82 protein-coding genes and 2 pseudogenes (1 of these 84 running past the window's edge) are annotated in these 95,288 nt (G+C 71.4%); 39 read left to right on the top strand and 45 right to left on the bottom strand.

Features of this window, described 5'->3' with window-relative positions:
- The first annotated feature begins 126 nt into the window (after nucleotides 1–126).
- The 6 genes from ABZ562_RS11995 to ABZ562_RS11970 all read left to right on the top strand — a co-directional run bounded on the left by ABZ562_RS11995 (nucleotide 127) and on the right by ABZ562_RS11970 (nucleotide 7,334).
- Nucleotides 127–1,074 carry a carbohydrate ABC transporter permease gene (locus ABZ562_RS11995; RefSeq protein WP_361476863.1) on the top strand — a complete coding sequence of 316 codons (948 nt, stop codon included), beginning with the start codon at nucleotides 127–129 and terminating at the stop codon, nucleotides 1,072–1,074.
- Nucleotides 1,075–1,083: 9 nt separating this feature from the next.
- Nucleotides 1,084–2,466, top strand: a complete 1,383-nt coding sequence (locus tag ABZ562_RS11990; RefSeq protein WP_361476861.1) for a sugar ABC transporter substrate-binding protein — start codon at nucleotides 1,084–1,086, stop codon at nucleotides 2,464–2,466.
- A gap of 14 nt (nucleotides 2,467–2,480) precedes the next feature.
- A complete protein-coding gene (locus ABZ562_RS11985) occupies nucleotides 2,481–3,677 on the top strand; it encodes a Gfo/Idh/MocA family oxidoreductase (protein ID WP_361476859.1) in 1,197 nt (398 codons plus the stop codon).
- A gap of 74 nt (nucleotides 3,678–3,751) precedes the next feature.
- The gene (locus ABZ562_RS11980) at nucleotides 3,752–4,207 is read left to right on the top strand and encodes a peroxiredoxin (RefSeq protein ID WP_361476857.1); all 456 of its coding nucleotides are present in this window, start codon (nucleotides 3,752–3,754) and stop codon (nucleotides 4,205–4,207) included.
- 155 nt (nucleotides 4,208–4,362) lie between these two features.
- Nucleotides 4,363–5,412: a rhamnogalacturonan acetylesterase gene (locus ABZ562_RS11975; RefSeq protein WP_361476855.1), complete on the top strand. Its 1,050-nt coding sequence runs from the start codon at nucleotides 4,363–4,365 to the stop codon at nucleotides 5,410–5,412.
- Nucleotides 5,409–7,334 (top strand): DUF2264 domain-containing protein, encoded by a 1,926-nt coding sequence (locus tag ABZ562_RS11970; RefSeq protein ID WP_361476853.1) that lies wholly within the window; start codon nucleotides 5,409–5,411, stop codon nucleotides 7,332–7,334. Before ABZ562_RS11975 ends, ABZ562_RS11970 begins: the two co-directional genes overlap by 4 nt.
- On the opposite strand, the gene ABZ562_RS11965 is transcribed toward ABZ562_RS11970, so the two are convergent.
- Both ABZ562_RS11965 and ABZ562_RS11960 read right to left on the bottom strand, forming a co-directional pair.
- Nucleotides 7,321–8,112, bottom strand: coding sequence for a maleylpyruvate isomerase family mycothiol-dependent enzyme (locus ABZ562_RS11965; RefSeq protein ID WP_361476851.1), 792 nt, complete (start codon nucleotides 8,110–8,112; stop codon nucleotides 7,321–7,323). The two genes, ABZ562_RS11970 and ABZ562_RS11965, sit on opposite strands and share 14 nt — an antisense overlap.
- A 46-nt stretch (nucleotides 8,113–8,158) precedes the next feature.
- Nucleotides 8,159–9,007, bottom strand: coding sequence for an IclR family transcriptional regulator (locus tag ABZ562_RS11960; protein WP_361476849.1), 849 nt, complete (start codon nucleotides 9,005–9,007; stop codon nucleotides 8,159–8,161).
- Nucleotides 9,008–9,223: 216 nt separating this feature from the next.
- Here ABZ562_RS11960 and ABZ562_RS11955 point away from each other — a divergent pair, with 216 nt between their 5' ends.
- From ABZ562_RS11955 to ABZ562_RS11940, 4 genes are all read left to right on the top strand, one after another.
- The gene (locus ABZ562_RS11955; RefSeq protein WP_361476847.1) at nucleotides 9,224–10,063 is read left to right on the top strand and encodes a transporter substrate-binding domain-containing protein; all 840 of its coding nucleotides are present in this window, start codon (nucleotides 9,224–9,226) and stop codon (nucleotides 10,061–10,063) included.
- Nucleotides 10,064–10,145: 82 nt separating this feature from the next.
- Entirely contained in the window at nucleotides 10,146–10,886 is a 741-nt protein-coding gene (locus ABZ562_RS11950) for an amino acid ABC transporter permease (protein WP_361476845.1), read from the top strand.
- Entirely contained in the window at nucleotides 10,886–11,536 is a 651-nt protein-coding gene (locus ABZ562_RS11945) for an amino acid ABC transporter permease (RefSeq protein ID WP_361476843.1), read from the top strand. The genes ABZ562_RS11950 and ABZ562_RS11945 overlap by 1 nt, the downstream gene beginning before the upstream one ends.
- On the top strand, nucleotides 11,536–12,306 hold the full coding sequence (locus tag ABZ562_RS11940) for an amino acid ABC transporter ATP-binding protein (protein WP_361476841.1): 771 nt from the start codon (nucleotides 11,536–11,538) through the stop codon (nucleotides 12,304–12,306). The genes ABZ562_RS11945 and ABZ562_RS11940 overlap by 1 nt, the downstream gene beginning before the upstream one ends.
- Before the next feature lie 15 nt (nucleotides 12,307–12,321).
- Here the strand turns inward: ABZ562_RS11940 and ABZ562_RS11935 are convergent, their stop codons facing one another.
- The 8 genes from ABZ562_RS11935 to ABZ562_RS11900 all read right to left on the bottom strand — a co-directional run bounded on the left by ABZ562_RS11935 (nucleotide 12,322) and on the right by ABZ562_RS11900 (nucleotide 22,747).
- The gene (locus ABZ562_RS11935) at nucleotides 12,322–15,240 is read right to left on the bottom strand and encodes a glycoside hydrolase family 2 TIM barrel-domain containing protein (protein WP_361476839.1); all 2,919 of its coding nucleotides are present in this window, start codon (nucleotides 15,238–15,240) and stop codon (nucleotides 12,322–12,324) included.
- 13 nt (nucleotides 15,241–15,253) lie between these two features.
- Nucleotides 15,254–16,099, bottom strand: coding sequence for a carbohydrate ABC transporter permease (locus tag ABZ562_RS11930; RefSeq protein ID WP_361476889.1), 846 nt, complete (start codon nucleotides 16,097–16,099; stop codon nucleotides 15,254–15,256).
- 23 nt (nucleotides 16,100–16,122) lie between these two features.
- The gene (locus ABZ562_RS11925; protein WP_361476837.1) at nucleotides 16,123–17,106 is read right to left on the bottom strand and encodes a sugar ABC transporter permease; all 984 of its coding nucleotides are present in this window, start codon (nucleotides 17,104–17,106) and stop codon (nucleotides 16,123–16,125) included.
- 21 nt (nucleotides 17,107–17,127) lie between these two features.
- Entirely contained in the window at nucleotides 17,128–18,384 is a 1,257-nt protein-coding gene (locus ABZ562_RS11920; protein ID WP_361476835.1) for a sugar ABC transporter substrate-binding protein, read from the bottom strand.
- A gap of 190 nt (nucleotides 18,385–18,574) precedes the next feature.
- On the bottom strand, nucleotides 18,575–19,825 hold the full coding sequence (locus tag ABZ562_RS11915) for an ROK family transcriptional regulator (protein WP_361476833.1): 1,251 nt from the start codon (nucleotides 19,823–19,825) through the stop codon (nucleotides 18,575–18,577).
- A gap of 137 nt (nucleotides 19,826–19,962) precedes the next feature.
- On the bottom strand, nucleotides 19,963–21,564 hold the full coding sequence (locus ABZ562_RS11910) for a penicillin-binding transpeptidase domain-containing protein (RefSeq protein ID WP_361476831.1): 1,602 nt from the start codon (nucleotides 21,562–21,564) through the stop codon (nucleotides 19,963–19,965).
- A gap of 39 nt (nucleotides 21,565–21,603) precedes the next feature.
- Nucleotides 21,604–21,795 (bottom strand): hypothetical protein, encoded by a 192-nt coding sequence (locus ABZ562_RS11905; protein WP_361476829.1) that lies wholly within the window; start codon nucleotides 21,793–21,795, stop codon nucleotides 21,604–21,606.
- Nucleotides 21,796–21,988: 193 nt separating this feature from the next.
- Entirely contained in the window at nucleotides 21,989–22,747 is a 759-nt protein-coding gene (locus ABZ562_RS11900) for a DeoR/GlpR family DNA-binding transcription regulator (protein ID WP_361476827.1), read from the bottom strand.
- Between the two features lie 72 nt (nucleotides 22,748–22,819).
- Between ABZ562_RS11900 and ABZ562_RS11895 the strand changes: the two genes are divergently transcribed.
- Entirely contained in the window at nucleotides 22,820–24,031 is a 1,212-nt protein-coding gene (locus ABZ562_RS11895; protein WP_361476825.1) for an MFS transporter, read from the top strand.
- A gap of 46 nt (nucleotides 24,032–24,077) precedes the next feature.
- Here the strand turns inward: ABZ562_RS11895 and ABZ562_RS11890 are convergent, their stop codons facing one another.
- Nucleotides 24,078–24,842, bottom strand: coding sequence for a response regulator transcription factor (locus ABZ562_RS11890; RefSeq protein ID WP_361476887.1), 765 nt, complete (start codon nucleotides 24,840–24,842; stop codon nucleotides 24,078–24,080).
- A 44-nt stretch (nucleotides 24,843–24,886) separates the two neighbouring features.
- On the bottom strand, nucleotides 24,887–25,771 hold the full coding sequence (locus ABZ562_RS11885; RefSeq protein WP_361476823.1) for a histidine kinase: 885 nt from the start codon (nucleotides 25,769–25,771) through the stop codon (nucleotides 24,887–24,889).
- A 128-nt stretch (nucleotides 25,772–25,899) separates the two neighbouring features.
- Here ABZ562_RS11885 and ABZ562_RS11880 point away from each other — a divergent pair, with 128 nt between their 5' ends.
- From ABZ562_RS11880 to ABZ562_RS11870, 3 genes are all read left to right on the top strand, one after another.
- Nucleotides 25,900–26,643, top strand: coding sequence for an ABC transporter ATP-binding protein (locus ABZ562_RS11880; RefSeq protein ID WP_361476821.1), 744 nt, complete (start codon nucleotides 25,900–25,902; stop codon nucleotides 26,641–26,643).
- Nucleotides 26,640–28,988, top strand: coding sequence for an FtsX-like permease family protein (locus ABZ562_RS11875; RefSeq protein WP_361476819.1), 2,349 nt, complete (start codon nucleotides 26,640–26,642; stop codon nucleotides 28,986–28,988). The genes ABZ562_RS11880 and ABZ562_RS11875 overlap by 4 nt, the downstream gene beginning before the upstream one ends.
- 109 nt (nucleotides 28,989–29,097) lie before the next feature.
- Nucleotides 29,098–29,985: an aminoglycoside phosphotransferase family protein gene (locus tag ABZ562_RS11870; protein WP_361476817.1), complete on the top strand. Its 888-nt coding sequence runs from the start codon at nucleotides 29,098–29,100 to the stop codon at nucleotides 29,983–29,985.
- A 4-nt stretch (nucleotides 29,986–29,989) separates the two neighbouring features.
- Here ABZ562_RS11870 and ABZ562_RS11865 read toward each other — a convergent pair whose 3' ends face one another.
- The 13 genes from ABZ562_RS11865 to ABZ562_RS11805 all read right to left on the bottom strand — a co-directional run bounded on the left by ABZ562_RS11865 (nucleotide 29,990) and on the right by ABZ562_RS11805 (nucleotide 48,319).
- On the bottom strand, nucleotides 29,990–30,706 hold the full coding sequence (locus ABZ562_RS11865; RefSeq protein ID WP_361476815.1) for a haloacid dehalogenase-like hydrolase: 717 nt from the start codon (nucleotides 30,704–30,706) through the stop codon (nucleotides 29,990–29,992).
- Complete coding sequence (locus ABZ562_RS11860; RefSeq protein ID WP_361476813.1) at nucleotides 30,673–31,341, bottom strand: hypothetical protein; 669 nt, start codon at nucleotides 31,339–31,341, stop codon at nucleotides 30,673–30,675. Before ABZ562_RS11860 ends, ABZ562_RS11865 begins: the two co-directional genes overlap by 34 nt.
- On the bottom strand, nucleotides 31,338–31,553 hold the full coding sequence (locus tag ABZ562_RS11855) for a hypothetical protein (protein ID WP_361476811.1): 216 nt from the start codon (nucleotides 31,551–31,553) through the stop codon (nucleotides 31,338–31,340). Before ABZ562_RS11855 ends, ABZ562_RS11860 begins: the two co-directional genes overlap by 4 nt.
- 104 nt (nucleotides 31,554–31,657) lie before the next feature.
- The gene (locus ABZ562_RS11850; protein ID WP_361476809.1) at nucleotides 31,658–32,008 is read right to left on the bottom strand and encodes a hypothetical protein; all 351 of its coding nucleotides are present in this window, start codon (nucleotides 32,006–32,008) and stop codon (nucleotides 31,658–31,660) included.
- Nucleotides 32,005–36,639 (bottom strand): putative T7SS-secreted protein, encoded by a 4,635-nt coding sequence (locus ABZ562_RS11845; protein ID WP_361476807.1) that lies wholly within the window; start codon nucleotides 36,637–36,639, stop codon nucleotides 32,005–32,007. The genes ABZ562_RS11850 and ABZ562_RS11845 overlap by 4 nt, the downstream gene beginning before the upstream one ends.
- On the bottom strand, nucleotides 36,639–37,241 hold the full coding sequence (locus tag ABZ562_RS11840) for a hypothetical protein (protein WP_361476805.1): 603 nt from the start codon (nucleotides 37,239–37,241) through the stop codon (nucleotides 36,639–36,641). Before ABZ562_RS11840 ends, ABZ562_RS11845 begins: the two co-directional genes overlap by 1 nt.
- 107 nt (nucleotides 37,242–37,348) lie before the next feature.
- Complete coding sequence (locus ABZ562_RS11835; RefSeq protein ID WP_361476804.1) at nucleotides 37,349–37,993, bottom strand: LUD domain-containing protein; 645 nt, start codon at nucleotides 37,991–37,993, stop codon at nucleotides 37,349–37,351.
- Nucleotides 37,990–39,471, bottom strand: coding sequence for a lactate utilization protein B (locus tag ABZ562_RS11830; RefSeq protein ID WP_361476885.1), 1,482 nt, complete (start codon nucleotides 39,469–39,471; stop codon nucleotides 37,990–37,992). The genes ABZ562_RS11835 and ABZ562_RS11830 overlap by 4 nt, the downstream gene beginning before the upstream one ends.
- 29 nt (nucleotides 39,472–39,500) lie before the next feature.
- On the bottom strand, nucleotides 39,501–40,253 hold the full coding sequence (locus ABZ562_RS11825; RefSeq protein ID WP_361476802.1) for a (Fe-S)-binding protein: 753 nt from the start codon (nucleotides 40,251–40,253) through the stop codon (nucleotides 39,501–39,503).
- On the bottom strand, nucleotides 40,244–41,764 hold the full coding sequence (locus ABZ562_RS11820; RefSeq protein WP_361476800.1) for a rhamnulokinase family protein: 1,521 nt from the start codon (nucleotides 41,762–41,764) through the stop codon (nucleotides 40,244–40,246). Before ABZ562_RS11820 ends, ABZ562_RS11825 begins: the two co-directional genes overlap by 10 nt.
- Before the next feature lie 46 nt (nucleotides 41,765–41,810).
- Entirely contained in the window at nucleotides 41,811–43,850 is a 2,040-nt protein-coding gene (locus tag ABZ562_RS11815; protein WP_361476798.1) for a bifunctional aldolase/short-chain dehydrogenase, read from the bottom strand.
- A gap of 69 nt (nucleotides 43,851–43,919) precedes the next feature.
- A complete protein-coding gene (rhaI, locus tag ABZ562_RS11810) occupies nucleotides 43,920–45,080 on the bottom strand; it encodes an L-rhamnose isomerase (protein WP_361476796.1) in 1,161 nt (386 codons plus the stop codon).
- 32 nt (nucleotides 45,081–45,112) lie between these two features.
- Nucleotides 45,113–48,319 carry an alpha-L-rhamnosidase gene (locus ABZ562_RS11805; RefSeq protein WP_361476794.1) on the bottom strand — a complete coding sequence of 1,069 codons (3,207 nt, stop codon included), beginning with the start codon at nucleotides 48,317–48,319 and terminating at the stop codon, nucleotides 45,113–45,115.
- Between the two features lie 201 nt (nucleotides 48,320–48,520).
- Between ABZ562_RS11805 and ABZ562_RS11800 the strand changes: the two genes are divergently transcribed.
- From ABZ562_RS11800 to ABZ562_RS11760, 9 genes are all read left to right on the top strand, one after another.
- Nucleotides 48,521–50,029 carry a sugar ABC transporter ATP-binding protein gene (locus ABZ562_RS11800; protein WP_361476792.1) on the top strand — a complete coding sequence of 503 codons (1,509 nt, stop codon included), beginning with the start codon at nucleotides 48,521–48,523 and terminating at the stop codon, nucleotides 50,027–50,029.
- The gene (locus ABZ562_RS11795; RefSeq protein WP_361476790.1) at nucleotides 50,026–51,060 is read left to right on the top strand and encodes an ABC transporter permease; all 1,035 of its coding nucleotides are present in this window, start codon (nucleotides 50,026–50,028) and stop codon (nucleotides 51,058–51,060) included. The genes ABZ562_RS11800 and ABZ562_RS11795 overlap by 4 nt, the downstream gene beginning before the upstream one ends.
- Nucleotides 51,057–52,025 carry an ABC transporter permease gene (locus ABZ562_RS11790; RefSeq protein ID WP_361476788.1) on the top strand — a complete coding sequence of 323 codons (969 nt, stop codon included), beginning with the start codon at nucleotides 51,057–51,059 and terminating at the stop codon, nucleotides 52,023–52,025. The genes ABZ562_RS11795 and ABZ562_RS11790 overlap by 4 nt, the downstream gene beginning before the upstream one ends.
- Before the next feature lie 26 nt (nucleotides 52,026–52,051).
- On the top strand, nucleotides 52,052–53,134 hold the full coding sequence (gene rhaS, locus ABZ562_RS11785) for a rhamnose ABC transporter substrate-binding protein (protein WP_361476786.1): 1,083 nt from the start codon (nucleotides 52,052–52,054) through the stop codon (nucleotides 53,132–53,134).
- An 11-nt stretch (nucleotides 53,135–53,145) separates the two neighbouring features.
- Nucleotides 53,146–53,466 carry an L-rhamnose mutarotase gene (locus tag ABZ562_RS11780; RefSeq protein WP_361476784.1) on the top strand — a complete coding sequence of 107 codons (321 nt, stop codon included), beginning with the start codon at nucleotides 53,146–53,148 and terminating at the stop codon, nucleotides 53,464–53,466.
- A 20-nt stretch (nucleotides 53,467–53,486) separates the two neighbouring features.
- Complete coding sequence (locus ABZ562_RS11775; RefSeq protein ID WP_361476783.1) at nucleotides 53,487–54,914, top strand: BNR repeat-containing protein; 1,428 nt, start codon at nucleotides 53,487–53,489, stop codon at nucleotides 54,912–54,914.
- Between the two features lie 9 nt (nucleotides 54,915–54,923).
- Complete coding sequence (locus ABZ562_RS11770; RefSeq protein ID WP_361476781.1) at nucleotides 54,924–55,952, top strand: LacI family DNA-binding transcriptional regulator; 1,029 nt, start codon at nucleotides 54,924–54,926, stop codon at nucleotides 55,950–55,952.
- A 134-nt stretch (nucleotides 55,953–56,086) separates the two neighbouring features.
- A complete protein-coding gene (locus ABZ562_RS11765; protein ID WP_361476779.1) occupies nucleotides 56,087–57,586 on the top strand; it encodes a glycosyl hydrolase family 28 protein in 1,500 nt (499 codons plus the stop codon).
- A gap of 109 nt (nucleotides 57,587–57,695) precedes the next feature.
- A complete protein-coding gene (locus ABZ562_RS11760; RefSeq protein ID WP_361476883.1) occupies nucleotides 57,696–58,715 on the top strand; it encodes a LacI family DNA-binding transcriptional regulator in 1,020 nt (339 codons plus the stop codon).
- 21 nt (nucleotides 58,716–58,736) lie between these two features.
- On the opposite strand, the gene ABZ562_RS11755 is transcribed toward ABZ562_RS11760, so the two are convergent.
- Nucleotides 58,737–59,816 carry an NAD(P)-binding domain-containing protein gene (locus ABZ562_RS11755; RefSeq protein WP_361476777.1) on the bottom strand — a complete coding sequence of 360 codons (1,080 nt, stop codon included), beginning with the start codon at nucleotides 59,814–59,816 and terminating at the stop codon, nucleotides 58,737–58,739.
- A gap of 7 nt (nucleotides 59,817–59,823) precedes the next feature.
- The gene (locus ABZ562_RS11750) at nucleotides 59,824–60,135 is read right to left on the bottom strand and encodes a hypothetical protein (protein WP_361476775.1); all 312 of its coding nucleotides are present in this window, start codon (nucleotides 60,133–60,135) and stop codon (nucleotides 59,824–59,826) included.
- A 201-nt stretch (nucleotides 60,136–60,336) separates the two neighbouring features.
- Here ABZ562_RS11750 and ABZ562_RS11745 point away from each other — a divergent pair, with 201 nt between their 5' ends.
- The gene (locus tag ABZ562_RS11745) at nucleotides 60,337–61,200 is read left to right on the top strand and encodes a helix-turn-helix transcriptional regulator (protein WP_361476773.1); all 864 of its coding nucleotides are present in this window, start codon (nucleotides 60,337–60,339) and stop codon (nucleotides 61,198–61,200) included.
- A 1-nt stretch (nucleotide 61,201) separates the two neighbouring features.
- Nucleotides 61,202–61,414 (top strand): DUF397 domain-containing protein, encoded by a 213-nt coding sequence (locus ABZ562_RS11740; RefSeq protein WP_361476771.1) that lies wholly within the window; start codon nucleotides 61,202–61,204, stop codon nucleotides 61,412–61,414.
- Here the strand turns inward: ABZ562_RS11740 and ABZ562_RS11735 are convergent.
- The 6 genes from ABZ562_RS11735 to ABZ562_RS11710 all read right to left on the bottom strand — a co-directional run bounded on the left by ABZ562_RS11735 (nucleotide 61,409) and on the right by ABZ562_RS11710 (nucleotide 68,422).
- Nucleotides 61,409–64,300 (bottom strand): SpoIIE family protein phosphatase, encoded by a 2,892-nt coding sequence (locus ABZ562_RS11735; protein WP_361476769.1) that lies wholly within the window; start codon nucleotides 64,298–64,300, stop codon nucleotides 61,409–61,411. The genes ABZ562_RS11740 and ABZ562_RS11735 overlap by 6 nt on opposite strands.
- 110 nt (nucleotides 64,301–64,410) lie before the next feature.
- Complete coding sequence (locus tag ABZ562_RS11730; protein ID WP_361476767.1) at nucleotides 64,411–65,568, bottom strand: LLM class flavin-dependent oxidoreductase; 1,158 nt, start codon at nucleotides 65,566–65,568, stop codon at nucleotides 64,411–64,413.
- The gene (locus tag ABZ562_RS11725; RefSeq protein WP_361476765.1) at nucleotides 65,568–66,605 is read right to left on the bottom strand and encodes an ABC transporter substrate-binding protein; all 1,038 of its coding nucleotides are present in this window, start codon (nucleotides 66,603–66,605) and stop codon (nucleotides 65,568–65,570) included. Before ABZ562_RS11725 ends, ABZ562_RS11730 begins: the two co-directional genes overlap by 1 nt.
- 59 nt (nucleotides 66,606–66,664) lie before the next feature.
- A complete protein-coding gene (locus tag ABZ562_RS11720) occupies nucleotides 66,665–67,447 on the bottom strand; it encodes an ABC transporter ATP-binding protein (RefSeq protein WP_361476763.1) in 783 nt (260 codons plus the stop codon).
- The gene (locus ABZ562_RS11715; protein WP_361476761.1) at nucleotides 67,420–68,235 is read right to left on the bottom strand and encodes an ABC transporter permease; all 816 of its coding nucleotides are present in this window, start codon (nucleotides 68,233–68,235) and stop codon (nucleotides 67,420–67,422) included. The genes ABZ562_RS11720 and ABZ562_RS11715 overlap by 28 nt, the downstream gene beginning before the upstream one ends.
- 103 nt (nucleotides 68,236–68,338) lie before the next feature.
- Complete coding sequence (locus ABZ562_RS11710) at nucleotides 68,339–68,422, bottom strand: putative leader peptide (protein ID WP_361476881.1); 84 nt, start codon at nucleotides 68,420–68,422, stop codon at nucleotides 68,339–68,341.
- Nucleotides 68,423–68,524: 102 nt separating this feature from the next.
- Here ABZ562_RS11710 and ABZ562_RS11705 point away from each other — a divergent pair, with 102 nt between their 5' ends.
- Nucleotides 68,525–68,944, top strand: a complete 420-nt coding sequence (locus tag ABZ562_RS11705) for a YjbQ family protein (protein ID WP_361476759.1) — start codon at nucleotides 68,525–68,527, stop codon at nucleotides 68,942–68,944.
- Between the two features lie 49 nt (nucleotides 68,945–68,993).
- Here the strand turns inward: ABZ562_RS11705 and ABZ562_RS11700 are convergent, their stop codons facing one another.
- Genes ABZ562_RS11700 through ABZ562_RS11690 form a run of 3 tightly spaced genes read right to left on the bottom strand, consistent with a single transcriptional unit; the run spans nucleotide 68,994 to nucleotide 71,615 of the window.
- Entirely contained in the window at nucleotides 68,994–69,710 is a 717-nt protein-coding gene (locus tag ABZ562_RS11700) for an FAD:protein FMN transferase (RefSeq protein WP_361476879.1), read from the bottom strand.
- 43 nt (nucleotides 69,711–69,753) lie between these two features.
- Nucleotides 69,754–70,224, bottom strand: a complete 471-nt coding sequence (locus tag ABZ562_RS11695; RefSeq protein ID WP_361476757.1) for an FMN-binding protein — start codon at nucleotides 70,222–70,224, stop codon at nucleotides 69,754–69,756.
- A gap of 23 nt (nucleotides 70,225–70,247) precedes the next feature.
- The gene (locus tag ABZ562_RS11690) at nucleotides 70,248–71,615 is read right to left on the bottom strand and encodes a ferric reductase-like transmembrane domain-containing protein (protein WP_361476755.1); all 1,368 of its coding nucleotides are present in this window, start codon (nucleotides 71,613–71,615) and stop codon (nucleotides 70,248–70,250) included.
- 147 nt (nucleotides 71,616–71,762) lie between these two features.
- Between ABZ562_RS11690 and ABZ562_RS11685 the strand changes: the two genes are divergently transcribed.
- Complete coding sequence (locus tag ABZ562_RS11685; RefSeq protein ID WP_361476753.1) at nucleotides 71,763–72,497, top strand: response regulator transcription factor; 735 nt, start codon at nucleotides 71,763–71,765, stop codon at nucleotides 72,495–72,497.
- Complete coding sequence (locus tag ABZ562_RS11680; protein WP_361476751.1) at nucleotides 72,494–73,975, top strand: HAMP domain-containing sensor histidine kinase; 1,482 nt, start codon at nucleotides 72,494–72,496, stop codon at nucleotides 73,973–73,975. The genes ABZ562_RS11685 and ABZ562_RS11680 overlap by 4 nt, the downstream gene beginning before the upstream one ends.
- A 194-nt stretch (nucleotides 73,976–74,169) precedes the next feature.
- Here the strand turns inward: ABZ562_RS11680 and ABZ562_RS11675 are convergent.
- Nucleotides 74,170–75,362 (bottom strand): annotated as a pseudogene (locus ABZ562_RS11675) (endo-1,4-beta-xylanase); the annotation flags it as partial.
- A gap of 87 nt (nucleotides 75,363–75,449) precedes the next feature.
- On the opposite strand from ABZ562_RS11675, the gene ABZ562_RS11670 reads away from it, so the two are divergent.
- The 3 genes and pseudogenes from ABZ562_RS11670 to ABZ562_RS11660 all read left to right on the top strand — a co-directional run bounded on the left by ABZ562_RS11670 (nucleotide 75,450) and on the right by ABZ562_RS11660 (nucleotide 76,939).
- Nucleotides 75,450–75,707, top strand: coding sequence for a hypothetical protein (locus ABZ562_RS11670; protein ID WP_361476749.1), 258 nt, complete (start codon nucleotides 75,450–75,452; stop codon nucleotides 75,705–75,707).
- Nucleotides 75,644–76,190, top strand: a pseudogene (locus tag ABZ562_RS11665) (AAA family ATPase); the annotation flags it as partial. The gene ABZ562_RS11670 and the pseudogene ABZ562_RS11665, both read left to right, overlap by 64 nt.
- Before the next feature lie 113 nt (nucleotides 76,191–76,303).
- Nucleotides 76,304–76,939 (top strand): hypothetical protein, encoded by a 636-nt coding sequence (locus tag ABZ562_RS11660; protein ID WP_361476747.1) that lies wholly within the window; start codon nucleotides 76,304–76,306, stop codon nucleotides 76,937–76,939.
- Between the two features lie 74 nt (nucleotides 76,940–77,013).
- Here ABZ562_RS11660 and ABZ562_RS11655 read toward each other — a convergent pair whose 3' ends face one another.
- Nucleotides 77,014–77,976 carry a helix-turn-helix transcriptional regulator gene (locus tag ABZ562_RS11655; protein ID WP_361476745.1) on the bottom strand — a complete coding sequence of 321 codons (963 nt, stop codon included), beginning with the start codon at nucleotides 77,974–77,976 and terminating at the stop codon, nucleotides 77,014–77,016.
- A gap of 143 nt (nucleotides 77,977–78,119) precedes the next feature.
- Here ABZ562_RS11655 and ABZ562_RS11650 point away from each other — a divergent pair, with 143 nt between their 5' ends.
- Nucleotides 78,120–78,539, top strand: a complete 420-nt coding sequence (locus tag ABZ562_RS11650; RefSeq protein ID WP_361476743.1) for an ANTAR domain-containing protein — start codon at nucleotides 78,120–78,122, stop codon at nucleotides 78,537–78,539.
- A 110-nt stretch (nucleotides 78,540–78,649) separates the two neighbouring features.
- On the opposite strand, the gene ABZ562_RS11645 is transcribed toward ABZ562_RS11650, so the two are convergent.
- Both ABZ562_RS11645 and ABZ562_RS11640 read right to left on the bottom strand, forming a co-directional pair.
- Entirely contained in the window at nucleotides 78,650–81,148 is a 2,499-nt protein-coding gene (locus ABZ562_RS11645) for an ABC transporter permease (protein WP_361476741.1), read from the bottom strand.
- The gene (locus tag ABZ562_RS11640; RefSeq protein ID WP_361476739.1) at nucleotides 81,142–81,879 is read right to left on the bottom strand and encodes an ABC transporter ATP-binding protein; all 738 of its coding nucleotides are present in this window, start codon (nucleotides 81,877–81,879) and stop codon (nucleotides 81,142–81,144) included. Before ABZ562_RS11640 ends, ABZ562_RS11645 begins: the two co-directional genes overlap by 7 nt.
- Before the next feature lie 193 nt (nucleotides 81,880–82,072).
- On the opposite strand from ABZ562_RS11640, the gene ABZ562_RS11635 reads away from it, so the two are divergent.
- Both ABZ562_RS11635 and ABZ562_RS11630 read left to right on the top strand, forming a co-directional pair.
- Nucleotides 82,073–83,362, top strand: coding sequence for a sensor domain-containing protein (locus ABZ562_RS11635; RefSeq protein WP_361476737.1), 1,290 nt, complete (start codon nucleotides 82,073–82,075; stop codon nucleotides 83,360–83,362).
- Nucleotides 83,335–83,994 (top strand): response regulator transcription factor, encoded by a 660-nt coding sequence (locus ABZ562_RS11630; protein WP_361476735.1) that lies wholly within the window; start codon nucleotides 83,335–83,337, stop codon nucleotides 83,992–83,994. The genes ABZ562_RS11635 and ABZ562_RS11630 overlap by 28 nt, the downstream gene beginning before the upstream one ends.
- 61 nt (nucleotides 83,995–84,055) lie before the next feature.
- On the opposite strand, the gene ABZ562_RS11625 is transcribed toward ABZ562_RS11630, so the two are convergent.
- Both ABZ562_RS11625 and ABZ562_RS11620 read right to left on the bottom strand, forming a co-directional pair.
- Nucleotides 84,056–85,345: a hypothetical protein gene (locus ABZ562_RS11625; RefSeq protein WP_361476733.1), complete on the bottom strand. Its 1,290-nt coding sequence runs from the start codon at nucleotides 85,343–85,345 to the stop codon at nucleotides 84,056–84,058.
- A 163-nt stretch (nucleotides 85,346–85,508) separates the two neighbouring features.
- Nucleotides 85,509–86,795: an SGNH/GDSL hydrolase family protein gene (locus ABZ562_RS11620; protein ID WP_361476731.1), complete on the bottom strand. Its 1,287-nt coding sequence runs from the start codon at nucleotides 86,793–86,795 to the stop codon at nucleotides 85,509–85,511.
- A 146-nt stretch (nucleotides 86,796–86,941) separates the two neighbouring features.
- Here ABZ562_RS11620 and ABZ562_RS11615 point away from each other — a divergent pair, with 146 nt between their 5' ends.
- Entirely contained in the window at nucleotides 86,942–87,232 is a 291-nt protein-coding gene (locus ABZ562_RS11615; RefSeq protein WP_361476729.1) for a hypothetical protein, read from the top strand.
- Between the two features lie 212 nt (nucleotides 87,233–87,444).
- Nucleotides 87,445–89,730: a glycoside hydrolase family 95-like protein gene (locus ABZ562_RS11610; protein WP_361476727.1), complete on the top strand. Its 2,286-nt coding sequence runs from the start codon at nucleotides 87,445–87,447 to the stop codon at nucleotides 89,728–89,730.
- A 1-nt stretch (nucleotide 89,731) separates the two neighbouring features.
- On the opposite strand, the gene ABZ562_RS11605 is transcribed toward ABZ562_RS11610, so the two are convergent.
- Complete coding sequence (locus ABZ562_RS11605) at nucleotides 89,732–91,294, bottom strand: PucR family transcriptional regulator (protein ID WP_361476725.1); 1,563 nt, start codon at nucleotides 91,292–91,294, stop codon at nucleotides 89,732–89,734.
- 159 nt (nucleotides 91,295–91,453) lie between these two features.
- Between ABZ562_RS11605 and ABZ562_RS11600 the strand changes: the two genes are divergently transcribed.
- Together ABZ562_RS11600 and ABZ562_RS11595 are read left to right on the top strand one after the other, a co-directional pair.
- Nucleotides 91,454–92,920: a sodium:solute symporter gene (locus tag ABZ562_RS11600; protein WP_361476723.1), complete on the top strand. Its 1,467-nt coding sequence runs from the start codon at nucleotides 91,454–91,456 to the stop codon at nucleotides 92,918–92,920.
- Nucleotides 92,921–92,965: 45 nt separating this feature from the next.
- Nucleotides 92,966–93,733 (top strand): class II aldolase/adducin family protein, encoded by a 768-nt coding sequence (locus ABZ562_RS11595; protein WP_361476721.1) that lies wholly within the window; start codon nucleotides 92,966–92,968, stop codon nucleotides 93,731–93,733.
- Between the two features lie 39 nt (nucleotides 93,734–93,772).
- Here ABZ562_RS11595 and ABZ562_RS11590 read toward each other — a convergent pair whose 3' ends face one another.
- On the bottom strand, nucleotides 93,773–94,195 hold the full coding sequence (locus ABZ562_RS11590) for a DUF5997 family protein (protein WP_361476719.1): 423 nt from the start codon (nucleotides 94,193–94,195) through the stop codon (nucleotides 93,773–93,775).
- A gap of 72 nt (nucleotides 94,196–94,267) precedes the next feature.
- Here ABZ562_RS11590 and ABZ562_RS11585 point away from each other — a divergent pair, with 72 nt between their 5' ends.
- Entirely contained in the window at nucleotides 94,268–95,047 is a 780-nt protein-coding gene (locus tag ABZ562_RS11585) for a LysR substrate-binding domain-containing protein (protein ID WP_361476717.1), read from the top strand.
- Nucleotides 95,048–95,063: 16 nt separating this feature from the next.
- Here ABZ562_RS11585 and ABZ562_RS11580 read toward each other — a convergent pair whose 3' ends face one another.
- Nucleotides 95,064–95,288: the 3' end of a TetR/AcrR family transcriptional regulator gene (locus tag ABZ562_RS11580; RefSeq protein WP_361476715.1), read on the bottom strand. Its footprint extends 363 nt past the window's final position; only the last 225 of its 588 coding nucleotides appear in the window; the start codon falls outside the window, past its right edge; its stop codon occupies nucleotides 95,064–95,066.

The following is a 95,288-nucleotide window of genomic DNA, read 5'->3' as shown; positions in this document are numbered from 1 at the left end:
CCCCGCGCTCGTCGCACGCAGCGCCGCTGCGCTCTCCTCACGCGGGTTGCGATGCACCGCACCAGACGCCGCTCGCTGATCCGGCCTGATCCACACGACACCCCCTAAGCCCTCAGGGAGCCCGTCATGGCATTGGCGACATCCACGAAACTCGGTGCCCCCAGCCCGGCCACCACCCGGCCCGTGCTCCGGGTGCGGCGCAGGCCCTCGCCCGGCCGGGTCATCGCCTGGGTCCTCATGGGCGGGATCATGGTGGTCACGCTCTTCCCCTTCTACTGGATCCTGCGCACCGCGCTGTCCTCCAACCCCGCGCTCGCCGCCCACCCCTCCTCCCTGCTGCCGGTCGACATCAACCTGGGCGGCTTCGCCCGGGTCTTCGGCCTCCAGAGCACCAAGGACGCCCTCGCCCAGGGCGGCTCGGGCGGCAGCCTCGACTTCTGGCGCTACCTGCTCAACTCGCTGTTCGTCTCCACCCTGGTCACCGGCTGCCAGGTCCTGTTCTCCGCCATGGCCGCCTACGCCTTCGCCCGCCTGCGATGGCGCGGCCGGGACACCGTGTTCGGGCTGGTGCTCGCCGGGCTCATGGTGCCCGCCGTCTTCACCCTGCTGCCGAACTTCGTCCTCATCAAGCAGCTCGGCCTGGTCGACAGCCTGCTGGGCATCGCGCTGCCCACGATGTTCATGACACCGTTCGCCGTCTTCTTCCTCCGTCAGTTCTTCATGAACATCCCCGCGGAGATCGAGGAGGCCGCGCTGCTGGACGGGGCGGGGAAGGTGCGGGTCTTCTTCCGGGTCATCCTGCCCATGGCAGGCGCGCCCATCGCCACCCTCGCCGTCCTCACCTACATGACGTCCTGGAACGACTACTTCTGGCCCCTCATGGTGTCGTACAGCGACAGCTCCCGGGTGCTCACCGTCGCGCTGAGCGTCTTCCGCGCCCAGTCGCCGCAGACCGGGATGGACTGGGCCGGGCTGATGTCGGCGACGCTGGTCGCCGCGCTTCCGATGCTCCTGCTGTTCGCCGCCTTCGCCCGGCGCATCGTCAACTCCGTCGGCTTCACCGGAATCAAGTAGGAGGCAGCGATGGCAACGGCACGAAACCTCCGCGCCCTCCGCGGCGCCGTCGCGCTCGGCGGAGCCGCCGCGCTCACCCTCGCGGCGGGCTGCGCGCCCCAGGGCTCCACATCGGTCTCCGCGCAGCGGACCGTCAGCTACTGGCTCTGGGACGCCAATCAGCTGCCCGCCTACCAGGGCTGCGCCAGGGACTTCGAGAAGAAGAACCCCGGGCTCGATGTCAAGATCACCCAGGTGGGCTGGGACGACTACTGGACCAAGCTCACGGCCGCGTTCATCGCGGACACCGCGCCCGACGTCTTCACCGACCACGTCTCGAAGTTCGCCCAGTTCGCCGACCTCGGCGTGCTCGCCCCGCTCGACGAACTGCCCGCCACCAAGGGCATCAAGAACGCCGACTACCAGCCCGGCCTCGGCGCCTCGTGGATCGGCCGGGACGGCCACCGCTACGGCGCCCCGAAGGACTGGGACACCGTCGCCCTCTTCTACAACAAGAAGATGACCAAGGCCGCCGGGGTCTCCGCCCAGGATCTCAACTCGCTCGCCTGGAATCCCCGGGACGGCGGCACCTTCGAGAAGACCATCGCCCATCTCACCGTCGACCGGAACGGGGTCCGGGGCGACGAGCCGGGGTTCGACAAGCACCACGTACGCACCTATGGCCTGGCCACGAATGACGCGGGCCATGCCGACGGCCAGACCCAGTGGAGCCCCTTCACCGGCTCGGCCGGCTGGCACTACACCAACAAGCGGCAGTGGGGCGATCACTACAACTACGACCAGCCCGTCTTCAAGAACGCCATCCGCTGGTATTTCGGGCTCGCGAAGAAGGGATACCTCGCACCGTTCACGGACTTCTCCGAGTCCAACGGCCCCGAGGTACAGCTGGGTTCGGGCAGGGCCGCCATCGCGATGCACGGCTCCTGGATGATCTCCACGTTCGCCGGGCTGAAGGGCATCGACGTCGGCACCGCCCTGACCCCTGTCGGTCCGTCCGGCCACCGCGCCACCATGATGAACGGCCTCGCCGACTCCATCAGCAAACACGCGAAGAACAAGGAGGGCGCCCAGAAGTGGGTGGCCTATCTCGCCTCGAGCGCGTGCCAGAAGACGGTCGGTGAGCACCGCGTCGTCTTCCCCGCGACCAAGGCGGGCACGGCAGCGGCCGTCGCCGCGTACAAGAAGGAAGGCATCGATACCACCGCCTTCACCAAGCCGGTCGCCGACCGCACCACCTTCCCCTTCCCCGTCACCGACTACGCCGCCGACATCGACGCCCTGATGAGCCCGGCGATTCAGGACATCTACGCCAACGGGGCGTCCGTCTCCGGCGTGCTCGACCGCACCAACGAGCAGATCAACTTCCTCTTCGACCAGGACGACCACTCCTGATGAAAGGGCACTCCATGCCGTTCACCCTTGGCATCGTCGGCGCCGGGCAGTTCGCCGGCCAGTTCGCCAAGCTCTTCCAGGCCCACCCGGGCGTCGGGGACGTCACCGTCACCGATCTGCTGCCCGAGCGCGCGGACCGGCTGGTCTCCCAGTACGGGCTGGCCGGGACCCACCCCACGTTCGAGGCCATGCTGGAATCCGACGTGGACGCCGTCGCGCTGTTCACCCAGCGCTGGACCCACGGCCCCCTCGTCGTCCGGGCCCTGCGCGCCGGGAAGCACGTCTACTCCGCCGTGCCGATGGCCGTCAGCGAGGAGGAGATCGCCGCCATCGTCGAGGCCGTCAAGGAGACCGGGCTGACGTACATGATGGGCGAGACCAGCCAGTACAACCCGGCCACCGTCTACGCCCGGCAGAAGATCGCCGAGGGCGGCTTCGGGCGGCTCTTCTACGCCGAGGGCGACTACGTCCACGACATGGACCTCGGCTTCTACGAGGCGTACCAGTACAGCGGCGGCGAGCACTGGAAGTCCACCGCGAGCTATCCGCCGCTGCTCTACCCCACCCACTCGGTCGGCGGGGTGCTGGGCGCGTGGCAGACGCACGCGGTGAGCGTGTCCGCGATCGGCGTCCGGGACGAGCGGGGGGACGGCGTCTTCGACAAGGAGGTCAGCCAGTTCGACAACGACTTCTCCAATGCGACCGCGCTCTTCGAGGCCGCCGGGGGCGGGTCGTTCCGCATCAACGAGTTCCGGCGGGTGGGTTACCCCTCCCACATCCGCGAGTCGCGGTTCCGCTTCTTCGGCACCGAGGGCAGTCTCGAGCAGCTCGCCACCGTCAGCTTCTGGCAGGACAAGAAGGGCGTGCAGGACGTCTCCGCGTACCTCCAGCCCGCGCCGACCCTGTCCGCCGACGATCCGTCGCTCGCCGAGGTCGCCCCCGCGCTGCGGGACGCCTTCACCTCGGGCAGCGCTCCCGTGCACGACCGGTCGCGGTTGCCGAAGGAGTTCGCCGAGCTGCCCAACGGGCACGAGGGCAGCCACCACTTCCTCGTCCACGACTTCGTCACTGCCGTCACCAACCGCACCCTGCCCACGGTCAACGCGTGGGTCGCGGCCCGCTACACCCTGCCGGGCATCGTCGCCCACCGCTCCGCGCTCCAGGGCGGCGCCCGACTGGAGATACCGGACTTCGGGGACGCCCCCGCGTAACCGGGTCACGGTCAGCCGGACCGTCCGGGGGGACCGCCCACCCTCCGGCGGTCCGGCCGTATAGCTTGATCCTCATGGACATCGGTGATGTGGTCGAGGACTTCGAACTTCCGGACGAGAGCGGCACCACCCGCACCCTGAGCGGGCTGCTCGCCAACGGCCCGGTGGTGCTGTTCTTCTATCCGGCGGCCTTCACGCCCGGCTGCACGAAGCAGGCCTGCCACTTCCGCGACATCGCGGCGGAGTTCAGGGAGCTGGGCGCCGAACCGGTCGGCATCAGCGCCGACGCGGTCGAGAAGCAGGCGGAGTTCGCCCGCGCCTACTCCTTCGGCTATCCGCTGCTGTCGGATCCGGAAGGGACGGTACGGGAGCGGTTCGGGGTGAAGCGCGGTATCGCGGCCGTACCGACCAAGCGGGTCACCTTCGTGATCGACACCGACCGCCGGGTGCTGGAGGTCGTCAAGAGCGAGTTCCGGATGGGGGTGCACGCGGACCGGGCGCTCGACGCGCTCCGGCGCCGGGCGGCGTAGCGAGCCAGGCTCGAAAACACTTGCACGGACGGTGCCTCGCGCCGCCCGGCAAACCTTGGTGAGATCTCTAGCAAGCGCTTGCCGAGCGGCGTAGGGTCGGGCCGCCCGACCCTACGCCCCGCCCACGCCGCACGCGCCGAGCCGAGGAGCCCGACATGAGACGCGCCGGTACCGCACTACTGGCCGCCACCGCCTGCCTCGCCCTGCTGCCCGGCGCCCCGGCGTGGGCCGATACCCCCGGACACCACCCCGGCCACGCCCTCCGGAACTGCACCGGCACCGCCCCCATCACCTGCCACGTCGATGTCGCCCCGGGGACGTACGACGTCACGGCCGTCCTCGGCGGCGCCGACCCCGGCAGCACCACCGTGACCGCCGAGTCGCGGCGCACGCTGCTGCCCGCGACGCCGACCGCCGCCCGGCAGCGGCTGACGAGGACCTTCACCGTCAATGTGCGCGAGCCGGAAGGAGAGCCGACCGGGCCGAGCGGATCCCCCGGGCTCGACCTCTCCTTCGGCGGCGACGCGCCCCGCCTCGCCGGTCTGCGGGTCACCGCGAGCCGCCGGACACAACTCTTCCTCGCCGGGGACTCGACCGTCTGCGACCAGATCGCCGCCCCGTACACGGGCTGGGGGCAGCAGCTCCCGCAGTTCTTCCGCGGCGGTCTCGCGGTCGCCAACTACGCCGACTCCGGCGAGAGTTCCGGCTCCTTCCTCGCCGACCCCCGGCTCTTCCCCACCATGCGGCCACTGATCCGCAAGGGCGACACCGTCCTGATCCAGTTCGCCCACAACGACAAGCAGACCACCGCCGCCGACTACCGCGCCCACCTCACCGCGCTGCTCGACGGGGTACGGGCACGCGGCGGCGAGCCCGTCCTCGTCACGCCCATCGTGCGCCGCTGGTTCAATGACGACGGCACCCTCGACAACGCCACCGCGCTGCACATCAACGGCCTCGGCGTGAACCTGCCCGACGAGATGCGCGCCCTCGCCGCCGAGCAGCGCGTCCCCCTCATCGACCTCACCGCCCTCACCCGGCAGCTGGTGGAACGGCTCGGCCCCGAGGGCTCCAAGGCGCTGTACCTCACCGATGAGGCCCGGGACAACACCCACACCTCCGCCCACGGCGCCACCGAATTCGCCCGGCTCGTGCTCGGCGAGCTGCGCGCGCAAGCCCTCGTTCCCGGCGGGGTGATCCGGTGACGCACCCTCAGGGGACCCTCGGGCCCCACCCCTTCCCACTGCCCGCCGAGGACCGCGCCACCAGCCCGTACACCGGCTGGACCCGGGCCCACTGGGAGGCAGCCGCCGACGGGCTGCTCGCCGCCGTCGCCCCGTACGCCACTCCCGGCCGGGCCCTCTACCAGCTGCCGGGCCTCCGGCCGAGCTGGTCGGGCGTCCGCTCCGACGGGCTCGAAGGGTTCGCCCGCACCTTCCTGCTGGCCGCGTTCCGCGTCGCGGGGGCGCGCGGTGCCGACCCGCACGGCCTGCTGGAGCGGTACGCGGACGGGTTCGCCACCGGCACCCGGCGGCCCGGCGGCGACGGCCCCGAGGACTGGCCCCGGATCGCCGACCGCAGCCAGCCGCTGGTCGAATCCGCCTCGATCGCGCTCGGGCTGCGGATCACCCGCCCCTGGCTGTGGGACCGGCTGGACGACGGCGTGCGCCGGCGCGTGGGCGCCTGGCTCACGGACGCGCTCACCGCCACCCCCGTGCCCACCAACTGGGAGCTGTTCCCGGTGGCCGTCGGCGGCTTCCTCGCCGAGGCGGACGTGGAACCGGAGGCCGCCCGCGCCGCCGTATCCCGGGGACTTGCGCGCATCGAGCCCTGGTACACCGGCGACGGCTGGTACAGCGACGGCGCGAACCGCGCCTTCGACTACTACAACGGCTGGGCCCTGCACCTCTATCCGGCCCTGGAGGCATGGCTGTCCGGCGACACCGAGCGGCTCGCCCGCTATGGGCAGCGGCTGGCCGCCCATCTCGCCGACTACGCCCACCTCTTCGGCGGCGACGGCGCCCCGCTCCACCAGGGCCGCTCGCTCATCTACCGGTTCGCGGCCGCCGCGCCGCTGTGGCTGGGCGCCCTCACCGGGCACACCCCGCTCACCCCCGGCACCACCCGCCGTCTCGCCTCCGGCGCCCTGGGCTACTTCCTCGACCGGGGCGCGGCCTCCGGCAACGGGCTGCTGTCACCCGGCTGGCACGGCCGGTACGAGGCCCTGGCCCAGCCATACTCCGGCCCCGCGTCCCCCTACTGGGCCGCCAAGGGCTTCCTCGGGCTGCTGCTCCCGGAGGACCACGCCGTGTGGACGGCGCGCGAGGAGCCGGGCCCCGCCACCGCGGGCCACGACGGCACGCGCGCGATCAACGGCCCGAACTGGCTGCTCCAGTCCACCGCCGCCGACGGCCTGGTACGCCTCCACAACCACGGCAGCGAACACCTGCCGCCGCCCGGCGACCCCGACCAGGACGACCCGTACTACGCCCGGCTCGCCTACTCCACGGCCACCGGCCCCGTCCCGTACGGCGCCGCGCCCGACAACCACTTCGGCCTGCTGAACGGCGACCGCGCCTCCCTGCGGACCCGGCTGGAGCCCCTGGGCACGGGCGAGGGCTGGGCCGCCTCCCGCCATCGCGCCCGGGTGGTGGGGGAGGAGCGGCCGGATGAGGTCCGGATCACCGGCCTGGTGCTGGCGCACGGCGCGGCGGAGGTCCGCGTCCACCTGGTGGCGGGCGCGGCCCCGGGCCACGCCGTACGCCAGACCGGCTGGGCGGTCCCGGAGAGGGGCCTGCGCTCCGAACTCCTGCCGCTGCACGGCCTGCTGACGGCCGACCCGCTGCCCGCCGCCGCCACGGCCTTCACCGGCCGGGCCGTGGCCCCCGCCCTCACCGGCGAGACCACCGGCGGCGCGGCCGGTGATCTGTTCGTCTGCCTGGCCCGGCTGACGGCCGAACCGGACCCGCCCGCGCTGGGGACGCTGGCCCGCGTGGACGTGGCGCCCGCCGACGGCGGCTACGAGGTCCGGGTCACCTGGTGGGACGGCGCCGCCTACCGCGCCCATCTGTCGGCGGACGCGGTACGGGTCGACCCCTCGATCCCGGCGCCGGTCAGCCGAAGCTGACCCGCTCCAGCCAGAAGTCGAGCAGCTTCGCGTCGCCGAGGACCTCGACGGCCCCGCCGTGCGCGGGGCGCCGCTTGTAGACGAGCAGCAGCAGCTCGGTCAGCGGCCCCCGCACCGCGACGGCCGCCTTCTCGTGCGCCCGGCGCCAGGCGATGACCTCCCCGGTGAGGTCGACCACCCACTCCGCGTGCGCCTCCGGCGCGGTGTCGGTGGCGTGGAAGTGGAGGGTGCGGCCGGGGCCGAGCAGCTCGCGCATCCAGGGGTGGACCTCGAAGTGGAACGGCAGCGAGCCCAGCTCCATCCACTCGTCCAGGGCGTCGAGCGCCACCTCCTGCTGAAGCGTGAACTCCGCGCCGAGGGCGAGGATCGCGTCGGCCCGGTGCAGAGCCGTCTCATGGACGAACCGGCGGGCGAAGAACGCCGCGTTCCCCCCGGGCACCGGCGTCCACATCCGTGCGTCCGGCCCGGCCTCCCGCAGCGCCTCCGCCAGCTCCGCCGCGCCCTCGGTGAGCCACGGCCCGACCACGGCCGGGTCCTCGTCGGCGTACGGGGACAGATCGCGGAAGTGGTCGTCGGACAGCGCCTCGGTGGCCCGCGCCCGCACCATGTCCGCGGCCCAGCGCTGGCCGCCGCCGAGGTGCCGCAGCAGCTGGCCCACGTTCCAGCCGGGGCAGGACGGCACCGGCACCGTCAGATCGGCGCCCTCGATCGAGGAGGTCAGCAGCCGGGTCTGCGCGACGATCTCGGAACACAGCCGTTCATAGCTCAGAAGAGTCATGACATCACGGTAGAGGTCACCACTGACAACGGCCCGCGATCAGCGGCTATGCGGCGGGGGCGGGCGGCAGCGTCCCCCCGAGGCGTTCGGACAGGGCCTTCACGGAGGCGAGGAGGCTCTCCCCGATCTCGGCGACGCGCTCCCGGGTGACGCGGGAGGCGGGCCCGGAGACGCTGATCGCGGTGGCGACCGCCCCGTTGTGGTCGAAGACCGGCGCCGCGACGCAGCGGATCTCCTCCTCGTTCTCCACGTCGTCGATCGCGTACCCCCGCTCCCGCACGGCGGCGAGTTCGGCGCGCAGCCGCTCGGCGGTGGTGATGGTGGACGGGGTGCGGGGCGGCATGCCCCGCGCGATCACCTGGTCCACCACGGCGTCCGAGGCGTAGGCGAGAAACGCCTTGCCGACGGCGGTGCAGTACGCGGGCTGACGGCTGCCGATGCGTGAATGCATGCGCACCGGCTGGGGACTTTCGACCTTGTCGATGTAAACGATCTCCGGTGGATCGAAGACCACCAAGTGGACCGTTTCCCCTATGCCTTCGACGAGTTCGTGCAAATGCGGGGCGGCCGTTTCCCTGAAGTCCAGCCGCTCCAAATAGACTTGGCCGAGGAAGGCGTTCTGCGGCCCCAGCCTATAGCGCCCGCTTTCGGCGTCCTGGTCCACCAGGCGCACCTCCCGCAGCGGTGCCAGCAGCCGCAGGATGGTGCTCTTGCTCAAGGCCAGGCCCTCGGCCAGATCGGTGAGCGTCAGGCCGCGCGGATGTCCGCGGTCCTCGGCCAGGAACATCACGATGGACAGCGCCCGGCGCAGCGAGGACGAGGTGTTGCGGCCAGGTCCGGGCCCGGCGGGCCGGTCGTCCTGGCCGCTGTGCGGGGTGCCCGGCCGAGAAGTCATGCCGGGAAGGTAGCCGACCTGGTGGATTTTGCATAGCAGCACTGAATGCCGCAATTTGAAATCAGCCATTGACGGCCTTGACCGGCTCGGCTAGCTTGTGCGCACCAATTACGGAATTCGATTCTGCAATGCAGAATCCCCCGGGCTCGACGGTCATCGGCGATCGCGGCCTCGATGATCTCTCCCGCTCTTGCCGACCCCGAAGGGAATCCCGCCATGGGACGACGACGCCCTCATGCCCGAAGACTGGCCGCGATCTCCGTGAGCGCGCTCGCCGCCACCTCCCTCCTCGCCGCCTGCTCCTCCAGCCAGAGCCCGGCCGCCCAGGCGCAGAACTCCACCCTGCAGAAGGTGACCCGCAGCGGCACCCTGCGGGTGGCCAGCTGTCTGACGTTCCCGCCCTTCGGGTCGACGGACAAGGCCAACAAGCCCCAGGGCTTCGACGTCGATGTCGCCAAGGCCATGGCCACGGCACTGGGCGTCAAGGCGAAGATCGTCGACACCACCTCCGCCAACCGCATCCCCAATCTGCGCACGCACAAGGTGGACGCCGTGATCTGCAACTTCACCACCACCGCCGAGCGCGCGAAGCAGGTCGCCTTCAGCGATCCGTACATCGTCGCCGGTGAGGTGCTGATGGTGAAGAAGTCCAGTCACATCGCGAGCCTGAAGGACCTCTCGGGCAAGAAGGTGGCGGTCACCAAGGGCTCCACCAACGGGGCCGCCGTGAAGGACGGCAACCCGAAGGCACAGATCCAGGAGTACGACACCTCGGCCGCCGCCGTGCTCGCGGTCAAGCAGGGCCAGGCCGACGCCATGGTCGAGGACTCCAACTTCCTCAACTACCAGGCCAAGTCCGACCCCTCCCTCAAGGTCACCAAGGTCTCCGTCGTACCGCTGGAGTACAACGCGATCGGCGTGGGCCAGGGCGACCCCGACTGGTTGCAGTGGATCAACACCTGGCTGCGGGAGTTCAACACCTCCGGCCAGAACGCGGCGCTGTACAAGAAGTGGTTCGGCGTCAAGCCCGTCTATCCCCTCAACCCGTCCTACTGAAAAAGCCCTGCCCGGCGGCGGCCGTCCTACTGAGCCCTGCCGGGCGGCGGCACCCCCGCCGCCGCTCCCGTGGAGGAACCCCATGTTCGCCGACTGGACCTACGCCCTCCAGGACTGGCCCACCTACCTCGCCGCGGCCTGGCTGACCCTGAAACTGTCCCTCGCCGCCTTCGTCCTCGCCTGCGCCCTCGGGCTGCTGGGCGCCTCCGCCCGCCGGTCGCGGCACGCCCTCGTCCGCGCCCCGGCCGCCGCGTACGTCGAGGTCATCCGCAACACCCCGGTGCTGCTCCAGATGTTCGTCGCCTACTTCGCCCTGCCCTCGGCCGGGCTGCGCCTCAGCCCCGTCCAGGCGGGCATCGCGGCCCTCGGCCTCAACGTCGGCGCGTACCTCACCGAGATCTTCCGGGCCGGCATCCAGGCCGTCCCCGGCGGCCAGCGGGAGGCCTCCCGCGTGCTGGCCCTCAGCCCCTTCCGGACTCATCTGCATGTCGTCCTCCCGCAGGCGCTGCGCAACGTCTACCCGGCCGTGGTCAACCAGCTCGTCCAGATCATCCTGGGCTCGTCCCTGCTCTCGGCCATCTCCGTCCCCGAACTCACCGGGACCGCCATGGTGATCAACTCCCGCAATCTGCTCACCATCCAGGTCTTCGGCATCGCCGCCGTGCTCTACCTGGTGCTCACCAACGCGGTCGTGCTGGTGGCGGAGCTGATCGGCCGCGCGGCCTTCAAACCGCCCCTGCGCCCGATCCGCACCCGCCAGTCGGTCCTGGCCGGTCTGCGGAGCGCGGCCCGCCGCCTCGTCCTGGTCCGCAAGGAGGCGTGATGGACTGGTCGGTCCTGTGGTCCAACAAGGACCTGTACGGCTCCGGGCTGTGGGCCACCGTCGAGCTGTCCGCCGCGGCCATCGCCGCCTGCACCGTGCTCGGCCTGCTCGTCGCGGCCGTCCGCACCAGCCGGATCCCCGTCCTGGCCCAGCTCGCCCGCTGCTACCTGGAGGTCTTCCGGGGCACCCCGCTGCTGGTCCAGATGCTCTTCATCTACTTCGGCGCCGCCTATCTCAACATCGGCGACATCTCCGTCTTCGGCGCCGCCCTCCTCGCGCTCACCCTCTTCCAGGGCGCCTACGTCGCGGAGATCTTCCGCTCCGGCATCGAGGCCGTACCGCGCGGCCAGTGGGAGGCGGCGCGGGTCCTGGGCCTGACCCGCGCCCAGACCTTCGGGTCGGTCATCCTCCCGCAGACCCGGGCCATCGTGCTGCCCCCGCTGGTGGGCCAGTACCTCTCGCTCGTCAAGGACACCTCGATCGCCGTCGTCATCGGCTACGCGGAACTCCTCCGCGAGGGCCAGGCCATCGTCGACCGGGACGGCCACCCGGGCGTGACGTACCTGGCCATCGCCGTCCTGTACTTCGTCATCTGTTCCCCGCTGTCGGTCGTCGTCCGGCGCATGGAGAGAAAGGCCGTGACCGCCTGATGATCACCAAGTCCCCCATGGAGCGGACCCCCGCCACCACCGCCCAGGTCGCCCTGTCCGGCGTGCACAAGCGCTTCGGCGACCTGGAGGTCCTCAAGGGCGTCGACATCGAGGTCGGCGCCGGCGAGGTCGTGGTGCTCATCGGAGCCAGCGGCTCCGGCAAGAGCACCCTGCTGCGCATCATGTGCGACCTGGAGCGCGCCGACAGCGGAGAGGTCTGGGTCAACGGAGTCCCGCTGCACGACTGCAGGCGCGCCCCCGAGATCTTGGGCCACGTCGGCATGGTCTTCCAGCAGTTCAACCTGTTCCCGCACCGCACCGCGCTGGGCAATGTGACCCTCGCGCTGCTGAAGGTACGGAAGACCGGCCGCAAGGAGGCCGAGGAGCGGGGCCGGGAGGTGCTGGCCCGGGTCGGGCTCGCCGACAAGGCGGACGCCTACCCGGCCCAGCTGTCCGGCGGCCAGCAGCAGCGCGTGGCCATCGCCCGCGCGCTCGCCATGGACCCCGCCGTCATGTTCTTCGACGAACCCACCTCAGCCCTCGACCCGGAGCTGGTCGGCGAGGTCACCGGCGTCATGCGGTCCCTGGCCGACGAGGGCATGACCATGGTGGTCGTCACCCACGAGATGCGGTTCGCCCGGGACACCGCCGACCGGGTGGTCTTCATGGACGGCGGTGTCGTCCTCGAACAGGGCACGCCCGAGCGCGTCTTCGGCAACCCGGCCGAGGCCCGTACCCAGCAGTTCCTGCACCGGGTGCTGGAGACCTGACCCCGGCCGGCCCGCTCAGCCCAGCGGGGAGAAGGTGAACGAGAACTCCGCCGGGGCCGCGTGCAGCCGGTACGGCTCCAGCACCCCCGGCCCGCAGGACTGGCTGCCGAGGCCCTGCTGGCCGTGGTCGAGGTTGACCCACACCGTGTCGGGCGAGGCGACCAGGTCGGGGGTGTGCTCGGCCGCGTCCAGCTGCTCCGAGGTCCAGCGGCGGGCCGTGAACCAGAACGGCGGGTGGCCCTCGACGCGCAGGCCCGTGCCGTCCGGGCCGGTCAGCCGCGCCCAGCGCACATCGGCTCGCGCCCCGTTCTCCTGCGGCCGCACGTACGGCGTCTGCAGCTCGTCCACCGGCAGGGCCCAGCGCCCCAGCCGGGAGGCGGCCCGGGTGTCCGGGTACGCCTCGCCGGGGCCGCCGCCGAACCACTCCGCGGCGTCCAGCTCGGCCGGCACCCCGAGCCGTACGCCCAGCCGGGGCAGCGGGCAGGTCCACGTGCCGAGCGGGGTGACGGACACGGCCAGCCGCAGCCGGTCGCCCTCCGCCGTCCACCGGTAGACCGCCGTCAGCCCGATGTCGGTCGCCGCGGGGGCGACCCGGACACGGACGGTCAGCGCCCGGTCCGCGAGGTCCACCGTGTCGACCCGGTGCTGCAGCCGGTGCAGACCCAGCTTCCGCCAGATCAGCCCGTAGCGCTCGTCGGGCTGCCAGTACGCGCCGTTGTCGTTGTCGGTGGGGGCCCGCCAGATGTCGAGCCGGGGGCCGGTGAGCGTGAGCCCGCCGAGTTCGATCAGGGCGCCGGTGGCGGCGTCGAAGGTGCCCGGGCCGAGGGTGATCCGGTCCCCGTCGCGGCGCGGCGCCAGCGCCTCCGCCGTGGCGGCGGGGGCGGCGGCCACACCGGGCAGCTGGGCCCAGGCCACCAGGTGCCCCGCCTCGCCCCACGCCGTCGCCGCGGCGAGCCGCGCCTCGACCGTCCAGCGGGTCTCCTCGCCCGCCGCGGTGGCCTCGGGCGCGGGCAGCTTGAGGTCGGCGGACTCGCCGGGGGCCAGCGGCGGCACCGTCAGCCCACCGGAGCCGACCGTCACGCCCTCGGCCTCGTAGGTCCAGGTGAAGGCGAGGTGGGACAGGTCGGTGAAGTCGTGGCCGTTGGTGATCCGGACCGTCCCCGAAGACCCGTCGCCCTCGATCCGCACCGGCTCGATGACCTTCTTGTACTCGGCCAGCCCCGGGGACGGGGTGCGATCGGGGAAGAGGAGCCCGTCGCAGACGAAGTTGCCGTCGTGCAGCTCCTCGCCGAAGTCCCCGCCGTACGCGTAATAGCGCGTGCCGTTCGGCGTGTACCGGGCGAAGCCGTGGTCGATCCACTCCCACACGAACCCGCCCTGCAGCCGCTCATGCGTCTCGAACAGCCGCTGGTACTCACTCAGTCCGCCCGGCCCGTTGCCCATGGCGTGCGCGTACTCGCACTGGATGAACGGCAGGGCCCGGCGCCGCGCGTCCAGCGCCGCGTCGCCCCACGGCGCCTCCGTCCGCGTGCCGATCTGCGCGACCTCCTCGTGAGGCGCGTACATCCGGGAGTAGATCCCGGTGTCGGCGCAGGACAGATCGCCCTCGTAGTGGATCACCCGGGACGCATCGCGCTCCCGGATCCAGTTGGCCATCGCGGACAGCCCCCGCCCGGTGCCGCACTCGTTGCCGAGCGACCACATCACGATCGACGGGTGGTTCTTGTCGCGCTCGACCATCCGGGCCGCCCGGTCGATCAGCGCGGGGGTCCAGCGGTCGTCGTCGACCGGGTTGTTCCGCCAGTCCAGGTCGACGAAGCCATGGGTCTCCAGGTCGCATTCGTCGATGACCCACAGCCCCAGCTCGTCGCACAGGTCGAGGAAGGCGGGGTGCGGCGGATAGTGGCTGGTGCGCACGGCGTTGATGTTGTGCCGCTTCATCAGCTCCAGATCGCGGCGCATGGTCGCCAGGTCCAACGCGCGGCCCGTCTCCGGGTGGAACTCATGCCGGTTGACGCCCCGGAACAGCACCCTCCGGCCGTTGACCTTGAACACGCCGTCCTCGACCACGACCGTACGGAAACCGATCCGGAAGGAGACGGTCTCGCCCGCGGTGGTCAGCGTGCCCTCGTACAGCCGCGGCGTCTCCGCCGTCCACGGCTCGACGGCCACGGTGGCGCTCTCCCCGGTGGCCAGGTCGAGCCCCAGCTCGGGCACGGTGACCCGGCCGCCGCCCGGCTCCGCGTCGACCCGCAGCGTGCCCGCGCCGCTGAGGTGGTCGTACGAGGCGTGCACGAAGAAGTCGGTCACGGCCTCCGCCGGGCGGTGCTCCAGCGTCACCTCGCGGAAGATCCCCGGCAGCCACCACTGGTCCTGGTCCTCCAGATAGCTGCCGGAGGACCACTGGTGCACGCGCACCGCCAGCACGTTCCCCGACGGCTTCAGCAGCCTCCCGACCGCGAACTCGTGCGGCAGCCGGCTGCCCTTGAACGTGCCCAGCTCCTCCCCGTTGAGCCAGACCCGGGCGCAGGACTCCACGCCCTCGAAACGCAGCACCGCGTCCCCGCCGTCCGGCCAGTCGCCGGGCAGGTCGAAGACGCGCAGATGGTCACCGGTCGGGTTCTCCGTGGGCACCCTGGGCGGGTCCACCGGGAACGGGTAGTTCACATTGGTGTAGATCGGCGCGCCGTGACCGTGCAGCACCCAGTGCGCGGGCACCGGGATCTCGCCCCAGCCGGAGGCGTCGTAGCCCGGGCGGGCGAAGGAGTCGTCCTCGGTGCCCGCGGTCGGCGACAGCCGGAACGCCCAGGTGCCGCCGAGGCTCAGCCGGGCGGCGTCGGAGCCGGGGGCCCAGGCGCGCGGCGGCAGGCATCCGGTGCCGGGGGAGACGTCCTCGTAGTAGGGAAGCGGCGGTGTGTGCGCGCGCGAGCTCATCGACTCTCCTCGGTCAGCCCTTGATACCGGTCTGTGCCACACCCTGCACGAGCCAGCGCTGCAGGAACACGAAGACGAGCACAAGTGGCAGGATCGATACGGCGGTTGCCATGAAGATCAGGTGGATGTTGATCGTCTGTGCGGTCATGTACGAGGACAGCGCGACCTGCACGGTCCACGAGCTCTGATCCTGGCCGATCACCAGGGGCCACAGGAAGGCGTTCCAGCCACTGATGAACGTGATGACCGAGATCGCCGCGAAGAAGTTGAGCGAATTGGGCACGACGATGCGCCAGTACGCGCCCCAGTAGCCCAGCCCGTCGACCCGGGCCGCCTCCTCCAGCTCCTTGGGGAACCCCAGGAAGTACTGGCGGAAGAGGAACGCGGTGAAGCCGCTGAACAGGCCCGGGATGATCAGGCCGCGCAGCGAGGAGACCCAGCCCAGGGACGACACCAGCACATAGCTCGGCACGAAGGTCACCGCCGCCGGGACCATGAGGGTGAACAGGACCGTGTACAGCACCTTGTTGGCGTGCTTGTACGGGATGCGGGCCAGGCCGTATCCGGCCAATGAGCACACCAGCAGGGTCCCCAGGGTGTGCAGCACGGCCACCACGGTGGAGTTCCACAGCGCCTGGGCGAACGGCACGGACGGGTCGTCGAACAGCTCCTTGACGTTCCCCCACCGCAGGTCGGTGGGGAAGAACGTCCAGTCCTCGCCGGTGATGTCCGGGTCGGTGGACAGGGCATTGCGGATGATCAGATAGAAGGGGACGAGGAAGAGCAGCGTCGCGACGCCGAGCGCGACGTACAGCCCGGTGCTGCTCATGACGGAGCGCGCGGTGCGCTTCTTGACCATGGCGGGCCTGGGCGCCGTGACGGTCACCTGTCGTCACCCCTTCCGAAGCCGAGGAACTTGCCCTGGGCCAGGGTGACCATGGCGATCAGCAGGGCGAGGATGAGGGCGCCCGCGCTGGCGTGCCCGTAGTCCTGGTTGGCGCCGAGCGCCTGGAGGTACAGCTCGACCAGCGGCGGCCTGCCCCAGGTGGCGCGGCCCTCGTCGAGGATGTTGTAGAACTCGTCGAACGCCTGGTAGGCCGCGATGAGCAGCAGCAGGACGACCGCGACCGAGGTGGCGCGCAGCTGCGGCAGGGTGATGTGGCGGAACGTCTGCCAGCCGGACTTGGCGCCGTCCACGGCCGCCGCCTCGTACAGCTCGCGCGGGATGTTCTGCAGCGCGGCCAGGAAGAGGATCATGTAGAACCCGCACTGGAGCCACAGCCGGGCGGTGCAGATCACCAGCCAGTACCAGGGCGGATGGGGCGAGGCGAGCCAGGCGACGGAGTCGACGCCGAACCAGCTCAAGACGGTGTTGACCATGCCGTAGCGCAGCCCGCTGAACATCGACATCTTCCAGACCAGCGAGGCCACGACGAAGCTGCACGCGGTCGGCAGGAAGAACACCGAGCGGAAGAACGCCTTCATGAAGCGGATGCGGTGCACCAGCAGCGCGAGGGCGAGGGAGAGCGCGTAGGTGATCGGGACGATGATCGCGGCGAAGATCGTGAAGTTGATCAGGCTGTCCACGAAGTCGCCGTCGCTGAGCATGTCGGCGTAGTTGCCGAGGCCGACGAACTCGGTGGGAGCGACGGTGCCCTTCGCGTTGTACAGGCTGAGCCAGAGGCTCCAGCCGATCGGTACATAGACGAAGATGATCAGCCCGATGAGGAACGGGCCGGTGAACAGCCAGAAGTTGAGGGTGCGGCCGCGGCTGCCGCCGAGTCCGCGCGGCCGTCGCCCGGCGGGGGCCGCTTTGCGGGGCGCGCGGCCGGGGGCTGCGCTCTGGGTGGGGGTGGTGGTCGCCATGTCAGTTCCGGACCCGCCGGCCTAGCCGAGCTTCTTCAGCTCGCGCTCGATCTTCTTGTCGGCCTTGTCGAGTTCGGCGGCGGGGTTCTTGCTGTCCCGCACCGAGTTGACCACCGCGTCGAGCACGATGTTGAACATGCCCTCGGTCCAGTACGGGTCGTCGAAGACGCCGTGGCTGTTGAACAGCTCGACCGCCTCGGCCGCGACCCCGCTCTTGAGCTTGTCCGCCCCGGCGGCGATGCTCTTGCGCGCGGGAATGTGGAACCCGTAGTCCAGGGCCCATTCCTGCTGGTACTTCTTCTGCTCGATCCACAGCCACTTGACGAATTCCTTGGCCCCGTCGACGTCCTTGGCCTTGGCCGATACGTAGGTGGACCAGCCGCCGTTGTAGACCACCGGGCGGCCCTTGCCGCCGGACTTGGGGAAGGGGAAGATCCCGAAGTCGTCGCCGAACGCCTTCTGGATCGCCGGTATCGCCCATATCCCGCACCACTGGATCGCGCACAGCCCCTGGACGAAGCTGGTCGGGTCCCAGGTCTCGGTCGGGGCGCCCAGCAGCAGCGACTTGCTCTTGTACAGCTCCCGCGCCTTGGTGAGGGTCTGCTCCAGCTCATCGGTGTGGTACGCGATCTTGTGGTCCTCGGTGAGGTAGTGCGTGCCGTTGGACCAGACGAGCGGCTTGCTGATGGTCTTCAGGTTCTGGCCGATGTACAGGCCCTTGACCTTCCCCTTGGTCAGTTTGTGCGCGATGTCGATCAGTTCGTCGAACGTGGTGGGCGGCTTGACCCCGGCGTCCTCGAAGAGGGACTTGCGGTAGAAGAAGAACTGCGGGTCGTCGATCATGCGGATGCCGTAGATCTTTCCGTCCACGGAATTCGCCGTGAGGTCCTGCGGCAGGAAGTCGTCCTTGACGTCGGCGATGACGTCGTCGAGCGGGACGATCTGCTTCGAGCGCACCAACTGCAGATCGGGGTGGTACTCGAAGACGTCCGGGCGGCCCGAACCCAGCAGGGAGGTCGCCAGCTTGGACTCGTACTCGCCCGGCACCCATTCGATGGTGACCTTCGCCTTGTCGTAGGCGTCGGCGAACTTCTTGGCGGCCTGCTGGGTGCCCGGCTCCCCGTAGGCGTGGTACATCTGCTTGATCGACTTGCCGTCGCCGCCGGCGCGGCCGGTGTTCGAACCACAGGCGGCGAGCCCGCCCAGGGCGGCCACCCCGCCGACGGCGCGCAGCACGCTGCGGCGGTCCCAGTCCCTGGCGTCCCTGGCTCTGTTCATTGCCGACATCTGGCGTCCTTGTCTCGGATCACGATCACGGTTCACGGCCAAGTGCGTTGGTGCAGCGGGACGTTAGCCATAGACGAAGACTTCGGCAAGGGGTTGGACGAAGTGCCCGGGGGGAGTTCCGGGGCGGTTCGAGCGTTCGAACGACAGCGGGGTGTGGGAACGCTCCCACGTCCCGCCGCCGTCAGGAAGGAACGCCGCCGCGGGTCCTCGCGACCGCCGTGCGGCGCTGCTTCAGCCCCACGGACGCCAGCGACCCCTCCAGCACGAAGGTCGCGGCGCCGAGGCTCACCGGGTTCGACGGGATCGGGCACAGCACGATCTCGGTGTTCGACAGCGGACGGCGCAGCGCGCGCCCGGCCACTGCCTCGCGCACCTCGGCCAGCAGTCCCTCACCCAGCGCGGCCGCGACCCAGCTGCTGAGCACGATCACTTCCGGGTTGAGCAGATTGATCAGATCGGCGAGGCCCGCCCCGAGATAGCGGGCCGTGTCGCGGACCACCTGGACGGCCACCGGGTCCCCGTCCGCCAGCCCGCGCCCCAGGGCCTCGATGGTCGCCGTCTGGTCGCCGGGGCGCAGCAGCGGACTGTCCGGGCTCAGCTCGCGCAGGTTCCGCATGATGCCGGGCGCGCCGACGTACGTCTCCACACAGCCCCGGTTGCCGCAGTGGCACTGCCGCCCGTCCAGGATGAGGGTGGTGTGCCCCCACTCGCCCGCGCTGTTGCTGACCCCGCGGTGCAGCGTCCCGCCGAGCGCGAGCCCGGCGCCCACGCCCGTACCGAGGTTCACCACCACCGCGTCACCCCGCCCGCGCGCCGCGCCGAACCACTGCTCGGCCACGGTGCACGCGCGCAAGGGGTTGTCCAGGTACAGGGGGTACGGGATGTGATCGGCCAGCATCCGCAGCAGCGGTACGTCGTGCCAGTCCCAGTTGGGCGCGAAGACCGACACCCCGCCCTCCCGGTCCACCTGGCCCGGCATGCTGACCCCGGCCCCCAGCACCCCCTCGGGCGCGATCCCCGCCTGCCCGACCACGGACGCCACGGCGGCGGCGATGTGCGCCACCACCTTGGCCGGGTCGTTCTCCGCCGGGCGTTCCGGGCGCAACTCCTCGTCGGCGCGGGCGAGGACGGTCAGGCCGAGGTCGAACAGCTCGACGTGGATGTACGTCTCCGCGACGTCCACCCCGATCAGCGCGCCCCCGGAGGAGTTGACGGCGACCAGCCCGCGCGGTCGGCCGCCGTCGGAGTCCTCGTAACCGACCTCGATCAGCATGCCCAGTTCCAGCAGCTCGCCGACGAGATTGGCGACCGTGGCCAGGCTCAGCCCGGTCGCCGCGGCCACCTCCTGCCGGGACACCGGGGATTCGGCGACGATGTGGCGCAGTACCCCGTAGCGGTTGGCGGTGCGTATGTCGCGGGACGTGCGCTTCACGCCAAAATCCCCTCTGTGGCTCTCCCGGCTGATGCCGCGCCAGGCTAGAGCGTGCGCCTGACCATGGACAACCCCTTCGCACAACCCTTGTACGAAGCGTCAGACGCAAGCGGGGGCAGAAGCGAGGACGACAGCCCTCAGGGGGATTCGAGCACCTGCCGCACGACGGGCCCGGCCGCGTCACCGCCGTGCCCGCCCGCCGTGACCACGGCCGCAGCGGCCATGTCGTCCCGGTAGGCCGTGAACCAGGCGTTGGTCGTCGCCTGTCCGTCGATCTCGGCCGAGCCGGTCTTGGCGCCGATGTCGCCGCCGAGGCCCGCCATCGCCCGCGCCGCGGTGCCGCTCGTCGCCGTGAGCCGCATCATGCCCTTCAGTTGCGCCACGGCCGCCGGGGTCAGCCCGCGCTCGCTGGTGGCCAGCCTCCGGTTGTCCACCGACGGCGCCACCAGCACCGGCTGCTTGAAGGCGCCCGTCCGGACGGTGGCCGCCACCGACGCCATGGTCAGCGGGTTCATCTGCACCGTGCCCTGCCCGATGACCGCCGCGGCCTTGCCGTCCCCGCCCTCCGTCGGCACCGAGCCGTCGAACGTGGTCACGCCCACCCGCCAGTCCAGCCCGATCCCGAACACCGCCCGCGCCTCCTCGGCCATCCCGCCGTCGGGTATGGAGCCCGCGAGCGAGACGAACGCGGTGTTGCAGGAGGCTGCGAAGTCCTGCGCGAAGGTGGCGCCCGGATTCTCGCTCTCCTCGACGTTGTGGAACGTCATGCCCTGCGCGTACGCCGCCGTCTTCGGACACGGAACCGGCTGGGCGGGCGTCACCTTGCCCGACTCCAGCAGCGTGGCGGCAGTGATGATCTTGAACGTCGACCCGGGCGCCGTCTGTCCCTGTAACGCGGCGTTGAACTCGGCCTTGTCCGAGTTGGCCACCGCGAGGATCTCCCCGGTGCTGGGCCTGAGCGCCACCACGGACGCCCCGCTCCGCCGGCTCACGGCCGACTCCGCGCGCCGCTGCACCGTCTGATCCAGCGTCGTGCGCAGGCTCCCCCGCTTGCCCTTCGTCACCACATGCAGCGTCGTCCCGGCCGTCCCGTCGGCCTTGACCGCCGTCACCTCGACCCGGGCCGCGCCACCGGCCTTGTCGCCGTATCGCTCCCGCAGCGCGTTCAGCACCGGATCGAGGGACGGATAGCGGCCCTGCTTCAGCTCCGTGCCGCTCCGGTCCAGCAATCGGACCGGCTGATGGTCCGCCATGCCCGTCTGTAACGTTTCACCAGCTGTCAGCCGGGGATGGAGGACCGCCGGTTTCCAGTCCACCAAGGGCCTCCCCGTGGTCCGGCCCCGCACGACGGTGAGCTGGGAGTCGTACGTCCACGTCGAACGCGTCTTCCCGAAGGCGATCTGCGCCGTGACCCGGAACGGCACCGTGCTGCTGTGCGCTTCGCCCGCCGTGAGCGTCAGCTTCTCCACCCGGCCGTCCTCGCGATAGCCGCTCAACGCGGCACCCGCGCTCTGCGCGTCGTTGGTGAAGGCGGCGGCCCGCAGGTCGTTCTGGTCCGCCCACGCGGCCAGGAAGTCCCGCGCGGTCTCCTTGACTTCGGCCGGCGTCACGGCGCCGTCCGGAACCGACGGCTCACTGCCGCCGGTCACCCCCATGTAGAGGTTGTACCCCCCGATCCCCGCAACTCCGATGAACCCCGCTAACGCCGTACCGAGTACGACTCTCCCCGCTGTACGCATGGCGTCGCCTGCCCCCAGGTGTGGTCGGCGCCCCGCTTGTCAGGCCGCCTGCTCCATCTCACCGCGCAGCGCCCGTGTGTACACCCCGAGCAGCCGCCCGTACTCCGCCCGCTCGGCAGGCCGCAGAGCCCGCCCGGCCCGGGCCCGCAGGAACACGCGGATCGCCTCGTTGGCCTGGTCGGTGGAGGTGGTCAGTAAGGCAGGGTTCTGAGGAGTAGGAGTCGGACGCATGGGAAACAGAGTAGGGGCAGCCACTGACAAGCGCTGTGGCCCAAACCTCTCAACTGGGGTGTTACCCGCGGTATGTGAGGAACGACGCATCCGCCGCACGGGTGTTCCCTCGCCGCCCCGCCTGGCATATGCCCCGGCCCCGCGGTCCCTTGGCGCAGGGGATCGCCGCAGGTCAGCCCTCGTATCCGTACGATCACGCCTTCCGTACGACCACGCCGGCCGCCGTCAGCCGGCCGGTCTCCTCCTCCGCCGCGGTGTCGTCCGTCACCACCGCGTCCAGATCGGAGGCGGCGGCGACGAACGCCAGGGCGGTGTGGGCGAGTTTGGCGGCCTCCGCGACGGCGATCACGCGGCGGGACGACGCGATGGCGGCGCGCTTCACGGCGGCGTCGTCCAGGTCGTAGGCGGTCAGCCCGTCCGCGGAGTCGAGCCCGCAGCAGCCGATGACCGCGGTGTCGAAGCGCAGCGCGGCCAGCGACGCCTGGGTCAGCGGGCCGGTCAGCGCCAGTTCGCCCGGCCGGGGCCGGCCGCCGGGCACCAGCAGCGTCACCTGCGGGGCACCGCTCAGCGCGTTCGCCGCGTGCAGGGACAGCGGCATCACGGTGACCCGCCGGTGCTCCAGCGCCCGGGCCACCTCCAGGCAGGTGGTGCCGCTGTCGAGGACGACGGACTCCCCGTCGGCGATCAGCCCGGCGACCTCCGCCGCGATGCGCCGCTTGACCTCCAGCCCGTCCTGGGCGCGCAGCGCGAACGGCGGCTCCTCGCCGCGCAGCAGCAGGCTCCGCGCCCCGCCCCGGTAGCGCTCGACGACGCCCTCGGCGGCCAGCGCCTCCAGGTCGCGCCGGATGGTCATCTCCGAGGCGCCGGTGAGCGCGGCCAGCTCCGCGACCCCGACGCGGCCCGCGCTCCGTACGGCCTCGGCGATCTGCCTCAGTCGCTCTGTGCCCGCCATGCGTGTATTGAACATCTCCAGCGTTCGAAAGGCAATCTTACGAACACAATGTGTGTTTGCTACGTTCGGGGGATGCAGAGATCGCTGCGGGCAGCCCGGCTGGCCACCTTCGCCTACTTCGCCCTGAACGGCTTCCTCGTGGGGATGTGGATCGTCCACATCCCCGGCATCGAGCACCGTGCGGGGATCGGCCACGCCGCGTTCGGCTGGCTCCTTCTCCTCCTCGGCGCGGGAGCCTTCGCGGCCATGCAGTTCGCCGGTCCCCTCACCGACCGCTTCGGCGCCCGCGTCGTCGTACCGCTCGGCGCGGCGCTGTGCAGCGCCACCCTGATCCTGCCGGGCCTGGCCACCAACGCCTGGACACTGGGGGCGGCGCTCCTGGCACTCGGCGTGGGCAACGGCTGCCTCGACGTCAGCATGAACGCCCACGCCGTCCAGGTCGAACGCGGTTACGGGCGGCCGGTCATGTCCGCCTTCCACGCCACCTTCTCCCTCGGCGGTGTCCTCGCCTCACTCGTCGGCGCCCGCACCCTCGGCTGGGGCTGGAGCCCCGCGGGGACCCTCGCCGGGGCGGCGGCCCTCGGCCTCGCCGTCGCGGCGGCGTCGTCCCGCGCCCTGCTGCGACCCACCCCCGTCCCGGCAGTTGACACCCCTGCCACGAAGCCTCGTTACCGGACGCCCCGCCGCATCTGGGCGCTGGCCGCGCTGGCGCTGATGATCATGCTGTGCGAGGGCGTGGCCAACGACTGGAGCGCGCTCCATCTGCGCAACGTCCTGGACGCACCCGCCGCCACCGCCGCCCTCGCCTACGGAGCCTTCGCCACCGCCATGACGGCCGGCCGCCTGCTCGCCGACCGCGTGGCCGCCCTGGTCGGCCCGGTCGCCATCCTCCGCTACGGCGCCGCCGCGGCCGCCCTCGGCATGACCGCCGCGGCGCTCTCGCCCTGGATCCCCCTGGCCCTGCTGGGCTGGACCGTGTTCGGCGCCGGACTCTCCGGCTGCGTCCCCCAGCTCTTCAGCGCCGCGGGGCACACCGACCAGTCCACCGCCGGCGCCAACGTCTCCCGCGTCGCGGGCCTCGGCTACCTCGGCATGCTCGCGGGCCCCGCCGTCATCGGCCCGCTGACCCACCTCGTACCCCTCAACCTGACCTTCTTCCTCCCGGTGGCCTTCTGCGTCGTCGCCGCCTGCGCGGCGGGCATCCTGCGGGCACCTGCGCCGGCCCGGTCGTATGAAAAATCGATTGCCCCGGTCGCCGCCCAGCGGTCGGATGGTGCCCCATGACGCCAGGGCGTTGGCGGGCGCCGTTGCGGCGTGCCTGGAAGCGGTGTCACTCGGCGGCGGAGCGGCCAGGGGTGACCAGGCCCGTCTCGTAGGCGAGGACGACGGCCTGGGCACGGTCGCGGAGAGCGAGCTTCGCGAAGATCCGGGCCACGTGGGTCTTCACGGTGGCCTCGCTCAGCGTGAGGGCTTGGGCAAGCTCGGCGTTCGACAGGCCCCGGCCCATCAGGGACAGCACCTCCCGTTCACGGGGCGTCAGCGGAGCCAGATCGCGGTGAACCGCGGGTGCGCGGCCCACGGTCGCCCTCGTGGCGGGGCCGTGGTCCGCCGCGGCCCGATCGGTCTCAGAGGTGGTCGCGAAGCGCTCGACCAGGCGGCGGGTGATCGAGGGGGCGAGCAGCGCGTCGCCGGTGTTCACCAGCCGCACGGCCGCGGCGAGGTGGGCGGCGGTGACGTCCTTGAGCAGGAAGCCACTCGCCCCGGCGGCGAGCGCCGCGTAGACATAGCGGTCGAGGTCGAACGTGGTGAGCATGAGGACCCGGCACTCCGGTAGCAGACGCAGTACGCGCTTGGCGGCTTCCAGACCATCCAGGTTCGGCATCCGGATGTCCATCAGAACGACGTCGGGGCGCAGCCGCTCGGCTTCCGCGACGGCCTGCACGCCATCCGCGGCCTCACCGATGACCTCGATGCCGCGCGAGGTGAGGATGAGGCGGAAGCCGGTGCGGATCAGTTCCTCGTCGTCGGCCACGAGGACGCGCGGGGCGCCGGACTCCCGGCTCGGAAACACGTCCGGCTCCTGAGGGTTCTGCATCTGGCTCGGCGCGTGGTGGGTGCGGCGGTCTCCGGCGGGTTCGGTCACGGGCGCTCCAGGGGGATGCGGGCGCGGACACGGTACCCGCCGCCGATGCGGCGCCGTGCGTCGAAGTGGCCTCCGTAGACGGCGACGCGCTCGCGCAGGCCGATCAGGCCGCGCCCCGCTCCGTCGTCCCGGCCCTTGCGGGGCCCTCGTGCGGTACCCGTGCTCGCGGGGTCGGCGGACAGCACGCTCGGTCCGCTGTTGAGCACCTCGACCCGCAGACCGCGGTCGGCATAGCGCACCGTCACGGTCGCCGTGCTGCCGTCTCCGTACTTGAGCGTGTTGGTCAGGGCCTCCTGGATGATCCGGTAGGCGGTGACGTCGATACCGGGCGGCAGTGCGCGCGGTTCCCCGGAGATGCGCACCTCGACCGGGAGGCCGGCGAAGGCGATCCGGTCGACGAGGGTGCCCAGTTGGCTCAGGCTCGGTTGCGGTGCGAGCCCGGAGAGGTCTCCTTCGCCGTACCGCTCGGCCCCGTCATCGTCGTCGCCGTCGGCCGACGGCGCCAGCAGCCCCAGCAGGTGGCGCAGTTCAGTCATCGCCTCGCGTCCGGCCCCCTCGACGGCCCGCAATGCCGTATCCGCCGCATCCGGCAGTGTGGCCAGCACCTCGCGGGCCGCGGTCGCCTGCACGACCATGAGGCTGACCTTGTGGCTGACGATGTCGTGCAACTCGCGGGCGATGCGGGCCCGTTCGGCCACCACCGCCGTGCGGGCAGCGGCCTCCCGCTCACGCTCCAGCAGCCAACGCCGGTCCTCCAGAGCCCTGCGGTAGCGGCGGCGGGCGCGCACCAGCAGCAGGATGGCACCCGCGGCCACCACCAGGCCGGCCGTCGCGAGGGCGCTGAGCAGCAGGCCCGCTTCCGGTCTCCACACGTCGCCCATCGTGCCAGGCAACCGGCCGGCGGGCGTCCCTCCGTGGGGCCAACGCCGTACATCGCCAGGATGACCATCGTCCCGGGTTACCTCCCGGGACTGACGCCCGGACATCCCAGGCGGCCTACCGTCCTGCCATGACCACCGAAGACATCAGCGGCACGACCACGGGGGCCGCCCCGGTCGCCGTGCGCGACCAGGAAGCCGTCCTGGTGAGCGGCCTGCGCAAGGAGTACGGCGACACCGTCGCCCTGGACGGCGTGTCGCTGGGGATCGGCGCCGGGGAGGCAGTGGCGGTGATGGGGCCGTCCGGCTGCGGCAAATCGACCCTGTTGAACATGATCGCCGGCCTCGACCGGCCGAGCGCCGGCCACGTGACCGTGCACGGTGAGGACCTGGGGCGGATCAACGAGACCGGTCTGGCGCTCTTCCGGCGCCGTCGGATCGGCATGATCTTCCAGTTCTTCAACCTCATCGACGACCTGCCCGCGCTCGACAACGTCGCTCTGGCCGCCCAGCTCACCGGAACGCCGGCCCGTCAATCCCGGCGCCGTGCACTGGAGTTGCTGGACGAACTCGGCATCGCCGACCGCCGGAACGTCTACCCCGCCGCGCTCAGCGGCGGAGAGCGCCAGCGGGTGGCGGTGGCCCGCGCGCTGATGAACCGACCCGCACTGCTCCTGGCAGACGAGCCGACCGGCGCCCTGGACAGCCATGCGGGCGAACAGGTGATGGACCTGCTGATCGACCTCAACGAACTGGGCCAGACCCTGCTGCTGGTGACGCATGACGAACGACTGGCCACGCGCTGCGTCGGCCGCCTGGTGACGATGGCGGACGGCCGGATCACCGGTGAGCGGACCCTGGAGCGGACGGCGTGAGCGCGGTGTGGCGGGCCTCGCGCGCGGCCGTGCGCCGCCGTCGGCTCCAGACCACCGTGATCGGCGTGGTGGTCCTGGTCTCCAGCATGGCCCTCGTGGTCGCCCTCGGCTTGCTGGACGTCGTGTCCGGGCCCTTCGACCGGCTCTTCGGGCGGGCGCACGGCGCGCACGTCGTCGCCACGTTCGACGCGGCGAAGGTCTCCGGTGAGGAGGTGGGCCGGAGTGCGGAACGTCCGGGCGTACGGGCCTCGGCCGGGCCGTTCCCACAGGCCGTGATCGAGATGCCGGAGAGCGCGTCGGCCGAGATCCCCGGGATGGCGCCGGGCCCCCTGACGGTCGTCGGGCGTGCGGATCCCGGGGGCCCCGTCGACCGGCTGGAGTTGTTCGCCGGGCATTGGGCCACCGGCCCGGGCCAGATCGTGCTGGCGTCGCGGGACGCGCCGGGAATGGGGAGTGGGCCGCACTCGCCGATCGGCAAGAGAATCGGGCTTCCCGGACAGCAGCGGCCTCTGACTGTGGTGGGCCTCGCCTCCAGCGTGAGCGGAACCGCGCAGGCCTGGGTCTCCCCGCGGCAGATCACGGCCCTGCACCCCACGACCTACCAGATGCTCTACCGGTTCGACCGGGCCGCGACAGCCCGGCAGATCCGTGAGGACATCGCGGCGGTGAGCGCCGGCCTGTCCTCCGGATCGCTGGTCGCGCATCAGTCGTACCTGACCTTGAAGGCGCAGGTCGCGGCCAATCCCAACGTGTTCGTGCCGTTCCTCATGGCCTTCGGGGTCCTCGGCCTGCTGGTGGCCGTCCTGATCGTGGGCAACGTGGTGAGCGGCGCCGTCGTCTCCGGCTTCCGGCACATCGGCGTGCTCAAGTCCCTGGGATTCACGCCTCGTCAGGTCGTCGCCGTCTACCTGGTGATGGTCTGCGTCCCCGCCACCGCAGGCGCGCTGGTCGGTACGGCCCTGGGCGGGGTGGTGGCGCGGCCGCTGCTGCACCAGGTCTTCCAGGGCGCGAACCTCGGCACCGCGAACGTGGGCCCGGCGATCGGCTTCTGGGCGTACGCGACCACCGCGCTCGGCATGCCCCTCACGGTGCTGCTGGCCGCGCTGATCCCGGCCCTTCGCGCACACCGGCTCTCCGCGGCACGTGCCATCAGTGCGGGCAGCGCACCGCACGGCGGACGGGGGCCGGCCGTACAGCGGTGGCTGACCGGGGTCCGGCTCCCGCGCTCGGTGACCCTCGGCCTGGGCCTGCCCCTCGCCCGGCCCGGACGGGCCCTGCTCACCGTCGCCTCGGTCCTGCTCGGAGTGGCGACCGTGACCTTCGCCACCGGCCTGTCGGCCACCATGATCTCCTTCGGCGACGCGGTCCAGGGAGTCGGCAAGGCACAGTCGACCGTCTGGCGAGGACAGACCAGGTTCGATCAGACCGCCCCGCACCACGACGACGACGCGACACAGATGCTCCTGCGCGGTCTGCCGCATGTCGCGGACGTCACCGCGGTGGGCTTCACCGAGGTACGCATCCTCGGCCGGAGCGAGGGCGTGGCGATCGAGGGCATACGCGGGGGACGGTCGACGCTCCCGGACGACCTGGCGCGGGGCCGCTGGATGCGCGGGCCCGGCGAGGTGGTGGCCTCCGGCAGATTCCTCGCCAAGCAGGCGCTGCGGCTCGGTGACTCCTTCACCCTGACCGTGGCGGACGGCCGGCAGGAGCGCGTGACCCTGGTCGGGGAGATCCTGGCCGGGCCGGAGGACTGGATGCGAGCGGACTGGTCGACGGTGACCGCCCTGACACCGGACGCGCAGGCCAACCAGTACTGGGTGCGGCTCGCTCCCGGCGCCGACTACAGCGCCTACGTGAAGGCCGTGCAGGCCGCCGATCCGGGGCTGTACCCGACGAAGAACACCATGGTGAACGCGGATGCCGTGACCATCATCGGCGCCGCGTCCGCGCTGACCCTGATGCTGACGCTGGTCGCAGCGATGGGCGTGTTCAACACCGTCGTGCTCAGCGCCCGGGAGCGCCGGCGCGACCTCGGGATGCTCAAGTCGATCGGCATGACCCCACGCCAGGTCACGGTGATGCTGGTGGTGTCCATGGCCGGCCTCGGGCTGGTCGGCGGGATCCTGGGACTGCCGCTCGGCGTCGCGGCGTACCAAGTGGTGATCCCGATCACTGAGCACGCCGCCCAACTCACCTTCCCGGCCCGAATGCTGGACGTATGGCACCCCGGGACCATGGCGCTACCCGTGCTGGCCGGGGTGGCGATCGCCGCACTGGGCGCGGTGATCCCGGCGCGTGCGGCGGCCCGTCAGAGCATCGCCCGGGTCCTGCACACCGAGTGAGGGCCGCCTCCTACGCCGCTGGCCTGTAAAGTCGGGAAACCGCTGTTCAGCGCCGTGCCGCCGGAAAATCGATTGCCCCCGTCGCCGCCCAGCGGTCGGATGGTGCCCCATGACCCCAGGGCAGACGCACCTCGACGACTCCGTTGTACGGCGGCTGATCGCGAGTCAGTTCCCGTGGTGGGCGGACCTGCCGGTGCGCCGGTTCCCGTTCGGCGGCACCGTCAACGCCGTGTACCGGCTGGGCGACGAGATGGCCGTACGGTTTCCGCTGGTGGCGGGCGGCGCCTCGGACGTTACGACGGAGCGGACGTGGCTGCCCCGCCTCGCGCCCCACCTGCCCACGGCCATCCCCGAGGTGCTGGGGAGCGGGGAGCCCGCCGAGGGCTACCCGTGGCCGTGGTCGGTGCACCGCTGGCTGGGGGGACAGAACCCCGAGGAGGGCGCGCTGAGCGAACCGCTCCTGCTGGCCAAGGACCTGACCGAGTTCGTGGCGGCGATGCGAAACGTCCCCCTCCCGGGTGCACCGGAGGCCTACCGAGGCGGCCCTCTCGTCACGCTCGACGCGTACACCCGCGCGGCGATCGAAAAGCTCCGCGGCATCCCGGAGGAGAGCGTCGACTGCGACGCCGCCACCGCCGTATGGGAGGACGCGCTGCGCGTCCCGGACTGGGACGGGCCGCCGGTGTGGGTGCACGGCGATCTGATGCCGGGCAACTTGCTGGTGGACGGTGGTGGCCGACTGACCTCGGTGATCGACTTCGGCTGCATGGGCGTGGGCGACCCGGCCTGGGACTTGTTCCCGGCGTGGAACCTGCTGCCTGCGGCTGCTCGCGATGTCTTCCGCGAGGCCCTCGCCGTGGACGACGCGACCTGGACGCGCGGCCGCGCACGGACACTCTCCCAGGCGCTGATCGCGCTACCGGACCACCGGACGACGAACCCGGCGATGGCGCGCAACGCCCGCCACGTGATCCGGGCGGTGCTGGGGGAGAGCTGAGGCCTTACCCCCAGCCGAGGGCTGCCCCACAGCGGTCGGCGAAGTCGCTGAGCGTCGCCAACACGATGTCCGCCCCGGCCCCCTGGAGTTCCGTGGCGGAGCTACGCCCGCTGGCGACGCCCACGGCCAGGGCGTCGACAGCGAGGGCACCGCGCACATCGTGCGGCGTATCGCCGATGACCACGGTCCGCTTGCCGTCGAAGCCGTGCCCGTACTTCTCGGACGCTCGCTTGCGCGCCCGACGCACGAGGTCGGCCCGATCACTGCCGTCGTCGCCGTATCCGCCGACCTCGAAGTCGAGCCCATCGCCCAGACCGAGCGCGGCCAGCTTGGTCATGGCGACGGGGCGAAGATTGCCGGTAACCGCCGACTGCACGGCACGGCGAGCCGCACACGAGGCGATGGCCTCCCGAGCACCCGGCAACACCACCCCGACCTCGCGCATCCGCCCCTCCAGCTCTTCGGCTGCCGCCGTCAGGGCGGCGTAGAAGTCGTCGAACAGTGCTTCCGGCTCATCAATGCCGTTGAGACGCAGCGTCTCCACCATGATGGCCTGCTCGGTACGCCCGGCCATGGCTGCCAGTCCCCCGAGCCGCTTGCCTGTCACCTTCTCGAAGGCCCGCTCATAGAGGTTGCGGCTCACACCGCCCGTGATACTGACCAACGTCTGGTCCACGTCCCAGAGGATCAGGGTGGGCTCGGGGGCAAGGTCGGCAGGCATGGCGACAGCGTAGAGGTGAGACCTCGTGGCGTGTGACGGGGCCACCGCCTGCCGGTGCGGTCGGCCGCGGCTGCTCGCAGGATGTCCAGGAGGAGGCAGCCGGGGTAGGTGCCGAACGTCGGGTACTGGTGCCGGTGGTAGCACGACCAATAGCTCACCACCCGGCGCTCGGTTCGCGCGAAGTACGACGCGTTTCGCGCGACGAAGTCTCCGAACAGGAGTCGCTGCGCAGACCCTGGAGCTGCCACGTCGGAAATACCCATTTGGATAGCTTCCAGGATCTCCACTACGTATTCGCCGACCAACTGGACCACGAATGGGGCCATCCATGGCTCACCGGAGCCGGTGATCTGCTCCAGGTGGCGCTGACGGACCCTCCCGTCACTGTGGCGTGAGTACAGGCAGTGCAGGACCAACCGCTGTGTCGCCGTGAGCAAGCACTCCGTATCGGCTAGTGGCTCATCGTGGTAGATCCGGTAAGGCACACTGACGACCTCACCGGACACATCGACCGAGAACGTGGAGGTGATTGGAGGGCGAGCGCCCGGCATGACCGTCAGGACGGTACGCACATCATGCGCGAGTCGCGACGGGAAGGCTCCGGCCAGGGCGGCGTTGGCTTCGGCATTGGTCACTGCGCGCCTGCTTCAGGGCGTCGAGGAGAAGCGACCTGATGAGTTACGCGTTCCGGTGACATACCTGCCATGGCGAGGAACTCGGCTAGGACGTCGCAGGGATCGCGGCCGATCGCTCTCAGGATGTAGCCGGTGAAGAACGCTTCCAACGACTCCCGGCTCTCCACCCAGTAGTCGGCACAGCCGTCCCAGAAGTCTCGATCGCGGTCCATCAAGATCAGATTGCTCGGCGGGGAGTCTTTGGGCCTTGGCGTACTTCCCCGCCGCGACCCCGAAATGGATGTCGAGCTTATCGATCTACATCCCCTGGATTGTTTCAACTATTTTTCAGTACCTCTTCAATGGTTGCGTGTGCAACGACTTTGGGGCCTTCCATGATGAGAATTTCTTGTCCTTTGCTGAGGAATGGAGAAGCCAGCTCCGGGGCAAGAAAGCCGATCATGGCAGCATTGCGCCCGTCGGGCAGGGTGTTTGTTTTCTCGATCAGAATGCTCAACTGTGCGGCATTGGCTGGCCAGTTTGGATGAATTTCGTTATCATTTCCCATCTTAAAGATGCACGTCGCCGCGTAGACCGGTGCTGTTGGGGGTCCTGTCCTTCGTCCGCCCTCTTCGGCGGTTAGCCAACGAATTGCGGCCGTTGCTTGAGGGGAGTCGATCTCGTTCATTCCCACAGGAGAATTCCCTTCCCATGTTCATTGATCAAGTAGAGCTGGTCGCCATCTGCGTACATGGCGGGGCCGATTCCGTCTAGCTTGTCAGGGTGGTGATGCAGTTGATTGGCGAGCCATCTAGGAATTTCTGTTTGGACGGTAAGTCCTTGATTGCGGTTCAATACTCTGCCCCATTGCTCGGCATGCTCTCCACGCAAAGCAAACCACTTGCCCTCCATCTGGCCTGGCCCTGTTTCAAATCTGCCGGTCTTGGCTATCGAATCGAACTCTGTTGCATCCACATTTCGAAAGAGGGTGACCCTGTCCTCTTCGCATTCCGGGGCGAGCCCGAGGGTGTCGGTCCAGGTGTGGGGGTTGTGGACGTACGTCGCCGGGTTGGGGGCGGGGGTTAGGCCCAGGGGGTCGGGGGAGAGGTAGCGGGCTGAATCTGGGTCGTAGTAGCGGTGGAAATTGTAGTGGAGGCCCGTTTCCGGGTCGAAGTATTGGCCCGGGAAGCGAAGGGGTGTGTAGGCGGTGCTGTCGGCGGCCCAGGTGGTGGTGCCCCAGAGGGTGGCGCGGGTGTGCCAGGCGATGGTGCCGGATTCGTCGACGAGTTCGGTTGGGGTGCCGACCAGGTCCGTGATGATGGCGAAGAATCGGGCGTCGATTTCGCGCTGGGTTGTGGCCTCGGTGATGCGTTCGGTTTGGGCGATCGGGCGGAGGCCGTCGTGGTCCCAGGTGAGGGTGACCGGGTTCGGGAGGTCCGGGGTGGTGGTGGTTTGTTCTATGAGGGTGGGGCCGTCCCAGGTGAAGTCGGTCTGCTCCAGGACGGTTTCGCCGTCGGTGGCGAGGCGTTGTTTGGCGGTGCGGCGGCCGAAGGGGTCGTAGAGGTAGCGCCAGAGTGTGCCGTCCGGGGTGGAGACGCCGGTGAGGCGGTCTTCGGCGTCCCAGGTGTAGCGCCAGGTGTCGGGTTTCCGGGAGAGGCGGGTTTTCTGGCGGAGGGTGAGGCGGCCCGCGTCGTCGTGTTCGTAGCGGATGCCGCCCGCGCGGGTTATTCGGGTGCCGGTGTAGGTGCGGGGGCCCGTCGCGTCGTGGGCGGCGCCCGCAGTGGGCCAGGTCGCTTGGGTTTGGTTGCCTGCTTCGTCGTAGGCGTACGTCTCGGTCCAGCCGTTGGCCCGGACGGACGTCACCCGGCCTGCCGCGTCCAGGTCAAAGGTGCTCGGGCCGCTCAGGCGGTCGTTCACGGCAGTGACATTGCCGTCTGCGCGGTAGGTGTAGGCGCGGTGCTGGATGAGAGACGTGCCGGTCAGGGATTGTTCGGTCAGGCGGCCCAGGGGGTCCCAGGCGTTGGTGATGGTCAGGGTGTCGCCGATGCGGCGGGTTGTCTCGTGGCCCACCTCGTCGTGTTCGGATGCGAGGGTGTGGCCGCCGGCGGTCAGGGCGGTGCGGTTGCCTGCCGCGTCGTAGGTATACGTCGTCATCGCGCCGGTCGGGGTGACGCGGCGGGTGCGGCGGCCGAGGGGGTCGTACGAGTGGGCCAATACGCGGCCGTTCACCATTTCCGACTTGAGTCGGCCCAGGCGGTCGTGTTGGTAGACGACCTCGGTGTCGGGGCCGGTGGCCGTGGTGAGGCGGCCTGCCGGGTCGTAGGTGAAGGTGGTCACCTGGTCTTCGGCGGTCTTGCGGGTGATCTGACCGAGCGTGTCGTGCTCGTACGTGACGGCCTGGCCCAGGGGGTTCGTGCGACGGATCAGTTGGGCGGCCGCGTCGTGTTCGTATGTGACGGTACGGTCGTCGAAGTCCGTCTCGGAGGTCAGGCGGCCAGCGGGGTCGTAGGTGTAGGACCAGGTCAGGCCCTGGGGATTGGTGACCTGGGTGAGACGCAACGATGCGTCGTGCTCGAACTCGTAGCGGACACCATCCGGGCCGGTGCGGGCCGCGAGCAGGTCGAAGTGGGTGTATTCGAAGGTCGTGGTGGCGCCGAGGGGGTCGGTGTGGGTGGTGCAGTTGCCTTCGCCGTCGTACGTCCAGCTCTCCGTGGAGCCGTCGGGGTTGGTGCGGCGGGTGAGCTTGCCTTCCACCGTCCAGGTGAGGTGGGTGGCGGACCCGAGCGCGTCGGTGATGGTGACGGGGCGGCCGAAGGCGTCGCGGTCATAGCGGGTCACCGCGCCCAGCGGGTCGGTGATCTCTATCGGGAGGCCCGCCTTGTCGCAGCGGACCAGGGTGGTCTCGTCCAGGGCGTTGGTGACGGACGACAGGTGGCCGTACGAGTCGTACGCGTAGTGCGTCGTGTGGCCCGCCGCGTCGGTGGTCGAGGTGCGGCGGCCCGCCTCGTCGTACGTCTGGGTCCAGGTGGCGCCGTCCGGGCCCGTGATGGACGTCGGCAGGCCGAGGTCGTTGTACGTCGCCGTGGACTCGCTGCCGTCCGGGGCGGTGATCCGCGTGAGGTGGCCCGCCTCGTCGTAGACGAAAGCCGTGGTGCGGTCCAGCGCGTCAGTGCGGGACAGGACGCGGTCGTGGCGGTCGTACTCGGTGCGGGTGGTGTGGCCCAGGGGGTTGGTCTCGGCGGCCACCTTCCCCGCGTCGTTGATGAAGTAGCGGGTGGTGTGGCCCTCGGGCGTGGTGACCGTCGTGACGCGGTGACCGGTGGCCTGGTCGACCTCGTCGTACGCGATGTGGATGGATACGTGGCCCGCCTCGCCGCCCTCGGCGATGCATCGGTCCTGGTTGTCGTACGCATAGTCGTACCGGCGGTCGTTCGTGTCGGTCCAGGAGATGACGCGGCGTTCTTCGTCGTATTCGAAGCGCAGAGGGAGGCCGGAGGAGCCCGTCACGCCGGTGAGGTTGCCGTCCGTGTACGCGTAGCGGATCAGCTCCTGGTCGCCGCCGTCCTCGGCCGCGCCCGCCAAGTGGAGGGCGGTGATCCGGCCCTCGGCGGTGCTGAGCTTCAGCTCGTATCCGGCGCTGTGGGCGATGGTGGTCGGGGTGCCCTTGGCGTCGTACTCGAAGGTGATCCAGTGGCCGGAGCGATCGGATATCTGCTCCAGCAGTGCGACCCCGTCGCCGCCGGGGTCCACGTCCCGTGGGCCGTTGAAGTGGCGGACCCAGCCGGTGGCGGGGTCGGTGAGCGTGTAGTCGCCGTGGGGGTCCCGTGCCAAGGGCCAGCGGGGGCCTGCCTCGGGGAGGGTCGGGACATCCGGGGCCGGGTGAGGGTAGGACAGCAGCAGCCCGTCATCGCTGATGAAGACGACACCTTGGGCATCGATCTCCAGCCGCTGGTCAGCCGTGCTCGACCAGGACGGGCCGAACCACCGGCCCACCCGGTAGCCGGATTCCACCTGGCGGCGGAACACCAGCGGTAGCGCACCCGGCAGGGCGACGTCCGTCTGCGGGAGGTACATCTTCCCCGTCGCCAGGTCGACCGGGTCGGTTCCGTCGCTGCATTTGTTCTTGTTATCGGTGGTGTTCTCGCCGCGTCTGCGGCCCTTGATCGCCTCGCGAGCCTTGTTCAGGAGACCACCGGACTTGCCGAGCCTGGCACCCGTGCGGGCCGCGCCGAGACCCTTCGTGCCGAGCAGCTCGGGGAGGGCCCGGCCAAAACCTTCCGAGGGGTCCTTGGAGAACTCGTTGTACATGTTCTTGAGGGCTGGACCCGGGTTGCTGGCCAGCGTGTGGAGCTGGGCCGCCGTGCTGTTCAGACCCGTGAGGTACTCGGCCGGGTGGGTCAGGTTGTACGGGTCCATCGGATTCAGGCTGCGCGCGAAGGAGTTCAGCCCCGCGACGCCCTTGATGACTCCGCCCGTCAAATGCATCGCGTCCAGGCCCAGCCCCTCAACGCCGTCCCCGAGCTGGTCGCCGTACGAGGGCTTCGGCGGGGCCGCGTCCTTGGCCGTCTGGACCGCCTTGCGCGCCGTGATGACCGCCTCGTCCCGCTGGCGCCGCGCCTCGTCCAGCTTCTCCTGCGCGGCCTTCGCCTTGGCGGTGCCGGGGTCGTGGAACTCGCCCGGCTTGGTGGGCTTCTTGCCCGGGTCCTTGCCGTCGTCCACCTTCGCGTTGTACGCCTTGGCGGCGGCGTTGTACGCGTCCACCTTGTCGTTGTGCGCGGAACGGGCGTTCTCCGAGGCGGTCTTGGCCGCCTTGTACGCGTCGATCGCCTCCTGCGCCTGGCCCTGCGCCCACTCCACCGTCCCGGCGAAGTCCTCCAGCGCCCCGGCGGCCTTCTTGCAGGCGTCCGCGGCCTTGAACCACTCCTTCGGCTTGACCGACACCTCATCCCGGAAGGCGTCCGCCGCCTCGCCCTTCCAGTGGGAGGAGTCCAGCGCCTTCAGCCCGTCGCCGACCTTCTCGAACGCCGACTGGAAGTCCTTCAGGTGCTTCACGGTGGAGCGGATCCGGCTCACGCTGCCGTAGATCAGCTTCTTGGGGTCCTCGGTCTCCCCGAGCTGCATCTCGGCGACGTCCGCGCCCAGGTAGTTCGCGGTGGAACGGGACTTGTCACGGACCCAGTCCGCACCGCCCTCCCAGCCCACCTTGTCGAGGCCGTCGGCGGTCTTGTTGCCCGCCCATTCGACGGTGTCGCCAAGGGCTTCGGTGCCCTTCTCGACCGCGTCGTCCATCCAGTCGGGCGTCAGGTCACCGAGCCCCATCAGCGCTCGCCCCTCTTGGCGCTCTCCTCGGCGGCCTGGTCGACGAATTGCTGCATGCCGGTCGCCTTGTACCGATGGCCCGCCTCCTCGCCGGCGGTGTCCCAGGTCTTCTCGGCGTCGGACGCGGCCTTCTCGAAGGACTCCTTGCTGTAGTCCGGCGTCCAGGTGTCGACCGAGATCAGCTCGTCCATGTCCTTCTTCACGACCGTCTTCTCGTCCAGGTGCGGATTGCCCAGCACCGAGTTCGCGGCCACCTTGAAGGTGCCCTGGGCGTACTGCTCCTGCTCCCACTGCGAGCCGGCCGCCAGCCCCACCTTCTCCGCGAGCTTGCTCGCATCCTCGATCAGGCCGCGCACGCCCCAGTCCCACAGCTCGCAGAAGTCCTCGAAGTCCTTGGCCAGGCCGTTGTGTCCGGCCTCCATGGACGTCATGGACAGCTCCTCGAACCCCGCCCCCATCTCGGCGTCCGACGCCGAGGCGATTTCCTTCAGCTCGCCGATCGCCGCCCGCAGGCCCTTCACGATCTCGGCCTGCGACTCCTTGTCGAAGGCCAGGTCTATGTTGCCGCCCTTGGCGCCACCGCCACCGCCGCCGCCGCTCACTGCTCGCCCTCCCCGTTCGACACAGCGTCAATCCAACCAGCACCGTACGACACGCGGTCACCGCGAGCGACGGAGGGTATGCGGCGTGTTCGAACGCGTGGAGGAATTCAGTCCGCTACGAGGACCGCTTCCAGCGTGCGGGGGCCGTGGACGCCTTCCACCCGGTCCAGCTCGATGTCGCTCGTCGCCGACGGGCCCGAGATCCAGGTCAACGGGCGGGCCGGGTCGAGGCGTTCGAGGGCCTGCGGGACCGAGTCCACGACCTGGGCCGGGACGCGGATCACGCAGATGTGGTGGTCGGGGACGAGGGAGATGCGGCGGCGGCCCTGGTCGGTGTCGGCGTCCAGGACGATGGTGCCGGTTTCGGCGATGGCCACCGCGCAGGCGGTGACCACGCTGGACACGTCGTCCAGGTCGTGAGGCGTCTGGTCGGGGGAGTCCGTCAGCCGTACGGCATCCGTCGCCGACAGCCACTCGGCGGGCAGGCCGGACGGGACGACCACGCTCGTCGCACCGCGAGCGGTGAGCAAGCCCGCGATCACAGCGGGCAGGCCGGAGGCCGTGGTGCGGTGCACGATCGCCCGGTAGTCGGCGAGGTTCTCCGCGAGCAGGTCGACGGTCCCGGCGGGGGTGCGGTCGCCGTGTACGCGGTGGTACGTACGGTCGACCGCCACCTCGGACGGTGTCTCGGCGCGCGGAACATCGGCCAGGGCGCGGCGGATACGGGCCATGACCAGGGCTCGGGAACTCATCGGGTCTTCCTCGCGTCTCGGCCGTCAACGGTTCCGCCATCGCCCCGCGTGCGTTGCCACCAGTCGCGGAACGACTCCGCCGGCACCGTCGGCAGCTCCCGGGTGTCGCTCCACGCCCGCCCCGGACCGGGCAGGCGGCGCGGGTGGAAGCGGCGGGTGCGGGCGACCAGGCGCTGGCCGGTGCGCAGCACGCCGGGGTGGTCCAGGGCCCAGCGCGCGGCCCGCATGGCGGCCCGCTCCGCGGCGTGGCCCTTGGCGGGCTTGACGACCGCGCGGGTGCCGCGCACCGACGCCGGGCCGCCCTCGACCACCCGCTCGCGCAGGTGGACCAGGACCTCCGGGATGTCGATGGCCACCGGGCACACCTCGTAGCACGCGCCGCACAGGGAGGACGCGTACGGGAGGGAGGCGTCCAACTCGCTCTGGGTGCCGCGCAGTTGCGGGGTGAGGATGGCGCCGATCGGGCCGGGGTACGCCGAGCCGTACGCATGGCCGCCCGCCCGCTCGTACACCGGGCACACGTTGAGACAGGCCGAACAGCGGATGCAGCGCAGCGCCTGACGGCCCACCGTGTCCGCGAGGGTGTCGGTGCGGCCGTTGTCCAGCAGCACGAGGTGGAAGGTGCGCGGGCCGTCGCCGTCCGTGGTGCCGGTCCAGGTGGAGGTGTACGGGTTCATCCGCTCCGCGGTCGAGGAGCGGGGGAGGAGCTGGAGGAACACCTCCAGGTCCTGGAAGGTGGGGACCACCTTCTCGATGCCGACGACGGAGATCAGCGTCTCGGGGAGGGTCAGGCACATCCGGCCGTTGCCCTCGGACTCCACGACGACCAGGGTCCCGGTCTCCGCGATCATGAAGTTGGCGCCGGAGATCCCCACCTTGGCGTTCAGGAACTTCTCGCGCAGGTGCAGGCGCGCCGCCTCGGCCAGATCGGCGGGCGCGTCGGTCAGCCCCTCCGGGGCCGGGCGGCCCCATCCGGCCATCCGCTCCGTGAAGATGTCGCGGATCTCGCCGCGGTTGCGGTGGATCGCCGGGACCAGGATGTGGGACGGGAGGTCGTCGCCGAGCTGCACGATCAGCTCGGCGAGGTCGGTCTCGTACGCGGTGATCCCGGCGGCGGCGAGGGCGCCGTTCAGCCCGATCTCCTGCGTCGCCATCGACTTGACCTTGACGACCTCGCGCTCGCCCGTGGCCCGCACCAGCTCGGTGACGATCCGGTTCGCCTCATCCGCGTCGGCCGCCCAGTGCACCTGGCCCCCGGCCGCCGTGACCGCGCTCTCCAGCTGCTCCAGATAGTGGTCCAGGTGGCGCAGCGTGCGGTCCTTGATGGCCGCGCCCGCGGCGCGCAGCCCCTGCCAGTCATCCAGCTCGGACACGGCCGTGGCGCGCTTCGCGCGGATGGTGTGGGTGGCGTGGCGCAGGTTGGCGCGCAGCTGGGTGTTGCGGGTGGAGGCATCGGCCGCCACCGGGAAGGCGGGCATCCCCAGGTAGGTGGCTTGGTGGGTTCCGCTCACCAGACGTCCCCTTCCGTGCTGGCCAGGATCTCGGCGATGTGCACGGGGCGGACCGCCGACCCCTGGCGGGCGAGTGTGCCGCCGATGTGCATCTGGCAGGAATTGTCGACCGTGCAGACCGCCTCGGCGCCCGTCGAGACGATGTTGCGCGCCTTGTCCGCGCCCATCGCCGCCGACACCGCCGCGTTCTTGACCGCGAACGTGCCACCGAAACCGCAGCACTCCTCCGCGCCCGGCAGCTCCACCAGGTCCAGCCCCTCGACCGCGGCGAGGAGCGTCCGCGGCCCGTCGCCGAGGCCCAGCATGCGCAGCCCGTGGCAGGTGGGGTGGTACGTCACGGTGTGCGGATAGTACGCGCCGACGTCCGTCACCTTGAGGACGTCGGTCAGGAACTCGGTCAGCTCGAACGTCCTCGGGGCGGCCGTCGCGGCCAGGTCGGCCAGCTCCTGGCCCCGGCCCTCGGCGGCGGCCCGCGCCCCCATCCGCGGATAGTTGTCGCGCACCATCGCGGCGCACGATCCGGAGGGCGTGACGATGTAGTCGTAGCCGCGGAAGGCGGTGGCGTAGCGGCGCAGGAGGGGTTCGGTGTCGTGGCGGTAGCCCGTGTTGAACTGCGGCTGGCCGCAGCAGCTCTGTTCGGGTGGGAAGTCCACCTCCACGCCCAGCCGCTCCAGCAGGGTGACCACGGCCTGGCCGGTGCGCGGATACAGCGTGTCGTTGACGCAGGTGATGAAGAGCGCTACCCGCACCGTTCCTCCTCGGCCGCCTCGGTCCCGGTGACCCGTGCGCCTTCCAGGCGGGAAGCCGCCCTGTCCCACGCCGAATGATCACCTGTGGGCTCATACTGCCTCAGTGGCTGGGTGCTGTGAAGCAGTGCGCGCAAGTCGGACAGCCCGCCACCGACCGTTCCGGCCGTACGGGCCTGCACCAGGATGTTCCCGAGAGCCGCCGCCTCGGCCGGGCCCGCCACCACCGGCAGGCCGCAGGCGTCGGCGGTGAGCCGGCACAGCAGCGCGTTGTGCGCGCCCCCGCCCACGATGTGCACCGTGTCGACCGTACGGCCCGACAGGCGGACGGCGTCCTCGATCGCGCGGCGGTGGGCCAGGGCGAGGGAGTCCAGGACGCAGCGGGTCGTCTCGGCGGGGTTACGGGGGGCGGGCTGGCCGGTGCGGCGGCAGGCGGCGGCGATGCGGCCGGGCATGTCGCCGGGGGCGATGAACGCGGGGTCGCCCGCGTCCACGACGGAGCGGAGGGGGGTGGCCTCGGCCGCCGCCGCGAGGAGGGTGGGGAGGTGGTGCTCCGCGCCGGTGTTCTCCCAGGTGCGCAGGCATTCCTGGAGCATCCACAGGCCCATGATGTTGCGCAGGTAGCGCACCGTGCCGTCCACGCCCAGCTCATTGGTGAAGTTCGCCCGCCGGCTCGCCTCGGTGAGGACCGGCGCGTCCAGCTCAAGACCGGCCAGCGACCAGGTGCCGGTGGCGATGTACGCGAAGCGGGGGCTCGTGGCGGGGACCCCGACCACGGCGGAGGCGGTGTCGTGCGAGCCGACCGCCGTCACCGGGGTGGGGTGCGCCAGGCCGGTTGCGGCGAGGACGTCCGGGCGCAGGGTTCCGGCCGGATCGCCGGGCCTGCGCAGTGGCGGGAAGAGCGACAGGTCGATGCCGAGGGCGTCCGCGACGTCGGCGGACCAGGTGCGGGTGCGCGGGTCGATGAGCTGGGTGGTCGACGCGTTCGTCAGCTCCGTGCCCGCCTCGCCCGTCAGCCAGTACGAGATGAGGTCCGGGATCAGGAGCAGACGGTAGGCGGCGGCCAGGGCGGGGGTGCCCTGGGCGGCGACGAGCTGGTAGATCGTGTTGAAGGGGAGGTGCTGGAGGCCGGTGGCCGCGTAGAGGGCCCGGGGCGGGAGGGCTGCCGCGACCTTCTCGGCGGTGCCGTCGGTGCGGGTGTCGCGGTAGTGGACGGGGTTGGCGAGCAGGGCGCCGGTGGCGTCGAGGAGGCCGTAGTCGACCGCCCAGGTGTCGATGCCGATGCTGGTCAGCGGGGTGGCGGCGGCCGCGGCCGCCGCCTTGAGGCCGTTCAGCACGCCCTGGTGGAGGGACAGGATGTTCCAGTGCAGGGTGCCGGAGAGGCGCACCGGTTCATTGGGGAACCGGTGCGCTTCGTGGAGCGTCAGCGTGTCCGGGGTGACCTGGCCGACCATGACGCGCCCGCTGGACGCACCGAGGTCCACGGCGGCGAAGCGGTGTTCGGTGGGTGGCACGTAAACCTCGTGGTCAGTTGACGTGGGTGTGGTCGGGGTGGTCGCGTCAGCGCAGGAACGCCCCCGCGACCCCCGCGTCGACCGGGATGTGCAGGCCCGTGGTGTGCGACAGGTCGCCACCGGTGAGCGCGAACACCGCGTTCGCCACATGGGACGGGAGCACCTCGCGCTTGAGCAGGGTGCGCTGGGCGTAGAACTCGCCCAGCTTCTCCTCGGGCACGCCGTACACCGCGGCGCGCCGCGCGCCCCAGCCGCCCGCGAAGATGCCGCTGCCCTGGACGACGCCATCGGGGTTCACCCCGTTGACGCGGATGCCGTGGCCGCCCAACTCGGCGGCGAGCAGGCGCACTTGATGGGCCTGGTCGGCCTTGGTGGCGGAGTAGGCGATGTTGTTCGGGCCCGCGAAGACCGCGTTCTTGGAGGCGATGTACACGATGTCGCCGCCCATGTTCTGGGCGATGAACACGCGGGCCGCCTCGCGGGAGGCGAGGAAGGAGCCGCGCGCCATGATGTCGTGCTGGAGGTCCCAGTCCTCGGCGGTGGTTTCCAGGAGCGGCTTGGAGATGCTGATCCCGGCGTTGTTCACCAGCAGGTCCACGCCGCCGAAGGCCAGGACCGCCTCGGTGAAGGCCGCCTGGATGTCGTCTTCCCTGGTGACGTCCGCCGTGATGGCGATCGCCTTGTCGGGGCCGCCCAGCTCGGTGGCGACAGCGGTCGCCGAGTCCGCGTTCAGGTCGGCCACCACCACGCAGGCGCCCTCGGCGACCAGCCGGTGGGCGATGGCCTTGCCGATGCCCGAGCCCGCGCCGGTCACCAGGGCGACACGGGTCGCGAGGGGCTTGGGCTCGGGCATGCGCTGGAGCTTGGCCTCTTCCAGCGCCCAGTACTCGATGCGGAACTTCTCCGACTCCTCGATGGGCGCGTAGGACGAGACCGCTTCGGCGCCCCGCATCACGTTGATGGCGTTGACGTAGAACTCGCCCGCGACCCGGGCCGTCTGCTTGTCCTTGCCGTAGCTGAACATCCCCACGCCCGGGATCAGCACGATCGCCGGGTCCGCGCCGCGCATCGCCGGGGAGCCGGGGGTGGCGTGGCGGTCGTAGTAGGCCGCGTAGTCGGTGCGGTACGCGGCATGGAGCACGCGCAGGCGGTCGATCGCCTCGTCCAGCGGCGCGTCCGGGGGGAGGTCCAGGACCAGGGGGCGGACCTTCGTGCGGAGGAAGTGGTCCGGGCACGAGGTGCCCAGCGCCGCCAGGCGGGGGTGTTCGGCGCGGGAGACGAAGTCCAGGACGGTGTCGCTGTCCGTGAAGTGGCCGACCTGCGGGCGGTCGGTGGAGGCCAGGCCGCGGATCACCGGGGCGAGGGCGGCGGCGCGGGCGCGGCGCTCGGACTCGGGGAGGGGGGCGTGGACGACCGCGCCGAAGGGCTCCGCCTTGCCGCGTTCCGCGAGGAACGCCTCGGCGGTGCGGATGATGCGGAGCGAGTGCGCCTCGCACTCCTCGGAGGTGTCGCCCCAGGCGGTGATGCCGTGGCCGCCGAGGACGCAGCCGATGGCCTGGGGGTTGGCCTTCTTGATGGCGGCGATGTCCAGGCCCAGCTGGAAGCCGGGGCGGCGCCAGGGCACCCAGACCACCTGGTTGCCGAAGCACTCCTTGGTGAGCGCTTCGCCGTCGGCGGCGCAGGCGAGGGCGATGCCGGAGTCGGGGTGGAGGTGGTCCACATGGGCGGCGTCGACCAGGCCGTGCATGGCGGTGTCGATGGACGGTGCCGCGCCGCCCTTGCCGTGGAGGCAGTAGTCGAACGCGGCGACCATCTCGTCCTCGCGCTCCACCCCCGGGTAGACGCCGGTGAGCGCGCGGAGGCGGTCCAGGCGCAGCGCGGCGAGTCCGGCCGGGGCGAGGGTGCCCAGGTCGCCGCCCGAGCCCTTGACCCACATCAGCTCGACGTCCTGGCCGGTGACGGGGTCGGTGTCGGTGCCCTTGGCGGAGGTGTTGCCGCCCGCGTAGTTGGTGTTGCGCGGATCGGCACCGAGGCGGTGGCTCCGCTCCAGCAGCGTGGCCGCCTCGGGGTGGAGTTCTGCGGTCATGTCGTCCTCATGGGTGGGGTGCGGACCTGTCTGAGGGGGGTTCGTGGCGGGATTCGTGGCGGGAGGTGATCAGGCGCCCCAGCCGGCCTGTTGGCCGCCCACGCGCTCCGCGACGATCCGTTCCGCCCAGCCGGAGGCCCGGTACGCGGCCATCGGGTCGGGGTCGACGCCCAGCTCCTCGCGGACCTCGGCGAGGAGGGGACGCACGTCGGTGTTGTACGCGTCCATCAGGACCGCGTTGGCGCCGAGGACGTCGCCCGACCGCTGGGCGGCGGCGAGGGCGTCGCGGTCGACCAGGAGGGCCTTGGCGGTGGCCTCCTGGACGTTCATCACGGAGCGGATGATCGCCGGGATCTTGGGCTCGATGTTGTGGCACTGGTCGAGCATGAAGGCGATGTCCGAGGTGAGGCCGCCGCCGCGGTGGACCTCGTACATGATGCGGAAGAGCTGGAAGGGGTCGGCGGCGCCGACCATGAGGTCGTCGTCGGCGTAGAAGCGGGAGTTGAAGTCGAAGGCGCCGAGCTTCTTCTCGCGCAGCAGCAGGGCGACGATGAACTCGATGTTGGTGCCCGGGGCGTGGTGGCCGGTGTCCACGCAGACCTGGGCCTTGGGGCCGAGCTTCAGGCAGTGGGCGTAGGCGGTGCCCCAGTCCGGGACGTCGGTGGTGTAGAAGGCGGGCTCGAAGAACTTGTACTCCAGCAGCATCCGCTGGTCGTCCCCGAGGCGGTCGTAGACGGTGCTCAGGGCCTCGGCGAGGCGGTCCTGGCGAGCGGCGATGTCGTCCTGGCCCGGGTAGTTGGTGCCGTCGGAGAACCACAGCTTGAGGTCGCGGGAGCCGGTGGCGTCCATGATGTCGACGCATTCCAGGAGGTGGCCCACGGCCTTGCGGCGGACCGCCGGGTCGGGGTGGGTGACCGAGCCCAGCTTGTAGTCGTCGTCCTGGAAGACGTTGGAGTTGATCGCCCCCAGCCTCAGCCCGCGCTCCTGGGCGTGCTTGGCGAGTGCCGCGTAGTCGTCGACCTTGTCCCAGGGGATGTGCAGGGCGACGGTGGGGGCGACTCCGGTGAAGGCGTGCACCTGCGCGGCGTCGTCCAGCTTCTCCTGCGGGGTGCGGGGGACGCCCGGCTGGGCGAAGACCTTGAAACGGGTCCCGGAGTTGCCGTACGCCCATGACGGCGTCTCGATCGCCTGGCTCTTGAGGGCCGCCTTCACGGCCGGAACGTCAGACATGGGTCTCCTCGGTATGAAACGATTCAAGAAAGCTAATCGCGCAGGTCGGTGCGCGTCAAGAAGTGGTACGAACCCGAGCCCGCGGCGTACACCGCGCAGCCGTCGGACAGCCGCAGGAACCGGGCGCCCCGCTGGGTCACGTCGGATGCGCGGCGGGCGGGCACCCAGATCTCGGCGGTGGTGTTGACCGGTACCGAGACGGAGAGGGCGAACTCCCCGTCCCGCTGCGACCAGCGGGTGGCGATCGGCCCGTAGGGGGAGTCGTGGCGGCCCTCGGCGGAACGCACCTCGCCGCCGGGGCGGGGCCGGATGTGGATCCGGCGGAAGCCGGGGGCGGCGGGGGCGATGCCGGTGATGTGCTGGTACATCCACTCGCCGACCGACCCGTAGGCGTAGTGGTTGAAGGAGTTCATCCCGACGTCCTGGAAGCCGCCGTCCGGCTTGATGGAGTCCCAGCGCTCCCACATCGTGGTCGCGCCCCGGTCGATCTGGTACCCCCAGGAGGGGAAGGTGCGCTGCTGCAGGAGGCGGTGGGCGAGGTCGGTGTGGCCGGTCGCGGTGAGCGTCGGGAGCAGCCGCGGGGTGCCGAGGAAGCCGGTGGACAGGTGTCCGTCGCGGGCCTCGATCAGGGCAACGAGACGGTCGGCCGCCGGGTGGCGCAGGGCGGCGGGCAGCAGGTCCATGGAGAGCGCCAGGACGTAAGCCGTCTGCGTGTCGCCCTTGATCCTGCCGTCGGCGGAGACGTACGCGGCGGTGAACGCGCTCTTGACGCGGGCCAGCAGGTCCTCGTAGCGGGCGGAGTCCTCGCCGAGGACGTGTGCCGTGCGGGCGACGAGGTCGGTGGCGTGCGCGAAGTAGGCGGTGCCGATGACGTCCTTGGGGGTCTCGGCGTCGACGTTGAGCCAGTCGCCGTAGCCCTCGGCGGGGCGCAGCAGGTCCGAGCTGTGCTTCTCCAGGTACGCGATCCAGCCGCGCATGGCGGCCCAGTTCTCGCGCAGTACCCGGGTGTCGCCGTATGCCTGGTACAGGTTCCAGGGGACGGTCACCCCGGCGTCGCCCCACCCCGCGGTGCCGCTGCCGAGGCCGCTGACGACCGGTGCCACATCGGGGAAGGCGCCGTCCGCGCCCTGCCCGTCGCGCAGGTCCTGAAGCCACTTGGTGAGGAAGCGGGCCGACTCCATGGTGTACGCGGCCGTGCCGGAGAAGACGTTGATGTCCCCGGTCCAGCCGAGCCGTTCGTCGCGGGCCGGGGTGTCGGTGGGGACGGACAGGAAGTTGCCGCGCTGACCCCAGGTGATGTTGGAGTGGAGCTGGTTGAGCATCGGCACGTCGGTGCGGAAGGACATGGTGAACGGGGCGGCGGTGTGCATGACCCGGCCGGTCACCGCGTCGAGGGGCGGTGTGCCGGGGTAGCCGGTGACCTCGACGTAGCGGAAGCCGTGGAAGGTGAAGCGCGGTGCGTAGGTCTCGGTGCCACCGCCCTTCAGGGTGTACGTGTCGACGGGGTGGGCGGTGCGCAGATTGGCCGTGTACGCGGTGCCGTCGGGGTTCAGCACCTCGGCGTGGCGGATCCGGACCGTGCGGCCGGCCGGTCCGGAGACCCGGAGGCGGACACTGCCGACCATGTTCCGACCCAGGTCGAAGACGTGGACGCCCGGGGCGGGTTCGGTGCGCTCGACGGGGGTCAGCTCGCGTTCCACCCGGGTCGGCGCGTCGACCTGGGCCACCACCTCGGCGGTGATGTTCTCGGCGGTGGCGGCGGGCCGCCATCCGGTGTCGTCGAAGCCCGGTGAGGTCCAGCCCGGGGTCTCCCGGCGGGCGTCGTACGCCTCGCCCATCAGCAGGTCGGCGGTCAGCAGCGGGCCGGTGGCGGCGCGCCACTGCTGGTCGGTGGTGACGCGCTCGGTGCTGCCGTCGGTGTACGTGACCTCCAGCTGGGCGAGCAGCGCGGGGTGGGTGCCGTACTGCTGCTGGCCGAGCCAGGCGACGTTTCCGGCGTACCAGCCGGGGGCGAGGGTCACGCCGAGGGCGTTGGCACCGCGCCGCAGCGCACGGGTGACGTCGTACGTCTGGTACTGCACGCGCCTTCGGTAGTCGGTCCAGCCGGGGGTCAGCTGGTCGTGGCCGACGCGGACGCCGTTGAGGCGGGCCTCGTACAGGCCGAGCGCCGTGGCGTACAGCCGGGCGCGGGCGACGGGCTTGGCCGCGAGCGTGAAGGTGCGGCGCAGCTGGGCGGGCGACGCTTGCGGCAGCACCCTGCCCCACGGCCCGCTGCCCCAGGGGGCCAGCTCCTTGGCGTCCGTCCAGCCGCTGTCGTCGTGGCCGGGGGAGGTCCAGGCGGCGGGTGGCCGCTGGTCGGTGGTGCGCCAGGTCCGGTCCGTGTGGTGGTGGGTGGTGCCGTCCTCGGTGGTCAGCTCCAGGGTGGCCAGCAGACCGGCCGGGCCCTGCTCGGCGTTGGTGGCCGCGATCGCGAGCGTGGCCGCTCCGTGCCGCAGGTGTTCGGTGACGTCGACGGTGACCGGGTGGGCCCACGCCTTGGCCACGCCCAGCGCCTCGCGGGTGGCGACCTCGGTGCCGTCCACGTACGCGGTGAAGCCGTCGTCGGCGGCCACCACCAGCCGGGCGCGCCGGACGGTGCCGGTGGCCCGGACGGCTGAGCGGAACCAGCGGGTGGCCACCGGGGCGTCGGTGGCCGGGTCGCCCTCGGGGAACCAGATCCAGGAGGCGCCGTCCAGCCGCGGGGGCGCGGTCACCTCGGTGGGCGCGGTGATCCAGCGCGCCCGCCACTGCCCGGCGCCGAGCAGCCCGGTCTCCCACCAGGCGGGGGCGGACCACGGGGAGCGGCGGCCGCGGTCGTCCCAGACGGCCACGGACCAGTGGTAGCGGGTGCGGGGGCGCAGGGCGGGGCCGTCGTAGTCGACCAGGACCGACCGGCTCGACGTCCGCTTGCCGCTGTCCCAGACGTCGGGGTCGCCGAGCCGGTCCGGGGAGGTGGCGACCCGGATGCGGTAGGCGCTCTGCGACTGGTCGCGGGCGTCGGATTCGAGGATCCAGCTCAGCCGGGGGCGGGGCGTGTCCAGGCCGAGCGGATGGGTGGCGTACTCGACGGTGGTGCTCCGGACCCGCAGTCCCGCGGTGGGGCGGGCTTCCGCGGCGGCGGCCGGGGTGAGGGCGGGCAGACCCGTGAGGGCCGTACCGGTGGCAGCGGTGGTGGCGAGCAGGCGGCGTCTGCTGATCACGGGCTTCCTCCAGGAACGGCTGGATGAAAACGATTCAATCGAACAGGCGCCTGGACCGTAGGGGCGATGGCGGGGGTGCGTCAAGTGGTCGCGCAGGTACGGGATTTACCTGCCGCGCACCCCCTTGACGGGTGCATGGCTCGGAGCTAGCTTCCCGGAATCCAGATTGAAACATTTCATCCGTGTGCTTCGGGAGACGCCGTGAGCCAGACTGTTCCGGTCCTCGCCCTCAAGGGGGTGAACAAGTCCTTCGGCGCCGTACGGGCCCTCCGGGACGTCTCGCTGGAGCTCTTCGCGGGTGAGGCGCACGCCCTGGCCGGGGAGAACGGCGCGGGCAAGTCGACGCTCATCAAGGCGCTGGCCGGGGTGCACCGGCCGGACTCCGGCGAGGTGCTGCTGGACGGGCGGCCGGTGGTCTTCCACGGTCCTGCCGACGCCCGTGACGTGGGCATCGCCGTGATCTACCAGGAGCCGACGCTCTTCCCCGATCTGTCGATCGCCGAGAACATCTTCATGGGCCGCCAGCCCCGGCGGCCGCTGCGCCGGATCGACCACAAAGCGGTGCGGGCGCAGGTCGCTGGTCTGATGGCGCGCCTCGGGGTCGACCTCGACCCGGACCGGCCCGCGCGCGGGCTGTCCATCGCCGACCAGCAGATCGTCGAGATCGCCAAGGCGCTCTCCTTCGATGCCCGCGTACTGATCATGGACGAGCCGACGGCGGCGCTGACCGGCAGCGAGACCGCCCGGCTCTTCTCGGTCGTCGAGGCGCTGCGCGCGGAGGGCGCGGCGGTTCTGTTCATCTCGCACCGGCTGGAGGAGATCTTCGAGCTGTGCCAGCGGGTCACCACCCTCCGGGACGGGCGCTGGGTGGCGTCCGAGCCGCTGGACGGGCTGACGCAGGACGACTTGGTGCGCCGCATGGTCGGCCGGGACCTGGAGGAGCTGTATCCCAAGCAGCGGACGCGGGTCGGCGAGACGGCGCTGTCGGTGCGCAGGCTGACCCGGGAGGGCGTCTTCCGGGACGTGTCGTTCGACGTGCGGCGCGGGGAGATCGTCGCGCTCGCGGGGCTGGTCGGCGCCGGGCGCAGCGAGGTCGCGCAGGCCGTCTTCGGCGTGGACCGGGCGGACGCGGGCGAGGTGCGGGTGGGCGGCACGGTGCTGCGGCCCGGCTCGCCGACCGCCGCCATGGACGCCGGGCTCGCGCTCGTGCCCGAGGACCGGCGCCAGCGCGGCCTGGTCATGGAGATGTCCATCGAGCGCAACATCGGGCTGACCGGCCTGGACCGGCTGGGCCGCGCGGGGATGGTCAAGCGCGCGCTGGAGCGCGGGCGGGCGTCGGACTGGGCGGTACGGCTGCAGCTGAAGTACGGCAGCCTCGCCGACCACGTCGCGGTGCTGTCCGGCGGCAACCAGCAGAAGGTCGTGCTGGCCAAGTGGCTGGCCACCGATCCGGCGGTGCTCATCGTGGACGAGCCGACGCGCGGCATCGACGTCGGGACGAAGGCCGAGGTGCACCGGCTGCTGTCGTCGCTGGCCGCCGACGGGCTCGCGGTGCTGATGATCTCCTCCGATCTGCCCGAGGTGCTCGGCATGGCCGACCGGGTGCTGGTGATGCACGAGGGCCGCATGGTGGCCGAGATCCCGCGCGCCGAGGCCACCGAGGAGTCGGTGATGGCCGCCGCGACGGGACTGAACGGGAGGGCGGCATGACGGTCACGGTCGACAAACCCGCACCGGCGGCGGACGCGGACCGCTCGGCACGCTCGCTGGTCGACGCCGTCTTCCGGGCGCGGGAGATCAGCATCGCGGGCGCGCTGGTGCTGCTGGTGCTGTTCACCTGGGTCGCCGAGCCCCGTTTCCTGAACGACCAGGGCATCAAGGACCTGTTGCTGAACGCGGCGATCCTGGTGCTGCTCGCGGTCGGGCAGTCCGTCGTGGTCATCACCCGCAACATTGACCTGTCGGTGGGCTCCGTGGTGGGCCTGTCCGCCTTCGCCTGCGGGAAGTTCGTCTCCGGCACGGACCACGGGGTGCTGACGGTGCTGCTGCTCGGCCTCGTCGTCGGCGCGGTCTGCGGTCTGGTCAGCGGATCGCTCGTCAGCTTCGGCAAGGTGCCCGCGCTGGTGGTCACGCTCGGGATGCTCTACATCATCCAGGGCCTGGACTACTGGTGGGCGCAGGGCGAGCAGATCAACGCGGCCGACGTGCCGCAGCCCGTGCTGGACCTGGGCAGCGGCAGCGTGCTGGGGCTGCCCTATCTGCCGCTGATCTCCTTCGTGGCGCTCGCCGGGACCGCGTACTTCCTGCGGACCTACCGCAGCGGCCGGGAGCTGTACGCCATCGGCTCCAGCCCCGAGGCGGCCCGGCTCGCCGGGGTGCCCATCCGGCGGCGGGTGCTCGGCGCGTACCTCTTTTCCGGCGCCGTCTCGGGCTTCGCGGGCGCGCTGTGGCTGGCCCGCTTCGGGACCGTCGTCGCGGACAACGCGCACGGCTGGGAGCTGACCGTGGTCAGCGCGGTCGTGGTCGGCGGCGTCGCCATCGTCGGCGGCACCGGCACCGTATGGGGCGCGGCGCTGGGGGCGCTGCTGCTCACCACCATCGGCAGCGCGCTGGCCGTGCTGAAGGTCGACTCCTTCTGGGCGGACGCCATCGCGGGCGCGCTGCTGCTGGCCGCCATCAGCGTGGACCGGATCGTGAACGTGCGCATGACCCGTGCGCTGAGGAAGAGGAGCGCGCGATGAAGCCGAGGTGGGACACCGCCGTCGGAGTGCTGCTGGTGGCCGTCTTCGTCACCGGGCTCGGTACGACGGACGGCTTCGCGAGCCGCGACAACCTCGCCTTCGCCTTCAACGACATCGCCGAGGTCGCGCTGATGGCGCTGCCGATGACGCTGCTGGTGGTGGCCGGGCAGGTCGATCTGTCGGTGGCCTCGATGCTGGGGCTGTCCAGCGCGCTGACCGGTGAACTGTGGGACCGGGGCTGGGCGTTCGAGACCATCGTGCCCCTCGTGCTGCTGGTCGGCGTGGCGGGCGGGCTGCTCAACGGCTGGCTCGTCACCCGGGTCGGGCTGCCGTCGCTCGCCGTCACCATCGGCACGCTCGCGCTGTACCGGGGGCTGGCCTCGGTGGTGCTCGGCTCGAACGCCATCACCGACTTCCCCGAGACGTACGCGAAGTGGGCGGTCGACACCACCACCGTGCCCGGGACCTTCCTCACCTATCCGGTGGCGCTGTTCATCGTGCTGGCCGTCGTCGCCGCCGTGGTGCTGCACTCCACCCGGCTCGGCCGGTCGCTGTTCGCCATCGGCGCGCAGGAGGACGCCGCGTACTTCGCGGGCATCCGCGTCAAGCGGGTCAAGCTGCTGCTGTTCGTGGTGGCGGGCCTGGTCTCGGCCTTCGCCGGGGTGGTGTTCACCCTGCGGTACGGGAGCGCCCGCGCCGACAACGGGCAGGGCTTCGAAATGCTGGTCATCGCCGCCGTCCTGCTGGGCGGCGTGGACTTCGACGGCGGCAAGGGGACGCTGTTCGGCGCGGTCGCCGGGGTGCTGCTCATCGGCGTGCTGAAGAACCTGCTGACCCTGGGCGACGTGGCCAACGAGGTCCAGGTGATCGTCACCGGGCTGCTGCTGGTGGCGTCCGTCCTCACGCCCCGCATGATCACCACCGTGAGCGCCCGGCGCCATCGGCGCGCCGCCACGACGAGTTGACACAGTTACCGCCTGAAAGGTCACCCATGATCCAGCGCTCTTCCTCGCGGCGCCGCGCCGCCGCCACCGCCGCCGCGGTCTGTGCCCTCGCCGTCACCCTCGCCGGCTGCGGCGGCACCACCAAGAAGGACACCGACAACAGCGGTCCCGCCAAGAGCGACGCCAAGGCCGACCCCGACGCGCCGCTGAAGAAGGGGCTGAAGCTCGCCTTCCTGCCCAAGCAGATCAACAACCCGTACCTGAAGATCCTGGACACCTCGGGGATCGGTGCCGCCCGGGAGTTCGGCGGCAAGGGCAAGGAGGTCGGCCCGTCCGACGCCAGCGCCTCCTCCCAGGTGTCGTACATCAACACCCTGGTCCAGCAGCGGCAGGACGCCATCCTCATCGCCGCCAACGACCCCAACGCGGTGTGCGGCCCGCTCAAGCAGGCCATGAAGAAGAACATCAAGGTCGTCGCGTACGACTCGGACACCGCCCCGGCGTGCCGCCAGGTGTTCATCAACCAGGCCAGTTCGGAGGAGATCGGCCGCAGCCAGGTGAAGCACCTGGCCGAGCAGCTCGACTACAAGGGCGAGATCGCGATTCTCTCGGCCACCCAGAACGCGACCAACCAGAACACCTGGATCGGGTTCATGAAGGACGAGCTGAAGAAGCCCGCCTACAAGAACATGAAGCTGGTCAAGACGGTGTACGGGGACGACGACGACCAGAAGTCGTTCCAGGAGACCCAGGGCCTGCTGAAGGCGTACCCGGGGCTCAAGGGCATCATCTCGCCCACCACGGTCGGCATCGCCGCGGCCGCCCGCTACATCAGCGACTCCTCGTACAAGGGCAAGGTCGTGCTGAACGGCCTCGGCACGCCGAACCAGATGCGCAAGTACGTCAAGGACGGCACCGTCGAGCAGTTCGCGCTGTGGGACCCCAAGAAGCTGGGGTACCTGGGCTCCTACGCCGCCGCGGCGCTCGCCTCCGGGCAGATCACCGGGGCCGAGGGGGAGAAGTTCAAGGCCGGGAAGCTCGGTGAGTACACGATCGGCAAGCAGGGCGAGGTCATCCTCGGGCCGCCCACCGTCTTCGACAAGTCCAACATCGACAAGTTCCACTTCTGAGGCGGCCCGTGATGCGGCGTGTGTGTTTTCTGCTGAAGGTCCGCCAGGAGCGGCTGGCCGAGTACCGCGAGCGGCACGAGGCCGTGTGGCCCGAGATGCTGGAGGCGCTGTCCGGGGCCGGCTGGCACAACTACTCGCTCTTCCTGCGCGAGGACGGGCTGCTGGTCGGCTATCTGGAGACCGAGGACTTCGCGGCGGCACAGGCCGCGATGGCCGCCACCGACGTCAACGCACGGTGGCAGGCGGAGATGGCCGACTTCTTCGAAGCACTGGACGGCGCCAAGCCGGATGAGGCCATGACACCGCTCACCGAAGTGTTCCACCTCGCTTAAGGACACGGAGACCTACGCATATGAGACCCCTGGCCGTCGCCGTGCTGGCCACCGCCCTCCTCACCGCCGCCACCCCGGCCGGAAACGCGACCGCCGCTGCCCCGAGCGCCCCCGGCCCGGCCGTCAGCAAGGTCGCCGACACCCAGCTCGACCCGAAGGCCCTCTACTTCGAGTCGTACAACGGCCTGGTCAACAACAACGCGTTCCAGAAGAACGGGCTGCTCACCTACAAGGGCTACCAGTACGCCGTCTGGTACACCGCCGACCGCACCGCCGTCATCGGGCGCCGCGCGCTGGGCGGGGCGGACTGGCAGACCGTCCGGCTGGCGCACCAGCTCACCGCCGACGACTCGCACAATGTGATCTCCATGGGGATCTCGCGTGTCGACGGCCGGCTGCACCTCACCATGGACTCGCACAGCAGCGGCTTCTTCTACGTGAAGTCGGTGGCCGGGCTGCTCGACGACCCCGCCGGACACGCGTGGAACAGCGACCGGTTCGGCGCCGTGCAGACCACCCTGGACGGGCTCGCGCTCACCTCCCAGTTCACGTATCCGCAGTTCGTGGCCACCCCCGAGGGCCGCCTCCAGCTCAGCTACCGGGTCGGGGTGTCCGGGAACGGCCGCAACGCGCTGGCCGAGTACGACGGCACGAAGTGGACCGCGCTCGGCGAATGGTCCGCGTCCACGGGGACGTACACCAGCGAGCACGGCTCCAGCACCGCCCGCAACATGTATCTGCACGGCATCGACTACGGCTCGGATGGCCGGCTGCACGCCTTCTACACCTGGCGCGAGCAGAACAACGCGGTGATGTGCGATGCCGGTGGCCTCACCAACCACGACACCGGCTACGTCTACAGCGCCGACCGCGGCCGCACCTGGCGCAACGCGGCGGGCACCGTGGTCGGCACCACCGGCGGCACCGACCAGGTGACCGTGAACGACCCCGGCACGGTCGTCGATCCGCTGAACCCCGACCACTCGCTGATGAACCAGGAGAGCCAGGCCACCGACTCCGCCGGGCGCCCGCACGCCGTCATCAGCTACGTCCCCGGCCGCTTCGGCCAGTGCACCACGGACTACGTGGCCGACCGGACCAGAGGCGGCCGCGCCTTCCACCTCTTCAAGGACGCCGCGGGCGCCTGGAAGAAGACCGAGATCCCGGTCGCCCTCAACTCCAGCCAGCGCACCCACCTGGCCTTCGACAAGTACGACAACGCCTACGCTGTCATGCCCTACGGCCGCGTCGTCGCCGCGTCCAGCGCCTCGGGGTACACCGACTGGAAGACGCTCTTCGACGGGAGCGGGCTGAACGCCTTCGGCGAGGTCGTCGTGGACGACACCCGCCTCGCCCAGGACGGCGTGCTGTCGTTCATGTACCAGCGGAAGTCGAGCGGCACCACGCCCTCCGCCCTCCGCGTCATCGACTTCCGACTGCCGGGCTAGGGGGGTGGCTTGAGAGCCCATGCGGTAGGCATCAAGGAGGTGGCGAAGGAGGCCGGGGTGTCGGTCGGCACGGTCTCCAACGTCATCAACCGCCCGGATTCGGTGTCCGAGGAGACCCGGGCCCGGGTGCTGTCCACCATCGAGCGGCTGGGGTACGTACGCAGCGAGTCGGCGCGCCAGCTGCGCGCGGGCCACAGCCGCATCGTGGGGTTGCTGGTGCTCGACATGGCGAACCCCTTCTTCGTGGACGTGGCGGGCGGCGCCGAGCGCGCGGCGCGCGAGGCGGGCCTCGGGGTGATGGTGTGCAACAGCGCGCAGAGCCCCGAGGAGGAGGCCGACTACCTCTCGCTCTTCACCGAGCAGCGGGTGCGCGGCGTCCTCGTCACCCCCGCCGACGCCACCGGCCGCAACCTGGAGAACTTCCGGCGGCACGGCATCCCGTTCGTCTTCGTCGACCGCGAGGTGCCCGCCGCCGAGGGCTGTTCGGTGTCGGTCGACGACATCGAGGGCGGCGCGCTCGCCGCCCGCCACCTCCTCGGCCAGGGCCATCGCACGCTGGCGTACGTCAGCGGCCCGATGCACCTCGCCCAGTGCCGCGACCGCCGCACCGGCGCGCTGATCGCCCTGCGCGAGGAGGGGGTCGCCGAGACCGCGCTGCGCCATGTGGAGGTGGAGCGGCTGGACGTGGCGGGCGGCCGCGACGCGGGAGCGCGGCTGCTGGGCATGGCGCCGCGCCCCACGGCGGTGTTCTGCGCGAACGACCTGCTGGCGCTGGGGGTGTTGCAGGCGCTGTACGGGGCGGGGGTGTCGGTGCCGGGCGAGGTGGCGCTGGTGGGGTACGACGACATCGAGTTCGCGGCGGCCGCGGCGGTGCCGCTGACGTCCGTACGCCGTCCGGCGTTCCGGATGGGGCGTACGGCGGCGGAGCTGCTGATCGACGAGACGGGCGAGGGGTCCGATGACCATCGTCACCAGCGGATCGTGCTGCGGCCCGAACTCGTCGTCCGCGGATCGAGCCTGACTCGGCTGCGCGGCTGACCAAGCGCGGATTCGCGGCGTCCATTGACACCTTCGGCGAGCTGAGTACATTCCACTGTGGTCTGAACCTTTCGACGCATACATCGGATCTCCTCGTAGTGAAACACCCACCGACATGCGAAGGAGAAGGAACAGTGAAGAGAATCGCCGCCTTAGCGGCGCTCATCCTCGCCCTCGTCTTCGGGCCCGCCCAGGCGCCCACCCTGGCCGCGCCCCTCGCCAAGCCCGCGGCCACCTTCGACGTCACGGACTACGGGGCCAAGGCCGACGGGTCCACCAATGACACCGGCGCGATCGAGAAGGCCGTCAACGCGGCGGCCGCCGCCGGAGGCGGGATCGTGGAGTTCCCCTCCGGGCAGTACAAGTCCAAGAACACCGTGCACCTGAAGAGCAACGTCACCCTCCAGCTCGACTCCGGCGCCACCATCCTCGGGTCCAGCGCGGACACGTACGACAAGCCCGAGTCCAACCCGTACGACGACTACCAGGACTATGGGCACAGCCACTTCCACAACGCCATGTTCTACGGCGACAAGCTCACCAACATCGGCTTCACCGGCTCCGGCACGATCGACGGCGCCGGCAACCTCATCACCGGCAACCCCGACTCCGGAGAGGCAGACAAGATCATTTCACTGACCCGCTGCAAGGGGCTCACCCTCAGCGGGATCACCCTCCGGCGCGGCGGCCACTTCGCGGCGCTCATCAACGGCTGCGACGGCGTGACATCCGACCACCTCACGATCGACACCGCGAGCGACCGCGACGGATGGAACGTCATCAGCACCACCAACGCCACCATCACGGGCGCGGACATCGCGGCCAACGACGACGCGCTCGTCTTCAAGAGCGACTACGCCCTCGGCGCCAAACTCCCCAACGGCCATGTGAAGGTGCGGGACAGCAAGCTCTCCGCGAAGTGCTGCAACGCCCTGATGTTCGGCTCCGAGACCTGCGGCGACTTCACGGACTACGACTTCCAGGGCATCACCATCAACGGCGCGGACAAGTCCGGTCTCGGCATGGTGTCCATGGACGGAGGCGACATCTCCGACGTCCACTACCGCGACATCACCATGAGAGACGTCCACTCGCCCATCATGCAGAAGATCGGGACGAGAAAACGCTGCGGAAACAACCCGGGCGTCGGCCACATCAGCGGCATCACCTACGACAACATCACCGGCACCGGCAACAGCCCCTCCTTCAGCCCCACGCTGTGGGGCGAGTCGGGAAGCAACCACATCACCGACGTCGCCTTCACCGGGGTCGACCTGACCGTGCCCGGCGGCAACGGCACCATGTCCACCGGCGTGCCCGGCAACGACGCCAAGGACTACAACCCGAAGAGCATCGGCACCCGCCCCGCCTTCGGCTGGTACCTCCACAACACCGACCGCATCACCTTCACCGACAGTTCGGTGCGGTTCGCGAAGGACGACGGCCGTCCGGCGGTGATCGCCAACAACGGCGGAGATCTGCGCTTCGACCACTTCACCGCGCAGCGCGGCGACGACAGCCCCGCCGACCTCATGTTCCAGAACGTCAGCGGCTACTGTCAGACCGGCAGCGCCAACACCTCCGGCGGCGCCCTGCGGATCAGCGCCGACGGATCCAGCGGGAACTGCCCGTAACCCTCTGGCCCGCGGCGGGGCTGGAGGAGGACACCGTCGCATACGTCCTAACATGGGTCCCGCGGCCGAGGTGGGCCGCGGGAAGACGGAGGCCGAGGTCGTGGGACGCATGGTGGGGATCAAGGACGTCGCGCGGCAGGCGGGAGTGTCCGTCGGCACTGTCTCGAACGTGATCAACCGGCCGGAGATGGTCGCCGAGGGCACCCGCGACCGGGTGCAGGCCGCGATCGAGCGGCTGGGCTACGTACGCAGCGAATCCGCGCGCCAGCTGCGCGCCGGGCGCAGCCGGATCATCTCGCTGCTGGTGCTCGACATGGCGAACCCCTTCTTCGTGGACGTGGCCAGCGGCGCCGAGCGCGCCGCCCGGGACGCGGGCCTCGGCGTCATGGTGTGCAACAGCGCGCAGAGCGCCGACGAGGAGGCCGACTACCTCTCGCTCTTCGCCGAGCACCGGGTGCGCGGCGTCCTGGTGACCCCCGCCGACGCCACCGGCGGCAACCTGGAGAACTTCCGCCGCCACGACATCCCCTTCGTCCTCGTCGACCGCGAGGTGCCCAGCGCCGAGGGCTGTTCGGTCTCCGTCGACGACATCGAGGGCGGCGCGCTCGCCGCCCGCCACCTGATCGCCCAGGGCCACCGCGGGCTGCTGTACGTCAGCGGCCCGATGCACCTGCCGCAGTGCCAGGACCGCCGCGCCGGGGCGCTCGCCGCGTTCGCCGAGGAGGGCCTGCCGCCGGAGGCGCTGCTGCACATCGAGGCCGAGCGGCTGGACGTGGCGGCGGGCCGCGACGCCGGTGCGCGGCTGTTGGGCATCTCGCCCCGGCCGACCGCGGTGTTCTGCGCGAACGACCTGCTGGCACTGGGTGTGCTCCAGGCGCTCTTCGCGGCCGGGGTATCGGTGCCGGGTGAGGTGGCGCTGGTCGGCTACGACGACATCGAGTTCGCGGCGGCCGCGGCGGTGCCGCTGACCTCGGTGCGCCAGCCCGCGTTCCGGATGGGGCGTACGGCGGCGGAGCTGCTGATCGAGGAGACGGGCGAGGACGCCGACGCCCACGGCCATCGGCGGATCGTCCTCCAGCCGGAACTGGTCGTACGGGACTCGACGCTGGCGCCGAAACCGGGCGCGTGAGCCGCGGGCTGTTCCCGCCCGTCAGACCGCGGCCGGGACGGAGGCCGTGTCCAGCAGCGCCCGGATCTCGCGTACGGCGGCCCGGCCCGCCCGGTTCGCCCCGATCGTGCTCGCCGACGGCCCGTAGCCGACCAGGTGCACCCGCGGATCCCGTGCCGCCCTGGTCCCCTCCACCGCGATCCCGCCGCCCGGCTCGCGCAGCCGCAGCGGGGCGAGGTGGTCGATCGCGGCGCGGAAACCGGTGGCCCAGAGGATGACGTCCGCCGCCACCGTGCGGCCGTCCGCCCAGGCCACCCCGTCCGGGGTGATCCGGTCGAACATCGGCAGCCGGTCCAGAACACCCCGCGCACGGGCCCGCTCCATCGCCTCCGTCATGGGCAGTCCGGTCACCGACACCACGCTCTGCGGCGGCAGCCCCCGGCGTACGCGCTCCTCCACCAGTGACACCGCGGCCCGCCCCTGGTCCTCGCCGAACGGGCCAGTGCGGAAGACCGGTGGGCGGCGGGTGACCCAGGTGGTCGCGGCCGCCACCTCGGCGATCTCCAGCAGATGCTGCACCCCGGACGTCCCGCCCCCGACGACGATCACCCGCTGCCCGGCGAACGCCTCCGGCCCCGGGTACTGGGCCGTGTGTACCTGCCGCCCCCGGAACGTCTCCTGCCCCGGGTAGCGCGGCCAGAAGGGGCGGTCCCAGGTGCCGGTCGCGTTGATCAGCGCGCGGGCGGACCACGTCCCGGCCGAGGTCTCGACCCGCAGCCCGCCGTCGTCGCCGTCGCGTACGGCGGTGACGTGCACGGGTCGTACGACCCGCAGGTCGAAGGCGCGCTCGTAGCGTGCGAAGTACGCCGGGATCACCTCGGACGACGGCCGCCCGGGATCGGCGTCGTCGCCGGTCAGCCGCATCCCGGGCAGGTCGTACATCCCGTGCACCTTGCCGTACGTCAGCGACGGCCACCGGAACTGCCACGCCCCGCCGGGCGCGGGGGAGTGGTCGAGCACCACGAACCCGGTGCCCGGCTCGTATCCCGCGCGCCGCAGGTGATACGCCCCGGACAGCCCCGCCTGCCCGGCGCCCACGACCACGACGTCCACGTTGTTCATGCTTCTACTAACCCGGCTCCGGTGCCGGTTCTTCCCGGTCCTCCAGCCGCATGCCCCGGCTCTCGGCCACCCGCAGCGCGTCATGCAGCGCTTCGGCGAGCCGGTGCCCCACGAAGCGCAGCTCACCGGCGTGAGCCTTACGGTCCTGGAGGAGCGGGCGTGCGTGCGCCAGCAGCTCGGCCCCGGTGCGGAGCTGCACGGTCTCCATCTCGTCGGCCAGCCGCGAGATGTAGCCCGCGCCGGATTCGTCGGAGACGAGGTAGCAGGGCTTGCCGTTCTCCGCGGGCCAGGGGAGGAGGCGGGGGCGTGGGGATGGCATGGCGCGGCTCCATGGAAGGGGGAGTTGATGGCGAAAACAGCTTCGAGGCTGTGAGAGTTGTCGTGCAAGAGCGATTGAAATTCTCACTTGAGATGGCATATGTGACCGAGTGGGCTGTTGTCAGAACAAAGCGCATTCCCGGTGCCAGGCTCTGAACTCACATTGCGGCATGGCAGGCTCAACCCACCGGGAGGCATACTCATGGCAGCACCCACTGGACCCACCGTCCGTCGCATGCAACTCGGTTGGGAGCTCAAGCGGTTGAGAGATAAAGCCGGATTCACCCTTGCGGAGGCGGTGGACGGGTTGACGTTCTCCCCGTCGAAGCTGCATCGCGTGGAGAACGGGCTGACCGGCCTCAAGACCGCTGCCGAACTGCGAACTCTCCTGGACCGGTACGGCGTCGAGGACGAGGTTGACATCGACTTCCTCATGCAGATCCACCGCGATTCGCTCAACCGGGGCTGGTGGTCCATCTACCGAAGCGTGCTTCCGTCCGGCATGGGGATGCACATCGGCTTGGAGAGCGGCGCCCGCACCAGCCGGACGTGGCAGCCACATGTTGTCTTCGGACTGCTGCAGACGGAGCGTTATGCCCGGGAGATGTTCCTGACCGCCAAGCCGGTCGAGGAGACCACCACGGAGTTCGTCGAGCGGCACATTCAGATTCGGATGGAACGCAAGAAGGCCCTGACGCGCAGGGACAACCCCATGGAGCTCTGGGTCATCCAGGACGAAGCCTCGCTGCGTCGAGTGGTCGGCAGCCCCGACGTGATGCGCGAGCAGTACGAGGAGGTCCAGACCCTGCTGCGGCTCGACAACGTCACGGTGCAGATCCTTCCGATGGCCATGGCCACCTACAGGACCGGTGCCAACTTCAACCTGTGGGAGTTCGGCAGTCCGCTTCCAGCGGTGGTGCAGACCGACGCGATCGACGGGTCGGACATCAGCGACAAGGAGACGACCATCTGGTCCTTCTCCCGCAGGTTCGAAGCTCTACGAGCAGGTGCCCTCGCGCCTGGCGAGACACCGGCGTTCCTGCAACGACTAGCACGGGAGATCTGACATGACTCACGGCATAGCAACCGACGTCGCATCCGAGGACGCCTGGTTCAAGTCCTCGTACAGCGAAAACAACGGCACCGGCTGCGTGGAGATCGCCCACCTCACCCGCACCACCGAGGTCGGCATCCGCGACTCCAAGGACAAGACCGGCCCCGCCTTGGTCGTCCCGGCCGCCGCCTGGGCGGCGTTCGTCAGGGAGGTTCGTCGCTCATGACACCGCCTGCTCCGTCCAGATGCACTTTCCGGTGGCGGTGTAGCGGGTGCCCCAGCGCTGGGAGAGCGCGGCCACCAGCTGTAGCCCGCGTCCGCCCTCGTCCGTGTCCGCGGCGTGGCGGATCCGGGGCGTGGTCAAACTGCCGTCGGAGACCTCGCAGATCAGCTCCTCACCGCGCAGCAGCCGCAGGCCGACGGGGCTTTTGGCGTGCCGGACGGCGTTTCCGACCAGCTCGCTGACCAGGAGCTCGGCGGTCGTGATCAGCGGGTCGAGGTTCCAGCGGGCCAACTGGTCGCGGACATGGTCGCGTGCCTCGCTCGCGGCGATCGGCCCGTCGGGCAGCGGCCAGGCGGCGATGTCGTCGGAGGCTGTCGCATGGGTACGGGCGATCAGCAGTGCGGCGTCGTCCTGCGTGCGTTCCTTCTCGGGCAGCAGCTCCGCCAGGACGTCGTCGCACAGCCGCTCCAGGGGCTCCCGCCCGCTCCGGACCGTGAACGCGCCGGACAGCGCTCTCGCCAGGTGCCTCATGCCGCGGTCGATGTCCCGGGTGGGCGATTCGATGAGCCCGTCGGTGTACAGCACCAGCAGACTGCCCTCGGGGAGGGAGACATCGACCGTCTCGAACGGCGGCCTGGCCGCGCCCAGCGGAGGGTCGGGGGAGCGGTCCGGGAACTGGACGGCGCTCCCGGGGAGGATGATCCCCGGCGGAGGGTGCCCGGCGCGGGCGAAGGAGCAGGTGGTGGTGACGGGGTCGTACACCGCGTACAGACAGGTGGCGTAGAAGTCGTCCCCGAGGTCGTTGACCAGGTCATTGAGGCGGGTGAGGAGTTCGGCGGGCGGGAAGTCCAGATCCGCGAGCGTGCGCACGGCGGTGCGCAGTCGCCCCATGGTGGCGGCCTCGGACAGGCCGTGCCCCATCACATCGCCGATCACCAGGGCCACCCGGGCACCGGACAGCGGGATCACGTCGTACCAGTCGCCGCCGACGTCGATGCCCTCGCTGGCGGGCAGATAGCGCGCGGCGGTGGTGACCGTGCTCAGCGGCGGCAGGGACCGCGGCAGGAGTCCCCGCTGCAGCTCCTTGGCCCGGTTGTGTTCCGCGTCGTACAGCCTGGCTCGTTCGATGGCCTGTGCCATGAGCCCGCTGAGGGCGGTGAGAAGGGCCCGCTCCTCCCCGTCGAGATGGCGCGGCTCGGCGAAGGCGATGACCGAGCAGCCGACGCAGCGGCCGGAGACGGTCAGTGGCAGAAAGGCCCAGGCGGCCTTGTCGGCTGCCGCCGGGCGCCAGGCCATCGCCGGATAGCGCGCGATGTACTCCTCCGCCGAGCCGATGAAGGCCGGTGTCCTGCTGTAGTACACCTCCGCGATCGGGGAGATCTCGCCGATCGGGGACCCGTCGATGGAGTCGAGGAAGGACTGTGGATATCCGACGGCGCCGGCGACCCGTATCACCTTCCCCTCGATGAGCTGGACGACGAGGCCGGAGGCGCCGAACGGCCGCAGCACCCGCTCGGCGATGGCCTTCACCACGTCCTGCATGGTCAGGGCCTCCGCGAGGGCGTTGGTGAGCTCGGTGATCCGGGCGGTGCGCTCGGCCGCCGCGCGTTCCGCCGCGGCGCGCTCCTCCTCGCGTGACCGGCGCTCGGTGACATCGGTGGCGTAGACCGTCAGCCCTTCCGGCACCGGGACCAGCCGCATGTGGTACCAGCGGTCGTTGGCGGGCCACCGCACCTCGAATCCGACGGGTGCGCCGCTGTCGGCGGCCTGTCGGCAGTGGGCTTCGAGGCCCGGTTCGTCGGCGTCGATGCCGAGCTGGGCGAAGGCGTCCCACAGCGTCCGGCCGTGCAGCGTCCGGGGGGTGCCGAGCAGTCGCTCCGCCTCGACGTTGACGAAGGTGATCCGCCACTCGCTGTCGACCGCGAGGAACGCGTCGCTCATATGGCGCAGCGCACGGTTCACCGCATCGCGGGCGATGCGGCTCTCGGTGGTGTCATAGACCGTGCCGACCATGCCGGCGGGCTGACCGTCCTGCCCGAGCAGGACCCGCCCCCGGGCGCTGGCCCAACTCGTGGTGCCGTCGGGTCGGCAGATCCGGTACTCCACGTTGAAGACCCTGCGGTGGCGGATCGCCTGTTCGGCCTCGACCAGCACCGAGGGCAGATCATCGGGGTGGACCCGGCTGGTCCAGTTCTCGAACGGCTGCTTCGGGGTGCCCGGATCCATGCCGAAGAGGGCCAGGGTCGGCTCGTCCCACACCAGCTCCCCGGTGGCCAGGTTCCACTCCCAGGACCCCACCCTGAGCGCTTTGAGTGCCTGCCGCAGACGGGTGGCGGGGGGCTCCTGCCCCACGTGACCATCCTGATCCCGGTAGGTTTCGGCAGGCCAGGGGGCCGGTGAGCGCCCCCGCAGCCGCAGCGCGGCCCACGCGGCGAGCGTCTCGACCGACTCCCGCTGCCGCCGCGTGGGTTCCTGAGCGCGGTCCATCAGCACGGACAGCACGCCCGCCACCCCGCCCGGGGTGATCAGCGGAACCGACAGCAGCCCGCAGCCGGCGGGCAGCGCCGGGCCGCGAGCGGCGTCGGTACGGGCGGGCGCCCATACCGGTACCCCGTCGGCCACCGCGCGGGCCGGGGCGGTGGCGCCGGCCCCCTCGATCTTCTCCCACTGCCGGGCGACCGTACGCGCGAGCCCGTGCGCGCCCATCAAGAGCAGCCCCGGGCCGACCGGGCCCCGCAGATGCACCATGCCGCCCAGCCCGCCCGATTCCGTGACCGCGAGGTCCAGCGCGAAGCCCAGCAGCTCGGCGTCGCCCAGCTCATCGCCCGCCGCAATGATCGCGCGCAGCCGGGCGGTACCGGTCCGGTCCAGGGCGTCCTGCTCGGCCATGGCTCACCTCCCGCCGCGAGCGCGCACGGAACCGGGGCGATCCGCCGGGTATGCCCCGGAACATCACTATTCAACATACTCGCGTCCGAGACCTGGGCGAGGAGGCCTTGTCAGCGGCCCCCGGCGACCAGCAGCGGCGCGGCGCCCGCGCCCGGGCGGCCGTCCGCCAGCAGGCCGCGCGCTGCCAGCTCCGGGGTCACGCCCTCGCCGAACCAGTACGCCTCCTCCAGGTGCGGATAGCCCGACAGCACGAAGTGCTCGATGCCCAGCGCGTGGTACTCCTCGATCCGGTCGGCCACCTCCGCATGGCTGCCGACCAGCGCCGTTCCCGCGCCGCCGCGCACCAGCCCGACCCCCGCCCACAGATTGGGCGAGATCTCCAGCTGGTCGCGTGAACCGCCGTGCAGCGCCAGCATCCGCTGCTGGCCCACCGACTCGCTGCGCCCCAGGGCCTGCTGCGCGGAGGCGATCGTCTCCGGGTCGAGGTGGTCCAGGAGCCGGTCGGCGACGTCCCACGCCTCGCGCGAGGAGTCGCGGGCGATGGTGTGCAGCCGGATGCCGAAGCGGACCTCGCGGCCCTCCCGCTCCGCCAGGCCCCGGATCCAGTCGATCTTCTCCTTGACCTGGGCGGGCGGTTCGCCCCAGGTCAGATAGACGTCCGTGTGGCGGGCGGCGACCGGACCGGCGGCCGGGGAGGAGCCGCCGAAGAAGATCTGCGGCAGCGGGTCGGGCGGCACCGCGGTCAGCCCGCCCCCGATCCGGTAGTGCTCGCCGTCGAAGTCGTAGGGCTTGCCGCCCCACACGCCCCGTACGACCTCCAGGAACTCCGCCGTGCGGGCGTACCGCTGGTCGTGGTCGAGATGGTCGCCGAAGCGCCGCTGCTCGGCGGAGTCACCGCCGGTGACGATGTTGAGCAGCAGCCGCCCGCGGGTGATCCGCTGGTATGTGGCGGCCATCTGCGCCGCCAGCACCGGTGAGATCAGCCCCGGCCGGAAGGCCACCAGGAACTTCAGCCGTTCGGTGTGCTGGGCGAGCGCGGCCGTCGTCAGCCACGCGTCCTCGCACCAGGTGCCGGTCGGGGTGAGCACCGCCTCGAAGCCCAGATGCTCGGCGGCCTTGGCGATCTGCGTCAGGTAGTCGATGTCCGGTGTCCGGACGCCGCTCACCGGGGTGATGCGGGAGCGGTCGCCACCGCTGTAGGCGTGCCGGTCGACGAGGGTGCGCCCGTCGCCGCCCGTCGGCAGGAACCAGTGCAGGCGGACGGACATCAGGAGCCCTTCTTGAAGGTGCGCGGCGCGGTGCTGGACGGCGGCAGACCGCCGTTGAAGCGGGTGTCCACGTAGTCGGCGAAGGTGAAGCGGCGCGGGGTGAGCTTCAGCTGGGCGAAGGTGTCCGCGATCTGCTGCTCGGAGGCGATGGCGGCCTTGTCGACGGCGGTGTACACCCGGGTGCCGTTGGTCCGCTTCACGGACTCCAGCGCCACGTCGTACGGGAGTCCGGTCTCCTTGCCCCACACCTTGGCCCACGCCTCGGGGTGCTTGTAGACCCAGTTCTGGGCGCGCCGCAGCCGCTCCAGGTAGTCCTTGATGACCTTCGTCTTCTTCTTGTCGGCGAGCGAATCCGGGTTCGCCACCTGGAAGTTGAGGCCGTTGGTCACGCCCTTGCCGGTGGTGAGGACGCGCGCGTCCGCCTGGCGCTGCGCCTGGGCGGTGTACGGGTCCCAGATGGCCCAGGCGTCCACCTTGCCGCTCTTGAACGCCGCCAGGGCGTCGGCGGGCTGCAGGAAGTTGACCTTGACGTCCTTGATCGAGAGCCCGGCCTTCTTGAGCGAGGCGACGAGCTGGAAGTGGGCCGAGCTGCCCTGCGCGACCGCGACCGTCTTGCCCTTGAGGTCGGCGGTCTTCCTCAGCGGCGATCCGTTCTTGACCACGATCGCCTCGCCGTCGGCCGTACCGTGCTTGGCGGCCACGACCTTGATCTTGGACTTGGCGGCCGCGGCGACGACGGGCGGGGTGTTGCCGACGCCGCCGATGTCCACCGCCTTGGCGCTGACCGCCTCCAGGATCGGCGGGCCGGAGGTGAACGTCGACCACTTGATCTTGTAGGGAAGGTTCTTCAGCTCCCCGGCGGCGCTCAGCACCGCCTCGTCGTTGCCCTTCTGATCACCGACGTTGAGGGTCACATCGCCCTTGCCGTCGACGTGGCCGGCGGAGCCGGACGAGCCGTTGTTCGCGTTCGAGCTGACGCATGCGGACAGCGGCAGGGCGAGGGTGATGAGCAGGGCCGGGGCGAGTCGCCGTCTCATGTCAGCTGTTCCGTTCGTGAGGGTTGGTACGGGGGGAAGTGCAGGGGGAGGGGGCGGGGTTACGCGACCTTCTCGACCTCGGCGGCCGTGGGCTTCTCCACGCCCAGCCGGTCCAGCAGTTCGGTGCGCAGGTCGGCGAGGTGCGGATCGGCGATGTCGCGCGGGCGGTCCCGGCCCACCCGGATCTCGTGGGCGATGACACCGCCGTCCATCACCAGCACCCGGTCGGCGAGCAGCAACGCCTCCTCGACGTCGTGCGTCACCAGCAGCACCGCGCAGCCGTGGCTCTGCCACACGTCGGCGACCAGCCGCTGGGCGGTGATGCGGGTGAGCGCGTCCAGCGCGCCGAACGGCTCGTCGAGCAGCAGCAGATCGGGTTCGCGTACCAGCGCCCGGGCGAGCGAGGCGCGCTGCGCCTCGCCACCGGACAGCGTCTTGGGCCAGGCGTCGGTGCGGTGGCCGAGACCGACCTCGTTCAGCGCCTTCTCGGCGACCTCGCGCCCGGGACGGCCGGGAAGCCCGAGCAGCACATTGCGCCACACCCGCTTCCACGGCATCAGCCGCGGGGCCTGGAAGGCGACGGCCTTGCGCCGCGGCACCAGCACCTCGCCCTCGATCTCCCGGTCGAGCCCGGCCAGTACGCGCAGCAGTGTCGACTTGCCGCAGCCGCTGCGGCCCAGCAGTGCCACGAACTCGCCTCGCCGCACGGTCAGTTCCAGGTTGTCGATGACGGCGCGGCCGTCGAAGGACCGGGTGAGCGAGCCGACCCGTACGGCCGCGTCGTCCGTGGTCGTGGTTTCCTTCGCGAGGGGGTTCACTTGCCGGTGAAGGTCGGTCGCCATTGCAGCAGCAGCCTCTCCAGAGTGCGGACGATGAAATCGGCGAGCAGGCCGAGGGCGGCGTAGACGATCAGGCAGACCACGATCACGTCGGTCTGGAAGAACTCACGCGCGCGGTTGAGCAGGAAGCCGATCCCGTCGTCCGCGTTGATCGTCTCGCCGAATACCAGCGCCAGCCAGGCGGTGGCCAGCGAGTACCGCAGTCCGGTCATGGCCCCGGGCAGCGCTCCCGGCAGCACCACATGGCGGATCAGCCCCCAGCGCCCGAGCCCGAGCGCGTTCCCGGCCTCGATGAGCTGGTCGTCCACGCCGCGGATGCCCGCGTACACGTTCAGATAGAGGTGGAAGGCGACACCGAGCGCGATGAGGGCGATCTTCGGGGCCTCGCCGATGCCCATCCAGATGATGAACAGGGGGATCATCCCGACCCAGGGGATGCTGCGCAGCATCTGCACGGTCGCGTCGACCAGGTCCTCACCGAGCCGCGAAAGACCGGAGATCAGCGCCAGCCCGACCCCGACGAATCCGCCGATCACCAGCCCGTTCAGCACCCGCTGCACCGACACCAGCATGGCGTGCGGCAGCGTGCCGTCCTGGATCAGGCCGGAGGCGGTCCCGGCGATGGTTCCGGGCGAGGCGAGCGTGTCGGAGGGCAGCACACCGGTCGCGCTGCACACCTGCCAGAGCGCCAGCAGGGCAAGGGGGCCGGTCGTGCGGCGCAGCCAGCGGGGTACGGTGCGGCGGCGCGCGGACAGGGGCACGACCGGTTCGAGAAGAACCGGGGAGGACATGGGGACTCCATGAAGTGGGCACGCCTCGGCGCCCGCACAGCACGACGGTCAGCGGCGCGGCACGACGAAAACGAGAAGGAGGGGAGTAAGGGGTGAGGAAGAGTCAGCAGGCGCCGGGACACGCGGCGGACGCCACCCGCAGCAGGTCGATGTGACCGCGCGTGGTGAGCAGGGCTGACGTAGACATGCCCTCGAAGCTAGCGAGGCCGTCCAGAATCGGTCAATGGTGTCTTGCCCCTCGGACCTTTGTTGCGGGAGTTTTAAGCGAGCCCTTTGCGAGGATGGAGTCATGGCTACTTTCCGCACCCACACGCTCGACATCAGGACCGGCACCAGCGAGACCGTCGCCGACCTCACCGCCGACTGCGAGGCGTATCTGCGTGAGGTGGCTCAGGGCGCCGATGGCCTGCTCAATGTTTTCGTCCCGCACGCCACCGCCGGTATCGCGATCCTGGAAACGGGCGCGGGCAGCGACACCGACCTCCTCGCCGCCCTCCGCGACCTCCTCCCCGCCGACGACCGCTGGCGCCACCGCCACGGCTCCCCGGGCCACGGCCGCGACCACGTCCTCCCGGCCATCGTCCCGCCCCACGCCACCCTCCCGGTCCTCGGCGGCAGCCTGGCCCTCGGCACATGGCAGTCGGTGTGCCTGGTCGACACCAACCGGGACAACCCCAACCGTCAGGTGCGGCTGAGCTTCCTGGGCTGACCAAGGCCGTCCCGGGGCAGCCGCCGAGGCTCCTGATGCTGTGTGTGCGTCAGGCCACGGGGAAACCGGCGGTGCGCCAGACCTCGCCCGTCGCGGTGACGCCCAGCGCCTCGTACCCGTCCAGCGCCTCGGTCCAGGCGCGGGCCCCGGCGCCCATGGCGAACGCGGCCGTGGCGTAGGCGTCGGTCCGGGTGAGGCCGGGGCCGGTCAGGGTGAGGGAGACCAGGGCGGTGGCGGGCTCGCCGGTGTGCGGGTCCGTGACGTGTGCGCCGCGTTCGGCCGTTCCCGAGGTGGCGACGGCCAGATCGCGGCCGCTGACCACGGCGGCCAGCTCCCCGGGGCGGGCGGGGTGGGCGATGCCGATCCGCCACGGTGTGCCGGGGGCGGCCTCGCCGCGTGCCTGGATGTCGCCGCCGCCGTTGACGCACGTGTTGGGCGCGCCCGCCTCGTACAGCATCCGCGAGGCCCGTTCGATCGCCCAGCCCTTGACCATCCCGGACGGGTCGAGCCGGCCGGCCGGGGTGTGGCTGAACCAGCCGCCGGTGGCGCCCGCGGCCTCCTCGCACAGCGCGAACACCTCGGCCACCTCCGGCCGGTACCGCTCCGGAACCGGCTCGCCCCGGCCGAGGCGGCTGATCACGCTGTCGGGCCGGTAGGTGGAGAACACCTCGTCCACGTGGTGCAGCCAGGCCACCGCCTCCTTCAGGGCCCGGTGGACCGGCGGGGTGACCGGGTCGCGCAGGTCGAAGGAGAACACCGTGCCCATGGCGTGCTCGACGTGGCGCAGTCCCCGCGCGGGGGCGGTCGCCTCAGACACCGGCCTCGTCCAGTGCGCTCTGCAGGGACCGGGTGTACCCCTCGCTGGTGTAGGTGGCGCCGGAGACCGCGTCGATGTGCGCGCTCTGGGCGCTCAGCGCCTCACGGGTGAGCTGCGGCACGGCAGTTGCGGCGATCTCCTGGGACCGGGGCCGGTCGGACGGGGTGCGGAGCGCCTTGACGGCGGTGATCCTCCCTCGCGAGACCGTGACGGACACCTGGACCGGCCCGTAGGAGGTGTTGATCACGCTTCCCGTGAAGGTGCCGGAGGCGCCGGAGGTGGCGGAGGCGCCGCCCGGGGTGTGGGTGGCGGACGGGGAGGGCGAGGCGGATCCGGCGCTGGACGGGGATGCCGACGGCGACGGCCCGGCCACGGTCGCGGCGGAGCTCTGGTGCGGTTTGAGCGACAGCAGAAGGATCACTCCCGCCACCGTCGAGACGGTGGTCACGGCGGCCTTGCGCATGGCCCGGCTCCTGTTCGTAGGGGTCAGAACGCGAACGACTCGTGGTGGATGCGCCGACGCGGCACCCCGGCCCCGCGCAGGGCCGTGACCGCCACCTCGGTCATCGCGGGCGGCCCGCACAGATAGACGTCGCGCTCGGCGAGATCGGGCACCAGACCGCGCAGCGCCTCCGGCGTCAACGGTGAGGAGTACGCGGCGGGCTCGTCGACGACGTAGTGGACGGCCGCCCCGCGCGCGGCGGCGAGCGCGTCGATCTCGCCGCGCAGCGCCAGGTCCTCGGGGCGCCGGGCCCGGTAGATCAGGGTCACCTCGCCGGGCAGCGTCTCGAAGAGCGTGCGCAGCGGGGTGATGCCGACACCGCCGCCGAGCAGCAGGGTCTTGCGGGCACGCCGACGGCGCGCGGTGAAGCCGCCGTACGGCCCCTCGGCCAGCACTCGCGTGCCGGGCCGCAGCCGGGCGAGGGCCGCGCTGTGGCCGCCGGACGCCTTGACGGTGATGCGCAGGTACGCCGGGTGCGGGGCGGCGGACAGGGAGTAGGGGTTGGCCGCCCACCACAGGCCCCGGGTCAGGAACCGCCAGCGGAAGAACTGGCCCGGCTCGGCGCGCAGCTCCTCCAGCCCGCTGCCCGACAGGTACACCGACACGATGCCCGGCGCCTCGGGCCGCACCTCGGCGACGTACAGCCGGTGGCGCAGCGCCCGGCGCACGGGTACGGCGAACCGGTACCAGACCAGCAGCGCCGCCACCCCGAGGTAGAGGCCGTACCAGGCGAGCTGGGCGGGGCGGTCGCCGGTGAAGTCGGCGCCGTTGGAGAGCTGGTGCCCGAAGACCAGGAACACCGCCAGATAGGTCGCGAAGTGCAGGAAGTGCCAGGTCTCGTACGCCACCCGGCGGCGCACCGCGCGTGCGGACACGATCCCGGTGACCAGGAACAGCAGGAAGCCGATCGTGCCCTTGAGCAGGTCCGGGTAGTGGAGGACCAGGGTGGTGGTCTGGTCCACGACACCGGTGTGCGATTCCAGGGAGTAGCCCCAGATGATCAGCAGGACGTGGGCGGACGCGAGGGAGATCGTGTAGCGGCCGCCCATGGCGTGCCAGCGGGCCAGCCGGTCGGTGCCGACGGCACGGTCCAGCAGCGGTACGCGCGCCATCAGCATCAGCAGCATCGCGCACGCGTATCCGGCCAGCAGCCCGGTGATCCGTCCGGCGCCGGTGACCCAGCCCGCGGCGCCGACCACGGAGGTGGTGTCGCTCCACCACAGCGCCAGGACGGCCGCGGCCCCGCCCCAGATCAGCAGGTGTGCGAGGGCCGGGACGGGGCTGGGCGGGCGCGGTCCCGACCGGGAGGGGCGGGCCATGGCCGGGGTCCGCGGCGGTGTGGTCATGGTCATGGGAGTCCTCTCGGCGGATGGCCCGGCCAGACTCCCCGGCGAAGCTCTGAGGACCCTATGAACGGTCCCGGGCGCCCCGGATTCAGAGGAAACTCAGAGGAAGGGCGGACCTCGGCACGGCGCGGCACGAGGGATGCTTGATTCATCATGGATACGCACACCACCGGCCGTTTTCTGCTGCGGCCCGACGGCGCCCGGGTCCGCGTCCTCGTCGTCGACGACGAGCCCGATCTGACCGAGGTGCTGTCGGGGGCGCTGCGCTACGAGGGCTGGGAGGTCCGCACCGCCGCCGACGGCGCGTCCGCGCTGGCCGCCGTACGGGCCTTCCACCCGGACGCGGTGGTGCTCGACTGGATGCTGCCGGACACCGACGGGCTCGCGGTGCTGCGCGCGCTGCGGGCGGAGCTGCCGGACGTGTGCGTGCTGTTCCTGACCGCGCGCGACGCGGTGGAGGACCGGATCGCGGGGATCACGGCGGGCGGCGACGACTACGTGACCAAGCCGTTCAGCCTGGAGGAGGTGCTGGCCCGGCTGCGCGGGCTGCTGCGCCGGGCCGGGATGGCCCGGGAGCCCGGCGACGACCGGCTGGTGGTCGGGGATCTGGTGATGGACGAGCAGGCCCGGGAGGTGACCCGCGGGGGAGTGGCCGTGGAGCTGTCCCGCACCGAGTTCGAGCTGCTGCGGTTCCTCATGCGCAACCCCCGGCGGGTGCTGTCCAAGGCGCAGATCCTGGACCGGGTGTGGAGCTACGACTTCGGCGGCCAGGCCCATGTGGTCGAGCTGTACATCAGCTATCTGCGCAAGAAGATCGACGCGGGGCGGGCCCCGCTGATCCACACCGTGCGCGGGGTCGGCTACGTCCTGAAGGCGGAGGCTCCGTGAGGCGGCCGCTCCTGGCAGGACCGGCCCGGTGGCTTCCCCGTACGCTGCGTGCCCGGCTGACCGCCGGGCTGGTGGTGCTGCTGGCGGTGGCGTCCCTGACGGTCGGGCTGACCACGGTGTTCGCCCTCGAGGGGTTCCTGGTGCGCCGGCTGGACCAGCAGCTCACGGCGGCCGGCGGCCGGTTCCCGGCCAGCCTGGAGCACGCCGAGCGGCCCCCGGACGCCGACAACCGGCCCGACACCCGTGGCCAGTCGGACCGCACCTTCGGGGCCCGGCTGCTGCACGGCACGACGACCGACGCGGCGGTGGTGCGCGACCAGACGGACGCCGCCGTCCCGCTGACCGGCGCCGACCGGCGGGTCCTGGCGGGGGTGCCGGTGGACGGCGACGGCCACACCGTGCACCTGTCCGGGCTCGGCGGCTACCGGGTGGCCGCGGTCCGCGGGGACGACGGCGACGTCCTGATCACGGGGCTGCCGCTGCGCCCGGTGGAGGAGACCGTGCACCGGCTGGAGACCGTGGAAGCCGTGGTCTTCGGCAGCGCCCTGCTGGTCACCGGGGTGGCCGGGGCGCTGTGGGTACGGCTGTCGCTGCGGCCGCTGCGGCGGGTGACCACGACCGCCGCCGGAGTGGCCGAGCTGCCGCTGGCCAGCGGTGAGGTGGCCATGCCCCCGCCCGTACCGGACGCCGATCCGCGCACCGAGGTGGGGCAGGTGGGCACCGCGCTGAACCGGATGCTCGGCCACGTCGGGGACGCGCTGGCCCGTCGCCAGGCGAGTGAGGAACGGCTGCGGCACTTCTCCGCGGACGCCAGCCACGAACTGCGCACCCCGGTGGCCTCCGTCCGTGGCCACGCCGAGCTGGCGCTGCGCCACCCCGGGCCGGTGCCGGAGGAGGTGCGGCACGCGCTGGAGCGGATCCAGGCCGAGTCGGAGCGCATGTCCACGCTCGTCGACGACCTGCTGCTGCTCGCCCGGCTGGACGCGGGACGGCCGCTGGCCCGCCGTCCGGTGGATCTGACCCGGGTGGTGCTGGACGCGACGGGCGACGCGCGGGCCGCCGGGCCCGGCCACCGCTGGACGCTGGAGCTGGCCGAGGAGCCGGTGACGGTGCTCGGCGACGAGCACCGGCTCCAGCAGGTGATCGGCAACCTGCTGGCCAACGCCCGCACCCACACCCCGGCCGGAACCCGGGTCACGGTGCGGCTCGCGGTGGCGGGCGGCGACGCCGAGCTGACGGTGGCGGACGACGGTCCGGGCGTCCCGGACGCGCTGCAGGACGAGGTGTTCGAGCGGTTCGCCCGCGCCGATCCCGGCCGGTCGCGGGCGGGCGGCGGTACGGGTCTGGGGCTGGCGATCGTCCGGGCCGTGGTCGCGGCGCACGGCGGCACGATCACGCTGACCAGCGGGCCGGGGGCCACCGTCTTCCGGGCCCGGCTTCCGTGCCGTACCGCGCCGCCCGATCCGGGCCGGGTGTAGACCGTGCGGACGGTGCGGGCGCGGGACCGGCCCGGTCCCGCGCCCGTGTGCGGTGTGGTGCCGGTGGATCAGCAGGTGGAGTTGGTCTGGGTGAGCAGGCCGGGGCGACAGGTCAGGCTGTCGTAGTCGTCACCGGCGTCGGGGTGCTTGCCCTGGTAGAGGTACTGCGGCCGGCACGGGTTGATGGTGAGGGGCCACTTGCCGTTGTGGCGGACCACCGTCGGGTCCTTGAGCCCGGCGATGTGGTGACTGGCGTCCGGCTTGGGGGACATCACGATCCCGCTGGAGTTCCACCGGAAGCGGCCTTGGTGGTGGCCGCGGGGGTGCCGCCCAGCGCGGTCAGCGTGGCGTTGTACGCCGCCTTCTTGTTGCCGTTGTTGTCGAAGAGCAGGGGGTTCTCCCCGGAGCGCCAGGAGTCGCGGTCCCGGATGCCCCAGACGGTGATGCCGGTGCAGCGCGGGACGTTCATGCAGGCCCTGACGGTGTTCGTGTACGCGTTCGCCGGTGCCTGCGCGATGTCCAGCTCGGTGATCTGCACGTCCACGCCGAGGGCGGCAAAGCTGGACAGGGTGGTCTGGAAGCTGCTGGGCGGTCCGCCGGTGCCGAAGTGGGCCTGGAAGCCGACACAGTCGATGGGCACCCCGCGCGCCTTGAAGTCGCGCACCATGCGGTAGACGCCCTGGGTCTTCGCGGCGTTCCAGTCCTCGATGTTGTAGTCGTTGTAGCAGAGCTTGGCCGCCGGGTCGGCCGACCGGGCGGTGCGGAAGGCCTGCTCGATGAAGCCGTCGCCCAGCAGGTTCTGGAACACCGAGGCGCGGTGCTGGCCGCTGCCGCCGTCGGCGAACGCCTCGTTCACCACGTCCCAGGCGTAGATCTTGCCCTTGTAGTGGGACATCGTGGTGGTGATGTGGTTGTTCATCACGCTGCGCAGGGTGTTCGCGTCGCCGATGGAGCTGACCCAGCCGGGCAGTTGGGAGTGCCAGACCAGGGTGTGTCCCCGTAGGCGCTGGCCATGCGAGGTGGCCTGGCCCACGATCTGGTCGCCGGGGCCGAAGTTGAACGAGCCGCGGGACCGCTCGACGGTGTCCCACTTCATCTCGTTCTCGGGCGTGACCATGTTGAACTCACGGTTCAGGATGCCCGAGTACGTGCCGTCGCCGAGCTTGCCCGCGGCCACGGCGGCCCCGAAGTACCGCCCGGACTGGGCGGCCTGCGCACCCAGGGTGGAGGCCTTGACGGCCGTGGCGGAGCCGGTCGCCGCCTGCTCCTGAGCGGGGCCGGTCGCGGCGCCCGCCGTACCGGCCAGGCCGGTCATCGTCATCGCGGCGGCCGCCAATAACCCGAGCACCGAGGCTCGGCGTCGGTCGCGTGGTGGGATCAGGGTCATGTCTTCTCCTCGGTGGATGAAGAAGTGGGAGCGCTCCCACAATTTCCCATGCTGACATGAACACGACCGCCAGGGAAGGCCTGGTGTATGAGCCACCCCGCCCGGCGACTGGTCGCCGACGCCGTCTCCTACGCCGCCGAGCACGGCAGCACCGACCTGAACACCAAGCATCTGCTGCGCGCGGCGCTGCAGTACGAACGGACCACCGAACTGCGTGACCGCATCGGCGAGTTGTGCCGCCGGATCGAGACGGACGGCGGCACCGAACCGGACGACGGGCGGACGACGGCCGCCTCACCGACGCACAGGGCCGCACGGTCGACTTCCGCAACACCGTCATCGTGATGACGAGCAACCTCGGCTCCGAGGCCATCGGCGGGCGGGGCGCCGTACTCGGCTTCGGCGCCACGGACGCCGAGACCGGCGAACAGGCCCGGCGCGAGCGCGTTCTGCGCCCGCTGCGCGAGCACTTCCGCCCCGAGTTCCTCAACCGCATCGACGAGATCGCCGTGTTCCGGCAGCTCGACGACGAGCGACTGCGCCAGATCACCGATCTGATGCTGGAGGAGACCCGCCTCCGGCTGCACGCCCAGGACATCACCGTCGAGTTCGCCCCGGAGGCCGTCGACTGGCTCGCGCGCCACGGCCACCAGCCCGAGTAAGGGGGCCCGGCCGCTGCGACGTACGATTCAGAGGGAGGTCGGCAACCGGCTGTCCCGCATGCTCCTCGACGGCGCTCTCACCACCGGTGACCTGATCCGGGTGGAGGTCGCGGACGGACGCCTGGCGTTTCACACCGCCGAGGCCGCCACGGCCCGGCGGCCTTGAGAGAACCGTTGGGCCGTCCCCGACGTCTCCATGGCCGATGTGGTGTCTCGATGTTGAGAGGCGCCTCGGGGTGACATCGAGTCAAATGATGTCTATGGAAGGCTTCTGAAAGAGTGTCAGCGAGTCAGAAGAACAAGACCGTCGGCTTGATCGCCGGGGTCGCGGTGATGGCGGCCGTCGCGGGTGTCACGGGCTGCTCGAAGGAGACGGACTCCGACTCCGGGGAGAAGCCGGCGGCGACCAGCTCGTCCGCTGCCGGGTCCGAGAAGGGCTCGGAGAAGGGGGACGGGCCTGCGGCCTCGCAGCCGTCGGCCACCCGCCAGGACACGGCCGGGGCGGCGGTCGCCACCTGGGTGACCGCGGTCATCAAGGGACAGCCGAAGCAGGCGTGTCTGGTGATGGCGAAACCGGCCACCGGTTCGTCGCCCGCACAGGTCGGCTCTCCGTCGAGGTGTGACAGCGACGCGCCCGACGTGCGGAAGATGCGCGAGAACGTCGGGAAGCTCCGTGAGTCGTTCACGCCCAAGCAGTCCGAGGGCGAGCCGAAGGTGGACGTCGCCCAGGTCCAGGCCGACGGAGACAAGGCGGAGGTCTCCGGCGACAAGATCACCGTCGACGGACAGACGCTCAACGAGGTCGTCCTGTCCAACTCCAAAGGACTGAAGCCGGGGCAACTGGACGTCAAGGTGGAGTCCGCCAAGATCAAGGACGCTTGGTACGTGACCAACTTCAATCTCGACATCGGCTGATGCCGACGCCGTGACCGCCGGCCTCTCCGCCCGCCGAAGCAGGCGGGCGGAGAGGCCGTGGCCGTCGTGGCCGGTCAGCTCGGGTCGCGGAGCGTCCGGCGCGGCGACCGGCCGTAGGTCTGCCGGTAGAGGGCGGCGAAGCGGCCGGGATGCCAGAAGCCCCACCGGGCGGCGATCTCCGTGACCGTGGCTTCCCCTTCCGGCTCGGCGTTCAGCAGGTCGTGGTGGGCGCGGGAAAGACGCACCTGGCGCAGATGGGCGAGCGGCGTGGTGTCCAGGTGCCGACGGAAGGCGTACTGCAGCGCGCGCACGGTGACGCGCGCCGCGGAGGCGATGTCGGCGACGGTGAGGGGCCCGTCGGCGTGGTCGTCGATGTAGGCCAGGGCGCGCCGCAGCATGGCCGGGTGCGCGTCCCTGCTGTCGGATGCCGTGCGCTCGGTGAGCGCGCTGTGGGGAAACGTGGCCAGGACGCTCGCGGCCAGGTGCTGCGCCGCGGTGGAGGCGACCAGCGGCTGCCCGGCCACGGCGGGCTCGGCCAGGACGTGGTCGCGTACGTAGACGATCGTCTCTCGTAATCGCAGCGCCGCGGCGGGGGAGTGCGGTCGGTGTCCGGTGAGGCGGACCGGGTCGGAGTCGGCCGTGTCGGCGTTGGCGGCCACCTGGGTGAGCAGGGTGGAGTCCAGCATGGTGATGTTGTAGCGGGCCCTGCAGATACGTCCCGAGTACGGCAGCTCCGGCGGGGCGAACGACACCACGTCACCGGGGCCGAACGCGTCCTCGACCCCCTGGAACGTGTGCTGCTGGATGGTGCCTTCGTGGACGAGGCACAGACAGATCCGGCCCAGCGGCGTGACCGCGTAGCTCATGTCGAAGTCCAGGTCCAGCTCGTCGATGCTGAGGGACTCGATGGCGCTGCGGGAGATGCGGGCGCGGCTGGATTCCGGGGTGCCGTTGCCGATGTGCATCTTGGCGTAGGCGCGGCTGAGGAACTCCTCGGTCCGTTCGAGGTCGTCGCTGTCGAAGGTGAGCGTCTGCATGGGGGTGTTGTCCGTTTCGTTTTCTGGACTGCTGCCCCCGATGTCGTTCGTTACGCGTCTTTTCCCGGCGGTCGCCGCGGTACCAGGCTGGATCGGAGCGACACGGTGCTGACGTGCGCGCACATCGTGGCTGCGGGACGGAAGTGGAGAAGACCGCCGTACACATGACCGACGAAAGCTTTCCGGATGACAAGGTCGCCGCTCTTCAGGAAGAAGTGGCCGCCCTGCAGGTAGAAGTCGACCAGCTTCGCCAGGCGGTGATCTCGCACGCCGTGATCGACCAGGCGATCGGCGTACTGATCGCGGTGACGGGCCTGCGGTCCGACGAGGGCTGGAAGGTGCTCCGGGAGGTCTCCCAGCACACCAACATCAAGGTGCGCGAGATCGCCCGGCACGTGCTGTGGTGGGCGCACAGCGGTTGGCTTCCCCAGCAGATCCGCCCGAAGCTGCACGCCGCGGTGGTCAACGCGCGCCGGGCGCGCCGTGAGGCGGAAGCCGCCTTCCGGCAGGACGACCGGGCGGACGGCCCGGGTCGGCCGGCCGGGCGGGGCTCGCCGCGGTAGGCGCCGAAGGACCACGTGTTGCCCCCGGGGCCGGCGATGGCGGACTCTCGGCCGCCGGCCGAGCGGTCTGCGCGCCGCCAGTGGATGTATGCGACGTCCCACGGACACGCCTACGGCGTCGCTCGGCCGGTCCGGTGCCGTATGCCGTCCGACGGGCCGCCGGGCCGCTTGCGCAGGGCGAGTGCGGCGGGGACGACGGACGCGACCACGGCGAGCAGCGCGCACGCGCCCACGGCCGCGCCGATGGCCGTCCAGGGGACCCGGATCGTGGCCGGTGCCGACAGCAGGGCCAGGGCGCCGCCCATGCCCATCAGGTTGAGCCCGGCGACCAGGACGCCCAGCACCGCGCCGACCGTGACCACCATCAGCGCCTCGGCGCCCACCAGCCGCAGGATCTGCCCCGGGGTGGTCCCGGCCAGGCGCAGTACGGCGAGGTCGCGGACGCGGTCGGAGGTGGCCATGGCCATCGTGCTGGCCAGGGAGATGCCGGTGTAGAGGAGGGCGATGCCGAGGACCAGCAGGAGGCCGATCCGGGTCGTGCCGTTGGTCCGAGGGTAACTCGCCGCCACCCACTGGTCCTTGCCGAGGACCCGCCCGCCCGCCGTGCGCAACGCCGTCCGCAGCCCGGTGGCCACGGCGCTCGCGTCCGCGCCGTCGGCGAGGGTGACGTCCACCCGGTCGACGGTCGCGCCCGGGGCGTTGCGCGGGGTGACGTAGACGCCGTTGCCGCCGGTGCCGGTGGCCATCACCGCGGCGATCCGCAGCCACTTCCGGGTGCCGTCGCCGAGCCACACGTGGACGCGCCGGCCCACGGTGTGCTGCTGCCACTCGGCATTGACGATGATCGAGTCGTCATCGAGGTCGCGTGCGTTCCCGGCTTCGACCGGCAGCCGGGCGGTGGCGGCGAGCGGGCCGGGGGCGGCGGCGCGGGCCTCGGACTTCATGAGGGACACGCCGTCCTCCAAGACGTAGACGGCGCTCGACGCGGTCGCGGACACCTCGGCACCGGGCACGGCGCGCAGCGCGCGCAGGGCCGCCGCGCCGAAGCCCGCGCCGCCCGCCGGGGTGAGGACAAAGTCGGCCGCCGTCCGCTCGCGGACCTCGGTGGCCTTCGCCTCGTTCAGCGTCGCGGTGGCGCCCAGGAGCGAGCCGGTGAGGGCGACCGTGACGAGCACGGGCGCCGCGATCGCGGCGGTGCGGCGCACACCGGCGGCGGCGTTCTCCCGCACCAGCATGCCGCCCGCGCCCGGGAGCCGGGCCGGGAGCCAGGCGATCAGCCGGGTCAGCGGGCGCACCACGGCCGGGGCGAGCAGCGCGGCGGCGGTGATGAGCAGCATCGGCCTGCTCACATAGGTCTTCCGGTGCAGCAGCTCTCCCGGGTCGCTGACCAGGGCCAGGCACAGGGTGACCACGGCGGCCATCAGGAGGGCCAGACCGGACAGCCACCGCCCCCGGGGCATCGTCCCGGTGTCCACGGAGGCCTCGCGCAGGGCCTGGGCGGGCCCGGTGCGGCCCGCCCGCCAGGACGCGGCCGCCACCCCGCACAGCGCGACGAGCAGGCCCGTCCAGAACGCCACCTGATACGGCCAGGTGTGATCGCCGATGGTGAACCAGCCGGGTGCGACACCGCCGTCGACCACCCACCCGGCCAGCCGTGGCGCACCGTACGCGCCGAGCAGGCAGCCGGTGGTCGAGGCGAGGACACCGACCATGAGGGCTTCGGCGAACACCATCCGGCGCAGCTGCCCCGGGGTCGCCCCGGCCGTGCGCAGCAGCCCCAACTCCCGCCGCCGCTGGGCCACCGCGAACGCGAAGGTGGAGGCCACCACGAACAGCGACACGAAGCCGGTGACGCCGCCGGCCGTGCCGAACAGGGCGTTCATCGCGGTGAGCGCTTCGCGGTCCCGGTCCGGATCGGGGTCGGCGAGGCGGCGCGCGTCCCCGGTGAGGACGCGGACGCCCGCGCTGCCGCGCACCGCCGCGCGCACGGCCGCCGCGCCCGCGTCCACGACGAGCTGGACGCTGTGCGGCGACAGGCGGGCGGCGCGCTCGTCTGCGTAGAAGACGGCGTTCTCGAAGCCGCGGCCCGCGGCGTTGCCGGGTCCCCGTACGGTCCCGACGACCCGTACGGTGCCCTCACCGGTCCGTACGCGCTCGCCCGGCTTCGCCCAGGCGCCGCTGATGACGACCTCGTCGGCCGCGCGGGGCGGGCGTCCCGCGCCGATGACGTACCGGGCGAAGGGAGCGGTGGACCAGGGGTGGCCCACCAGATCGCCGGGCCCGCCCCGCGCCCGTACGGCGAACGACCGGTCCTCGACCACGGGCCCGAGCCTGCGCAGTCGCGCGACGACCCCGGCGGGCACGGCGCGCGGATGCGCGAGCTTCTGGACCCGGGTGCCGTTCGCGGTGCGCACCCGCAGCGTGTCGGCTCCCTTGACCACCACCGGGGCGGCGGCGAACCGCTCGGGCTTCCGGTCGGGCGCGTCCAGCGACGAGGCGAGGGCCAGGCCCATGACGGCGATCAGCGCGACACCCAGCGACAGGGCGACGAAGCTCCCGAGGAAGGTGACCCGGCGCGTCCGCAGGGTGCCCAGGGCGACGCTCAGCACGGCACGGCCTCCAGGGTGGTCATGCGCGCGGCGATGGCGTCGGCGCCCGCCCCGGCCAGCTCGCCGCCGAGCCGTCCGTCGACCAGGAAGACCACCCGGTCGGCATACGAGGCGGCCACCGGGTCGTGCGTGACCATGATGACCGTCTGGCCCTCGCCGTCGACCATGCCGCGCAGCAGGGCCAGCACCTCGCGGCCGGTCCGCGTGTCGAGGGCACCGGTGGGCTCGTCGCCGAACAGCACCTCGGGGCGGGTGATCAGGGCGCGGGCCAGGGCGACCCGCTGCTGCTGGCCGCCGGACAGCTCGGACGGCCGGTGGCGCGCCCGCTCGCCGAGCCCGACCTGCCGGAGCACCTCACGCACCCGGGCCGCGGAGGGGCGGCGGCCCGCGAGCCGCAGGGGCAGCGCCACGTTCTGCTGGGCGGTCAGGGACGGCAGCAGGTTGAACGCCTGGAACACGAAGCCGATGCGCTCGCGCCGCAGCAGGGTCAGCCGGGTCTCGCTCAGCGCCGTCAGCTCGGTCCCGCCCACGGTCACCGATCCCGACGTGGGGCGGTCCAGCCCGGCGGCGCACTGCAGCAGGGTCGACTTGCCCGAGCCGGAAGGGCCCATGACGGCGGTGAACGTCCCCGTGGGAAACGAGAGCGAGACCTGGTCGAGCGCCGTCACCGCGCCGTCGCCGGAGCCGAAGTGTCTGCTGACGGAGCGCAATCGGATCGCGTCGTGGTTCATCTGTCCCCACTCATTCGGATGTCGAGGGTGTCGAGGCGGCGTAGGACCTCGAGGAGGCCGAGCAACACGAAACCGCGTGCGGACACCACGGCGCAGTACGGCGGGACCGAGACTTCGGGGTAGGGCCAGGCATACCCCGGTACACCCCCTGGACCGATGGCACCGGCCGGGCGGGGCTTCTACGGTGACCTCCATGCACCCTCGGAATGTGTGGCAGGCCATGTCCGGGCCGGGCTTCCTGCTGTCGTCGTGGCCGTGGCGCTCGTCCGGTTACCTGCTCACCGGCGCGGTGACCGGCGCGGCCGCCCTCGTGGGGATCGTGACCACGGCGGTGGCGGGTGGCGTTCTCGCGCTCGTACTGGTGGGCCTGCCGCTGCTGGTCCTCGCCGCGCTCGCCGGGATCCCGGTCGCCTGGGTGGAACGGCGCAGGCTGCGCCTGGTCGACCCGGACCCGGCCCCCGACCCGCACCGGGCGCCCGCGGCCCACGGCCTGTGGGGCTGGCTGACGACCCGTATGAGGGAACGCGCGACGTGGCGGGAGCTGGGCTACGCCGTGCTGTTCGCGGTGCTGCTGTGGCCGGTGGACGCGCTCGTCTTTGCCGTCGCCCTCCTCGCCCCGCTGTCCATGGTCGCCACACCGCTGCTGATGGCCACGGTCGGTGGCGGCCACGAGACGAAGGTGCTCAAGCAGTGGCTCGTCACGTCCTGGCCGATGGCCTTCGCGGTGGCCGTGCTCGGGCTGGTGCTGATGGGCCTGTGCGGCTATGTGCTGGGGGTGGTGGCCGGGGCCCGGGCCGGACTGACGCGGTTGCTGATCGCCCCGCGCGAGGGGGAGTTGCAGGCGCGGGTCACCGAACTCGCGCGGTCCCGGTCGCGGTTGGTGGACGCCTTCGAGGCGGAACGGCGGCGTATCGAGCGCGATCTGCACGATGGCGCGCAGCAGCGGCTGGTGGCGCTGACGATGACACTCGGCCTGGCCCGCATGGACGTGGCCCCCGGGCCGCTCGCCGATCAGCTCGCCGCGGCCCAGGAGGAGGCGGACCGGGCGCTCGCGGAACTGCGCGAACTCATCCACGGCGTCCACCCCCAGGTCCTCGCCGACTACGGCCTCCCCGCGGCGGTCGCCGACGCCGCGGACCGCTCCCCGGTTCCGGTGGACGTGGCGCTGGAGCTGACCGGGCGGCTGCCCCGGGCGGTCGAGGCCGCCGCGTACTTCGTGGTCCGCGAGGCCCTCACCAACGTCGCCCGGCACAGCGGGGCGAGCCGCGCGGAGGTGAGCGGCGCGCACCGCGACGGACGGCTGGTCCTCCAGGTGTGCGACGACGGCAGGGGCGGCGCCGACGCCGGCGCCGGAAGCGGGCTGACCGGGCTCGGCGACCGGGTGTCGGCGCTCGGTGGCAGACTCTCCCTGTCCAGCCCGCCGGGCGGACCGACCCTGTTGCGTGTGGAGTTTCCTTGCGAACGGACCGGCGCTTACGCGTAGTACTGGCCGAGGACAGCGTGCTGCTGCGGGAAGGGCTCATCGGGCTGCTCGGCCGCTGCGGGCACGACGTGGTCGCGGCCGTCGGCGACGCCCCCGCGCTGCTCGCCGCGGTCGGGGAACACACCCCCGACATCGTCCTCACGGACGTCCGCATGCCGCCCGGGTTCCAGGACGAGGGACTGCACGCGGCGGTGCGGCTGCGCGAGACGCGGCCCGCCCTGCCCATCCTGGTCCTCAGCCAGTATGTGCAGCGCGCGTACGCCTCCGAGCTGCTGGACTCCGGCGACGGGACGGGCGTGGGCTATCTGCTGAAGGAACGGGTCGGGAAGGTGGCGGAGTTCGTCGACGCCCTGTGCGAGGTCGCGGACGGCGGCACGGTCGTCGACCCCGAGGTGGTGCGTCAGCTCCTGCGCCGCCGCCGCGACCCGCTGGCCCGGCTCACCGCCCGCGAGCGGGAGGTCCTGGCCTTGATGGCGGAGGGCAAGTCGAACGGGGCGATCGCCCGCCACCTGGTGGTGTCCGACGCGGCCGTGGGCAAGCACATCGGCAGCATCCTCGGCAAGCTGGACCTTCCCCCGGCCGAGGCGACCCATCGCAGGGTGCTGGCGGTCCTCGCCTATCTGCGGGCGTGACCCCGTGGGCCCGCTCCGGTGGCGGGCTCGGCGGGGTGCACCTCAAAGCGCTGTTCGCGGCTCACGTCGTCGTTTCGGCCGTGCGCACCGGGCGGCGGTCCTCGGCGCGTTGCAGGGCACGGAAGTCGTCGAAGAAGCCGTAGCTCCGCGCGGGCTTTCCGCCCTCGCCTTCCTGGACGGTCAGGTTGGAGTACAGGCTGTTCAGCAGCCACGGCGGCTTGCCTGGGCCGAAGTCCTTCACCATCGCCGGCGCCTGCGCCACGCCGTAGGTGGCCACGGCGAGCTGTCCCGTGTCACGGAACTTCTGGACCTGGCTGCGCAGGTAGTGCTCATGGGTCTCGAACCACGGGCTCATGGACAGGAAGTCCCGCCACTTCCGCTGCGGGAAGGGGCGCTCGGTCGCCTGCCTGATCACCTGCCACACCTTGGTGTCCGCGGGCAGCTCGTAACGCCGGGCGAACTCGGCGGGGATGGTGTCGCGCATGTGCTCCTTCCACAGCTGGACCAGGGAGAACTCGGTGACCAGGAACTTCTGGTCGCGGCGGAGCTTGGGCAGGATGTAGTTCAGGTACTTCTGCGAGTCCTCGATGGCGGCCACATGCGGGTGGATGTCCACGCCCTCGATCTCCGGGGTCTCCCGGGCGAACGTCAACCAGCGCTCGGTCGCCCGGGTACGCCAGTCGGGCCGGTCGAGGTGGTTGAGGGAGCCCATGTACAGGCGTGTCCGGCAGCGCTCTCCGAAGTGCTCCTCGCGGTACGCGATGACGTGCCGCGCGACCTTCTCGTAGAAGGCGTTCAGCGTCCCGTGGTGGTCCTTCTCCAGGCTCTCGATGAAGGGCTCATTGGCCATCGCGAGGATGTCCACCTTGCCCATGGCGGCGTCCAGCACCTTGTCCACCCGGGCCAGTTCGGCGTCCATGTCCGCGCTGTCCACCGAGGGCATCGGGCGGTGGTTGTAGGGGAACTTCAGCGAGAGGATCGTGCCGTATCCCTTGTCGTGCGCGGCCAGCAGCGTCTTGATGGAATCCTGCTCGGCCGGCGCGGTCTCGTCGATCTCCGGCATGGGCACGAAGCCGCGCAGCCAGCCCGCGGAGAGGCCCTCCAGCATGGAGAAGTCCATGGTGGAGGGGTCCTCGTTGAAGTTGGCGCCCAGCGCGCCGCTCGGGACGACCGCCCGGTGCTCGGATGTGTTCTCGCCGCCCTCGCTCTGCCCGCCGCTCTCGCTCTTCCCACCGATGTCCTCGCAGCCCGCGGTGAGGAGGGCCGCACCGGAGACACCCAGGAACCACCGGCGCGACACCGGCCCCCGCTCACCGTACGTCCTGGCCTCGACCGTGCGGTCGCTCTGCATGCGCATGCTCCTGATTCACTGTCAGCTTGCTCGTCCTCCGCCGACAGGCGCAGGACCGTCCATTCGTAAAGGAGGGGAACGAGACACGGCAAGGAGCGCGCGGGGCGGTCATGCGCACAAGATCCTCACGGGGGCAGCAGGCGCCGCCCCCGCGTTCATCCGTTCAGCGGCGGAAGAGACGGCGCGGAAACGCGTCGGCGATCACGCGGTAGCCCTCGGGGTCGAGGTGCAGGTGGTCACCCACGTCGAGGTCCGGGCGCAGGCGGCTCGGATCGGCCTGGTCCCGGGTCGCCTTGTCCAGGTCGACGACCGCGTCGAAGCGGCCGCCGGTCCGGATCCAGTCGTTGACCCGCTGCCGTGCCGTCTCGCGGTGGCCCGCCGCGTCGTCGTAGGGGGTGCTGCCGCCGAACGGTGTGAGGGTGGCGCCGTAGACGCGGATGCCCTGGGCGTGGGCGCGCAGGATGATCTGGCCGTAGGCGGCGATGAGGCGGTCCGCGACGTCGCGCTGCGCTTCGGGGGTGGCGGGGGCGGTCCCGATGTCGTTGACGCCCTCGAACACGATCAGCGAGGTGACGCCGCTCTGCGCCAGGACGTCACGGTCCAGGCGGGCCAGGCCGTTCGGGCCCAGACCGTCCTGGAGGACCCGGTTCCCGCCGGCCGCCTGGTTGAGCACCGCGGTGCCGGCCGTCCTGGGGTCGGCGCGCAGCCGGTCCGTCAGCCGGTCCGTCCAGCGGTCGTTGTGGTTGCTGGTGGAGCCCCTGCCGTCGGTGAGCGAGTCGCCCAGCACGGCGGTGGCCCTGGTGCGCGCCGGTGACCACACCTCGACGCCGCTGACGAAGTACCAGTGCTCGACCGACGCCGCGCCGTCGAGGTCGGTGGCGTCGGCATGGTCGCCGCGCAGCATGTGGGAGGCGGTGCGGGAGCCGGGGTGGGAGGTGATGGCGGTCGACCGCTGCCCGGTGGCCAGGTACATCGTCACGGTGAGGTTCGAGCCCGCGGGCAGCGGGAAGTCCAGCGGATCGGAGACCACCAGCGCGCCCGTCGGCACCGTCGTGGAGGGGCGGCCGTCGAAGGTGACGGGCCGGGAGGTGCCCGGTTGGACGGCGCTCACCCCGGCCCGGCCGCCCTCGGGGCGGGCCACGAAGACGCGGGTGATGTCCAGGGGCGCCCCGCCGAAGGCGTTGGAGAAGCGGAGCCGCAGGTGGCGGCCGCCCGCCGAGACGTGCACGGTCTGCCGCAGTGTGCTGTCGGCGAGGACCGCGCCGCCTTCGGTGTACGGCGGGGGCGGCATGTTGCCCGGCTCGGTCAGCTGCGGCATGGCCGCCCAGGTGCCCACCCAGTGGCCGCCCGGACGCGGCCCGCCTCCCTCATCGGCCGACGCGGTGCGCTCCCGGCTTCTCTCGGCTCCCTGGGCGACGGACACCAGGGCCACGGTGAGGAGAACCGCCACCAGTGGACCGAGTCTTCGAAGAATGTCTCGCAACAGAACGTCCTCTCCCTGCGGGGGACTTGACGCACCCACCCTGCCCATCGGGGCGGCGGGATACCCCGTACGATCGCTACGTCACATGAGCCCGTTTCCGGGGGAGGCACCTCATGCCCGCGCCGACCACGGCCGACCGTGCCGACACACCCGCCGTCGCGCTGGGCCCCACCGCGCTCGTCCTCGGCGTCCTCTCCGTCGCCGGTTTCGTGCCACCCCTGCTGTCGTTCTTCACCCTCTCCCTGGCGCCCATAGCCGGGGGCCTCGCCGTCGCCCTCGGCGCCATGGGCATCCACCACGCCCGGCGCGGTGCGGGCCGGCTGTGGATGGCCGTCGCCGGAACCGCCCTCGGCGGTCTCGGCTTCGTGGGCGTCATCGCTCTCCTCTGCATGGTCAGCGTGTAACTCCCCGCCGGACGGCGAGACATCGGTTGGCTGACGCCCTTTGTTGGCGGGCTTGTCTCATTCACCTGCGTAGATGCGACGCGCCGATTTCCGATACGTCGGAGGTCTTCCCTTGCCGCTCCGACCCCTGCACCATGCCGGGTAGTTCATCACCAGGTATGGGAGGCACATACGTGACCCCGACGACAGGGAACGGGATCTCTCGAAGAGGTGTGATCGGCACGGCGGCCGCCGTCGGCGCCGCGGGCTGGCTGGCCGGATCCGGCACCGCCTGGGCCGCACCCGAGCGGTCCGGCGGGGCGGAGGACCTGACCGAACGGATGGTCAGGGCCGCCGCCTTGCGGTGGCGCCGGATGCCCGGCGACTGGAAGGACGGCCCCTTCCTCGCCAACGGGCTGCTCGGCGTGCAGGTCTACCGGGGCGCGACGCCCAACTCCGTGAAGGTCATGGTCAGCCACGGTCAGGTGCAGGACCAGCGACCGCAGTGGCGCGCCCCCTACGGCTTCTCGCGGCTGCCCATCGGCCACTTCGACCTCACCCTGGCCGGCGAGGTGACCGGCGTCGACTGGACCCTCGACCTCTGGGACGCCGAGCTGCGCGGCACCGTCACCACCACCCGGGGCAGCGTCCGCTTCTCGATGCTGGTGCACAACACCCGTACCGCGCTGCTGATCTCCACCCGGCCCAGCGCGGGGGAGCGGGCGGCGGCCTGGTCGTTCACCTGGATGCCCGCCGCCTCGCCGCGCACCAAGGACAAGCCCGCCGACTACACGGGCAACCCCGACCCGCGCACCGGCTCCGCGCGGGACACCGGATACGTGGAGCAGCCGCTCATCGCGGGCGGCGGCTGGACCACCGCGTGGCGCGAACGGCGCGTCGGCACCGGACGGCTGCTGGCCGCGCACATCGTCTACCGGTACCCCGGGGACCTGTCGCGCACCACCGAGCTGGCCGTCGCCGAAGTGGCCCGCACTCTGTCCGCCGACCCCGACGACCTGGTGCGCGAACACCGCGCCTGGTGGCACCGCTTCTACCGGCGCAGCCTGCTGTCCGTACCCGACAAGCGCATCCAGGACTTCTACTGGATCCAGCTCTACAAGGCGGCCTGCGCCACCCGCGCGGGCGGCCCCTCGATGTCCGAGTGGGGGCCGTGGTATCCGGAGACCGGCGGCAGCTGGACCGCCGTCTGGTGGAACCTCAACGTGCAGATCGCCACCTGGCTGATCCAGGGCTCCAACCACCTCGAACTCGACTCCGTCACCTCCACCTTCAAGGACTTCGAGAAGAACCTGCCGCTCTCCGTCCCGCCGGAGTACCAGGACGGGCAGACCTACGCCCTCGCCCATCCCTCCGACTGGATGCTGCGCCCCGGCGCCAAGACCGTCGGCATCCCCGGCACCGCCACCAAGACCGACAACAACGGCAACCTCATCTGGGCCATGCACAACGTCTGGCTCAGCTACCGCCACACCATGGACACCCGGATCGTGCGCGACGTCCTCTACCCGATCCTGGTCAAGGCGGTGAACTTCTACGACCACTTCCTGTACGAGGGCGCCGACGGAAAGCTGCACCTCCCCCTCACCCGCTCACCCGAGTGGGCGGACGCCGAGGACTGCACCTACGACCTCTCCCTGGTCCGCTGGGGCTGCGCCACGCTCCTGGACTGCCTGCGGATCCTCCGTACGGACCATCCGCGCGCCGCGCGCTGGCGCGAGATCCTTAAGCGCCTGGTGGACTATCCGCGCGACGCCACCGGCGTCATGATCGGCTCGGGCAAGCCGCTCACCGAATCCCACCGCCACTTCTCCCACATGCTGTGGCTGTACCCGCTGCACGAGCTGGACTGGGACCGGCCGGGCGACCGGGACATCATGCGGACCACCTTCGACCACTGGACCAAGGACCGCGCCCTGTGGGCCGGTTACAGCTACGCCGCCGCCTCGTCGATGGCCTCGCGGATGGAGCGCCCCGAGGAAGCCCTCGACTTCCTCACCTACTTCACCGGCGGCAACGTCATCAACAACGCCTGGATGACCCCGAACACCATGTACGTCGAGGGCGGGAACCTGGGCACCGAGAGCCCCCTGACGGCGACCCAGTCGGTGCTCGACATGGCCGTGCAGAGCCACGGCGACGTGGTGCGGGTCTTCCCCTCCGTATCGCGGCGCTGGCCCGACGCGTCCGTGGCGTCCCTGCGCGCCCAGGGCGCCTTCCTCGTCGACGCGGACCGCTCGGACGGCCGCACCCGGTGGGTGCGCGTGCACAGCGAGGCGGGCGCGCCCCTGGTGCTGGACCACGGCATCCGCGGCGCCGTGGACGTGACGGACGAGCGCGGCAGGCGGCTGCGGTACCGGGAGACGGCGCCGGGCCGCATCGAGATCCCGCTGGGCCGGGCGGAGACGGCCGTCGTCGCCCCGCGCGGCACCCACCCCGACCCGGGGCCGCGCGACGTACCGGCCGTCGGCGACGCGAAGCCGTGGGGGCTGCCGGACTGAGTCACCCCGCGTCGGAAAGCCACTCCAGGGCGAACCAGAGTTCCATGCGGACGGCCGGGTCCTGGAGGTCGGCGCCGAGGAGTTCGGCGACCCGGGCCATGCGGTGGCGCACCGTGTTGCGGTGGACCCGGAGTTCGGCGGCCGTACGGTCCCAACTGCCGTGGAACGTCAGCCAGGCGCGCAGGGTGCCGAGCAGGACGGCGGCGCCCGGCGGACCGGCCCGGTCGAGCGCGGCGAGGCGGGCGCGGGCGAACTCCTCGGCGTCGGCGGGCGGGACGAGGCTGTGCACGGCCGGTGCGGTGGCCTCGTGTACGACGGCCGGCACCCCGGCGGCGATCGCGCGCCGCAGGGCCCGTTCGGCCCGGGCGTCGGCGCGGGACAGGTCGGCCGCGGAAGAGGGGGTGCTGAGGCCGAGGGTCCACCCGAGGGCGGCGGCCTGCGCGGGGGCCCGCGAGCGGGTGCCCGGCGCGGCGGGGACGAGCGCCCTCAGGGCCGGGCCGTCGATGTGCAGGTAAGGGGTGCCGAGGGCCGTCCCGAGGGCGGCCAGCTGGGCGGGGTCCCGACCCTGACGCGACCGGTGGGGGTCCTGCCGTCCGTGGACGACGACCCAGTGGTCGTGCGCCGGGTGTTCGGAGGGTACGAGGACGGGCGCGACCTCCGCCGGGGTGGCGCCGAGCATGAGCAGCACGAGCGCCCCGGCGCTGCGGCTGTCGGTGTTCAGGGCGTGCCGCGGGCTGGTGAGCAGGGACAGCAGGACGGTCGCCGTGCCGGTCACCTGGCGGTGGACCTGCGGCAGGGCGCCGGTGGCGGCCTGGCCGAGGGCCAGAGCGGTGGTGCCGTCGGCGCCGGGCAGCGTGTGCACGGTCAGGTGTGCGCCGTCGTGGTGAAGGGCCGCCGCCGAAGGAGGCGGCGGCGCGCCCGCGGCCCGGTCGGCGGCGGCGCGGGACGTCGTACGGACGGCGAGGTCGCGCAGCAGACCGGGCACCGGTTCCGCGGGGCGCCTCCCCCCGCGGAACAGTTCGTTCCCCCGGCCGTCGAAGAGCACCGACCAGGTGCCGGTGTGGGCGCTGAGCTGGGTGAGCACGGCCTGCAGCGCGTCCGGACGGGCGGCGGCCGAGGCGAGGGCCGACTGCGCCCGCGAGATCGTCTTCAGGTCGCGGTTGCGGGCCTCGGCGATGGCGGCGTAGGCCGCCCGGCCGACGGCGACGAACGGGGTGTGCGGCGGCAGCCGCAGCAGGGGCAGCCCGTGGCGGTCGCACGCGGCGACGAGATCCGCCGGCACCTCCTGGTGCACCGGGGCGACGCCGAAACCGAGGGCGGCCACCCCGGCCGCCACCACGCGCGCCACATAGGTGTCGATGCCGTCCGCGTCGTGCGGCAGCCGCACTCCGGCGGTGAGGAGGAGTTCGCCGCCGACGAGATAGGGCGTGGGGTCCTCGATCTCGGTGGTGCCGACCGTGCCGACACGCCGGTCGTCGGCGGGACCGGCGACCTGGCGCAGCCCCAGCGAGGGATCGGCGAGCAGCACGCCGAGGGGGACGGACGGTGGATCGTGCTCGGTCACAAGGCAGGGATCCTCTCATCCCGTGGCACCCCGCCGGGGTGTCGGATTAGTCCAACGGACGGTTTCACATCGGGCGAATCCGCGGGTTCAGCGCCAGTGTGCACCGTGGATAAGGTCACGCATCACCCCCCGCCACGCCGTACCGCTCCGGAGGACCTGATGGCCGTCGACTACCTCGTCATGCTCGGATATCTGCTGGCCATCGTCGGTGTCGGCTGGTGGGGCAAGAGACTGGCCGCCTCCAAGAGCGACTTCCTGGTGGCCGGGCGGCGGCTGGGCCCGCTGATGTACACGGGCACGATGGCCGCCATCGTCCTCGGCGGCGCCTCCACCATCGGCGGGGTGCGCCTGGGCTACACCTACGGCCTCTCCGGCGCCGCGATGGTCTTCGCCATCGGCCTGGGGCTGCTGGCCCTCAGCGTGTTCTTCTCCGCCCGGATCGCCCGGCTGCGCGTCTACACCGTCGCCGACATGCTCTCCCTGCGCTACGGCGACGCGGCGAGCGTCATCTCCGGCGTGGTGATGTGGGTCTACACCCTGATGCTCGCCGTGACCTCGACGATCGCGTACGCCGGCGTCTTCGACGTGCTGTTCGACGTACCGCGCTGGGCTGCGGTCGTCATCGGAGGGGCGGTCGTCGTGGGCTATTCGGCGCTCGGCGGCATGTGGTCCATCACGCTCACCGACATGGTGCAGTTCGTGATCAAGAGTGTGGGGGTGCTCGTCCTGCTGCTGCCCATCGCGGTGGCCAAGGCCGGGGGCTTCGCCGCGATGGCGGACCGGCTGCCGCACGGCTACTTCTCCCCGACCTCCATCGGCGGGCAGACCATCGTCACCTATGTGCTGATCTACACCTTCGGCATGCTGATCGGGCAGGACATCTGGCAGCGGGTCTTCACCGCCCGCAACGACCGGGTGGCCACCTGGGGCGGCACGGCCGCCGGAGTCTACTGCCTCGTCTACGCCCTGGCCGGGGCCTTCATCGGCATGGCGACCAAGGCGCTCTACCCGCATCTGGCCGACGCCGACCAGGCGTTCGCCACCATCGTCCAGCACACCCTGCCCACCGGTGTCAGGGGGCTCGTCCTCGCCGCCGCCCTGTCGGCGATGATGTCCACCGCCAGCGGCGCCCTGATCGCCTCGGCCACCGTGGCCCACAACGACATCTGGGCCCGGCTGCGGCGTGGCACCCCCACCACGGGGACGGACGAGCGCGACGAGATCCGCTCGAACCGGTGGGCCATCGTCGTCCTCGGTGTGACCGCCATTGTCATCGCCTGCGTCCTGGGCGACGTCCTGGCCGCGCTCACCGTCGCGTACAACCTGCTGGTCGGCGGCCTGCTGGTGCCCATCCTCGGCGGGCTCGTGTGGAAGCGCGGAAACCTGCCCGGCGCCCTGACCGCGATGATCGCGGGCGGCATCACGGTGATCACCCTCATGGTGACCGAGGGTCTGCTCGCCAACGAGCCGATCTACTTCGGCCTGCTCGCCGCCCTCGTCGCCTACGTGGCCGTCAGCCTCGCCACCAAGCCGACCGAGGAGGCCGCGGTCGACGCCTGGCGCCGCCGCGTGGCGGGAGAGCCCGCCACCGCGCCCGCACCCGCGCCGGCCCCGGCGTCCGTCTGAGACCGATCGACCCTCCGCCCCCCCACGACCCGAGGACACACCCCCGTGATCGCTTCCACGCCCCACCACACCGAGGAACGACGGCTGCGCCGCGAACTGGCCGCGGTCTACCGTCTGGTGGCGCACTTCCGGATGACCGACCTGATCTTCACGCACATCAGCGCCCGTGTCCCCGGCCCGGAACTCCACTTCCTGATCAACCCCTACGGTCTCCTCTTCGAGGAGATCACCGCGTCGAACCTGGTCAAGATCGACCTGTCCGGCCACCCCGTCGAGGAGACCCCGCACCCCGTCAACCCCGCCGGCTTCGTCATCCACAGCGCCGTCCACGCCGCCCGGCCCGACGCCCACTGCGTCCTGCACACCCACACCAAGGCCGGCTGCGCCATCGCCGCCCAGGAGGAGGGGTTGCTCCCGCTCAACCAGATCTCCATGGAGTTCCACGGCAGGCTCGGCTACCACGACTACGAGGGTGTCGCCCTCAACCTCGCCGAACAACGGCGGCTCGTCGCCGACCTCGCCGGCCACCCGGCGATGATCCTGCGCAACCATGGCCTGCTGACCGTCGGGGACACCCCCGCCCAGGCCTTCCTGCGCATGTACTACCTGGACAAGGCGTGCGAGATCCAGGTCGCGGCAACGGCCGGGGGCGCGAAACTCGTCATGCCGCCCCCGGAGATCCGTGAACTGGCCGCCCGTCAGCTCGCGGGCGAGGGCGAGGGCTCCGACTTCCAGGACGACAAGGCGTACGACCTGGCCTGGTCGGCGCTGCTCCGGCTCGTGGAACGTATCGCCCCCGACTACAAGGACTGAGCGAGGGCCGGGAAGGGACCGGAAAGGGGCCGGGAAGGGTCAGGAGCGCGGCGGGCCGGGCTGGTCGGCGCGCTCCGCCTTCTCTGCCTTCTCCGCCTTCTTCTCCTTGATCCGCGCCGCTTCCTTCCGTACCTCGGCCTGGGTGGCGCGCTCCTTCTCCAGCCACTCGGGGCGCTCCGCCTTCAGGGCGTCGATCTGCTCCGTGGTCAGGGGCTCGGTGATGCCACCGCGCGCGAGACCCGCGATCGAGGTGCCCAGCTTCGCCGCGACCACCGGCCGGGGGTGCGGGCCGTCGCGGCGCAGGTCCCGCAGCCACTCGGGCGGATCGGCCTGGAGGGCGTTGAGTTCGGCGCGCGAGACGACACCCTCCTGGAACTCGGCGGGCGTGGCCTCGAGGTACACACCCAGCTTCTTCGCCGCGGTCGCGGGCTTCATCGTCTGGGTGGTCTGGTGCGACTTCATGGGTCAAGGGTATCGAGCGCGTACGCGGCCCCGGACCACGGCCTCCGGCCGCGCGACCGGTAGCCTGGCGGGGTGACAGGCTCGGAAGAATCCCCTTCGTTCCGGCTCGCGTACGTCCCGGGGGTGACGCCCGCCAAGTGGGTGCGGATCTGGAACGAGCGCCTGCCCGACGTCCCGCTGCACCTCGTCGCGGTGTCCGCCGCCGAAGCGCCCGATGTGCTGCGCGGCGGCAGCGCCGACGCGGGGCTCGTGCGGCTGCCGGTGGACCGTACGGTGTTCAGCGCGATCCCCCTCTACGCCGAGACGACGGTCGTCGTGGTGCCGAAGGACCACGTCGTGGCGGCGGTCGACGAGGTGTCCGCCGACGATCTGGCCGACGACATCGTGCTGCATCCCCTCGATGACGTGGTCGGCTGGGAGCGCCCGCCGGGGCGGCCCGCGATCGAGCGCCCCGCCACGACGGCGGACGCCATCGAGCTGGTGGCGGCCGGGGTGGGACTGCTGGTCGTGCCGCAGTCGCTCGCCCGGCTGCACCACCGCAGGGATCTCACCTACCGGCCGGTCACGGACGCGCCCCAGTCGAGCGTCGCGCTGTCGTGGCCGGAGGAGGCGACCACCGACCTGGTGGAGGACTTCATCGGGATCGTCCGCGGGCGGACCGTCAACAGCACCCGGGGCCGCACCCCGCCCCCGGCGCAGCAGAAGCGCAAGCCCGCGGCGGGGAAGGCCGGGTCAGGGAAAGCGGGGGCGGGCAAGCCGGGGTCCGGCAAGGCGGCGGCCGGGAAGAACCCGCGAGGCCGTTCCGCGGCCCCCAAGGCCGGCAAGCGCGGCAAGCCCCGCCGCCGGTCCTAGCCGGTTCTGCCCCGTCCTAGCGCCCCGGCGCCCCGGCGCGCAGACCGTCCATGACCAGGTCCAGCAGCCGTCCGGCGCGCGACTGCCAGTCGCCGTGCGGATCGATCTGCCACAGCCCGGCGATGGCGAGCATGAAGTCGTCGGGGGTGACCCCCGGGCGGATGGTGCCCGCCTCCTCGTTCGCCGTCAGCAGGAGCCCGACGGCCGAGGTCAGCGGGCCGCGTGCCACCGTGACCAGGCT

This window comes from Streptomyces sp. NPDC019937, assembly GCF_040631655.1.
GTDB lineage: Bacteria > Actinomycetota > Actinomycetes > Streptomycetales > Streptomycetaceae > Streptomyces.
This window is presented reverse-complemented; position numbering and strand designations above follow the sequence as displayed.

What these genes read in the sequence shown, in the direction of transcription:
- ABZ562_RS11945 (WP_361476843.1), top strand. Translation starts at nt 10,886, where the DNA reads ATGGACTGGTCGGTCCTGTGGTCCAACAAGGACCTGTACGGCTCCGGG.
- ABZ562_RS11870 (WP_361476817.1), top strand. Translation starts at nt 29,098, where the DNA reads ATGACCCCAGGGCAGACGCACCTCGACGACTCCGTTGTACGGCGGCTG.
- ABZ562_RS11895 (WP_361476825.1), top strand. Translation starts at nt 22,820, where the DNA reads ATGCAGAGATCGCTGCGGGCAGCCCGGCTGGCCACCTTCGCCTACTTC.
- ABZ562_RS11890 (WP_361476887.1), bottom strand. Translation starts at nt 24,842, where the DNA reads ATGCAGAACCCTCAGGAGCCGGACGTGTTTCCGAGCCGGGAGTCCGGC.
- ABZ562_RS11865 (WP_361476815.1), bottom strand. Translation starts at nt 30,706, where the DNA reads ATGCCTGCCGACCTTGCCCCCGAGCCCACCCTGATCCTCTGGGACGTG.
- ABZ562_RS11710 (WP_361476881.1), bottom strand. Translation starts at nt 68,422, where the DNA reads ATGTCTACGTCAGCCCTGCTCACCACGCGCGGTCACATCGACCTGCTG.
- ABZ562_RS11720 (WP_361476763.1), bottom strand. Translation starts at nt 67,447, where the DNA reads ATGGCGACCGACCTTCACCGGCAAGTGAACCCCCTCGCGAAGGAAACC.
- ABZ562_RS11815 (WP_361476798.1), bottom strand. Translation starts at nt 43,850, where the DNA reads ATGACCGCAGAACTCCACCCCGAGGCGGCCACGCTGCTGGAGCGGAGC.
- ABZ562_RS11750 (WP_361476775.1), bottom strand. Translation starts at nt 60,135, where the DNA reads ATGCCATCCCCACGCCCCCGCCTCCTCCCCTGGCCCGCGGAGAACGGC.
- ABZ562_RS11625 (WP_361476733.1), bottom strand. Translation starts at nt 85,345, where the DNA reads ATGCAGAGCGACCGCACGGTCGAGGCCAGGACGTACGGTGAGCGGGGG.
- ABZ562_RS11930 (WP_361476889.1), bottom strand. Translation starts at nt 16,099, where the DNA reads ATGGTCAAGAAGCGCACCGCGCGCTCCGTCATGAGCAGCACCGGGCTG.
- ABZ562_RS11880 (WP_361476821.1), top strand. Translation starts at nt 25,900, where the DNA reads ATGACCACCGAAGACATCAGCGGCACGACCACGGGGGCCGCCCCGGTC.
- ABZ562_RS11735 (WP_361476769.1), bottom strand. Translation starts at nt 64,300, where the DNA reads ATGGCCGAGCAGGACGCCCTGGACCGGACCGGTACCGCCCGGCTGCGC.
- ABZ562_RS11745 (WP_361476773.1), top strand. Translation starts at nt 60,337, where the DNA reads ATGGCAGCACCCACTGGACCCACCGTCCGTCGCATGCAACTCGGTTGG.
- rhaI (WP_361476796.1), bottom strand. Translation starts at nt 45,080, where the DNA reads ATGTCTGACGTTCCGGCCGTGAAGGCGGCCCTCAAGAGCCAGGCGATC.
- ABZ562_RS11965 (WP_361476851.1), bottom strand. Translation starts at nt 8,112, where the DNA reads ATGACTCTTCTGAGCTATGAACGGCTGTGTTCCGAGATCGTCGCGCAG.
- ABZ562_RS11925 (WP_361476837.1), bottom strand. Translation starts at nt 17,106, where the DNA reads ATGGCGACCACCACCCCCACCCAGAGCGCAGCCCCCGGCCGCGCGCCC.
- ABZ562_RS11725 (WP_361476765.1), bottom strand. Translation starts at nt 66,605, where the DNA reads ATGAGACGGCGACTCGCCCCGGCCCTGCTCATCACCCTCGCCCTGCCG.
- ABZ562_RS11975 (WP_361476855.1), top strand. Translation starts at nt 4,363, where the DNA reads ATGAGACGCGCCGGTACCGCACTACTGGCCGCCACCGCCTGCCTCGCC.
- ABZ562_RS11910 (WP_361476831.1), bottom strand. Translation starts at nt 21,564, where the DNA reads ATGCGTACAGCGGGGAGAGTCGTACTCGGTACGGCGTTAGCGGGGTTC.
- ABZ562_RS11700 (WP_361476879.1), bottom strand. Translation starts at nt 69,710, where the DNA reads ATGGGCACGGTGTTCTCCTTCGACCTGCGCGACCCGGTCACCCCGCCG.
- ABZ562_RS11940 (WP_361476841.1), top strand. Translation starts at nt 11,536, where the DNA reads ATGATCACCAAGTCCCCCATGGAGCGGACCCCCGCCACCACCGCCCAG.
- ABZ562_RS11590 (WP_361476719.1), bottom strand. Translation starts at nt 94,195, where the DNA reads ATGAAGTCGCACCAGACCACCCAGACGATGAAGCCCGCGACCGCGGCG.
- ABZ562_RS11760 (WP_361476883.1), top strand. Translation starts at nt 57,696, where the DNA reads ATGGTGGGGATCAAGGACGTCGCGCGGCAGGCGGGAGTGTCCGTCGGC.
- ABZ562_RS11885 (WP_361476823.1), bottom strand. Translation starts at nt 25,771, where the DNA reads ATGGGCGACGTGTGGAGACCGGAAGCGGGCCTGCTGCTCAGCGCCCTC.
- ABZ562_RS11995 (WP_361476863.1), top strand. Translation starts at nt 127, where the DNA reads ATGGCATTGGCGACATCCACGAAACTCGGTGCCCCCAGCCCGGCCACC.
- ABZ562_RS11795 (WP_361476790.1), top strand. Translation starts at nt 50,026, where the DNA reads ATGACGGTCACGGTCGACAAACCCGCACCGGCGGCGGACGCGGACCGC.
- ABZ562_RS11640 (WP_361476739.1), bottom strand. Translation starts at nt 81,879, where the DNA reads ATGAACCACGACGCGATCCGATTGCGCTCCGTCAGCAGACACTTCGGC.
- ABZ562_RS11835 (WP_361476804.1), bottom strand. Translation starts at nt 37,993, where the DNA reads ATGAGTTCCCGAGCCCTGGTCATGGCCCGTATCCGCCGCGCCCTGGCC.
- ABZ562_RS11830 (WP_361476885.1), bottom strand. Translation starts at nt 39,471, where the DNA reads ATGCCCGCCTTCCCGGTGGCGGCCGATGCCTCCACCCGCAACACCCAG.
- ABZ562_RS11775 (WP_361476783.1), top strand. Translation starts at nt 53,487, where the DNA reads ATGAGACCCCTGGCCGTCGCCGTGCTGGCCACCGCCCTCCTCACCGCC.
- ABZ562_RS11600 (WP_361476723.1), top strand. Translation starts at nt 91,454, where the DNA reads ATGGCCGTCGACTACCTCGTCATGCTCGGATATCTGCTGGCCATCGTC.
- rhaS (WP_361476786.1), top strand. Translation starts at nt 52,052, where the DNA reads ATGATCCAGCGCTCTTCCTCGCGGCGCCGCGCCGCCGCCACCGCCGCC.
- ABZ562_RS11705 (WP_361476759.1), top strand. Translation starts at nt 68,525, where the DNA reads ATGGCTACTTTCCGCACCCACACGCTCGACATCAGGACCGGCACCAGC.
- ABZ562_RS11960 (WP_361476849.1), bottom strand. Translation starts at nt 9,007, where the DNA reads ATGACTTCTCGGCCGGGCACCCCGCACAGCGGCCAGGACGACCGGCCC.
- ABZ562_RS11635 (WP_361476737.1), top strand. Translation starts at nt 82,073, where the DNA reads ATGCACCCTCGGAATGTGTGGCAGGCCATGTCCGGGCCGGGCTTCCTG.
- ABZ562_RS11755 (WP_361476777.1), bottom strand. Translation starts at nt 59,816, where the DNA reads ATGAACAACGTGGACGTCGTGGTCGTGGGCGCCGGGCAGGCGGGGCTG.
- ABZ562_RS11715 (WP_361476761.1), bottom strand. Translation starts at nt 68,235, where the DNA reads ATGTCCTCCCCGGTTCTTCTCGAACCGGTCGTGCCCCTGTCCGCGCGC.
- ABZ562_RS11855 (WP_361476811.1), bottom strand. Translation starts at nt 31,553, where the DNA reads ATGGACCGCGATCGAGACTTCTGGGACGGCTGTGCCGACTACTGGGTG.
- ABZ562_RS11980 (WP_361476857.1), top strand. Translation starts at nt 3,752, where the DNA reads ATGGACATCGGTGATGTGGTCGAGGACTTCGAACTTCCGGACGAGAGC.
- ABZ562_RS11920 (WP_361476835.1), bottom strand. Translation starts at nt 18,384, where the DNA reads ATGAACAGAGCCAGGGACGCCAGGGACTGGGACCGCCGCAGCGTGCTG.
- ABZ562_RS11690 (WP_361476755.1), bottom strand. Translation starts at nt 71,615, where the DNA reads ATGACCATGACCACACCGCCGCGGACCCCGGCCATGGCCCGCCCCTCC.
- ABZ562_RS11845 (WP_361476807.1), bottom strand. Translation starts at nt 36,639, where the DNA reads ATGGGGCTCGGTGACCTGACGCCCGACTGGATGGACGACGCGGTCGAG.
- ABZ562_RS11955 (WP_361476847.1), top strand. Translation starts at nt 9,224, where the DNA reads ATGGGACGACGACGCCCTCATGCCCGAAGACTGGCCGCGATCTCCGTG.
- ABZ562_RS11685 (WP_361476753.1), top strand. Translation starts at nt 71,763, where the DNA reads ATGGATACGCACACCACCGGCCGTTTTCTGCTGCGGCCCGACGGCGCC.
- ABZ562_RS11850 (WP_361476809.1), bottom strand. Translation starts at nt 32,008, where the DNA reads ATGAACGAGATCGACTCCCCTCAAGCAACGGCCGCAATTCGTTGGCTA.
- ABZ562_RS11615 (WP_361476729.1), top strand. Translation starts at nt 86,942, where the DNA reads ATGCCCGCGCCGACCACGGCCGACCGTGCCGACACACCCGCCGTCGCG.
- ABZ562_RS11730 (WP_361476767.1), bottom strand. Translation starts at nt 65,568, where the DNA reads ATGTCCGTCCGCCTGCACTGGTTCCTGCCGACGGGCGGCGACGGGCGC.
- ABZ562_RS11695 (WP_361476757.1), bottom strand. Translation starts at nt 70,224, where the DNA reads ATGCGCAAGGCCGCCGTGACCACCGTCTCGACGGTGGCGGGAGTGATC.
- ABZ562_RS11935 (WP_361476839.1), bottom strand. Translation starts at nt 15,240, where the DNA reads ATGAGCTCGCGCGCGCACACACCGCCGCTTCCCTACTACGAGGACGTC.
- ABZ562_RS11780 (WP_361476784.1), top strand. Translation starts at nt 53,146, where the DNA reads ATGCGGCGTGTGTGTTTTCTGCTGAAGGTCCGCCAGGAGCGGCTGGCC.
- ABZ562_RS11950 (WP_361476845.1), top strand. Translation starts at nt 10,146, where the DNA reads ATGTTCGCCGACTGGACCTACGCCCTCCAGGACTGGCCCACCTACCTC.
- ABZ562_RS11670 (WP_361476749.1), top strand. Translation starts at nt 75,450, where the DNA reads ATGAGCCACCCCGCCCGGCGACTGGTCGCCGACGCCGTCTCCTACGCC.
- ABZ562_RS11655 (WP_361476745.1), bottom strand. Translation starts at nt 77,976, where the DNA reads ATGCAGACGCTCACCTTCGACAGCGACGACCTCGAACGGACCGAGGAG.
- ABZ562_RS11905 (WP_361476829.1), bottom strand. Translation starts at nt 21,795, where the DNA reads ATGCGTCCGACTCCTACTCCTCAGAACCCTGCCTTACTGACCACCTCC.
- ABZ562_RS11790 (WP_361476788.1), top strand. Translation starts at nt 51,057, where the DNA reads ATGAAGCCGAGGTGGGACACCGCCGTCGGAGTGCTGCTGGTGGCCGTC.
- ABZ562_RS11740 (WP_361476771.1), top strand. Translation starts at nt 61,202, where the DNA reads ATGACTCACGGCATAGCAACCGACGTCGCATCCGAGGACGCCTGGTTC.
- ABZ562_RS11985 (WP_361476859.1), top strand. Translation starts at nt 2,481, where the DNA reads ATGCCGTTCACCCTTGGCATCGTCGGCGCCGGGCAGTTCGCCGGCCAG.
- ABZ562_RS11990 (WP_361476861.1), top strand. Translation starts at nt 1,084, where the DNA reads ATGGCAACGGCACGAAACCTCCGCGCCCTCCGCGGCGCCGTCGCGCTC.
- ABZ562_RS11900 (WP_361476827.1), bottom strand. Translation starts at nt 22,747, where the DNA reads ATGGCGGGCACAGAGCGACTGAGGCAGATCGCCGAGGCCGTACGGAGC.